Annotated in this window: 105 protein-coding genes, 4 tRNA genes and 1 other RNA gene (1 of these 110 cut by a window edge); 30 read left to right on the forward strand and 80 right to left on the reverse strand. The window is 60.2% G+C overall.

From position 1 onward, the window contains the following. Nucleotides 1–148 precede the first annotated feature (148 nt). The 5 genes from hemG to H7A77_RS12715 form a co-directional block, all read right to left on the reverse strand. On the reverse strand, nt 149–682 hold the full coding sequence (hemG, locus tag H7A77_RS12695; RefSeq protein ID WP_033652659.1) for a menaquinone-dependent protoporphyrinogen IX dehydrogenase: 534 nt from the start codon (nt 680–682) through the stop codon (nt 149–151). 21 nt (nt 683–703) lie between these two features. Further along, on the reverse strand, nt 704–2,155 hold the full coding sequence (trkH, locus tag H7A77_RS12700) for a Trk system potassium transporter TrkH (RefSeq protein ID WP_004934492.1): 1,452 nt from the start codon (nt 2,153–2,155) through the stop codon (nt 704–706). Between the two features lie 34 nt (nt 2,156–2,189). Further along, nucleotides 2,190–2,804 (reverse strand): IMPACT family protein, encoded by a 615-nt coding sequence (locus H7A77_RS12705; RefSeq protein WP_182074282.1) that lies wholly within the window; start codon nt 2,802–2,804, stop codon nt 2,190–2,192. Then, nucleotides 2,804–4,135: a Xaa-Pro dipeptidase gene (pepQ, locus tag H7A77_RS12710; RefSeq protein ID WP_033644957.1), complete on the reverse strand. Its 1,332-nt coding sequence runs from the start codon at nt 4,133–4,135 to the stop codon at nt 2,804–2,806. Before pepQ ends, H7A77_RS12705 begins: the two co-directional genes overlap by 1 nt. A gap of 112 nt (nt 4,136–4,247) precedes the next feature. Beyond that, entirely contained in the window at nt 4,248–5,444 is a 1,197-nt protein-coding gene (locus H7A77_RS12715) for an MFS transporter (protein ID WP_180995575.1), read from the reverse strand. Nucleotides 5,445–5,677: 233 nt separating this feature from the next. On the opposite strand from H7A77_RS12715, the gene fadB reads away from it, so the two are divergent. Together fadB and fadA are read left to right on the forward strand one after the other, a co-directional pair. Next, complete coding sequence (fadB, locus tag H7A77_RS12720) at nt 5,678–7,867, forward strand: fatty acid oxidation complex subunit alpha FadB (RefSeq protein WP_047573093.1); 2,190 nt, start codon at nt 5,678–5,680, stop codon at nt 7,865–7,867. A 10-nt stretch (nt 7,868–7,877) separates the two neighbouring features. Beyond that, on the forward strand, nt 7,878–9,041 hold the full coding sequence (gene fadA, locus H7A77_RS12725; protein ID WP_033644961.1) for an acetyl-CoA C-acyltransferase FadA: 1,164 nt from the start codon (nt 7,878–7,880) through the stop codon (nt 9,039–9,041). A 172-nt stretch (nt 9,042–9,213) separates the two neighbouring features. On the opposite strand, the gene fre is transcribed toward fadA, so the two are convergent. From fre to pepE, 3 genes are all read right to left on the reverse strand, one after another. Beyond that, nucleotides 9,214–9,915, reverse strand: coding sequence for an NAD(P)H-flavin reductase (gene fre, locus H7A77_RS12730; RefSeq protein ID WP_033644962.1), 702 nt, complete (start codon nt 9,913–9,915; stop codon nt 9,214–9,216). Nucleotides 9,916–9,965: 50 nt separating this feature from the next. Further along, a complete protein-coding gene (gene ubiD, locus H7A77_RS12735; RefSeq protein ID WP_182074283.1) occupies nt 9,966–11,486 on the reverse strand; it encodes a 4-hydroxy-3-polyprenylbenzoate decarboxylase in 1,521 nt (506 codons plus the stop codon). 62 nt (nt 11,487–11,548) lie between these two features. Then, nucleotides 11,549–12,274, reverse strand: coding sequence for a dipeptidase PepE (pepE, locus tag H7A77_RS12740; protein ID WP_182074284.1), 726 nt, complete (start codon nt 12,272–12,274; stop codon nt 11,549–11,551). 245 nt (nt 12,275–12,519) lie between these two features. Here pepE and rfaH point away from each other — a divergent pair, with 245 nt between their 5' ends. Further along, the gene (gene rfaH / locus H7A77_RS12745; RefSeq protein WP_033644965.1) at nt 12,520–13,008 is read left to right on the forward strand and encodes a transcription/translation regulatory transformer protein RfaH; all 489 of its coding nucleotides are present in this window, start codon (nt 12,520–12,522) and stop codon (nt 13,006–13,008) included. A 42-nt stretch (nt 13,009–13,050) separates the two neighbouring features. On the opposite strand, the gene hemB is transcribed toward rfaH, so the two are convergent. The 12 genes from hemB to udp all read right to left on the reverse strand — a co-directional run bounded on the left by hemB (nt 13,051) and on the right by udp (nt 23,823). Beyond that, nucleotides 13,051–14,073, reverse strand: coding sequence for a porphobilinogen synthase (hemB, locus tag H7A77_RS12750; RefSeq protein WP_042783470.1), 1,023 nt, complete (start codon nt 14,071–14,073; stop codon nt 13,051–13,053). 14 nt (nt 14,074–14,087) lie between these two features. After that, on the reverse strand, nt 14,088–14,870 hold the full coding sequence (gene tatD / locus H7A77_RS12755; protein WP_042785623.1) for a 3'-5' ssDNA/RNA exonuclease TatD: 783 nt from the start codon (nt 14,868–14,870) through the stop codon (nt 14,088–14,090). A 53-nt stretch (nt 14,871–14,923) separates the two neighbouring features. Continuing rightward, complete coding sequence (tatC, locus tag H7A77_RS12760; protein ID WP_033644968.1) at nt 14,924–15,694, reverse strand: Sec-independent protein translocase subunit TatC; 771 nt, start codon at nt 15,692–15,694, stop codon at nt 14,924–14,926. A gap of 3 nt (nt 15,695–15,697) precedes the next feature. Then, a complete protein-coding gene (tatB, locus tag H7A77_RS12765) occupies nt 15,698–16,255 on the reverse strand; it encodes a Sec-independent protein translocase protein TatB (RefSeq protein WP_033644970.1) in 558 nt (185 codons plus the stop codon). A gap of 3 nt (nt 16,256–16,258) precedes the next feature. After that, nucleotides 16,259–16,522 carry a Sec-independent protein translocase subunit TatA gene (gene tatA / locus H7A77_RS12770; RefSeq protein WP_004934452.1) on the reverse strand — a complete coding sequence of 88 codons (264 nt, stop codon included), beginning with the start codon at nt 16,520–16,522 and terminating at the stop codon, nt 16,259–16,261. Between the two features lie 80 nt (nt 16,523–16,602). Next, nucleotides 16,603–18,234, reverse strand: a complete 1,632-nt coding sequence (gene ubiB, locus H7A77_RS12775) for a ubiquinone biosynthesis regulatory protein kinase UbiB (RefSeq protein WP_033644971.1) — start codon at nt 18,232–18,234, stop codon at nt 16,603–16,605. Beyond that, the gene (locus tag H7A77_RS12780) at nt 18,231–18,839 is read right to left on the reverse strand and encodes an SCP2 domain-containing protein (protein WP_033644973.1); all 609 of its coding nucleotides are present in this window, start codon (nt 18,837–18,839) and stop codon (nt 18,231–18,233) included. Before H7A77_RS12780 ends, ubiB begins: the two co-directional genes overlap by 4 nt. Nucleotides 18,840–18,852: 13 nt before the next feature. After that, nucleotides 18,853–19,608, reverse strand: a complete 756-nt coding sequence (gene ubiE, locus H7A77_RS12785; RefSeq protein WP_004934443.1) for a bifunctional demethylmenaquinone methyltransferase/2-methoxy-6-polyprenyl-1,4-benzoquinol methylase UbiE — start codon at nt 19,606–19,608, stop codon at nt 18,853–18,855. A gap of 78 nt (nt 19,609–19,686) precedes the next feature. Further along, a complete protein-coding gene (gene rmuC, locus H7A77_RS12790; RefSeq protein ID WP_033652654.1) occupies nt 19,687–21,234 on the reverse strand; it encodes a DNA recombination protein RmuC in 1,548 nt (515 codons plus the stop codon). Between the two features lie 140 nt (nt 21,235–21,374). Then, nucleotides 21,375–21,905 (reverse strand): DedA family protein, encoded by a 531-nt coding sequence (locus H7A77_RS12795; protein WP_004934438.1) that lies wholly within the window; start codon nt 21,903–21,905, stop codon nt 21,375–21,377. Nucleotides 21,906–21,984: 79 nt separating this feature from the next. Then, nucleotides 21,985–22,767, reverse strand: a complete 783-nt coding sequence (locus tag H7A77_RS12800) for a tyrosine-protein phosphatase (RefSeq protein ID WP_047573105.1) — start codon at nt 22,765–22,767, stop codon at nt 21,985–21,987. 294 nt (nt 22,768–23,061) lie between these two features. After that, the gene (udp, locus tag H7A77_RS12805) at nt 23,062–23,823 is read right to left on the reverse strand and encodes a uridine phosphorylase (RefSeq protein WP_004934432.1); all 762 of its coding nucleotides are present in this window, start codon (nt 23,821–23,823) and stop codon (nt 23,062–23,064) included. A 488-nt stretch (nt 23,824–24,311) separates the two neighbouring features. On the opposite strand from udp, the gene H7A77_RS12810 reads away from it, so the two are divergent. Then, nucleotides 24,312–25,139 (forward strand): dienelactone hydrolase family protein, encoded by an 828-nt coding sequence (locus H7A77_RS12810; RefSeq protein ID WP_042783468.1) that lies wholly within the window; start codon nt 24,312–24,314, stop codon nt 25,137–25,139. Nucleotides 25,140–25,223: 84 nt separating this feature from the next. On the opposite strand, the gene metE is transcribed toward H7A77_RS12810, so the two are convergent. Then, nucleotides 25,224–27,512: a 5-methyltetrahydropteroyltriglutamate--homocysteine S-methyltransferase gene (gene metE, locus H7A77_RS12815; protein WP_084587943.1), complete on the reverse strand. Its 2,289-nt coding sequence runs from the start codon at nt 27,510–27,512 to the stop codon at nt 25,224–25,226. A 90-nt stretch (nt 27,513–27,602) separates the two neighbouring features. Here metE and metR point away from each other — a divergent pair, with 90 nt between their 5' ends. Continuing rightward, nucleotides 27,603–28,547, forward strand: coding sequence for an HTH-type transcriptional regulator MetR (gene metR, locus H7A77_RS12820; protein WP_016929455.1), 945 nt, complete (start codon nt 27,603–27,605; stop codon nt 28,545–28,547). A 15-nt stretch (nt 28,548–28,562) separates the two neighbouring features. Here the strand turns inward: metR and H7A77_RS12825 are convergent, their stop codons facing one another. Then, complete coding sequence (locus H7A77_RS12825; protein ID WP_033652651.1) at nt 28,563–29,423, reverse strand: carboxylate/amino acid/amine transporter; 861 nt, start codon at nt 29,421–29,423, stop codon at nt 28,563–28,565. 151 nt (nt 29,424–29,574) lie between these two features. On the opposite strand from H7A77_RS12825, the gene H7A77_RS12830 reads away from it, so the two are divergent. Next, the gene (locus tag H7A77_RS12830) at nt 29,575–29,904 is read left to right on the forward strand and encodes a hypothetical protein (protein WP_033652650.1); all 330 of its coding nucleotides are present in this window, start codon (nt 29,575–29,577) and stop codon (nt 29,902–29,904) included. On the opposite strand, the gene H7A77_RS12835 is transcribed toward H7A77_RS12830, so the two are convergent. The 12 genes from H7A77_RS12835 to H7A77_RS12890 form a co-directional block, all read right to left on the reverse strand. Continuing rightward, complete coding sequence (locus H7A77_RS12835) at nt 29,885–30,841, reverse strand: AEC family transporter (RefSeq protein ID WP_047573112.1); 957 nt, start codon at nt 30,839–30,841, stop codon at nt 29,885–29,887. The genes H7A77_RS12830 and H7A77_RS12835 overlap by 20 nt on opposite strands. A 60-nt stretch (nt 30,842–30,901) precedes the next feature. After that, nucleotides 30,902–31,639 carry a glycerophosphodiester phosphodiesterase gene (gene ugpQ / locus H7A77_RS12840; RefSeq protein ID WP_033644980.1) on the reverse strand — a complete coding sequence of 246 codons (738 nt, stop codon included), beginning with the start codon at nt 31,637–31,639 and terminating at the stop codon, nt 30,902–30,904. Then, a complete protein-coding gene (locus H7A77_RS12845; RefSeq protein ID WP_043137521.1) occupies nt 31,639–32,709 on the reverse strand; it encodes a sn-glycerol-3-phosphate import ATP-binding protein UgpC in 1,071 nt (356 codons plus the stop codon). The genes ugpQ and H7A77_RS12845 overlap by 1 nt, the downstream gene beginning before the upstream one ends. 5 nt (nt 32,710–32,714) lie before the next feature. After that, nucleotides 32,715–33,560, reverse strand: coding sequence for a sn-glycerol-3-phosphate ABC transporter permease UgpE (gene ugpE, locus H7A77_RS12850; protein ID WP_182074285.1), 846 nt, complete (start codon nt 33,558–33,560; stop codon nt 32,715–32,717). Next, nucleotides 33,557–34,444, reverse strand: coding sequence for a sn-glycerol-3-phosphate ABC transporter permease UgpA (gene ugpA, locus H7A77_RS12855; RefSeq protein WP_015376293.1), 888 nt, complete (start codon nt 34,442–34,444; stop codon nt 33,557–33,559). The genes ugpE and ugpA overlap by 4 nt, the downstream gene beginning before the upstream one ends. Before the next feature lie 78 nt (nt 34,445–34,522). Continuing rightward, a complete protein-coding gene (ugpB, locus tag H7A77_RS12860; protein WP_182074286.1) occupies nt 34,523–35,842 on the reverse strand; it encodes a sn-glycerol-3-phosphate ABC transporter substrate-binding protein UgpB in 1,320 nt (439 codons plus the stop codon). A 187-nt stretch (nt 35,843–36,029) separates the two neighbouring features. Then, nucleotides 36,030–37,217, reverse strand: a complete 1,188-nt coding sequence (locus H7A77_RS12865; protein ID WP_182074287.1) for a PLP-dependent aminotransferase family protein — start codon at nt 37,215–37,217, stop codon at nt 36,030–36,032. Between the two features lie 44 nt (nt 37,218–37,261). Continuing rightward, nucleotides 37,262–37,963 carry a high-affinity branched-chain amino acid ABC transporter ATP-binding protein LivF gene (gene livF / locus H7A77_RS12870; RefSeq protein WP_004934391.1) on the reverse strand — a complete coding sequence of 234 codons (702 nt, stop codon included), beginning with the start codon at nt 37,961–37,963 and terminating at the stop codon, nt 37,262–37,264. 4 nt (nt 37,964–37,967) lie between these two features. Beyond that, a complete protein-coding gene (gene livG, locus H7A77_RS12875) occupies nt 37,968–38,735 on the reverse strand; it encodes a high-affinity branched-chain amino acid ABC transporter ATP-binding protein LivG (RefSeq protein WP_069100525.1) in 768 nt (255 codons plus the stop codon). Then, nucleotides 38,732–40,015, reverse strand: coding sequence for a high-affinity branched-chain amino acid ABC transporter permease LivM (locus H7A77_RS12880; protein WP_182074288.1), 1,284 nt, complete (start codon nt 40,013–40,015; stop codon nt 38,732–38,734). Before H7A77_RS12880 ends, livG begins: the two co-directional genes overlap by 4 nt. Beyond that, complete coding sequence (gene livH / locus H7A77_RS12885; protein WP_015376290.1) at nt 40,012–40,938, reverse strand: high-affinity branched-chain amino acid ABC transporter permease LivH; 927 nt, start codon at nt 40,936–40,938, stop codon at nt 40,012–40,014. Before livH ends, H7A77_RS12880 begins: the two co-directional genes overlap by 4 nt. Nucleotides 40,939–41,055: 117 nt before the next feature. Then, a complete protein-coding gene (locus H7A77_RS12890; RefSeq protein ID WP_025304902.1) occupies nt 41,056–42,171 on the reverse strand; it encodes a branched-chain amino acid ABC transporter substrate-binding protein in 1,116 nt (371 codons plus the stop codon). 405 nt (nt 42,172–42,576) lie between these two features. On the opposite strand from H7A77_RS12890, the gene panM reads away from it, so the two are divergent. Genes panM through H7A77_RS12905 form a run of 3 tightly spaced genes read left to right on the forward strand, consistent with a single transcriptional unit; the run spans nt 42,577 to nt 46,239 of the window. Next, complete coding sequence (gene panM / locus H7A77_RS12895; protein WP_033644987.1) at nt 42,577–42,969, forward strand: aspartate 1-decarboxylase autocleavage activator PanM; 393 nt, start codon at nt 42,577–42,579, stop codon at nt 42,967–42,969. Continuing rightward, nucleotides 42,966–44,183 (forward strand): DUF3142 domain-containing protein, encoded by a 1,218-nt coding sequence (locus tag H7A77_RS12900; RefSeq protein WP_182074289.1) that lies wholly within the window; start codon nt 42,966–42,968, stop codon nt 44,181–44,183. The genes panM and H7A77_RS12900 overlap by 4 nt, the downstream gene beginning before the upstream one ends. A 43-nt stretch (nt 44,184–44,226) precedes the next feature. Further along, nucleotides 44,227–46,239, forward strand: coding sequence for a hypothetical protein (locus H7A77_RS12905; RefSeq protein WP_370528324.1), 2,013 nt, complete (start codon nt 44,227–44,229; stop codon nt 46,237–46,239). Nucleotides 46,240–46,303: 64 nt separating this feature from the next. Here H7A77_RS12905 and rpoH read toward each other — a convergent pair whose 3' ends face one another. The 4 genes from rpoH to ftsY form a co-directional block, all read right to left on the reverse strand. Beyond that, on the reverse strand, nt 46,304–47,161 hold the full coding sequence (gene rpoH, locus H7A77_RS12910) for an RNA polymerase sigma factor RpoH (protein WP_004934345.1): 858 nt from the start codon (nt 47,159–47,161) through the stop codon (nt 46,304–46,306). 317 nt (nt 47,162–47,478) lie between these two features. After that, nucleotides 47,479–48,432, reverse strand: coding sequence for a permease-like cell division protein FtsX (ftsX, locus tag H7A77_RS12915; protein ID WP_033636680.1), 954 nt, complete (start codon nt 48,430–48,432; stop codon nt 47,479–47,481). Continuing rightward, the gene (gene ftsE, locus H7A77_RS12920; RefSeq protein ID WP_004934337.1) at nt 48,422–49,093 is read right to left on the reverse strand and encodes a cell division ATP-binding protein FtsE; all 672 of its coding nucleotides are present in this window, start codon (nt 49,091–49,093) and stop codon (nt 48,422–48,424) included. The genes ftsX and ftsE overlap by 11 nt, the downstream gene beginning before the upstream one ends. Nucleotides 49,094–49,098: 5 nt before the next feature. Beyond that, on the reverse strand, nt 49,099–50,736 hold the full coding sequence (gene ftsY, locus H7A77_RS12925; protein ID WP_182074291.1) for a signal recognition particle-docking protein FtsY: 1,638 nt from the start codon (nt 50,734–50,736) through the stop codon (nt 49,099–49,101). A gap of 242 nt (nt 50,737–50,978) precedes the next feature. Between ftsY and rsmD the strand changes: the two genes are divergently transcribed. After that, nucleotides 50,979–51,599: a 16S rRNA (guanine(966)-N(2))-methyltransferase gene (gene rsmD / locus H7A77_RS12930; RefSeq protein WP_042783457.1), complete on the forward strand. Its 621-nt coding sequence runs from the start codon at nt 50,979–50,981 to the stop codon at nt 51,597–51,599. After that, on the forward strand, nt 51,589–51,861 hold the full coding sequence (locus H7A77_RS12935) for a DUF1145 family protein (protein WP_004934327.1): 273 nt from the start codon (nt 51,589–51,591) through the stop codon (nt 51,859–51,861). The genes rsmD and H7A77_RS12935 overlap by 11 nt, the downstream gene beginning before the upstream one ends. Before the next feature lie 3 nt (nt 51,862–51,864). Here H7A77_RS12935 and H7A77_RS12940 read toward each other — a convergent pair whose 3' ends face one another. Further along, nucleotides 51,865–52,221, reverse strand: coding sequence for a DUF2500 domain-containing protein (locus H7A77_RS12940; protein WP_089192358.1), 357 nt, complete (start codon nt 52,219–52,221; stop codon nt 51,865–51,867). Between the two features lie 259 nt (nt 52,222–52,480). Here H7A77_RS12940 and H7A77_RS12945 point away from each other — a divergent pair, with 259 nt between their 5' ends. Together H7A77_RS12945 and H7A77_RS12950 are read left to right on the forward strand one after the other, a co-directional pair. Then, complete coding sequence (locus H7A77_RS12945) at nt 52,481–53,212, forward strand: hypothetical protein (protein ID WP_145957781.1); 732 nt, start codon at nt 52,481–52,483, stop codon at nt 53,210–53,212. A gap of 262 nt (nt 53,213–53,474) precedes the next feature. Next, on the forward strand, nt 53,475–54,101 hold the full coding sequence (locus H7A77_RS12950) for a lysoplasmalogenase (RefSeq protein ID WP_033644998.1): 627 nt from the start codon (nt 53,475–53,477) through the stop codon (nt 54,099–54,101). Between the two features lie 40 nt (nt 54,102–54,141). Here H7A77_RS12950 and H7A77_RS12955 read toward each other — a convergent pair whose 3' ends face one another. Continuing rightward, entirely contained in the window at nt 54,142–54,519 is a 378-nt protein-coding gene (locus H7A77_RS12955) for an AprI/Inh family metalloprotease inhibitor (protein WP_025304893.1), read from the reverse strand. 54 nt (nt 54,520–54,573) lie between these two features. After that, nucleotides 54,574–56,037: a serralysin family metalloprotease gene (locus H7A77_RS12960; protein ID WP_033652421.1), complete on the reverse strand. Its 1,464-nt coding sequence runs from the start codon at nt 56,035–56,037 to the stop codon at nt 54,574–54,576. 680 nt (nt 56,038–56,717) lie between these two features. On the opposite strand from H7A77_RS12960, the gene H7A77_RS12965 reads away from it, so the two are divergent. Next, the gene (locus H7A77_RS12965; RefSeq protein WP_108680045.1) at nt 56,718–59,036 is read left to right on the forward strand and encodes a zinc/cadmium/mercury/lead-transporting ATPase; all 2,319 of its coding nucleotides are present in this window, start codon (nt 56,718–56,720) and stop codon (nt 59,034–59,036) included. A gap of 59 nt (nt 59,037–59,095) precedes the next feature. On the opposite strand, the gene H7A77_RS12970 is transcribed toward H7A77_RS12965, so the two are convergent. From H7A77_RS12970 to tusA, 3 genes are all read right to left on the reverse strand, one after another. Then, nucleotides 59,096–59,371 carry a type II toxin-antitoxin system RelE/ParE family toxin gene (locus H7A77_RS12970; protein WP_182074292.1) on the reverse strand — a complete coding sequence of 92 codons (276 nt, stop codon included), beginning with the start codon at nt 59,369–59,371 and terminating at the stop codon, nt 59,096–59,098. Beyond that, a complete protein-coding gene (locus H7A77_RS12975; protein WP_223524348.1) occupies nt 59,371–59,571 on the reverse strand; it encodes a stability determinant in 201 nt (66 codons plus the stop codon). Before H7A77_RS12975 ends, H7A77_RS12970 begins: the two co-directional genes overlap by 1 nt. Nucleotides 59,572–59,632: 61 nt before the next feature. Further along, the gene (gene tusA, locus H7A77_RS12980) at nt 59,633–59,878 is read right to left on the reverse strand and encodes a sulfurtransferase TusA (protein WP_025304890.1); all 246 of its coding nucleotides are present in this window, start codon (nt 59,876–59,878) and stop codon (nt 59,633–59,635) included. A 221-nt stretch (nt 59,879–60,099) separates the two neighbouring features. Between tusA and H7A77_RS12985 the strand changes: the two genes are divergently transcribed. The 3 genes from H7A77_RS12985 to H7A77_RS12995 all read left to right on the forward strand — a co-directional run bounded on the left by H7A77_RS12985 (nt 60,100) and on the right by H7A77_RS12995 (nt 61,879). Next, nucleotides 60,100–60,759 (forward strand): 7-cyano-7-deazaguanine/7-aminomethyl-7-deazaguanine transporter, encoded by a 660-nt coding sequence (locus H7A77_RS12985; RefSeq protein ID WP_033652423.1) that lies wholly within the window; start codon nt 60,100–60,102, stop codon nt 60,757–60,759. A 41-nt stretch (nt 60,760–60,800) separates the two neighbouring features. Next, nucleotides 60,801–61,235 carry a GNAT family N-acetyltransferase gene (locus tag H7A77_RS12990; RefSeq protein ID WP_089192362.1) on the forward strand — a complete coding sequence of 145 codons (435 nt, stop codon included), beginning with the start codon at nt 60,801–60,803 and terminating at the stop codon, nt 61,233–61,235. A gap of 80 nt (nt 61,236–61,315) precedes the next feature. Then, nucleotides 61,316–61,879 carry a DcrB family lipoprotein gene (locus H7A77_RS12995; protein ID WP_025304887.1) on the forward strand — a complete coding sequence of 188 codons (564 nt, stop codon included), beginning with the start codon at nt 61,316–61,318 and terminating at the stop codon, nt 61,877–61,879. A gap of 34 nt (nt 61,880–61,913) precedes the next feature. Here the strand turns inward: H7A77_RS12995 and glpC are convergent, their stop codons facing one another. The 3 genes from glpC to glpA are packed head-to-tail and all read right to left on the reverse strand — an operon-like array spanning nt 61,914 to nt 66,017. Next, a complete protein-coding gene (gene glpC, locus H7A77_RS13000) occupies nt 61,914–63,113 on the reverse strand; it encodes an anaerobic glycerol-3-phosphate dehydrogenase subunit GlpC (protein ID WP_033652425.1) in 1,200 nt (399 codons plus the stop codon). Then, nucleotides 63,110–64,378: a glycerol-3-phosphate dehydrogenase subunit GlpB gene (gene glpB / locus H7A77_RS13005; protein WP_182074293.1), complete on the reverse strand. Its 1,269-nt coding sequence runs from the start codon at nt 64,376–64,378 to the stop codon at nt 63,110–63,112. The genes glpC and glpB overlap by 4 nt, the downstream gene beginning before the upstream one ends. Continuing rightward, the gene (glpA, locus tag H7A77_RS13010; RefSeq protein WP_033645008.1) at nt 64,368–66,017 is read right to left on the reverse strand and encodes an anaerobic glycerol-3-phosphate dehydrogenase subunit A; all 1,650 of its coding nucleotides are present in this window, start codon (nt 66,015–66,017) and stop codon (nt 64,368–64,370) included. The genes glpB and glpA overlap by 11 nt, the downstream gene beginning before the upstream one ends. 364 nt (nt 66,018–66,381) lie before the next feature. Between glpA and glpT the strand changes: the two genes are divergently transcribed. Beyond that, nucleotides 66,382–67,737, forward strand: a complete 1,356-nt coding sequence (gene glpT, locus H7A77_RS13015; RefSeq protein WP_033645009.1) for a glycerol-3-phosphate transporter — start codon at nt 66,382–66,384, stop codon at nt 67,735–67,737. A gap of 82 nt (nt 67,738–67,819) precedes the next feature. Beyond that, complete coding sequence (gene glpQ, locus H7A77_RS13020) at nt 67,820–68,899, forward strand: glycerophosphodiester phosphodiesterase (RefSeq protein WP_038874121.1); 1,080 nt, start codon at nt 67,820–67,822, stop codon at nt 68,897–68,899. 32 nt (nt 68,900–68,931) lie between these two features. On the opposite strand, the gene yigL is transcribed toward glpQ, so the two are convergent. Next, on the reverse strand, nt 68,932–69,729 hold the full coding sequence (gene yigL / locus H7A77_RS13025; protein WP_033652427.1) for a sugar/pyridoxal phosphate phosphatase YigL: 798 nt from the start codon (nt 69,727–69,729) through the stop codon (nt 68,932–68,934). A 4-nt stretch (nt 69,730–69,733) separates the two neighbouring features. Then, complete coding sequence (pldB, locus tag H7A77_RS13030; RefSeq protein WP_033645012.1) at nt 69,734–70,777, reverse strand: lysophospholipase L2; 1,044 nt, start codon at nt 70,775–70,777, stop codon at nt 69,734–69,736. Between the two features lie 147 nt (nt 70,778–70,924). On the opposite strand from pldB, the gene rhtB reads away from it, so the two are divergent. Further along, a complete protein-coding gene (gene rhtB / locus H7A77_RS13035) occupies nt 70,925–71,545 on the forward strand; it encodes a homoserine/homoserine lactone efflux protein (RefSeq protein ID WP_033645013.1) in 621 nt (206 codons plus the stop codon). A 48-nt stretch (nt 71,546–71,593) separates the two neighbouring features. Here the strand turns inward: rhtB and rhtC are convergent, their stop codons facing one another. After that, entirely contained in the window at nt 71,594–72,214 is a 621-nt protein-coding gene (gene rhtC, locus H7A77_RS13040; RefSeq protein ID WP_033645015.1) for a threonine export protein RhtC, read from the reverse strand. Nucleotides 72,215–72,226: 12 nt separating this feature from the next. After that, complete coding sequence (gene recQ / locus H7A77_RS13045) at nt 72,227–74,059, reverse strand: ATP-dependent DNA helicase RecQ (RefSeq protein ID WP_046688049.1); 1,833 nt, start codon at nt 74,057–74,059, stop codon at nt 72,227–72,229. Between the two features lie 199 nt (nt 74,060–74,258). Between recQ and H7A77_RS13050 the strand changes: the two genes are divergently transcribed. Then, nucleotides 74,259–74,729, forward strand: coding sequence for a thioesterase family protein (locus H7A77_RS13050; RefSeq protein ID WP_033645017.1), 471 nt, complete (start codon nt 74,259–74,261; stop codon nt 74,727–74,729). Nucleotides 74,730–74,795: 66 nt separating this feature from the next. After that, nucleotides 74,796–75,683, forward strand: a complete 888-nt coding sequence (gene rarD / locus H7A77_RS13055; RefSeq protein ID WP_033645018.1) for an EamA family transporter RarD — start codon at nt 74,796–74,798, stop codon at nt 75,681–75,683. Between the two features lie 16 nt (nt 75,684–75,699). Here the strand turns inward: rarD and corA are convergent, their stop codons facing one another. Next, entirely contained in the window at nt 75,700–76,650 is a 951-nt protein-coding gene (gene corA / locus H7A77_RS13060; RefSeq protein ID WP_004934262.1) for a magnesium/cobalt transporter CorA, read from the reverse strand. A gap of 445 nt (nt 76,651–77,095) precedes the next feature. Here corA and H7A77_RS13065 point away from each other — a divergent pair, with 445 nt between their 5' ends. Beyond that, complete coding sequence (locus H7A77_RS13065; RefSeq protein ID WP_025160392.1) at nt 77,096–77,569, forward strand: WbuC family cupin fold metalloprotein; 474 nt, start codon at nt 77,096–77,098, stop codon at nt 77,567–77,569. A 43-nt stretch (nt 77,570–77,612) separates the two neighbouring features. Here the strand turns inward: H7A77_RS13065 and uvrD are convergent, their stop codons facing one another. The 6 genes from uvrD to H7A77_RS13095 form a co-directional block, all read right to left on the reverse strand. Then, on the reverse strand, nt 77,613–79,775 hold the full coding sequence (uvrD, locus tag H7A77_RS13070) for a DNA helicase II (protein WP_025304874.1): 2,163 nt from the start codon (nt 79,773–79,775) through the stop codon (nt 77,613–77,615). Nucleotides 79,776–79,853: 78 nt separating this feature from the next. Further along, complete coding sequence (gene yigB / locus H7A77_RS13075; protein ID WP_182074294.1) at nt 79,854–80,570, reverse strand: 5-amino-6-(5-phospho-D-ribitylamino)uracil phosphatase YigB; 717 nt, start codon at nt 80,568–80,570, stop codon at nt 79,854–79,856. Next, nucleotides 80,570–81,481: a tyrosine recombinase XerC gene (xerC, locus tag H7A77_RS13080; protein WP_033645020.1), complete on the reverse strand. Its 912-nt coding sequence runs from the start codon at nt 81,479–81,481 to the stop codon at nt 80,570–80,572. Before xerC ends, yigB begins: the two co-directional genes overlap by 1 nt. Then, nucleotides 81,478–82,191 (reverse strand): DUF484 domain-containing protein, encoded by a 714-nt coding sequence (locus H7A77_RS13085; RefSeq protein WP_108680039.1) that lies wholly within the window; start codon nt 82,189–82,191, stop codon nt 81,478–81,480. The genes xerC and H7A77_RS13085 overlap by 4 nt, the downstream gene beginning before the upstream one ends. Continuing rightward, the gene (dapF, locus tag H7A77_RS13090; protein ID WP_004934244.1) at nt 82,188–83,012 is read right to left on the reverse strand and encodes a diaminopimelate epimerase; all 825 of its coding nucleotides are present in this window, start codon (nt 83,010–83,012) and stop codon (nt 82,188–82,190) included. Before dapF ends, H7A77_RS13085 begins: the two co-directional genes overlap by 4 nt. A gap of 71 nt (nt 83,013–83,083) precedes the next feature. After that, nucleotides 83,084–83,290 (reverse strand): lipoprotein, encoded by a 207-nt coding sequence (locus H7A77_RS13095; RefSeq protein WP_080273427.1) that lies wholly within the window; start codon nt 83,288–83,290, stop codon nt 83,084–83,086. A gap of 78 nt (nt 83,291–83,368) precedes the next feature. Here H7A77_RS13095 and cyaY point away from each other — a divergent pair, with 78 nt between their 5' ends. Next, on the forward strand, nt 83,369–83,689 hold the full coding sequence (gene cyaY / locus H7A77_RS13100) for an iron donor protein CyaY (RefSeq protein WP_033645025.1): 321 nt from the start codon (nt 83,369–83,371) through the stop codon (nt 83,687–83,689). Nucleotides 83,690–83,725: 36 nt separating this feature from the next. Here cyaY and H7A77_RS13105 read toward each other — a convergent pair whose 3' ends face one another. Next, the gene (locus tag H7A77_RS13105; protein WP_182074295.1) at nt 83,726–86,278 is read right to left on the reverse strand and encodes a class I adenylate cyclase; all 2,553 of its coding nucleotides are present in this window, start codon (nt 86,276–86,278) and stop codon (nt 83,726–83,728) included. Between the two features lie 316 nt (nt 86,279–86,594). Here H7A77_RS13105 and hemC point away from each other — a divergent pair, with 316 nt between their 5' ends. From hemC to hemY, 4 genes are read left to right on the forward strand one after another with little or no spacing between them, the layout of a single operon-like run. Continuing rightward, nucleotides 86,595–87,536 (forward strand): hydroxymethylbilane synthase, encoded by a 942-nt coding sequence (gene hemC / locus H7A77_RS13110; protein ID WP_033645026.1) that lies wholly within the window; start codon nt 86,595–86,597, stop codon nt 87,534–87,536. Then, complete coding sequence (gene hemD, locus H7A77_RS13115) at nt 87,533–88,273, forward strand: uroporphyrinogen-III synthase (protein WP_033645028.1); 741 nt, start codon at nt 87,533–87,535, stop codon at nt 88,271–88,273. Before hemC ends, hemD begins: the two co-directional genes overlap by 4 nt. Before the next feature lie 22 nt (nt 88,274–88,295). Continuing rightward, entirely contained in the window at nt 88,296–89,420 is a 1,125-nt protein-coding gene (gene hemX / locus H7A77_RS13120; RefSeq protein ID WP_033645029.1) for a uroporphyrinogen-III C-methyltransferase, read from the forward strand. A gap of 3 nt (nt 89,421–89,423) precedes the next feature. After that, nucleotides 89,424–90,620 (forward strand): protoheme IX biogenesis protein HemY, encoded by a 1,197-nt coding sequence (gene hemY, locus H7A77_RS13125; RefSeq protein ID WP_033645031.1) that lies wholly within the window; start codon nt 89,424–89,426, stop codon nt 90,618–90,620. A gap of 704 nt (nt 90,621–91,324) precedes the next feature. Here hemY and H7A77_RS13130 read toward each other — a convergent pair. The 20 genes from H7A77_RS13130 to trxA all read right to left on the reverse strand — a co-directional run bounded on the left by H7A77_RS13130 (nt 91,325) and on the right by trxA (nt 109,099). Further along, a non-coding RNA gene (locus H7A77_RS13130) (RtT sRNA) lies at nt 91,325–91,453 on the reverse strand. Between the two features lie 34 nt (nt 91,454–91,487). Further along, nucleotides 91,488–91,564, reverse strand: a tRNA-Pro gene (locus H7A77_RS13135). A 74-nt stretch (nt 91,565–91,638) separates the two neighbouring features. Continuing rightward, nucleotides 91,639–91,725: transfer RNA gene (locus H7A77_RS13140), tRNA-Leu, on the reverse strand. Nucleotides 91,726–91,767: 42 nt separating this feature from the next. Then, a tRNA-His gene (locus H7A77_RS13145) sits at nt 91,768–91,843 on the reverse strand. 63 nt (nt 91,844–91,906) lie between these two features. After that, nucleotides 91,907–91,983 (reverse strand) — tRNA-Arg (locus H7A77_RS13150). Nucleotides 91,984–92,118: 135 nt separating this feature from the next. Continuing rightward, nucleotides 92,119–93,522 (reverse strand): amino acid permease, encoded by a 1,404-nt coding sequence (locus tag H7A77_RS13155; protein ID WP_004934226.1) that lies wholly within the window; start codon nt 93,520–93,522, stop codon nt 92,119–92,121. A 365-nt stretch (nt 93,523–93,887) separates the two neighbouring features. Further along, on the reverse strand, nt 93,888–94,628 hold the full coding sequence (gene wecG, locus H7A77_RS13160) for a lipopolysaccharide N-acetylmannosaminouronosyltransferase (RefSeq protein WP_033631482.1): 741 nt from the start codon (nt 94,626–94,628) through the stop codon (nt 93,888–93,890). 14 nt (nt 94,629–94,642) lie between these two features. Then, nucleotides 94,643–96,010: an ECA oligosaccharide polymerase gene (gene wzyE, locus H7A77_RS13165; RefSeq protein WP_033631481.1), complete on the reverse strand. Its 1,368-nt coding sequence runs from the start codon at nt 96,008–96,010 to the stop codon at nt 94,643–94,645. Then, a complete protein-coding gene (locus tag H7A77_RS13170) occupies nt 96,007–97,092 on the reverse strand; it encodes a TDP-N-acetylfucosamine:lipid II N-acetylfucosaminyltransferase (RefSeq protein ID WP_047025959.1) in 1,086 nt (361 codons plus the stop codon). Before H7A77_RS13170 ends, wzyE begins: the two co-directional genes overlap by 4 nt. Further along, the gene (gene wzxE, locus H7A77_RS13175) at nt 97,089–98,339 is read right to left on the reverse strand and encodes a lipid III flippase WzxE (RefSeq protein WP_033645036.1); all 1,251 of its coding nucleotides are present in this window, start codon (nt 98,337–98,339) and stop codon (nt 97,089–97,091) included. The genes H7A77_RS13170 and wzxE overlap by 4 nt, the downstream gene beginning before the upstream one ends. Before the next feature lies 1 nt (nt 98,340). Then, nucleotides 98,341–99,471, reverse strand: a complete 1,131-nt coding sequence (gene rffA / locus H7A77_RS13180) for a dTDP-4-amino-4,6-dideoxygalactose transaminase (protein ID WP_033652432.1) — start codon at nt 99,469–99,471, stop codon at nt 98,341–98,343. Continuing rightward, nucleotides 99,458–100,186 (reverse strand): dTDP-4-amino-4,6-dideoxy-D-galactose acyltransferase, encoded by a 729-nt coding sequence (rffC, locus tag H7A77_RS13185; protein WP_042783442.1) that lies wholly within the window; start codon nt 100,184–100,186, stop codon nt 99,458–99,460. The genes rffA and rffC overlap by 14 nt, the downstream gene beginning before the upstream one ends. Further along, a complete protein-coding gene (gene rfbA, locus H7A77_RS13190; protein ID WP_042783441.1) occupies nt 100,164–101,045 on the reverse strand; it encodes a glucose-1-phosphate thymidylyltransferase RfbA in 882 nt (293 codons plus the stop codon). The genes rffC and rfbA overlap by 23 nt, the downstream gene beginning before the upstream one ends. Nucleotides 101,046–101,094: 49 nt before the next feature. Next, entirely contained in the window at nt 101,095–102,162 is a 1,068-nt protein-coding gene (gene rffG / locus H7A77_RS13195) for a dTDP-glucose 4,6-dehydratase (RefSeq protein ID WP_072626500.1), read from the reverse strand. Continuing rightward, entirely contained in the window at nt 102,159–103,421 is a 1,263-nt protein-coding gene (wecC, locus tag H7A77_RS13200; protein ID WP_072626499.1) for a UDP-N-acetyl-D-mannosamine dehydrogenase, read from the reverse strand. The genes rffG and wecC overlap by 4 nt, the downstream gene beginning before the upstream one ends. Further along, nucleotides 103,418–104,548: a non-hydrolyzing UDP-N-acetylglucosamine 2-epimerase gene (wecB, locus tag H7A77_RS13205; protein ID WP_004934198.1), complete on the reverse strand. Its 1,131-nt coding sequence runs from the start codon at nt 104,546–104,548 to the stop codon at nt 103,418–103,420. Before wecB ends, wecC begins: the two co-directional genes overlap by 4 nt. A gap of 87 nt (nt 104,549–104,635) precedes the next feature. Then, entirely contained in the window at nt 104,636–105,691 is a 1,056-nt protein-coding gene (wzzE, locus tag H7A77_RS13210) for an ECA polysaccharide chain length modulation protein (RefSeq protein WP_033652438.1), read from the reverse strand. Between the two features lie 27 nt (nt 105,692–105,718). Beyond that, on the reverse strand, nt 105,719–106,816 hold the full coding sequence (wecA, locus tag H7A77_RS13215; RefSeq protein WP_025160399.1) for a UDP-N-acetylglucosamine--undecaprenyl-phosphate N-acetylglucosaminephosphotransferase: 1,098 nt from the start codon (nt 106,814–106,816) through the stop codon (nt 105,719–105,721). Between the two features lie 296 nt (nt 106,817–107,112). Next, nucleotides 107,113–108,372, reverse strand: a complete 1,260-nt coding sequence (gene rho / locus H7A77_RS13220; RefSeq protein WP_004934188.1) for a transcription termination factor Rho — start codon at nt 108,370–108,372, stop codon at nt 107,113–107,115. Nucleotides 108,373–108,772: 400 nt separating this feature from the next. After that, nucleotides 108,773–109,099, reverse strand: a complete 327-nt coding sequence (gene trxA, locus H7A77_RS13225; RefSeq protein WP_004934187.1) for a thioredoxin TrxA — start codon at nt 109,097–109,099, stop codon at nt 108,773–108,775. A gap of 131 nt (nt 109,100–109,230) precedes the next feature. Between trxA and rhlB the strand changes: the two genes are divergently transcribed. Together rhlB and ppx are read left to right on the forward strand one after the other, a co-directional pair. Continuing rightward, entirely contained in the window at nt 109,231–110,517 is a 1,287-nt protein-coding gene (gene rhlB / locus H7A77_RS13230) for an ATP-dependent RNA helicase RhlB (protein ID WP_033645045.1), read from the forward strand. Between the two features lie 5 nt (nt 110,518–110,522). Next, complete coding sequence (ppx, locus tag H7A77_RS13235) at nt 110,523–112,019, forward strand: exopolyphosphatase (protein ID WP_042783439.1); 1,497 nt, start codon at nt 110,523–110,525, stop codon at nt 112,017–112,019. A gap of 32 nt (nt 112,020–112,051) precedes the next feature. Here ppx and rep read toward each other — a convergent pair whose 3' ends face one another. After that, nucleotides 112,052–113,680, reverse strand: the 3' portion of a protein-coding gene (gene rep / locus H7A77_RS13240) for a DNA helicase Rep (protein WP_033645047.1). It continues 396 nt past the right edge of the window; only the last 1,629 of its 2,025 coding nucleotides appear in the window; its start codon lies off the right edge, out of view — the gene reads right to left on this strand; the stop codon is at nt 112,052–112,054.

Raw genomic sequence — 113,680 nt, forward strand, 5'->3', positions numbered from 1 at the left:
TCTCGCTGACCCGGCGGCTTGTCAGTCGTTGTTCCCGGTCAGTGGAGGCGCATTATAGGGAGTTCTCGGCAGGCCGCAACCCCTAAATGCAAAAAACTTTTCAAGCGCGGATTTTTTCGGCAAAACGCTGACCAAACCCGCATTTTTGTCACTTTTCGTACTGAATCTGGCTAAATTCCTGGGCGAAACGATCGACTTGCTGCCAATCTGTGTACTCAACTTCCTTACTGGTATCCGTTTCTCCACCGGTCATACGCATAATAAATTGAATCATGATGCGATCGAACCAGCGATAACGTGGATAACGCAATGCCCCGGCAAACACCGCACACTGTTTTGGCTGCCACGGCGACGCCAACAGGAACTTGCGGGTATAGGCGTTGGTTTGCGGCGAACGCTTTTCCGGTTTGCGCGCGGTCAGATTGACGGCAAAGAATGCGCTGGGCATCCGATTCAACTGTTCGGCATGACGTTTAACGAATTTATCCAGCACCGGGTTAAAGTGCCCGTAGCGAATAGAAGCGCCGATCATCACCTGCTGATACTGGCTAAGGTCGATCTGTTCCGCCTGCAACAGATCGATAACCTCACAGCGCAGCGTATCCTGCAATTTGCTTGCTATATAAGAAGCGATAGCACGTGTTTGCCCGTCACGGCTCGAATAAAGTATCAATGCCTTCATGGCGTACTCCTTATAACAGGCTCACTCACGCCAGAAGGTTGGCGTGAACAGCACCAGCAATGTAAACACTTCCAGGCGCCCGAACAGCATCGTCACCACCAGGATCCACTTGGCCGCCGCTGGCATCGTGGTGAAGTTGTCCGCCACCACGCCCAGACCAGGACCAAGGTTATTCAGCGTTGCCGTCACTGCCGCAAACGCGGAGAAATCATCAACGCCGGTCGCAATGATCGCCAGCATGCTGACGATAAACACCAGCGCATAGGCGGAGAAGAATCCCCACACTGCTTCCAGAATACGTTCCGGCAGTGCGCGATTGCCCAATTTGATGGTATAGACCGCGTTGGGGTGCACCAGCCTTTTCAATTCGCGCGAGCCTTGCAGGTACAACAGCAGAATACGGATCACCTTCAGGCCGCCGCCGGTCGAACCGGCGCAACCGCCGATGAATGCCGAACACAGCAACAGCATCGGCAGGAACAGCGGCCACTTGGCGATGCTGTCGGTCGTAAAACCGGCCGTGGTCGCCATCGATACCACCTGAAAGAACGCCTGATTGAGCGTTTCCATACCGCTCTTATAGACGCCATGTCCCCAGAGCACCAACGTGCACACCACCACCAGCGTTAGTTGAACGAAGATAAACATGCGGAATTCAGGATCGCGCCCATAGACCTTCAGACTGCGGCCGCTTAGCAAAGCGAAGTGCAGACCGTAGTTACAGCCGGAAATCAGCAGGAACACGGCAATGATGGTGTTGATGGTCGGGCTGGCGTAATAACCGATACTGGCGTCGTGGGTAGAAAATCCGCCAATGGCGATGGTCGAGAAACTGTGGCCGATGGCGTCGAACACCGACATCCCGGCCCCCCAGAGCGCCAGCGCACAGGCGACGGTCAGCAACACATAGATTAGCCACAGGGTTTTGGCGGTTTCGGCAATACGCGGACGCATCTTGTTATCTTTCAGCGGCCCGGGCATTTCCGCCCGATACAGCTGCATGCCCCCGACGCCGAGTATCGGCAGTATCGCCACCGCCAACACGATGATCCCCATCCCGCCCATCCATTGCAGCATTTGGCGATAGAACAGGATGGCCTTAGGCAACGAGTCCAGCCCCACCAGCGTCGTTGCGCCGGTAGTCGTCAATCCCGAGAAGGATTCAAAGAAGGCGTCGGTCAGCGACAAATTAGGACGTTCCGAGAACAGGAACGGCAATGCCCCCACGCTGCCCAGCACGGTCCAGAACAGCACGACGATCAGGAAACCTTCACGCGGCTTCAGCTCGTGTTTCTGCTTACGGTTCGGCCACCACAGCATCAGCCCGATGGTCAACGCCACGAAGAACGTTTGGCTGAACGCTCGCCCCGCCCCATCGCGATAAATCAATGCCACCAGGCCGGGAATAAACATCGTCCCGGAGAACAGGATGACCAGCAGACCAACGATACGGGTTATGGCGCGAAAATGCATTTCAGCACGATCCTTAGCAATTCAATTGGGAGGATTATTGCGAAATGGGGGTTAATTGCAAATTACCGCGACTGAGATCACGCAATTTATTCCCAAACAGCTCGACCTCAGTCGCCGGCAGCGCCAAATGCAGCACGACGGCGGCGCCGTATTCACTCTGCAGGATCCGACCTGCGGTTTGCTGCAACAAGTTCTCCACCAGCGCCAACTGCGCATAGTCGCACTGCAAGATATATTCGGCTTCGGGCACCTTTTGCGCCAGCGCCAGCTGCTTCAATGCCTGTTGGACACCGTTGCCATAAGCTTTCACCAGCCCGCCGGTGCCCAGCTTGACACCGCCGTAGTACCGAACGACTACGGCGGTCACTTCACCGATACCGCTGCCCATCAGCTGAGCGAGGATAGGTTTGCCGGCGGTGCCCGACGGTTCTCCATCGTCGGAGAACCCCAGCTGCTGCGAATCATCGGGGCTACCGGCGACGAAAGCCCAACAGTGGTGCCGCGCCGCCGGGTGCTCATCCCGCACCTGCTGAATAAACGCCTTTGCCGCCTCCACCCCGCCGGTCGGCGCCAGCAGGGTGATGAAACGGCTCTTCTTTATCTCTTCGGTAAAGCAGGTTGCTTCCGCCGGTATCGGGTACGGCCGCATCAAGCCAGGTTCAGATCGCGCGTCATGTTCTCGATGCGCTTTTCATGGATCACGATGTTGTCTTCGATGCGAATACCGCCATACGGTTTCAGCGCATCGATGCGATCCCAGGCGAAGTGCTGCTTGAACTCGCCGCTGCGCCACGGCGCCAACAGAGACTCGATGAAGTACAGACCCGGTTCGATGGTCAACACCATGCCTGGCTGCAACACGCGGGTGCAACGCAGGAATGGGTACTTGGACGGCGCCGCCAGATGGGTGCCTTGCTCATCCTGCATAAAACCGGCGGCGTCGTGCACCTGCAGGCCCAACGGATGGCCCAACCCGTGCGGCAGGAACGGCGTGGTGATACCCGTTTCGACCATCGCCTCTTCGCTGAGGCCATTCACCAGTTTGTGATTCTTGAGCAGCTTGGCGATGCGCTGATGCATCTGCACATGATAGTCGGTGTAACGCACGCCGGTTTTAATGGTGTCGATCAGCGCCAGCTGTTCACTATTGAGATCTTTCACCAGATGAGCGAACTCGCTGCCGCTTTGCGCCGCATAGGTACGCGTCAGATCGGCGGCGTAGCCGTTATATTCCGCCCCGGCGTCGATCAGAAAACTCAGGGACTCGGCCGGCGGCTGATGATCCAGCTTGGTGTAGTGCAGCACCGAAGCGTGCTCGTTCAACGCCACGATGTTGTCGTAAGGCACATCGGTATCGCGATGGCCGGTAGCCGTCAGGTAGGCCAGATTGATGTCGAACTCGCTCATGCCGGAGAGGAAGGCCTCATGCGCGGCACGATGGCCGGTTACCGCCGTCTTCTGCGCTTCGCGCATGCAGGCCAGCTCATAGCCGGTTTTAATCGAACGGTGGAAATCCAGGTAGTTCAGCACCGCTTTCGGGTTGATGTTTTCCGAAGGGATGCCGAGATCGCGGGCGCGCTGTTGGGCATAACCGATATAGCCGACGCGCTCACGCTGCGGCGGCAGCTGCTGCGCGATCGCATCGGCGTTGGCCAGCGGCATCAATTCGAGGGACTTGGTCCAGAAACTGTTCGGCAGCGGCTCTACGCTGTGCCAGTAGTCAACCGGGGAGTAGAACCACAGCTTCGGCTTGTTGACGCCATCTATCCACAACCAGCAGTTCGGCACCGACGTCACCGGCACCCAGGCTTTGAAATGCGCGTTCACTTTGAACGGGTAGCTATGGTCGTCCAAAAATACCTTTTGCAGTTCCCCGGAGTGAATCAGCAGCGCATCCAACTTGTTGCGCTCCAGCACTTCACGCGCGCGTTTTTGCAGTTCTGCCAGGTGGTCGTTATACAAAGAAGCCAGCGTTTCCATCACAGTACCCTTATGCCTTAGCACGAAAGAAGCCATCTTAACACAGCGCTCCGACGCACCAACCTCATCGCGTTGGGCATGCGGAGCAGCTCGCAATTCCCTGCAAATGCCGTTACATCCGCAGCTTAACCATTAACCAGCCGCCCAAACCGAGCAGCGCTATCGCCAGCGCCCACAGGCCATGGTGTTCCAACAACACCGCGCCGGCCGCGGCGACGCCCGCCAGACACTGCTGCAGAAAGCCACACAGCGCCATCGCATAAGCGCCGTACTCTTTGGCATCGCTGACCGCCATCGCCATGCTGTTGGGAAACAGCACCGCCTGGCCAAAAATGGTCAGGCAATACAGCGCGATGAACAGCGCCATGCCGGAAAGGCCGGCCAGAACGCCGCTCCACCACAGCAGCAGGATCGCCGCCGTCGCCAGCGCCACGATGCCGCTGCCGGCCTGCATCAGTTTTTTCCCGCCAAGACGCGCCACCGTACGGTTCACCGTCAGCGCCCCGCTGAAGTAGGCGACGCCGATCACCAGCCCCAGGGCGCCGAACGCCGTGACGTTGAGACCAAACTCCTGCTGCATGACGAACGGACTCACTTCCTGCAGTGTCACCGTGGTGGCAAACCCCAGCCCGCCGACGCAGGCCGGCCAAAAGAACCCAGGCCGCCGCAGAATGGCAAAGTAGGTTGCCGCCATCGCCGGGCGCACGCCCCCTGCCCGTCCCGCCTCCAGCGGCAGCGTCGCCATCAGCGCCAGAATGATCAAACCGGTGGCGCCCATCAGGACGAAGCCCATCTGCCAGTGCGCATATTGGCTCAGCAGGCCACCGATAAACTGACCGCCGCCCAGCGCGGTGATAAAGGCGATGGAGAGCACCGACAGACGCCGCGCCAGTTCGTCCCCGCTCCAGTTATCCCGCACGATGATGCGCGCGATGATCGCCGCACCGCCGGCACCCACGCCCTGCAGCGCACGCAGCGTCAGCAATTGGGCGCCGTTGCTGCACAGCGCCAACAGCCCGCTGCAGCCAATGAAAAGAAATAAAGACAGCGTCAGGGGCGCGCGGCGGCCAAAGCGATCGGCGGCCGCGCCCCAGAACAGCACCGGCAAGGCGGCGCCGATGACGAAGATTGAAATGGACAGCTCGGTAGCGCGCCGGCTCATCGCCAGCTCCCGCATCACCGTCGGCAGCGAAGGCAAGTACACGGTCGTCGCCATTTGCGCCATAAACACCAACAGACACGCCAGCGTCATGGTTCTGGCGGGAATGCTCCATAAGCCGCTGCGTTTAACACAAGCCGCCTTAGTCATGCGTAACCTCGTCTGAATGTTCATTCGCTGCGAGCAAGTGTATGAGGGCCGACAAGCTCCGGCAAATGCCGATAGCACATAAAATATAACTTCGTTTCAAATCAAAAAACTAACTTGGCGACATGTGATCAGACCAGCAAAAATGCAATCTCTCATTTGCATATTGTTAACATAAAAACCACACTCCTCTTCATCTGGTCATACCAGATCATACGCTGATTCAGGAGATAGACATGCTCTACCAAGGCGAAACATTACAACTGCACTGGCTCGATAACGGCATCGCCGAGCTGGTGTTCAACGCACCGGGCTCGGTCAACAAGCTGGACACCCGCACCGTCGCCAGCCTGGGCGAAGCGCTCACCGTGCTGGAAAACCAGCCAGAGCTCAAGGGGCTGCTGCTGCGCTCCACCAAAGCCGCATTTATCGTCGGCGCCGATATCACCGAATTCCTTTCTCTGTTCGCCGCGCCGGCTGAAAAGCTGCAGGAGTGGCTGGTATTCGCCAACAACGTCTTTAACCGGCTGGAAGATTTGCCGGTGCCGACCATTTCTGCCATTAACGGCTATGCGCTCGGCGGCGGTTGCGAATGCATTTTGGCGACCGATTTCCGCGTCGCCTCACCGGACGCGCGCATCGGCCTGCCTGAAACCAAATTGGGCATCATGCCGGGCTTCGGCGGCTCCGTCCGCCTGCCGCGCCTGCTGGGTAACGACAGCGCGCTGGAAATCATCGCCGCCGGCAAAGACGTCAGCGCCAAAGACGCGTTGAAAGTCGGCCTGGTCGATGCGGTAGTGGCGCCGGAAAAACTGGCCGAAGCCGCGCTCAACATGCTGCAACAGGCGATCGACGGCAAGCTGAACTGGCGCGCCGCGCGTCAACCGAAGCTGGAGCCGCTGAAGCTCAGCCCGATCGAGGCGGCAATGAGCTTCACCACCGCCAAAGGCATGGTGCTGCAGACCGCCGGCAAACATTACCCGGCACCGATGACCGCGGTGAAAACCATTGAAGCCGCCGCCAAGCTGGGCCGCGATGAAGCACTGAAACTGGAAACCGCCAGCTTCGTGCCGTTGGCGCGCTCCAACGAAGCGCGTGCGCTGGTCGGCATCTTCCTTAACGATCAGTTCGTGAAGGGCCAGGCGAAAAAGCTGGCCAAGAATGTGGACGCGCCGAAACAGGCGGCGGTGTTGGGCGCCGGCATCATGGGCGGCGGCATTGCTTACCAATCGGCGTTGAAAGGCGTGCCGGTGATCATGAAGGACATCAGCGACAAATCGCTGACGTTGGGCATGAACGAAGCGGCCAAGCTGCTCAATAAGCAGTTGGAACGCGGCAAGCTGGACGGCCTGAAAATGGCGCAGGTGCTGTCGACCATTCAGCCGACGCTGGACTACGCCGGCATCGAGCGCGCGCAGGTGATCGTCGAAGCGGTCGTGGAGAACCCGAAGGTCAAAGCCGCCGTGCTGTCGGAAGTGGAAAACCTGATCGGCGAAGACACCGTTCTGGCGTCGAACACCTCGACCATTCCGATTAATCATCTGGCAAAATCGTTGAAGCGTCCGCAAAACTTCTGCGGCATGCACTTCTTTAACCCGGTACACCGTATGCCGCTGGTCGAAATCATCCGCGGCGAACAAACCAGCGACGAGACCATTGCCAAAGTGGTGGCCTACGCCAGCCGCATGGGCAAAACGCCGATCGTGGTGAACGACTGCCCGGGCTTCTTCGTCAACCGCGTGCTGTTCCCATACTTCGCCGGCTTCAGCCTGCTGCTGCGCGACGGCGCCGACTTCCGTCAGATCGATAAAGTGATGGAAAAACAGTTTGGTTGGCCGATGGGCCCGGCCTACCTGCTCGACGTGGTGGGCATCGACACCGCACACCACGCGCAAGCGGTAATGGCGGCCGGCTTCCCGGAGCGCATGAGCAAAGACTATCGCGACGCCATTGACGTGATGTTCGACAACCAGCGCTTCGGTCAGAAAAACCAGCTGGGCTTCTACCGCTACAGCCAGGATAGCAAAGGCAAACCGCGCAAGGACAACGACGAGCAGACCGATGCGCTGCTGGCCGAAGTGAGCCAACCGCGCCAGACCATCAGCGACGAAGAGATCGTTGCGCGCATGATGATCCCGATGATCAACGAAGTGGTGCGTTGCCTGGAAGAGAAGATCGTCGCCAGCCCGGCCGAAGCCGATATGGCGTTGGTCTACGGCATCGGTTTCCCTCCGTTCCACGGTGGCGCGTTCCGCTACCTGGATACGCTCGGCACCGCCAACTACGTTGAGCTGGCCCAGCGTTACGCACACCTCGGCGCCCTGTATCAGGTGCCGGCCGGTCTGCGCGCCAAGGCCGAACGCAATGAAAGCTACTACCCGGTGGCGACACCGCTGTCCGACGTCGCAACCCGCCAACCGGCATGAGGTCATAAAGATGGAAAACGTAGTTATTGTTGATGCCGTACGCACGCCGATGGGCCGCTCCAAGGGCGGCGCCTTCCGCCAGGTGCGCGCCGAAGATCTCTCCGCTCATCTGATGCGTGAAGTGCTGAGCCGCAACCCGGCGCTGAACGCCGACGAGATCGATGACATTTACTGGGGCTGCGTGCAGCAGACGCTGGAACAAGGCTTCAACATCGCCCGCAACGCCGCGCTGCTGGCCGAGATCCCGCACCGTGTGCCGGCGGTGACCGTCAACCGCCTGTGCGGCTCTTCGATGCAGGCGCTGCACGACGCGGCGCGCGCCATCATGGTTGGCGACGCGCACATCAGCCTGATCGGCGGCGTGGAACACATGGGCCATGTGCCGATGAACCACGGCGTGGATTTCCATCCGGGCCTGAGCCGCAGCGTAGCCAAGGCCGCCGGGATGATGGGGCTGACCGCTGAAATGCTGGCCAAGATGCACAACATCAGCCGCCAGATGCAGGATGAGTTCGCCGCGCGCTCCCACCAACGCGCACATGCGGCGACGCTGGCGGGTTACTTCAAAAACGAGATCATTCCGACCAACGGCCACGACGCCGACGGCGTGCTGACCCGTTACGATTTTGATGAAGTCATCCGCCCGGAAACCACCGTCGAAAGCCTGTCGGCCCTGCGTCCGGCGTTCGATCCGGTGAACGGCACCGTCACCGCCGGCAGTTCTTCTGCCCTGTCGGACGGCGCTTCCGCCATGCTGCTGATGAGCGAATCACGCGCCAAAGCGCTCGGTTTGAAAGCCCGCGCCCGCATCCGCTCGATGGCGGTCGTCGGCTGCGATCCTTCCATCATGGGCTACGGCCCGGTGCCGGCCAGCAAGCTGGCGCTGAAACGCGCCGGTCTGAGCGTGCAGGACATCGATCTGTTCGAGCTGAACGAAGCGTTCGCCGCCCAGTCGCTGCCGTGCATCAAGGATCTGGGGCTGATGGACAGCATCGACGACAAGATTAACCTGAACGGCGGCGCCATCGCGCTCGGCCACCCGCTGGGCTGTTCCGGCTCCCGCATCTCGACCACCTTGTTGAACAACATGGAACGTCGCGACGCGCAGTTCGGCCTGGCAACCATGTGCATCGGCCTGGGCCAGGGTATCGCCACCGTGTTTGAACGCGTTTAGCTGTGTCTATCTTGGGATGACCGCGTCACCACTTCAAATCGCGGCATCCCGCCAAGTTTAGTTGCCGTTCTTCCCGCCTGTCAGGGGCGGGTTTTTTATGCCTGAAATTTGCCGACGCCCAAATAAAAACGGGGCGACCCTCGGCCACCCCGTTCACTGCGCATCGCCTCTGTCAGATAAACGAAAACGCGTCGCCAAACATATGCGCTTCCTGCGCGCCGCGCTCGGCGCAGAAACGCTCGCGGGCGATTTTCGCCATCTCGAAACGCCCGGCGATGTAGATGTCATGCTCCGCCAACGTGCCGAAATCCTGCAACACCGCGCTGAGCACGGTGCCGCTGCGGCCACGCCATTCCGCCTCCGGCTGCTCGACCACCGGGATCACCTTCAGGTTCGGGTGTTGCACCGACAGCGCTTCCAGCTCGCTCAGATCGTACAGGTGCTTCAGCTCACGCCCGCCCCAGTAGATGGAAATGTCGCGATCGGGCTGCTGCTCCAACGCGGTCAACAGGATTGAGCGCGCATAGGAGAAGCCGGTGCCGCCGGCAATCAGCACCAGCGGACGGCTGCCCTCTTCCCGCAGCCAGGCGTCGCCGTGCGGCATATCGACGGTGATCGCCTGCTCTTTCAGAATGCGATCCATCACCGCCATGGCGTACAGATTCAGCTCCGAAGCACCGATATGCAGCTCGATGTAATCTTGCTGCGTCGGGGTTGATGCCAGCGAGAACGGACGTTTGTCGCGCTCGTCCATCACCACCATCAGATATTGCCCTGCCTTGAAAGAAAACGGCTGCTCGGGCACCAGACGTACCCGATAAACCGTATCGGTAATGGCCTCTACCGAGGTCACTTTACAGCTCAATATTGTCATGCGTTCCCTCTGTCGGGTCATCAATGCAAAGCTGAGAACAGGGCCTGACGCTATAACGTCGGTTCCCTGTCACTGAAAATTGCGAGCTCATCCCAGATTTCGTCGACGCGCGCACGTACCTTTTCATCCATCTGAATCGGACGGCCCCATTCGCGATCGGTTTCACCCGGCCATTTGTTGGTGGCGTCCAGCCCCATCTTCGAACCCAGTCCGGAAACCGGCGAGGCGAAGTCCAGATAGTCGATCGGCGTATTCTCCACCAGAACCGTATCCCTTGCCGGATCCATTCGTGTGGTAATCGCCCAAATCACGTCATTCCAGTCGCGCGCATTGACGTCATCGTCACAGACGATAACAAATTTGGTGTACATAAACTGCCGCAGGAACGACCAGACGCCCATCATCACGCGTTTCGCGTGGCCGGCGTACTGTTTTTTCATGGCCACCACCGCCAGGCGATACGAGCACCCTTCCGGCGGCAGATAAAAATCAACGATTTCCGGGAACTGTTTTTGCAGGATCGGCACGAACACTTCATTCAGCGCCACTCCCAGGATCGCCGGCTCATCCGGCGGCCGACCGGTGTAGGTCGAGTGGTAAATCGCGTTGCGACGCTGGGTGATGTGCGTGACGGTGAATACCGGGAACTGGTCGATTTCATTGTAGTAACCGGTGTGGTCACCGTAGGGGCCTTCCGGCGCCATTTCACCCTGCTCGATATAGCCTTCCAGCACGATTTCGGCACTGGCGGGCACTTCCAGATCGTTGGAAAGGCACTTGACCACTTCGGTTTTATTGCCGCGCAGCAGCCCGGCAAAGGCATATTCAGACAGGGTATCCGGCACCGGCGTCACCGCGCCGAGGATAGTGGCGGGATCGGCGCCCAGCGCCACCGCAACCGGGAAACGCTCGCCGGGGTGCGCCTGGCACCACTCCTGGTAATCCAGCGCGCCGCCGCGGTGCGACAGCCAGCGCATAATCACTTTATTCTTGCCCAGCACCTGCTGACGATAGATACCGAGGTTTTGCCGTTCCTTATGCGGGCCGCGGGTCACCGTCAGCCCCCAGGTGATCAGCGGCGCGGCGTCTTCCGGCCAGCAGTGCATCACCGGAATGCGGCCCAGATCGACATCATCGCCCTGCCATACCTGCTCCTGACAAGGCGCGGATCCCAGTACCTTGGTCGGCATGTTCAGCACCTGCTTGAACTTCGGTATTTTGTCGAACAGATCGCGGAAACCTTTCGGCGGCTCCGGCTCTTTGAGGAAAGCCAGCAGTTTGCCGACTTCGCGCAGCGCGCTGATGTCTTCCTGCCCCATGCCCATCGCCACGCGATTGGCGGTGCCGAACAGGTTGCACAGCACCGGCATGTCGTACCCTTTCGGGTTTTCAAACAGCAGTGCCGGGCCGCCCGCCCGCAAGGTGCGATCGGCAATTTCCGTCATTTCCAGGTAAGGATCGATCGGCTGGCTGATGCGTTTTAGTTCCCCTCTCTTCTCCAGCAACGAGAGGAAATCGCGTAAGTCACGGTATTTCATGCTGATCATTATAGCGGCCAGTGGGGAGGGCATTATAAGCCCTCTTCAAGGTTGTTGCTGCAATTTTGTTAACGCCGCCCGCTGTCGGGTGGCTCTCAGCCGCAGTTGAACGGCACCAGCGCAGCCAGTGCGCGCGTATCCTGATACTCGCGCGTCTCTTCGCCGTGGCGGAACACCTTAAAGCCCTGCCCGTTGGTGCTGAAATAACGCAGCGCATTGCCTTCAACGTGCAACAGACTGCCTTCACGCAACGCCACTACCGATTCGCTCGGGTTGATCGCGCAGAACTCCGCGAGACGCTCGTCACGGGTTTCGCCCATGTGGCCGCTGATGTGCGCATCGATGTAATGCGGGTTAATCTGCACCGGGAACAACCCCAGCGCCGGCAATACCACGCTGCAGCGCACCGGCATGTCATTGGTGGTGCGAATGCTCGGCGTCGCCACGTTGCAACCTGCGCTCCAGCCGACGTAAGGCACTTCACGCTCGCGCACCGCGCGCTGGATAGGCACGATCAGGCTTTGTTCGTGCAGCATCTGGTTCAGCAACCAGGTGTTGCCGCCGCTGACCAAAATGCATTCGGCCTGCGCGATCGCCGCCGCCGGTGAAGCGGCGTGGTGAATGCTGGTGACTTCAATGCCCAATGTTTGCGCCAGCTCCTGCGCGCGCCGATCGTAGTCGTAACGGATCAGCGCGTAAGGGATAAAGACGGCGGATTTGATGCCGCGGCGCGCAATCATCGCCAGCAGTTGGCTTTTGGCGTACCCCAGCAGCTCGGCTTCGCCAGACAGCTTGCCGTTGCTCAACAGAAACAGCTCCATTTTTCTCCCCTCGGTCAAAAACGATGAATAGCGTCACAGCCGGCGGCGCAACGCCTTGCCATACTGTGACGGTAACAAATTTTTAGCCCTCTGTTATACCAGCGCCGTATCGATAAGTGTGTGACCCCTCGCTAATAGCCGTAGATTCAGAAAGATAGGCGATGTTACATGCTGAAACTTGCATCACTATGTATCCGGAATAGCTTTTGATATGCTTACCGGCTGGCAGAAAGGCATGTGAAATTATGGAATCCTGGTATCTACTTTATTGCAAACGCGGTCAGCTGTTGCGAGCGCAGGAACATCTGGAGCGGCAGCAGGTAAACTGCCTCAGCCCGATCATCACGCTGGAAAAAATCGTGCGTGGCAAGCGCATCGCGGTCAGCGAACCCCTGTTTCCCAATTATCTGTTTGTGGAATTCGACCCGGAGCGCATTCACACCACCACCATCAGCGCCACCCGCGGCGTCAGCCACTTCGTGCGTTTCGGCGCGCTGCCGAGCGTCATCCCGAGCAAGGTGATCGATGAACTGCGCACGCACACCAGCGAGACCTACGTCGATCCGGAAACCCCGCAGCCGGGCGATACCGTTCTGATCGTCGATGGCGTATTCGAAGGGCTGCAGGCGATCTACACCGAGCCGGACGGCGAGGCCCGCTCGATGCTGTTGCTCAACCTGATCAACAAACAGGTCAGTCAAAGCATCGACAATCGGCAATTCCAGAAAATGTAATGCAAAAAGGCGCCCTCAGGCGCCTTTTTTACGGTATCGCGCTTAGCGGCGCAGCGCTTCTTCATGCAGCCATTGGGCGACACGCTTGGCGAAGTAGGTCAGCACGCCGTCGGCGCCGGCGCGTTTAAAGCACATCAACGACTCCATCACCGCAGGCTGCTCCTGCAGCCAGCCGTTCTGAATCGCCGCCATGTGCATGGCGTACTCGCCGGACACCTGATAAGCGAAAGTCGGCACGCCGAAGGTATCCTTCACCCGGCGCACCACATCCAGGTAAGGCATGCCCGGTTTCACCATCACCATGTCCGCGCCTTCCTGCAGATCCTGCGCAATCTCTTGCAGCGCTTCATCGCTGTTGGCCGGATCCATCTGATAGGTCTTTTTGTTGCCGCCTTTCAGGTTGCCGCTGGAACCCAGCGCATCGCGGAACGGACCGTAATAGCAGGAAGCGTACTTGGCGGAGTAGGCCATGATCTGGGTGTTCACCAAGCCCTGCAGTTCCAGACGATCGCGGATCGCCCCGATACGGCCGTCCATCATGTCGCTCGGCGCCACGATTTCCGCGCCCGCTTCGGCATGAGACAGCGCCTGACGCACCAGAATGTCTTTGGTCACGTCGTTAATCACGTAGCCCTGCTCATCGATCACCCCGTCCTGACCGTGGGTGGTGTAGGGATCGAGCGCTACGTCGGTCAGAATGCCCAACTCAGGCACCGCGTCTTTCAGCGCGCGCACCGTGCGCTGCACCAGCCCTTCCGGGTTGTAGGCTTCTTCCGCATGCAGCGACTTCAAGCCCGGTTCAATCACCGGGAACAGGGAGATCACCGGCACGCCGAGTTTGGCGATGGTTTCCGCTTCCTTGACCAGCAGATCGATCGTCATGCGCGATACGCCCGGCATCGAGGCCACTTCTTCCTGGCGGTTGCTGCCTTCCATGACGAACACCGGATAAATCAGGTCATTGACCGTCAGTTGGTTTTCGGCGACCAGACGGCGGCTGAAGTCATGACGGCGCACGCGGCGCATACGGCGACCAGGAAAGGTGCCCGGAAATGCATAGCTCATAGTTTTCTCCTAGCTCAAACCAGCCGGAATAGCCGGCGGGCGTTCTCATCGGTTTTTTGCCCCAGCCATTGCGGCTCTTCCTGCCGCCAGACGGCGACCTGATGCACGATGTGGGGCAGGAAACAGGGTTCGTTGCGGCGAGATGCGGGTTTAGGCTGTAAATCCCGGGGCAACAGATAAGGGGCGTCAGTTTCCAGCAGCAGACGCTCGGCCGGGATCTGCGGCAGCAGGGCGCGCAATTCCAGACCGCGCCGCTCGTCGCATACCCAACCGGTAATCCCGATCGACAGGCCCAGCGACAGGCAGCTTGCTAATTCTTCGGCGGTGCCGGTGAAGCAGTGCACCACGGCCGCGGGCAGTTTATCCAACCACGGCGTCAGTAGCTCGGCAAAACGTGCGTGTGCGTCGCGACAGTGAAGAAACACCGGCAGCGCCAACTCCGCCGCCAGCGCCAGTTGCGCGCTGAACGCCGCTTCCTGCTGCTCCGGCGTTGAGAAGTTGCGGTTGAAATCCAGACCGCATTCACCGATCGCCACCACTTCTGGGCCGGCGGCCAGGGCATAAATCTGCTCAGCGCTGCGTTCATCCCAGCTGCCGGCGTTATGCGGATGCACACCGGCGGTGGACCAGCAATAGCCCGCATGCTGCTGCGCCAGTTTGGCGGCCTCGCGGCTCTCAGGCAGATCGGTGCCGGTAATCAGCATCCCGGTAACGCCCGCCGCGCGGGCGCGCTCCACCACGGTCTCGCGGTCTTTGGCGAATTGGCTGCTGGTGAGGTTAACGCCGATATCAAACATGGTTTTTTCCAAAGCAAAAGCCGCCCTATGGGCGGCTTCGCAATCAATGTGGATCAGGGCGCTGGGGGTTCGTCACCCTCGTCGTCGTCTTCCGCCTGCGGACGGCGTTTGCCGGTATAGAAGCGAGCGAAGAATACCCCCACTTCAAACAGCAGATACATCGGTATCGCCAGCAGGGTTTGCGAGAACACGTCCGGCGGCGTCAACAACATGCCGACCACAAACGCGCCGACCAACACATACGGCCGTTTCTTCTTCAGGTCTTCCGGCGAAGTGACGCCGCTCCAGCACAGCAGAATGATGGCGACCGGCACTTCGAAGGCGACGCCAAACGCCATAAACAGCGCCATGACGAAATCGAGGTAGTTTTTAATGTCGGTCGCAATGGTCACCCCCATCGGCGCGGTCTTGGCGAAGAAGCCGAAGGCCAGCGGGAACACGATGAAGTAGGCGAAGGCCATGCCGAGGTAAAACAACAGGCTGCTGGACACCAGCAACGGCATCATCAGGCGGCGTTCATGCTTGTACAGCGCAGGCGCGATAAACGCCCATACCTGATACAGGATCATCGGCGCGGAGACGAACACCGAAACGATCATGGTCAGCTTGATCGGGGTGAAAAACGGTGACGCCACGTCGGTGGCGATCATGCTCGCGCCGGCCGGCAACTGCTTGAGCAGCGGCGCAGAAACCAGCTGGTAGATGTCGTTGGCGAAAAACACCAGCACCACGAACACCGCCAGTACGCAAATAATCGAGTTCAACAGCCGCTTGCGCAGCTCTATCAGATGACTGATAAGGGGTTGGGTATCTTCAACAGCCATGTATTAACGATCGCCACTAGGTTGGTGAGACGCTGGGGTTTTATCCGCAACAGGTTCGACAGGAGCAGGCGCGGTTTCCACCGGCGCTTTAGCCGGTTGCGCCGCCACTGGCGCAGCCACGACGGCTTCAGGTTCCACTGCCGGTTTTGGCACGGCGGCGGGCGCGCTGGCGCTGGTTGCCGCTTCCGCCGGCGTCACGCCGTCATGCAAGGCTTCCGGATCGATGGCCTGCGGGTTATGGATGGTGTTCGCCAGCTCTTCTTTCTCGCCCCGGTAGGTGCGTTTCAAGGATTCCGCCGCGTCTTTCAGCTCATCCATCGACGCCTTCAACTCCGGCGTCAGGTTCTGCAGGCCGGCCTGTTCGGCTTTCTTCAGGCTGTCCTGCAGCTCCTGCAGCTTCAGCTCCTGAGACAGTTCGTGCTGCACCGAGGCCGCCAGCGAGCGCAGCGCGCGGATCCAGCCCGATACCGTTCTGACCGCAACCGGCAAGCGTTCCGGCCCCAGAACAACCAGGCCGATCACCAGCACCAGCAGCAGCTCACTAAACCCAATGTCAAACACGGTTTATACCTGCTCTTTGTTCTTCGACTCTTCCGGTTTCACTTCCGGCTGCTTATCGGTAATAGGCTTGGCCGAGAAATCAGCGTCATCCAGGCTGCTTTTTTCAGCCGTGTTGGGGGTCGACGGCGTATCGTCACCGATCGCTTTTTTGAAGCCCTTGATCGAGGCGCCGAGATCGGAACCCAGCGTGCGCAGTTTTTTGGTGCCGAACAGCAGCACCACGATCACTGCGATGATCAACAATTGCGTAATACTAATACCGCCCATTTTAATTACCTCTAATTTTAAGGGGTCTTTTAAAGCCAGCCCGCATTATAGAGCCGACTTCACCAGAGTAACGAATTAAATCAGGTGGTTCGCTTCCAGCCAATCACCCAGCATACGATGCCGGCGGCCATCATCCAGGCGGGGAACACCTCGATTTGCCCCAGCAGCAACAGCGTGCCGCTTACCAACAGTGTAGCGCCAACGCCGAACAAATAACGTGACTGCCCCTGACGAACCCGCTGAGCCTGCATCTGGTTGGTCAGCTTATCAACGCTTTGTTGCAACAGTTTATGCTGCTGCAGGCTGTCGTAAAACAGCTCGGGCAGCTCGGGCAGTTTCTCCGCCCAGAACGGCGCCTTCTCTTTCAGCGCGCGCACCACGGCGGGAATGCCGACCTGATCGCGCAGCCAACTCTCGAGGAACGGCTTGGCGGTGGTCCACAGATCCAACTGCGGGTAAAGCTGACGCCCCAGCCCTTCAACATACAGCAAGGTCTTCTGCAATAACACCAGCTGCGGCTGCACTTCCATATTGAAGCGGCGCGCGGTGTTGAACAGGTTCAGCAGCACGTTGCCGAAGGAGATCTCCGCCAACGGCTTCTCGAAAATCGGTTCGCACACGGTACGGATGGCGAATTCGAAGTCTTCCACGTTGGTGTCGCGCGGCACCCAGCCGGAGTCGACGTGCAGTTCCGCCACCTTGCGGTAATCGCGGTTGAAGAAGGCGATGAAGTTTTCCGCCAGATAGCGTTTGTCATCCTTGTTCAACGAACCGACGATGCCGCAGTCGATGCCGATGTAGCAAGGATCTTCCGGATGTTCGTAGCTGACGAAAATATTACCGGGATGCATGTCCGCATGGAAGAAGCTGTCGCGGAATACCTGGGTAAAGAACACCTGAACGCCGCGTTCCGCCAACAGTTTCATGTTGGTGCCCTGCTGCTCCAGCGTGGCGATGTCCGAGACCGGAATGCCGTAGATACGCTCCATCACCAACACGCTTTCGCGGCAGTAGTCGGAGTAAACTTCCGGCACGTACAGCATCGGGCTGCCGTCGAAATTGCGACGCAGCTGAATGGCGTTGGCCGCTTCGCGCAGCAGGTTCAATTCGTCCAGCAGGGTTTTTTCGTACTCGCGCACCACTTCGCGCGGACGCAGGCGGCGGCCGTCCGGCAACAGCTTCGGCACCCAGCCTGCCAGCCGGTACATCAAGCGCACGTCGGCTTTGATAATCGGCCCGATATCCGGCCGGATCACCTTCAGCACCACTTCCTGGCCGGTGGTTTTCAGCCGCGCGGTATGCACCTGCGCGATCGAAGCGGACGCCAGCGGCTGCTGCTCGAAGTCGTCGAACCAGGTTTCCAGCGGGCCGCCCATCGCCAGCTCGATATGCTTGCGCGCCAGCGCACCGTCGAAAGGCGCCACCCGATCCTGCAGCAGCGTCAGCTGATCGGCAATGTGCGGCGGGAACAGATCGCGGCGGGTCGACATCATCTGGCCGAACTTGATCCAGACCGGCCCCAATTCCTGCAGCGCCAGCCGCAGACGTTCGCCCAGCGGTTTGTCCTTGTGCCGATTAGGCATCCAGAACAGCAGCCGGCGGCCGAAGCGCAGCGGCAGCGTCAAACGCATTGTCGGGATCAGCTCGTCCAGCCCATAGCTGAGAAAAACGCGGACGATAAAATACAAACGACGCAGTTCGCCTGGGGTCATCGCTTGCCCTCCAACTTATCCATGCGGGCAATCAGCGCTTCCGCGCTGCGGGCGAGCGCATCCACTTCTTCATTGAACCACACCACTTCCAGCGGCCCCGGCGCCAGACGCCACTCTTCCGTCAGCGCCTCAGCCATGTCTTGCTGCCGACGCATCAATCCGGCCTTGAGTAACGAAGCACCTTTGCCCAGCGCCTGAGTAATGCCTTGAGCGGCGATATCGCCGATATAGGGCGCCAGCCATTCCGCCGGATCCCACTCCGCCAGATCGAGCAGGCCAACCAGCTGTTGCACCACCTGAATATCCCCTTCCACCGTCAATTCGCCGCTGCGCATCAGCACCGGCAACTGCTGGCGATCGCGCAGCTTCAGTAAGGAGGGAATGCGGCTGCGCACCGTGCAATCGGCGCTGTCTTCAGACTGCCCCAGCACATCCACGCGCAGTTCGCTGAACACCAGCACCAGCGGTGAAGCCAACTCTTCCAGTTCGATGCGCAGCACCTTGCCCGCCAGGCGTTGGCGAGCGGCTTTCATGCTGCGATCGCGAAACAGCAGGTTATTCAGCGAGGTTTCCAGCGCACCGGTCAGCAGAGGGGTAAACAGCATCGGCATCTCCCTCTCAGAACTTGAAGCCGCGATGCAGGGCGACAATCCCACCGGTCAGGTTGAAATAGGTGACGTTTTCAAAACCGGCGTTGCCCATCATGCCCTTCAGGGTTTCCTGATCGGGGTGCATACGGATCGATTCCGCCAGATAGCGATAGCTGTCCGGATCTTTCACTACCAGCTCGCCGATCTTCGGCAGCACGTGGAAAGAGTATGCGTCGTAAGCTTTGCTCAGCGGCGCCAGCAGCGGTTTGGAGAACTCCAGCACCAACAGGCGGCCGCCCGGCTTCAGCACGCGGAACATCGAACGCAGCGCTTTGTCTTTGTCGGTGACGTTACGCAGGCCAAAGGAGATGGTGATGCAATCGAAGTAATTGTCCGGGAACGGCAGCGCCTCGGCGTTGGCCTGCACGTAATTGATGTTGCCGACGATGCCGCGATCGCGCAGCTTCTCGCGCCCCATCTTCAGCATCGAATCGTTGATGTCCGCCAGCACCACCTGCCCCTGCTCGCCAACCATGCGGGAGAACTTGGCGGCCAGGTCGCCGGTGCCACCGGCCAGATCCAGCACGCGCTGCCCGCGGCGCACGCCGCTGCAGTCAATGGTGAAACGCTTCCAGATACGGTGGATGCCGAACGACATCAGGTCGTTCATCACGTCATACTTTGCCGCTACCGAATGAAAAACGTCCGCCACCATGGCCTGTTTTTCGTCTCTAGCGACGGTGCGAAAACCGAAATCGGTGGTTTCCTGCGATTGATCTGCCATTGTCCTGCCTGCTATTCAGTCAATTTTGTGTGGATGAGTGTACCAGAAGCCCGAGGAATACCCCACCTCGCCACGGCCTCAGCCGTGCGAAACGAAGCCCGGTTCCCCGGTGGTATCATCATCGTCGTTCGTCTGCGGCAGCGCGGCGACCTCGTCGTCGTTCGCCTCTTCCGCTTCATCGTGTTGCGCGCCGGCTTGCTGCGCCAGCAGCGGGTTTATCGGCCGCTTGACCTCAACCCCCAGCGCGCGGAAACCTTCAATTTGGCCGATAAGATTACCACGGCCTTCGCTCAGTTTGTTCATCGCCTGACGATAACTGCCCTGCGCCTTGTCCAGGCTCTGTCCCAGCGCAGACATATCGTCCACGAACAGCCGCATCTTGTCATACAGTTTCGCCGCGCGCTCGGCGATGCGCTGGGCATTCTGGCTCTGATGCTCATAGCGCCACAGGTTGGTTATGGTACGCAGCGCCACCAGCAACGTGGTCGGGCTGACCAGCATGATGTTGTGCTTGAGCGCTTCGCTGATCAGCTCCGGCTCGCGATCGATAGCCAGCAGGAAGGCCGGCTCGACCGGAATGAACATCAGCACATAGTCCAGCGAACGCAGCCCCGGCAGCTGCTGGTAGTCCTTGCGGCCCAGCATGCGAATGTGGCCGCGCAGCGAAGCGATATGTTCGCTCAGCGCCGCTTCGCGCTCCGCCTCGTCTTCACCGTTGAAATAGCGCTCGTAGGCGATCAGCGACATCTTGGCGTCGATCACGACATCCTTGCCCTGCGGCAGGCGCACGATCACATCGGGCTGCATGCGGCTCTGATGATCTACCCGCACGTTGACCTGCGTTTCATACTCGTGCCCTTCGCGCAGGCCGGAGGCCTCCAGCACCCGGCTCAGCACCACTTCGCCCCAGTTGCCCTGGGTCTTGTTGTCGCCTTTCAGCGCCTTGGTGAGGTTGATGGCCTCCCGCGCCATCTGCGCATTCAACTGCTGCAGATTGCGTATCTCGTGCGTCAGCGTATGGCGCTCACGCGCCTCCTGGCCAAAGCTGTCCTGCACCTGCCGGCGGAAACCGTCCAGCTGTTCGCGCAGCGGCAGCAGTAACCGATCCAAACTTTGCTTATTTTGCTCGTCCACCTTGCGGCCGCTGTGTTCAAAAATGCGGTTGGCGAGGTTTTCAAACTGGGTGGTGAGGCGCTGTTCGCTGTTGATCAGCAGACGCTGCTTCTCCTCCGCCGCCATGCGCGTCTCTTCCAGACGGATGGTGACTTCGCGCAGCTCGGCCTCCTGCGCGCTGTTCACCTCGCGCTGGGCGCGCAGCTCTTGGTTGAGCAGCTCGCATTCGTTGCGCCAATGGTTGAGCTGTTGCAGTTTTTCATGTCCGGCCGCCAGCTGGCTGTGCAGGTTGCGCAGCTCCAGCTCGTTCTGGCGCGACTGCTGTTCGTGGCGCTGCAGGGCCTCCTGCCGCACGGCCGTCTCCTGCTGCGCCTGCTGCAACGCTTGCTCCAGCAACCGCAGTTCGGTTTCATGTTGCGCGTTCGTCTGCTGCACTCGCAGACTGGCGATCAGCCACCCCAACAGCATGCCGATCGCGACGCCGCCAATCCCATAAATCAGACTGGTATCCACCCCGCCTCCTGTTGCACCTTGCCGTTCCGGCGTTTCGCACGCCCATTGCCCGTCACGTTAAGGGGAGGCTGTATGGATGTCCAGCCTGATTTTGCCCGCCGCGCACAATATTGCGCGGCGCTGCGCAATTTAGCGAGAAATCAGCCCAGCCACTGGCTGAGCCACTTGATGCCGAACGCCCCCGGCGCCAGAATGCCGAACGCCCAGATCATCGCCGACGTGACGTTGGCCAACTGGAAGTAGCGCTGCGGCATGCCGCAAATGCCCCCCACCAGCGGCACCACGGCGCGCAGCGGGCCGAAGAAGCGGCCAATGAAAATGCCCAGCACGCCCCAGCGCTCAAAGAAGGCGTGGCCGCGCGCCAGCAGCTGCGGATTGCGCGACAGCGGCCACATATGGGCCACCCGATCCTGATAGTGATAGCCGATCCAGTACGAGAGCCAGTCGCCGAAAAACGCCCCGGCGGCGGCGGCGGCCCAAATCGGCCAAAAGGCGATGCCGCTTTCGCCGATCAGCGCGCCCAGCGCCAGCAGGATCACCGTGGCCGGAAGCAGCAGCGACAAAAACGCCAGCGACTCGCCGAACGCCAGGAAGAAGATAATGGGAATGGCCCAGCCTTCGTGCTGACGCACGACGTCGCTGACCCAGTTAATAACGTCATTGAGGCTCAATGCGGGGCTCCTGATACGCGATGGTTCGCCGCCTAGGATAAGCCGGGGCGAGTTAAACCCCGGCTAAACGCGCGGCAATTTACTCGAGGTAGAACGCCCGCAGCGCTTCGCGCTGGGCCGCGCCCAGGCCGTATTCCGCTTCCAGCCAGCGGTCAGTGGAGCCGTATTGTTGGCGGATGCAGCCCAGCGCCGTCATCAGGAACTCCTCGCGCGCGCTGAGCACGTAGGCGAATTGCTCCAGCGCCGCCGCATTCAACTTGATAGACAGCTGATCCAGCATCTGCTCGCGGAAAGCGGCCAGCGTGGTTTCGGTCAGCAGATAGTCTTCCAGCACCGTCGCTTCGTCGGCCCCCAGCGCGAACAGCACCAGCGCCGAACCGACCCCGGTGCGATCCTTGCCGACCGCGCAGTGTTGCACGATTGCGCCGCCGCCGGGGTTGCTCAACAGCTGCGCCAACCGCTGATAGGCCGCATTGCCGAACGGCAGGCGGCGATACAGCTCCAGCATGAACGCCCGGGCGTCGAAAGCGGCCAGCGTTTCGTTGGTGAGCTTTTCCAGGTTGGCGTTGACTTCGCTGCTCAGCGGGTTGGCCGGCACGTGGTGATAGTCGGCGCCATTCCACAGAATATCCGGTTTGGCCTGCACTTCGTCGGCATCGCGGTAGTCGAGCACCGAACGCACCGGCACCCCAGCGAGGAAAGTGCAGTCGTTTTCCGTCAGCCGCTCGAGAGAACCGGAGCGGAACAGCAGACCGCGTTTGATGCGGCGCCCGTCGGCCACGCCGTTGCCGCCGAAGTCACGGAAGTTAATGCCGCCGTCGAGCGGCGCAAGCGAAGGATGAAGCAGGATCTGGGCGGTCATAAACGTCCTCGTTGTTTTTGTTCTGACAACGCGCGGCAGCCATCGGCGCAGCGCTGAGGAGTATCACCGTAACAGATTAGCCGCGAATGGAAAAACGGACCGCGTCGGCGGCCCGTTCAGTCCGTTGACAAAGGAGGAAAAAAAGCGGTTTTTCCTCCTTTGTGGTTATCCGCCGAAAATCAATAAATTGATTTTCCCTGTTTGTTATCCGCTGCTTTCTGCAAACCGGGCAATGGCATGAGGTTTGTCATCAATCTCAACGGACCGCGTCGGCGGCCCGTTGAGGGAAGGTGATTACAGCAGACGGCGGGCGGCATCCACCACGATCTGCACCGCTTTGCTTTCGGTGTTTTTCATGGTCTCGGCGTTCGGGATCTCTTGCTGGGTGCGGTTAACGATCACCCCGGCCACCATGCCGGCGCGCAGGCCCTGGCTGGCGCACATGGTCAGCAGCGTGGCGGATTCCATTTCATAGTTCATCACGCCCATCGCCTGCCATTCTTCCATCGAGCCTTTGAAACGGCTGACCACGCGGCCAGAGTAGGTATCGTAACGTTCCTGGCCCGGATAGAAGGTATCGGAAGAAGCCGTCACGCCAATGTGGGTGGTGGCGCCGCTGGCTTTAGCCGCTTCCACCAGCGCGGTGGTGCAGGCGAAGTCCGCGACCGCCGGGAACTCCATCGGCGCAAAGTGCAGGCTGGCGCCGTCGAGGCGTACCGCTGCCGTAGTCACCAGTACGTCGCCGACGTTGATGTTCGCCTGAATGGCGCCGGTGGTGCCGATGCGCAGGAAGGTGCGGATGCCCAGCTGCGCCAGCTCTTCCACCGCGATAGAGGTAGACGGGCCGCCGATGCCGGTGGAGCAGACGATCACCGCCTTGCCATCCAGCTCTGCGCGCCAGGTGGTGAATTCACGATGGGAGGCCAGATGCACCGGATTTTCCATCAGCTTGGCAATTTTCTCTACGCGCTGCGGATCGCCCGGCACGATGGCAAGCTGGGCCCCTTGTAAATCGTTCTTGGTGAGGCCGAGATGAAAAACATCAGACTGAGACATACGAGACTCCTCATGGATCATGTTTATTGGGAGGAACAAAAAAGCACTCTACTGAAAATCGCCGCTTAATTTCGTGACGATAGTCACTATGAAAAGAGAAACAAATTACATGCTACATATTTTTTGTGATTTTTATCACAAAAAAAGCACTATAAGGCATCCAGAACGCACCGCTAAACCTCAGTCTAGCCGACAAACCTTGCCGCTCCCTGCCCGTTGATTGCCGGCTGAAACTATTTAGCTCATCAATTCGAAATACCCCCATCTTATCGGTTGCTTAGGGACAAAAAAGCCCTCTAACGCACCTTATGGCACTTACGCGGGCCAAAACGCGTAATAACATGATAAAAAGCGCTTAAAAATGCCGTAAAGCCAGATAATTAGCCGTTTTTTATCGACTTGTCCGAAAGTGCGCCACGCAGCGCCAATAATGGGTAATCTTTCCTATAGTTAATCTCAGCGCTTTTTTCTATTGCACGGAGACCGCAATGAAAACCGAACATGTGATGACATTAGAACAGGCTCAGGGAGGATTCGCCCCGGCCGCCGCGCCGGTAGCCGCCTCCGCGATTATCACCGATGAACAGGGCATTCACGCCGGGCAAACGACTATTCCTTCCCAGGGAGACGCGCTGCCGGCCTACGTCGCCAAACCCGTCGACCACAACGGCCCCTTCCCCATCGTGCTGGTGGTGCAGGAAATCTTCGGCGTCCATGAACATATTCAGGATCTGTGCCGTCGTCTGGCCAAACAGGGCTATCTGGCGATTGCCCCCGAGCTCTATTTCCGCCAGGGCGACGCCAACGACTACACCGATATCGGCGAGCTGTTCCAGCAGCTGGTGACCAAGGTGCCGGATCGTCAGGTGCTGTCGGATCTGGATCACGCCGCGCACTGGGCTATCCGCCACGGCGGCGACGCCGGCAAGCTGGCGATCACCGGTTTTTGCTGGGGCGGCCGCATTACCTGGCTGTACGCAGCGCACAACCCGCAGTTAAAAGCGGCCGTCGCCTGGTACGGCAAACTGGTGGGTGAAAAAACGCTGAATTCGCCGAAGCATCCGGTCGATGTCGCCACACACTTGTCAACGCCGGTGCTGGGGCTGTATGGCGGGCAGGACAGCGGCATTCCGCTGGATACGGTGGAAAACATGCGTCAGGCGATCCGCGCCGCCAACGCCGATGCCGAAATCGTGGTGTATCCTGGCGTCGGGCATGCATTCAACGCCGACTATCGCCCCAGCTACAACGCCGAAGCGGCGGAAGACGGCTGGCAGCGCATGCTGGCGTGGTTCGCCCAGCACGGCGTCAAGTAATCCTCCTCGCATAAAAAAGGGCGCCGAAGCGCCCAATCATCACACCAGTAAATCTATCTGCGGCGGTTTACCCGCCGCACGGCATCACGCGTGCTCGCGCAGGCGCTGCGCCGCCAATACCATGTTGGCCAGCGACTGCCGGGTTTCCGGCCAACCGCGAGTTTTCAGGCCGCAATCGGGGTTGACCCACAGGCGTTCCGCCGGGATGTTCTGCGCTGCTTTACGCAGCAGCGCTTCGATCCATTCCACGCTCGGCACGTTCGGCGAGTGGATATCGTAGACGCCCGGCCCGATTTCGTTCGGGTATTCGAACTCTTTGAAGGCTTCCAGCAGATCCATATCGGAACGCGAGGTCTCGATGGTGATCACGTCGGCGTCCAGCGCGGCGATGGAGTCCATGATGTCGTTGAACTCGCAGTAACACATGTGGGTGTGGATCTGGGTGTCATCCTGCGCCACGGCGGCGTTCAATTTGAAGGCGTCCACCGCCCAGTTCAGGTAGGCGGCCCAGTCGGATTGTCGCAGCGGCAGCCCCTCGCGCAGCGCAGGTTCGTCGATCTGAATGATGCCGATGCCGGCTTTTTCCAAATCCTCCACCTCGTCGCGCAGCGCCAGCGCAATCTGCTTGGCGATCACTTCGCGGGTCACGTCTTCACGCGGGAACGACCAGCACAGGATGGTCACCGGCCCGGTCAACATGCCTTTCACCGGCTTGTCGGTCAACGACTGGGCGAATTTGGCCCATTCGACGGTAATGGCTTCCGGGCGGCTGACGTCACCGATGATCACCGGCGGCTTCACGCAGCGGGAACCGTAGCTCTGCACCCAACCATTCTGGGTAAACACGAAGCCGTCGAGGTTCTCACCGAAATATTCCACCATGTCGTTGCGCTCGGCTTCACCGTGCACCAGTACGTCCAACCCGAGGCGCTCCTGCTCGACGATCGCCTGTTTGATGTGCTCACCGATGCTGGTGCGGTAGTTGCTGCCGTCCAAACGGCCCTGTTTGAAGTCCAGACGCAGGCCGCGGATTTCGGTGGTCTGTGGAAACGAACCGATGGTCGTCGTCGGCCAGGCCGGCAGCTTGAAACGCTCGCGCTGCGCCCTGGCGCGCTCGGCGTACGCGCTGCGGCGTTCGCAGTCCTGCGCGGTGATCGCGGCCAGACGGCGCTCAACCTGTGGGTTATGCACGCGGTTCGACTGGCGACGGGCGCGGATCGGCGCGCTGTAGGCGTCCAGCTCGGCCTGTTTCGTCGCGTCAGGCGCGTTCAGCGCCGAGCTCAACAGCGCCAGCTCGGCGCATTTTTGCAGGGCGAAGGCGAACCAGCTTTTCACTTCTTCGTCCAGACGGCTTTCCACGCTCAGATCGATCGGGCTGTGCAGCAGTGAACAGGAGGTGCCGATCCATAGCGGGCGCTGTCCCACCAGCGGCTGCAGACGTTCGAACCAGCGGCTCAGATCGGCGCGCCAAACGTTGCGGCCGTTGATCACGCCCAGCGACAGCAGCCAGTCTTGCGGCAATACGGCGCTCAGCGCGGCGATATCGTCATGGCCGGCGACCAGATCGACGTGCAGCCCCTGCACCGGCAGCGTGCGAATGGTGTCGAGGTTGTGGCCGACGCTGTCGAAATACGTGGTCAACAGCAACTTAACCTGCCCCTGCAACGCGTCATACGCCGGTTTGAAGGCGTCCAGCCAGGCTTGCGGCAGCTCCAGCACCAGCGCAGGTTCGTCGATTTGCACCCACTCGACGCCGCGCTTCGCCAGTTCCGCCAGCACCTGCTGGTAAACCGGCAGGATCTCTTTCAGCAGCGACAGGCGGTCGAACGGCTCGCCCTTCACTTTACCCAACCACAGATAAGTCACCGGGCCAAGCAGCACCGGCTTGATGTGATGCCCCAGCGCCAGCGCTTCGTCCACTTCGTCCAGCAGTTGGGTCCAGCCCAGCTTGAACTGCTGGCCTTGCTGGAATTCGGGCACCATGTAGTGATAGTTGGTGTTAAACCATTTGGTCATTTCCGCCGCGGCCGCCGGCTCGCCGGTCGGTGCGCGGCCACGGCCGATGCGGAACAGCGTGTCCAGATCAATAGAGCCATCCGCATTCTGATGGCGCGCCGGCACGTTGCCCAGCAGCAGGCTGGTGGTCAACACATGATCGTACCAGGCGAAATCGCCGACCGGCACCAAATCCACCCCGGCCTGCCGTTGCTGCTGCCAATGACGAGCGCGCAGCTCGCGGCCAACCGCCAACAGCTCTTCCTGCGTTGAGTTGCCAGCCCAGTAGCTTTCCTGAGCTTTTTTCAGCTCACGTCGTAGCCCAACGCGAGGAAAACCCAGTGTGTGATTCAAGATTGCCATCGTCATATTCCCCATTTAGCCGTCCAGATGTTTACACATCCATAATCAGCAGGTACTGTATTAACCACAAGCGCAATTTATTCACTGTCAATGTGAAGGACTCTCATGATCGAACTGAAACATTTACGGACGCTGCAGGCTCTGCGCAACAGCGGTTCGTTGGCGGGGGCGGCGGCCCAACTTCATCAGACGCAGTCTGCCCTGTCGCACCAGTTCAGCGATCTTGAGCAACGTCTGGGCTTCAAGCTGTTCGTGCGCAAGAGCCAGCCCCTGCGCTTCACCGCCCAGGGCGAGATCCTGCTGCAGCTGGCGGAACAGGTGCTGCCGCAGATCCAGCAGGCGCTGCAGGCCTGCCACGAGCCGCATCAAACCACGCTGCGCATCGCCATCGAATGCCACAGCTGCATTCAGTGGTTGACGCCGGCGCTGGACAACTTCCGCCAGCGTTTCCCGCAGGTAGTGATGGACTTCACCTCCGGCGTCACTTTCGATCCGCAGCCGGCCCTGCAACAAGGCGAGCTGGATCTGGTGATGACGTCGGATATCCTGCCGCGCAGCGGCCTGCACTATTCGCCGATGTTCGATTTTGAGGTGCGTCTGGTGCTGGCGCCGGATCATCCGCTCGCCGGCAAGCCGCACATCGAGCCGGAAGACTTGAGCGATGAAACGCTGTTGATTTACCCGGTGCAGCGCCAGCGGCTGGATATCTGGCGGCATTTCCTGCAGCCGGCGGGCGTCAACCCGGCGTTGAAGAACGTCGATAACACGCTGCTGCTGATCCAGATGGTCTCGGCGCGGATGGGGATTGCGGCGCTGCCGCATTGGGTGGTGGAAAGTTTCGAACGGCAGGGGCTGGTGGTGACCAAAACCCTGGGTGACGGCCTGTGGAGCCGCCTGTACGCCGCCGTGCGCGACGGTGAACAGCGCCAGGCGGTGACCGAAGCCTTTATCCGCTCGGCCCGCCAGCACGCCTGCGATCATCTGCCGTTCGTGCGCGACGCCGCACGCCCTGGCGCGACCGGCGCCAAAGCGTTGGCGGCCGGCGTATAAACTGCCGGCCCCCGTTTAGCCGAGCTGTTTCGGCGCCACCCAGCGGCGGTGCACCCACAGCGAAGCGACGATCACCGCCCCACCGAGGATAAAGCTCGGCCAGTGCGGCTGCTGCTGCCAAATGGCCAGGTTGACCAACAAGCCGGCCGGCACATGCATGTTGTTCATGATGCCGAGCGTGCCGGCATCGACCTGCGTCGCGCCGTAGTTCCACATGAAGTAACCCAACCCCGACGCCACCACGCCCAGCCAGATCAGCACGCCCCACTGCAGATTGGTGGTTGGCAGCTGCTGCGGATTGCCCCACAGGAACCAAGCCACCACCGCCACCGCCGCCGCCCCCAGGTAGAACCAGGAAAAGGCGGTGTGCTGCGGCAAGGGGTGCACTTCCATCAGGCGCTTATAGCCGACCATGCCGATGGCGAAGCTGATGTTCGCCGCCTGCACCAGCAACAGCCCCCACCAGAAGTGTTCGCTCAGTTGGTGATAGCGAATGATCGCCGCGCCCAGCACCGCCAGCAGCGCGCTGAAGGCGTAGCCCCAGCGCAGGCGACGGCCGCTCAGCAAGTCGTAGATCAGCGTGATGTACAATGGCGTCAGCACGGTGAACAACAGGAACTCCGGCACCGTCAGATAGAGATAGGCGCGGAAGCTGATGAGGTACATGATGCCCAGCTGGAAGGCGCCCACCAGCATATACAGCAGGATCACCTTGAGTTTGATGTTGCGCCAGCGCAGGAACGGCAGGAACACCAGCGCCGCCAGCCCGATGCGCATCAGCACCGAGAACCAGCTGTCGACATGGCCCGCCAAATATTCGCCGATCAGGCTGAAAGAGAACGCCCACAGAATGGTGGTGATAACCAAGAGCAGCACGATGGGTTCATCCTAACAATTCATAAACCGCGATTGTAACGGAAGATGGACGCATAAGGGGATGAAAGGCGGTTTACATCTGAACAAAATACAAACTACCGGCAAAATTTCACCGCTGAGTTAGGCTTAATAAAAAGGCGAGGTAACCATCATGAAAACTTCTCACATTCTGTTCGCTCTACTGTTGCTGCCTGGGTTGGCGGCGGCGGCCAACGGCGTAACCGACCTGCGCTCACAGCAGCAGTTACTCAACCAAAACAGCCAGCAGGCGCAACAACAGCGCTTGTTGAACAACCGGCAGATGGATCAACGCCGCCTCCAGCAGCAGCGACAGTTCGACAATCAACGGCAACAGCTGTTGCAAACCGCGCCGAACGGCGGGCAACTGCTGCCTAACGGCAACCAGCCGCGCGATCCGTTCAATCGCACCGCGCCGGCGGTGCCGCAGGCGCCGATGCCGGCTACGCCCGCACGCCCATAACGGTGAGGATCAGCGGCGTGGTGATCGCCGCCAGCACGGTGGACATCACCAGGCTGGTGGCGGCCGGGCCGGTGAGCGTATTGAACTGGCGCGACATCAGGTAGACGTTCACCCCCACCGCCATTGAGCCCAACAGCACCACCACGCGGGTCTCCATCGGCGGCAGATCCATCATCCAGGCCAGCAGCCAAATCACCAACGGCTGCACCAGCAACTTCAGCACGCAGATGGCGCTGCTCAGCTGCCAGCCTTCGCTGATGCGATACTCCGCCAGGCCCATGCCGAGCACCACCAGCGACAGCGGTGCCGCCACCTGGCCGAGCATGCTGACCGGCCGATCGACGAAGGCCGGCAGCGGCAGGCCGGTCAGGCTGAACAGGGTGCCGGACAGGATGCCGACGATCAACGGGTTGGTCAGCACGCTGCGGGCGGTTTTGGCAAAGCCGCTCAGCGTCGGCGAGCCGTTGCGCGCCCATTCGATCGACACCGTCACCAGCGTCCACAGGATCAGGCCGTTGAACACCAGCACCAGCGCCACCGACGGGATCGCCGCCTGCCCCAGCATCACACTGGCGATCGGTAAACCGAGCATCACGTTATTGGAGAAAATACCGCCCAGCGCAAACACCGAACCAGCGACCCCATCCAGCCGGAAGAGGTGCCGGGCGACCAGGCGGCCGAGCACGAACACCAGCAGGCAACTGCCGAAGAACGCGATCAGCAGCCGGGCGTCGACCGCCGGGCGCTGCGAGAAATCGCACATCATGCGAAACAGCATGGCGGGCAAAGCGAGGGAAAACACGAAGCGCGTCAGGCCATCGGTGATGCTGGAAGGCCATTTCCCCCAGCGAATCAGCCCATAACCCAACGCGATCAGGACGAACAGCGGTAAAGACAGCACGATCTGGTGCCACAGTGACATCATAAAGCCTGGCATCGCATTCCTTCCGGTGGCGCGGCGGCAAGGCTTGTCGTCGCGGGATTCATCGGCGCCGGATTAAAAATCCGGGCCAATCAAATCTATCCGGTCGGTGCAAATGCAGTCAACGCCCCAGTCGAGCAGCAGACGCGCGCGATCCGGTTGGTTGACGGTATACACCAGAATGCGTAGACCGGCGTCTTTCAACGCTTTCACCCGCTCAGCGGTCAGCGCTTTGTGGTCGATATGCAGCGAGACGCAATCCAGACGCTCCGTCAGCTCGCGCCAGTTGTCGTCCCAGGCCTCCAGCAGCAGGCCGCGCGGCAAGTCCGGCACGGTGCGTTGCGCCGCCGCCAACGCTTCCACCGAGAAGGAGGAGAGCAGCGGGTCGGTCTGCCCTTGCCACAGCAACCGCGCCGCCAGCGCCACCACCCGCCCGGTTTCATCGTCGCTGCCGGTGGTCGGTTTGATCTCGATATTGGCCATCAGGCCGTGTTCCCGGCAGCGTTCCGCCACCTCCGACAGCAGCGGCAGCCGCTCGCCCTTGAAGGCCGAGCTGTACCAGTTGCCGGCGTCCAGCTGCACCAGTTTGTCCCACGGCAGCTCGCCCGCCACGCCCCAACCGTTGCTGGTGCGATCCAGCGTGTCGTCGTGCAGCAGGAAAATTTGCCCGTCCTGCGCCAGCTTGGCGTCGAACTCGATCATCTTGTGGCCGTGGCGCGCGCCGACGTCGATCGCCGCCAGAGTGTTTTCCGGCGCCAGAGAACCGCCGCCGCGGTGGGCGACAATATGAGGGTAAGGCCAGGGTCTCGTCATCAATCCATCCGTAATCCGCTGTGGGTGTCAAAGAAGTGCAGCGCCTGAGCAGGCAGCTGCAAATATAGCGTACTGCCCGCCGTCGGCAAGGTTTCATGCGACAGCCGCGCGATCACCCCGTGACCGCCCCACTGGCCGTGCGCCAGATTGTCGGCCCCCAGCAGTTCCAGCGTCTGCAGCTGCAGCGGCACGCCCTGGCCTTGCGCCACCAGCTGAATATGCTCCGGCCGAATGCCCAGCGTCAACGGCCGCCCCGCCCACTGCGGCTTGGCCGCCGGCAACGGCAGCGTCATGCCGTCCGCCAGCAGCAGCTGGCCGCCGTCGGCGCTCAGGGTGCCTGGCAACAGGTTCATCGCCGGCGAGCCGATAAAGCCGGCGACGAACAGCGAAGCCGGCCGTTGGTACACTTCGCTCGGGGTGCCGATCTGCTCCGCCACGCCCTTGTTCATTACGATCACCCGCTGCGCCAGCGTCATCGCCTCCACCTGGTCGTGAGTCACGTACAGGCTGGTGGTTTTCAGGCGTCGGTGCAGCTGTTGCAGCTCCAGGCGCATCTGCACCCGCAGCTTGGCGTCCAGGTTGGACAGCGGTTCATCGAACAGGAACACCGCCGGTTCGCGCACGATGGCGCGCCCCATCGCCACGCGCTGGCGCTGGCCGCCGGAAAGTTCGCGCGGTTTACGTTTGAGCAGCGGCTCCAGCTCCAGGATGCGCGCCGCTTCCTCCACTCGCTGGCGGATATGCTCCTTGCCGAAACCGCGGATCTTGAGGCCGTAAGCCATGTTGTCGTACACGCTCATGTGCGGATAGAGCGCGTAGTTCTGGAACACCATCGCGATGCCGCGATCCTTGGGCTCCAGATCGGTCACGCGCCGGGTATCGATATAGATATCGCCGCTGGTGGTGCGCTCCAGTCCGGCCACCATCCGCAGCAGCGTGGATTTGCCGCAGCCGGACGGGCCGACCATCACGATGAATTCACCGTCCGCCACGTCGAGGTCGATCTGTTTGATCACCGGCGTTTTACCGTCGTAAGACTTGGTGACCGCCTGTAGTTTTAATCCTGCCATCGTCGTTATTTCTCGCTATCAACCAGACCGCGCACAAACCAGCGCTGCATCAGAAGCACCACCGCCAGCGGTGGCAATAAAGTCAGAATCATCGCCGCCATCACCTGGTTCCACTGGGTCGGCGCGCCGGAAGTGGAGATCATGCTCTTGATGCCCGCCACCGCGGTGCCCATCGAAACGTCGCTGGTGATCAGGATCGGCCACAGGTATTGGTTCCAGCCGTAAATAAAGGTGATGACGAACAGCGCCGCCAGATTGGTTTTCGACAGCGGCAACACGATGTCCCAGAAGAAACGCATCGGCCCGGCGCCGTCGATGCGCGCCGCCTCCAGCAGCTCATCCGGCAGCGTCATGAAGAACTGGCGCAGCAGGAAGGTGGCGGTGGCCGAGGCCATCAGCGGTAGCGTCAGGCCGGTATAGCTGTCCAGCAGGTTGAGGTTGGAGATCACCTCCACCGTCGGGAAAATGCGCACTTCCACCGGCAGCATCAGGGTGAGGAAAATCAGCCAAAAAAACAGGCTGCGCAGCGGGAAACGGAAATACACGATGGCGTAAGCCGACAGCACTGACACCGCGATCTTGCCGCAGGTGATCGCCAGCGCCATGATCACGCTGTTGAGCAGCAGCAGCGAGAACGGCACCTTGAGGTTGCCCACGCCGCCCTGCCAGATATTGCGGATGTTCTCCCACAGGTGCCCGCCGGGCACCAGCGTCATCGGCACCTGAAACACCTGCTTGTCGTCCAGCGTGGCGGCGACAAAGGCCACGTACAGCGGGAACAGCACCACCAGCACGCCGATAATCAGCATCACATGGCTGAAGACATCCAGCCCGCGTCGATTCTCAATCATTGGTAGCGCACCTTACGTTCAACGAAGCGGAACTGGATCACCGTCAGGCCGATCACCAGCAACATCAGGATCACCGACTGCGCGGCGGAACTGGAGAGATCCAGCCCGGCGAAGCCTTCGCGGTAGATCTTGTAGATCAACGTGGTGGTGGACTGCACCGGCCCGCCGCCGGTGGCGGCGTCGATCACCGGGAAGGTATCGAAGAAGGCGTACACCAGATTGACCACCAGCAGGAAGAAGCTCACCGGCGCGATCAGCGGCAGCACCAGATGGAAGAAACGCCGCACCGGGCCGGCGCCGTCGATGGCCGCCGCTTCCACCAGCGAACGCGGGATCGACTGCAGCGCCGCGAGGAAAAACAGGAAGTTATAGCTTATCTGCTGCCATACCGAGGCCAGCACCACCAGGAACATCGCCTGGCCGCTGTTTTGCGCATGATTCCAGTTATAGCCCAGACCATTGAGGAAATGGGTGATCAACCCCAGACCGGGGTTGAACAGAAAGATCCACAGCACCGCCGCCACCGCTGGCGCCACCGCGTAGGGCAGGATCATCAGCGTGCGATAGAGGCGGCTGCCGCGCAGCACGTAGTCCACCAGCGCAGCGAAGAACAGCGAAACCGCCAGCCCGATGCCCGCCACCAGGAAGCTGAAGATCAGCGTGGTGTAGAACGAGTCGAGATAGTAAGGATCCTGGAACAGCTGTTTAAAGTTATCCAGCCCGACAAACTGGCTGGACAGGCCGAACGGATCGAGGCTCTGCACCGAATACCACAGCGCTTCGCCGGCGGGCCATAAAAAGAAGACAGCGGTAATCAGCAGCTGCGGCAGCACCAGCGCATAGGGCAACCAGCTGCAGCCGAAACCGGGACGGGAAGATGACATAGCAGTTAAACCATTAATCGGGTACGGAAGGATCGGCGTGAAGACGCGAGCCCGATCAGACGGGCCCGCGACGCGGGATTACTTGGTCGATGCTTCGAAGCGGCGCAGCAGCACGTCACCGCGCTGCACGGCGGCGTCCAACGCCTGCTGAGGCGTTTTCTTGCCGGTCCACACGCCTTCCAGCTCCTCATCCACCACGCTGCGGATCTGCGGCATGTTGCCCAGGCGCAGGCCCTTGGTGAACGGCAACGGCGGCTTGTTCAGCATCTGACGAGTGGCGACGTCGGCCCCCGGGTTCTTGTCGTAGAAGCCCTGCTGCTTGGTCAGATCGTAAGCCGCGGTGGTGATCGGCAGATAGCCGGTCTTCTGGTGCCATTCGGCGGCGATTTCCGGCTGCGCCAGGTACTGCAGGAATTCGGCCACGCCCTTGTAGGTGGCGGCGTCTTTGCCGTTCATCACCCACAGGCTGGCCCCGCCGATGATGGCGTTTTGCGGCGCATTTTTCGCGTCGGCGTCGTACGGCATCATGCCGACGCCGTAGTTGAATTTGGCGTAGTGCTTGATGTCCGCCAGCGAACCGGATGAGGCGGTGGTGATGGCGCAGTCGCCGTTATAGAACTTCTCGGTGGATTCGTCTTTGCGGCCGAAATAGGTGAAGTCGCCCTTCTTGTTCATCGCTTCGAGCAGCGTAATATGTTTGACCTGCAGCGGTTGGTTGAACTCCAGCTTGGCGCTGGTGCCGCCAAAGCCGTTGTTTTCACTGGCGAACGGCACGCCATGCCAGGCGCTGAAGTTCTCCAGTTGGATCCAGCCCTGCCAGCCGCTGGCGTAACCGCACTTCATGCCGGCTTCGCGCAGTTTGGCGGTATCCGCCGCCAGTTCCTGCCAGGTTTTCGGCGGTTGATCCGGGTTCAGGCCGGCCTTTTTGAAGGCGTCTTTGTTGTAGTACAGCACCGGCGTGGAGCTGTTGAACGGCTGCGACAGCAGATGGCCGCTCTTGTTGTCGGTGTAATAGCCGGCCACCGTCGGCACGAACACCGATTCGTCGAAGTTGATGCCGGCCTCTTTAAACACTTCGTAGACCGGCTTGATGGCTTTGCTGGCCATCATGGTGGCGGTGCCCACTTCGTAAACCTGCAGGATCGCCGGCGCCTTGCCGGAGCGGTAAGCGGCGATACCCGCCGCCAGGCTCTGCTCGTAGTTGCCTTTATAAACCGGCACAATCTTGACGTCGCTGTGCGACTGGTTGAAGCGATCCGCCAGAGAGTCCACTTCTTTACCCAGTTCGCCTTCCATCGAATGCCAGAACGGGATTTCTGTCGCCGCCAACGCCTGGGCGCTGACCGCCAGGGTCAATGCGACGCACAGCGTGGTTTTGCGAATAGCGTAGGTGAGCATGCCTAACTCCTGAAAAAGCTGGTGTAAAAGCGCGTGAGCGAAAAGAATCAGTTTTTTGTTCGGAAGCTAACATGCCATGCGCGGATGACAGAAAAATAACCGTTAGATGACATCCACATGACGGCAAGGTGAAGTGAAGATGGCGGTTTGATGTCGGCGGCGGGCATCAGCTCCGCCGCCGCGAGGCTTATAGCGAACGGCGCAGGCGCGCGACCGCTTCTTGCATCTGCTGCTCGGTGGCGGTGGCGAACGACAGGCGGAAGGTCGAACGATCCGGGTTGTCGGAGAAGAAGTATTCCCCCGGCACGAACACTACGCCCTGCTGCAGCGTGGTGTTCAGCCATTCGGTGGCGTTGAACGGCTGGCGGAAACGCGCCCACAGGAACATGCCACCCTTCGGTTTATCGAAGGTGATGTAGTCGCCCAGCTCCTGCTCCACCAAACCGGCCAGGATCTCACCCTTCTGTTTGTAGGCGGCGCGGATCTTGTCGATCTGGGCCGGCAGGCGATCCAGGCCGAGGTAGCATTCGACGATGCTCTGCGACAGGGCGCTGGCGTGCAGATCCGCCGCCTGTTTGATGATCGCCACTTTATGCAGCAGGAACGGCGGCAGGATCGCCCATCCCAGGCGCAGGCCCGGCGCCAGGATCTTGGAGAAGGTCGAGGTATAGATGATGTGGTCGGTATTGCCCAGCACCCGCTGCGACACCTGATGCAGCGTCGGGTGGCGCTCTTCGGTGAAACGCAGCTCGCCGTACGGATCGTCTTCGATGATCAGGAAGTTATGTTCGGCGGCCAGCTTCACCAGCAGTTCGCGGCGCGCGGCGCTGAGGGTGATGCCGCTCGGGTTGCCGAAGTTCGGCACCACGTACACGCCCTTGATGCGCTGGGTTTTCAGCAGCTCGGCCAGCTCTTCCACCACCATGCCGTCGCTGTCGGACGAGACCGACATGATGTTGGCCTCCGCCAGTTCCAGCGTTTGCAGCGCCGCCAGGTAGGTCGGGCGCTCCACCACGAACACGTCGCCCGGGTTGACGATGGCGCGCATCACCAAATCCAGGGCCTGCTGAGAGCCGGCGGTGACCATCACCTCTTCTGCGCGCGCGGTGACGCCGCGCTCGGCGCACAGCGTGCAAATGCGCTCACGCAGCAGCGGGCTGCCCTCGGTCAGGCCATACTGGAATGCGCTTTTCGGCTGTTCGGTGATCGCCTGCTGGGTGGCGATGCTCAATCCTTCGAAATCGAACAGCGCATCAGAGGGGATGCCGCCCGCCAGCGAAATGACGTGTTCCATCTTGCTGTGCTTAAGCAATTCACGGATGGCCGAACTTTTTACGTTAACGATGCGCTGCGCGAGTAACCCTTCTGTCTTCATTTCTTCTTCTCGTACCTGATTATTTTAATTCGTAGGGGGGCGGATTAACCGCCCAAATACGCCGACCTCACTGCTTCGTTGGCTAACAATGCAGCCCCCGTATCTTCCAACACCACGCGGCCGTTTTCCAGCACATAACCGCGGTCCGCCAATTTCAGCGCCTGATTGGCGTTTTGCTCCACCAGGAAGATGGTCATGCCCTCTTCCCGCAGCTGCTGAATGATGTCGAAGATCTGCTGAATGATGATGGGCGCCAGCCCAAGCGAAGGTTCATCGAGCAGCAGCAGCTTCGGCTGGCTCATCAGCGCACGGCCGATGGCCAACATCTGCTGTTCGCCGCCGGACATGGTGCCGGCGCGCTGGCTTCGGCGCTCCAGCAGGCGCGGGAACAGCGTGAACACCCGTTCAATGCGCTGTTGATACTGCTGGCGATCGGCGAAGAAGCCGCCCATCGCCAGGTTTTCTTCCACCGTCATGCGCGAGAAGACTCGCCGCCCTTCCGGCACGATCGCCACCGCTTCGCGCATGATACGCGAGGTTTGCCACTGGGTGATGTCCTGCCCCTGGAAGACGATGCTGCCTTCGCTGGCGCGCGGTTCGCCGCACAGGGTGCCGAGCAGCGTGGTTTTACCGGCGCCGTTGGCGCCGATTAACGTCACGATTTCGCCCTGACTAATCGTGAGACTGACCTGATGCAGCGCCTGGATTTTGCCGTAATGGGCGGATACCTGATTGAATGACAACATATTATTATTCGCCCAAATAAGCCCGGATCACGTCCGGATTGTTGCGGATCTCCGCCGGTGTGCCCTGCGCCAGCGGCGTGCCCTGATTCACCACGTAAATGCGATCGGAGATGCCCATCACCAGCTTCATGTCGTGCTCGATCAGCAACACCGAGACCTTATGCCGATCGCGCAGCTCGACGATCAGATGATCCAGCTCGTCGGTCTCTTTCGGGTTCAGACCGGCGGCCGGTTCGTCCAGCATCAGCAACTCCGGCCGGGTCACCATGCAGCGGGCGATCTCCAGCCGACGCTGCTGCCCGTAGGCCAGATTGCCCGCCGAACGGTTGGCCATCGATAGCAGGCCGACGCGCTCCAGCCACTCCGCTGCGTGCGCCAGTGCCTCGGCTTCGGCGCGGCGGAAGGCCGGGGTTTTCAGCAGCCCGGCGAACACGCCGCTTTTCAGGTGCTGATGCTGCGCCACCAACAGGTTCTCAATCACCGTCATTTCACGGAACAGCCGCACATGCTGGAAGGTGCGCACTACGCCCATACGGGCGATGGCCTGCCCCGCCAGCCCTTCCAGATGGCGATCGCGCAATTTGATGGTGCCGCCGCTCGGGCGGTAGAAACCGGTCAGGCAGTTAAACACCGTGGTTTTACCGGCGCCGTTGGGGCCGATCAGCGACACGATTTCGCCTTCATTGAGCGTCAACGCGACATTGTTGACCGCCAGCAGCCCGCCAAAACGCATTGACAGGCCTTCCACCTGCAGTAAAGGTTGAACGCTCATGCCTGTTCCCCCTTGCCCGCGTGAATTTCCGCCGCCTGCAGCTTCAGCTGCGGCCGCTTCATCGGCAACAGCCCCTGCGGCCGCCAAATCATCATCAGCACCATCAGCGCCCCCAGCAGCAGCATGCTGTATTCATTCAGATCGCGCATCAGCTCGCGCGACACCACCAGCAGGATCGCCGCCAGAATGACCGCGAACTGCGATCCCATGCCCCCCAGTACGACGATCGCCAACACGAAGGCCGACTCGACGAAGGTGAAGGATTCCGGGCTGACGAAACCCTGGCGCGCGGCAAACAGCGTGCCGGCAAACCCGGCGAACGCGGCGCTGATGGTAAAGGCGGTCAGCTTGATGCGCGTCGGGCTGAGGCCCAGCGAGCGGCAGGCGATCTCATCTTCGCGCAACGCTTCCCAGGCGCGCCCGAGCGGCATGCGCAGCAGGCGGTTGATGACGAACAGCGTCAGCACTACCAGCAGCAACGCCACCAGGTACAGAAATACGATGCGATCGCTCGGATCATATTTCAGGCCGAAGACGTTATGGAAGGTATCCCAGCCGCCGTCGCGCACGCTGCGGTTAAACTCCAGGCCGAAGAAGGTCGGTTTCGGGATCTGGCTGATGCCGTTCGGCCCGCCGGTGATCTCGGTATTGTTCAGCAGCAGGATGCGCACGATCTCACCGAAGCCGAGCGTCACGATCGCCAGATAGTCGCCGCGCAGCCGCAGCACCGGGAAACCGAGCAGGAAGCCGAAGGCGGCGGTGACGATGCCCGCCAGCGGCAGGCTCTCCCAAAAGCCGAGGCCGTAATAATGATTCAGCAGCGCATAAGTGTAGGCGCCGATGGCGTAGAAACCGCCGTAGCCGAGCACCAGCAGACCGGACAGGCCCACCACCACGTTGAGGCCGAGGCCCAGCATCACGTAGATCAGCGTCAGGGTGGCGATATCCACCGTGCCGCGCGACACCAGGAACGGCCAGGCGACCGCCGCGACGAGCAGCAGAGCCGCCAGCAGCTTTTGCCGCAGCGTGGTGCCGTCGAAGCTCGGCAGCACGAACGCCGGGCCGGAGACCTTTTTCAGGCCCTGCAGCAGCAGCGGGCGCAACAGCTGGAAGAAAAAGACGATGACGCAGCCGATGCCGATCCACATCCAGCGCACTTCCGCCGCGCCGTGCACCACCAGTTTGGTGCCGTCCAGGCTCAGCTGCATGCCCATCAGGAACGACGCCATCACGAACAGCACCGCCGTGGCGATCAGCGCATTGAGCAGATTGAGTTTCATACTTTCTCAACCTCCGGACGCCCGAGGATGCCGGTCGGCATGATCAGCAGCACCACGATCAGCAGCGCGAACGACACCACGTCTTTGTATTCGGTGCTCAGGTAGGCGGAGGTCAGCGCTTCCGCCACGCCCAGCACCAGGCCGCCGATCATCGCGCCCGGAATGCTGCCGATGCCGCCCAGAACCGCGGCGGTGAAGGCTTTCATACCGGCCATAAAGCCGATGTAAGGGTTGATGACGCCGTAGAACTGGCCGAGCAACACCCCGGCCACCGCCGCCATCACCGCACCGATGACGAAGGTCAGCGAGATCACCCGGTCCGTGTTGATGCCCAGCAGGCTAGCCATCTTCAGATCTTCCGCACAGGCGCGGCAGGCACGGCCCATGCGCGAATAGCGGATAAACAGCGTCAGCGCCAGCATCGCCAGGAAGGTCACGAGCCAGATGGTCAGCTGCATGGTGCTGATGGTGGCGGCGAAGCCGTTGCTTTCCCCCAGCACCCACTGGCCGGTCACCAGGCTGGGCAGCGCCAGATCGCGTGAGCCCTGCGTCAGGCTGACGTAGTTTTGCAGGAATATCGACATGCCGATGGCCGAGATCAGCGCAATCAGGCGCTTGGAGTTGCGCACCGGCTTGTAGGCCACCCGCTCGATGCTCCAGCCGTAGGCGCTGGCGATGACGATCGAGACCAGGAACGCGGCGCCGATCAGCAGCCAGCCGACGTCGATGCCGAGCATCATCAGGGCGGCGATAACGATAAAGGAGACATAGCTGCCGATCATGTACACCTCGCCGTGGGCGAAGTTGATCATGCCGATGATGCCGTAAACCATGGTGTAACCGATGGCGATCAATGCATAGGTGCTGCCCAACGTTAAGCCGTTGAACATCTGCTGCAGAAAATAGAGGAGCTGCTCTGACATACTCTGAACCCTTGGCTGCGAAACCCGCCGGCGGAGAACCGGCGGGTAAAGGGAGACGGGGCCGACAAGCCGACCCGCCGGGCGCAGCGGGCTGCGCCCCACCCTAATCATTATGGCCTATTTGATCGGTGTGGACGTGCCGTTGGCATGCCATTCGAACACGCCGAACTCGAAGCCTTTCAGATCGCCCTTGTCATCCCAGGTCAGCGGCCCCATCACGGTCTCCACCGGCTTGCCGGTTTTCAGATCCTTGACGATGTCCGCCGGTTCCTGACTGCCGCTGCGCTCCATGCCGGTGGTCAGCGACTGCAGCGCGGCATAGGTGGTCCAGACGAACGGGCCGGTCGGATCCAGCTTCTTGGCTTTCAACGCATCGACGATCGGCTGGTTGGCAGGCACCTGATCGTAGCGTTTCGGCAGCGTCACCAGCATGCCTTCCGAAGCGGCGCCGGCGATGTTGGACAGTGAGGAGTTGCCCACGCCTTCCGGCCCCATGAAGCGGGTAGTCAACCCGGCCTGCTTGGCCTGACGCAGGATCTGGCCCATTTCCGGGTAGTAACCGCCGAAGTACACGAAGTCGATATTCTCTTTCTTCAGGCGCGCCACCAGGGTGGAGAAGTCTTTGTCGCCGGCGGTGATGCCTTCGAACATCGCCACTTCGGTGCCCTGTTTTTTCAGGCTGTCGCGCACCGAGCGCGCCAGGCCTTCGCCGTATTGTTGCTTGTCGTGCACCACGGCGATGCGCTTCGGCTTGATGTCGCTGAGGATGTATTTGGCGGCGGTCGGGCCCTGATCCGAATCCAGACCGGTGGTGCGCAGGATCATCTTGTAGCCGCGGGTGGTCAGATCGGCGTTGGTGGCCGCCGGGGTAATCATGATCACGCCTTCGTCTTCATAGATATCGGACGCCGGCTGGGTGGAAGAGGAGCACAGGTGGCCGATCACGTAGCGAATGCCGTCGTTGATCACCTTGTTGGCGACCGCAACCGCCTGTTTCGGGTCGCAGGCGTCGTCGTATTCCACGCCGACCAGCTTGTCGCCCTTGATGCCGCCCTTGGCATTAATGTCGGCAATCGCCTGGCGCGCGCCGGTAAATTCCATGTCGCCATACTGCGCGACCGGGCCGGACATTGCCCCGACGATCGCCACCTTGATGTCTTTCGCCATGGCCGCCTGGCTCATGGCCATCGCAATACAACCCGCCAGCAGTGCCTTACCTGTTGTTAATTTCATCCGCAAATCCCCATCTGTCGTTGTGAACGTACCTGTTGTGTTTGCCTGCGCCCGATCGTTATTGACCGCTTTTGTTATAAGTAATAATGATTTAGGCGTTTTTTTGGCATTGTTTTCTAATAAGACTTTATTTTTCATACCATTAAACAGGAATTTTCTGCTGCAAATCAACTTCATCCGGCAGAAACAAGCGGTGTAAACAGGATAAAATTCGAATTAAATCTGCGCTGTTTACCTTGAGGCGTAGCGCGTTGTGCTGGTTAACAATCCGTTTACTAACTATTTACTCGGAAAATGCCCCGTGCAAAAAACATATTGCACAGTAATCGTACAGAAAAACTTACACAACGCTCTGCACAAGATCTATTACACTGTCGGCATCATTTAGCTGCGCGGAAATTCTGCATGAAACTGACCATCGAGCGCCTGACCGCGCTGTCCCCGCAAGACCTTATCGACCTCGGTAAAATTTGGCCGCACCAGCAGCCGGAACAGTGGCAGAGCTGGCTGAGCGGCGGCAAGGCGCTGTTCGCCGCCCGCTTCAACGAGCGTCTGCTGGGCGCGGTGAAAATTGCGCTGCAGGACGACCGCGCCGAACTGCTGGATCTGCTGGTACGCGAAGTGACGCGCCGCCGCGGCGTCGGTCTTTACCTGGTGCAAGATGCACAGCGTCAGCTGCCGCAGGTCGCCCATTGGCAGCTGTCGACCGCCGGTCTGGCGCCGCGCGAACGTGGGGAAGTCGATAACTTCATGCGCGCCTGCGGCTTCGCGCCGCAGGGCGATCTCTGGCAAAAATGAAACGCCGGCTGGCGGCGCTGGTCTTGATTGCGCTGGGGTTGGCGGCCTGGTTCGCCGGGCGTCAGCAGGCGCTGCGCCAGGCCTCAGGCTGGGATCAGCAGGTTTACGTTTGGCAGCGGGTTTGGACGCCGCAACACGCCGATGCGCTGGCGCGCAGCCGCGATCTGTTCGGCGCGCTGCGGGTGCTGGCGCTGCAGGTGCATCCACGCGAAGGCTGGCGGGAAATCCCGGCCGATCTCAGCCTGCTGAAGCGGGACGGCCGCCCGCTCTGGCTGGTAGCGCGCCTCGACGGCCAGCTGCCGCAGCTGGACCAAGAAGCCATTATCCAGCGTCTGCTGGCGATCACCCAGCGCTGGCAGGCGGCCGGGCTGCCCGTCACCGGCGTCGAGATCGATCATGATGCCGCCACCGCCCGCCTGCCGGACTACCAACGCTTTCTACAGCGGCTGCGCCAACGGCTGCCCGCCGCTTTGCAACTCGGCATCACCGCCCTGCCGGCCTGGATCGGCTCGCCCAACTTGCCCGGCGTACTGCAACAGGCCGACAGTTCCGTTCTGCAAGTGCATGCGGTGCTCTCACCGCAGCAGGGGCTGTTTGACGGCCCCTTGGCGCTGCGCTGGGTGCGGCAGTACGCCGCCGTCACACCGAAACCGTTTCGCGTCGCGCTGCCGGCCTATGGCATGGCGCTGCTGGGGTTTGATGCGCAAGGCGCGCAGGTGGAGAGCGAATCCTCGCTGCGCGTGGCCGGCAACGGCCGCAAACTGACGGTCGCGCCGCAGCAGATCGCCGATTTTCTGCAAACGCTGGCGCAGCAAACGCCGCCCCGACTGCGCGGCGTGATTTGGTTCCGACTGCCGCTGGCGGACGATCGGCGCGCCTGGTCGCTCGCCACGCTGCGAGCGGTGATCGAACGGCGGCCGCTGAATGTCGACTGGCAGGTAAAATTTAGGCCTCAGCCGCAGCAAAACGGGCTGTATGATCTGATAATTCATAACAACGGGCCGGTGGACGCCCCGCTGCCGCAAGAGGTGGTCATCCGCGCCGACGACTGCCTGGCGGCGGACGCGGTCGGCAACTACCGGCTGGAATCCGCACCGCAACGGCAACGCTTTATTCGCATCAGCAGCGACCAGCTGCGAGCCGGGCAATCCCGGCCGCTGGGCTGGCTGCGCTGCCAACAACTGACGCCAGGAGGCACCCTTGTCACACCTTGATTCGCGCGCGGCACGGAACACCCGCCGCCTTCTTCCGCTGGCCATGCTGATCGGCGCCGCACTGCCGCTGGGCGGCTATGCCTGCGGCCCGGATTTTCCTAACCGGCTGCTGATCGATCGCAACGGCACTCTGCTGTATATGCCGGAGGGCAATTTCGCCTTCGAAGCCGGCCGGCTGGTGCCGATGGATAAACAGTTGCCGCACTGGCAAGCCCCGCCGCCGCCGATGCCGCCGAAACCGATGCCGCAATCGCCGGAAACGATAGCGATAGGCAAAATGCGCGCCGCCAAAACGGTGGAAGAGGCTGACGCCGTCAATACGCAGGGGTTGTCCAACGCCGCGCGTCTCTATCAACTGGGCGCCGTGGCTTTCGCCAGCCACGATCCGCGCGCCGCAGACTATTTCCAACAGGTGCTGAAGCTACCGGCCGCCGAGCAGGGCGACTGGGGACTGCGGGCGCAGTATTCGCTTGGCCGCGTACTGATGGCTGACCACGGGACGCCGGTAAACGAATCCGGTGAAGCGGCCCCCGCCGCCGAGCACCCGCCAAAAGCCGCGCTTGAACAGGCGCTGACGGCATTCCAGCAGGTGATCGACCGGGTGAAAAGCGGCGCCGCCGATCCCGATCAGTTGGCGCTGAGCAGCCTTGGGCAGCAGGCGCGCATCCACCTGTGGCTGGGTGACGTCGCCCCCGCCGCCCATCTGTACGCGCAACAGGCGGCGCAGGGCGATCCGAGCGGCGGGCAGTCGCTGCAGTACGTCTCCAGCTTCCTGGTCAACCCCGACCATTTGGACACGCTGAAACAGATTATCGGCGATCCGTTGATCCAGCAGCTGGTGACCATTGAACTGTTCGCCCGCAGCGGCAACCTGCAAATGGCGGATACCGACGGCAACGGCCGCTCCGCGCAAATCATCAACCAGATCCTGACGCTGCTGGACGGCTCAGTGAAAAGCGGCTTCGCCGGCAGCGATCGGCTGGCGGCGCTGGCTTACCGTTCGGGGCAGTACCCGATGGCGGCGAGCCTGCTGAAAAACGCCGGCGACAGCGGCCTCGCATGGTGGCTGCGCGCCAAAATGGCGCTGCGCGACGGTGACGTGAAAGCCGCCACCGCCGCCTACGCCAAGGCGGCAAGCGCGTTCCCCGCCGACGAAAGCTGGGGTGAACAGCGCAACGCCGACTTCGTCGCGGAAACCATCGTGCCCGAGTGCCGGGTGGCCGGCGAACAGGCCATCCTGGCGCTGAACCGAGGCGACTATCTGCAGGCGATGGACCTGCTGTATCGCGGCAAAGCGCTCTACTGGGCCGACGTGGCCGACGTGGCGGAACGGGTGCTGACCGTCGATGAGTTGAAAGGCTTTGTCGATAAGCACGCCCCGGCGCCGACGACGCCGCTCAAGCCGATTAATCCGGACGATTACGGCGGCCAGCAGATCACGCCGGAGGTGCAGCTGCGCGAACTGCTGGCGCGGCGGCTGATGCGCGCCGGGCGATCGCCGGAGGCGCTGGCCTACTTCGATATCCCCAACTATCGGCAAGCGGCGCAGCAGTTCGCCGACGAGCTGAAGGCCGCCAAGGACAAATCCGCTGCGCCGCTGACGCGCGCGCAGGCTTACTATCGCGCCGCCAACCTGCTGCGCGCCCAGGGGCTGGAGTTTACCGGCTATGAGATGACGCCGGATTACGCCATCTATGGCGCCGGCTATTCCTATCTGGGGGATGCGTTCGATACCCGCGAGCTGAAGCATAAAAGCTGGATCGACAGCGCCGAAGCGGCGCGCGCCAAGGCGGCGCTACCGGAGGAAGACAACCGTTTCCTGCACTATCGCTGGCAGGCGGTGGGGCTGGCGCAACAGGCGGCCGATCTGCTGCCGCCGAAGAGCCAGGCCTATGCCGCCGTGCTGTGTAACGCCGCCAGCTGGGTTATCAAACGCGATGCCAAAACCGGCCGGGCGCTTTATCAGCGCTATATCAACACCGGCACCCGTTATCCGTGGGCGGCGAAATTCGGCTACGACTGCCCGGCGCCGGACTTCGCCACCGTGGCGCCATAACGCCGAATTTCAGGCACTAAAAAGCCCGGCTTGCCGGGCTTTTTTTATCGAATCTCGCATCGACTCAGGCTTCGATCGCCATTTTGAGTTTCTTCATGGCGTTCTTTTCGAGCTGGCGCACGCGTTCGGCGGAAACGCCGTACTGATCGGCCAGCTCCTGCAGCGTCGACTTATTGTCGTCATCCAGCCAACGGGCGCGGATGATATGCTGGCTGCGCTCGTCCAGACCTTCCAGCGCATAGGCCAGTTTGTCTGCGGCGTTGCTTTCCCAGTTATCTTCCTCGATGCCTTCGGCGAAGTCCGAGCTCTTGTCCTGCAGGTACAGCACCGGCGCCATCGACTGGCCATCGCGGGCCTCGTCGTCCGGAGTCGGATCGAACGTCATGTCCTGCGCCGCCATGCGCGATTCCATCTCGCGCACGTCTTTGCTGGTTACACCCAGCTCACGGGCCACCAGTTCCACTTCGTCCTGGTTGAACCAGCCCAAACGCTGTTTGGTTTTGCGCAGGTTAAAGAACAGCTTGCGCTGCGCTTTGGTGGTCGCCACTTTCACAATGCGCCAGTTGCGCAATACGTACTCGTGGATTTCCGCCTTAATCCAATGCACCGCAAAGGAAACCAGACGCACGCCGACTTCCGGGTTGAAGCGGCGAACGGCTTTCATCAGGCCGATGTTGCCTTCCTGAATCAGATCCGCCTGCGGCAGACCATAGCCTGAATAGTTGCGGGCAATATGAGCGACAAAGCGCAGGTGAGACAGGATGAGCTGCTTAGCGGCATCCAGATCGCCCTGATAATGCAGCCGTTCAGCCAGCTCCCGCTCTTCCTCTGCCGTCAGCATCGGATAGGCGTTGGCTGCCCGGATATAGGCTTCCAAGCTACCTTGGGGTACTAAGGCTAAAGTTTGCATTTCTTTGGTCATTCAAACCCTCTCTATGAGAATACAAAATCATGCAGGTGATTATTACAGCGGGGAAATGATTGATTCTACGGCAGTTGCTGAAGCAAAAGCGGTTCCACACGCCGGGCACCTTAACATTTGCTGCAATTTTTGACCGTACTCCGCCCTAAAAGTTCACCCTTTTTTGCAAGCATTGTTGCTGACAATACGTGACGAGGGTGCAGGCCGATAGGGAATTTGTGCGCTAAGAAGAGAGGGATGGTGCTGACTTCGCTTGAGGTCACTCTTCTCCCGCAACGCGATCAAAAGCAGCAGGAGAAGAGTATACCAAAAAAATCTTACTGTGGTGTAAATCGGCGTAAATGTTGCACCGTCGCCAGCCAGGCGGCGATCCAGCCGATCATCGCGGAGATGATCAGCAGCAGCAGCGCCTCATCCCAGCCCAGCCCGTGCAAGGTGAAGGTGGTGCCGAATACCTTGGCCACCCCGGCGACCACCGACTCCAGCTGCCACACCAGCGCGCCGGACAACACCAGCGACAGCAGCGCGCCGGCAAAACCCAGCATCGCCCCGCCGTTGAGGAACGGCCGCAGAATAAAGCCGTCGGTGGCGCCGATCAGCTTCATCACGTTAATGGTGTCGCGGCGGCTGAAGATGCTCAGACGCACGCTGTTGCCGATCACCAGGAACACCGCCACGATCATCAGCACGCCGATGATCGCCGCGATCTGACCCGCCAGCCCGGTCAGCGCCGCCAGGCGGGCAAACCAGCTGTCATCCATACGCACTTCTTCCACGCCCTGCACCGCCGCTACGCGATCGCGCAGGGTGTTGAGGGTATCCGAACTCTGGAAGCTCATCTTCGGCGTGACGATCGCCACCGCCGGCAGCGGGTTCTCTTCCAGCATGTCCAGCGCGCCGCCAAAGCCCGACCAGTTGCGGAACTCGCCGCGCGCTTCTTCACGCGACAGGTAATTGACCTTCTCCACGCCGGCTTCCGCCTTGATGGCGTCGAGCACTTTCAGCGCGGCGTCGTCATCGAGCGATTTATCCAGATAAACGGTCAGCTGCGGCGTTGGATACCACTGGCTGGCCGCGGTGCTGACGTTTTTCCACACGATGTAGCACACGCTCGGCAGCGTCAGGGAAATGGCGATCACCATCACCGTCAGCAGCGTCGCCAACGGCTGACGCAGCATGTCTTTGATGGCGTTCATCCAGGCGTAACGCCACTGTTCGCGCCAGCCGCCGCGCAGCGCCTTGCTCTTGGCGGTTTTTGCGTTATTGGCCATGGTGAGCGCCCCCTTGCATGCGGCCCTGGCTCAGCGTCAGGATGCGGTAATTGCGGCGGGCGATAAGCCCGGTGTCGTGCGTCGCCATCAGTACGGTCACGCCGACGCGGTTGAATTCTTCAAACAGGCGCAGAATGCCTTCCGACAGCGCATCATCCAGGTTACCGGTCGGTTCATCCGCCAGCAGCACCGCCGGCTTGTTCACCACCGCACGGGCGATGCCCACGCGCTGCTGCTCACCGCCGGACAGCTGAATCGGGAAGTTTTTCGCTTTATCCAGCAAACCGACCTTGTCCAGCGCGGCGGAAACGCGGCGGCGGATATCTTCGGTGCTGGCGCCGGCGATGATCAGCGGCATCGCCACGTTGTCATACACCGTGCGATCCAGCAGCAGGTGGTGATCCTGGAAGATCATGCCGATCTGCCGACGCAGGAACGGCACCTCGCGGTTTTTCAAGCGACTGATGTCGTGACCGCCAAACCAGATGTGGCCGGCGCTGGGCCGTTCGATACCGCAAATCAGTTTCAGCAGGGTACTTTTCCCCGCGCCGGAATGGCCGGTCAGAAACGCCATCTCCGCCGGGCGCAGATGGAAATCAACCCCCTGCAGCGCTTGCCGTCCGCCCAGATAAGCTTTACTGACCTGTTCAAAGCGAATCATCCGTATTAATCCTCTCGGGCAAAAAGTGCCTCAATAAAATCGTCAGCCTTAAACGGCCGCAAATCTTCGATGCCTTCCCCGACGCCGATATAGCGGATCGGGATACCGAACTGATCGGCGATGGCGAAGATCACCCCGCCCTTGGCGGTACCGTCCAGTTTAGTCAGCGTGATGCCGGTTAAGCCCACGGCCTCATTAAATAATTTCGCCTGACTGACCGCATTCTGGCCGGTGCTGGCATCGAGCGTCAGCATAACCTCATGGGGGGCCTGGTCGTCCAGTTTTTTCATGACGCGGACGATCTTCTTCAGCTCTTCCATCAGGTGCGATTTGTTCTGCAGACGGCCGGCGGTATCGGCGATCAACACATCAATGCCGCGCGCCTTGGCGGCCTGCACCGCATCGAAGATCACCGAAGCGGAATCCGCGCCGGTATGCTGCGCCACCACCGGAATGCGGTTGCGTTCACCCCACACCTGCAGCTGCTCCACCGCGGCGGCGCGGAAGGTATCCCCCGCCGCCAGCATCACCGACTTGCCTTCCGCCTGGAATTGACGCGCCAGCTTGCCGATGGTGGTGGTTTTACCCACGCCGTTCACGCCGACCATCAAGATGACATACGGGGTTTTCCCGCTGACATCCAGCGGCTGATCGACCTTGGCCAGAATTTCGGACATTTCCTCCTTCAGCTTGCCGTACAGCGCTTCGGCATCTTTCAGCTGCTTGCGGCTGGCGTGCTGGGTCAGGGAGGTGATGATTTTGCGCGTGGTATCCACGCCGACGTCAGCGATCAGCAGCTGTTCTTCCAGCTCGTCGAACAGATCGTCGTCGATCTTTTTACCGCGGAACAGCCCCATAAAGCCGGAGCCGAGGTTTTGTTTGGTCTTCAGCAGGCTGCGTTTCAGGCGGGCGAAGAAGCCTTCTTTGGTCGGCCTTTCCTGTTCTTGCGCCGCGGCCGGCACCACCGGCTCAAGCGGTTCTTCTTCCACTTCCGGCACGGATTCAGGTTCAACGACCGGCTCAGGCTCGACGACCGGCTCAGGCTCGACGACCGGCTCAGGCTCAACAACCGGCTCAGGCTCGACGACCGGCTCGGGTTCAACCACCGGCTCAGGCTCAACGACCGGCTCAGGCTCGACGACCGGCTCAGGTTCAACGACCGGCTCAGGCTCAACGACCGGCTCAGGCTCGACGACCGGCTCAGGCTCGACGACCGGCTCAGGCTCGACGACCGGCTCAGGCTCGACGACCGGCTCAGGTTCAACGACCGGCTCAGGCTCAACGACCGGCTCAGGCTCAACGACCGGTTGCTGTTGCACCGCCGCCTGTTCGGTGACGCTGACGATCTCTTCGGCCAGCGCTTGCGCCGCCGGCTGTTCAGCCGCCGCCGGCAAATTTTCCGCGATTTGCTCGCCGGCCTGACCGTTATCCCACTCTCCCGGGGTGTCGACGGAGGCGGCAGGTTCAGATTCCTGGGCGGGGAGCTTGTCGTCCAGCTTGGCGGCGGCCGGTGCAGCCGGCGTCTCCGCGGCCTGAGCTTCCGCCTGCTCTACCGGCTGCTCAGGTTGCTGTTGCTCTTCTTCCTTTTCCTTCTGGCCAAAGCCCAGCCAGGAGAAAAACCCACGTTTCTTATCTTTTGCCATGTTATGACTCTACTCCGTACCGAAGGCTCGCTTACCCTACATACCTGAAGGATATATGCTGACAATAATCCGCCGAGTCTATCACTTTCCCTCGCGCAGCAACACGCATCCGGCATGCTTTCCGGTGTGAAAGCAGACAACAAAGTTTTACCGTTCCCCCCGACGCCCGTCACCGGTAGAATAGGGACAACTTTTCGTTAACCTCTGCGGCACCGCGCCGCAAAAGAAATCAAACAACGCTTATGACAAGACTCTCGCCACGGGCGGCGGCCAAAAAACCGCCCCAGGCCGCAGCCGGACAGATCCGCATCATCGGCGGCCAATGGCGCGGCCGTAAGCTCCCGGTGCCGAACAGCCCGGGGCTGCGCCCCACGACCGATCGGGTACGCGAAACCCTGTTCAACTGGCTGGCGCCGGTGATTCAGGGCGCGCGCTGCCTGGACTGCTTCGCCGGCAGCGGCGCATTAGGGCTGGAAGCGCTGTCACGCTATGCCGGCAGCGCCACGCTGTTGGAATTCGAGCGGCCGGTGGCGCAGCAGCTGGAAAAAAATCTGGCGCTGCTGCAGGGCAAAGGGGTGGTTATCAACACCAACGCGCTGAGCTGGCTGGCGGGCGACGGTCAACCGTTCGACGTGGTGTTCCTCGATCCGCCGTTTCGCAAAGGCCTGCTGGCGGAAACCGTCTTGTTGCTGGAGCAGCGGGGCTGGCTGGCCGACGAGGCCTGGATCTATGTAGAAGCCGAGGCGGAAAGCGCCGCGGCGGACGTGCCTGCCAGCTGGCAGTTGCACCGGGAGAAGGTCGCCGGCCAGGTGGCTTATCGCCTTTATCTTCGTTCGCAAGAGAAAACCGACCATGCTGATTAATCTGGGCCGCCTGCTGATGCTGTGCGTATGGGGCTTCCTGCTCTCTAACCTGTTCCATCCGTTTCCCAAGCCGCTGAAGTATTTCATCGACGTGGCGCTGTTCTTTATGGTGGTGATGCACGGCCTGCAGCTGGTGCTGTTGAAATCCACCCAGCCGAAGGATCAGCCGATCAGCTACTGGCAAGAGGCCAAGATCTTTATCTTTGGCGTGTTCGAGCTGCTGGCCTGGCAAAAGAAACAGCCGCCCATCAAGAAAAAGTGACCGCTACGGCTGAACGGTGAACGAGACGAAGCGCGTGCCCTGCATGTTTAACGTGCCCTGCGCGCCTTTTTCTATCGGGTTGTACTGCCATTGCTTCAGCCGCAGCGTAATGTCTTCACCGCCCTGGTTCGGGCTGAACACCACCTCGTAATACATCGGCTCGTTGACCAACGGCTCGCGCTGCGGCGCACGGGTCTTGGCGACCGGCACCGCGCGTTTGTCGCTCACCGTCACCTGCAGACTGCGCATCGGCGCGCGATCGTTTTCCGCCTCCTGCTGGCGCTGTTTGAAGTAACGTTGCGTGGCCAGCACGGCGATCAACGCAATGACGGCGACAAAAAATAGCGGTGGCTTACTCATCGGTTTCCCATTTCCTTCACGGTCAAATCGGCGTAAACATAGCACACTCCCGTATGCCTGGTGTGCCCTTCCCTTTTATCCCGGAGCGTTAATCCACGAATGTTGGCCTCCCAAAATAAGAACGGCGCTCAGGATACGCCTCCATTTGAAAGTGATGGATTTATTATGCTAACCTGAAATCAGCGGCATATTTAATTTCCTAAAACGAAGAATATAAAAGCCAGCTAAACAATCAAACTTAAAAATGGAATTTGACATAATGAAAATCAGCAAGCTGGCTTGGGCCGGCCTGGCGATTAATATCGCTGTGGCGACGGTCATCGTTCTTTATTTATCTCAGGATGGGTTGGTTGAGAGCTACGAAGAAGAACTTCTCGACGAATTCATTTCAATACTGCTTATTATATTTGCAATATCAATACCTATGCAAGGTATCAGCCTGCTGCTCTTATCTAAAGCGCCAAAAGCGGGCCGCGTGCTCGCCTTTATCAGCACTGTCCTGATGTTGCCGTTGAGCATGATCTTCTTCATCGGCTATTTGTTCAGCTATGAATGGCGTTACAACCGAGGATTGACGCCCTTCAACGCCGATGTTCCCCCTCCGCTTGATGTCAGCCTGGGGTTCAATTTGAAGCAATTTTCATTATCCGGGATATTATGTATCGTCCTCGGCATCGTTATCGGCCTGATCGGTATCAACGTCGGTTGGCTGATAGTTGCCGTCGGGGTGGTAGCACTGATCAATTCATCCCGCTTGGAAAACCGCATAATGATCGGCCTCTCACAGGATAAATTGATTATCACGCCGGCGCTATATGCCGAAACATTCATCATTCCAATAAGCGATGTCACGCTGATACAAGACAAGCCTCAATCATTTAAGTTGCAAATCAAATCTGGCGGCGTTGATAGAACCAGCACCATCCTAAAAAGAAAGCATCAGCAGGAGGAGTTTGGAAAAGTCATCGCAAAAATCGCCACGCAGAAATAGTGCCGTGACACCGCAGCTAATAATAAAGCGAGGGGGAATATCTCCCTCGCTGTTTTTTTAATTCAAAATGCGATAGCGCATACTCCCCCTTGCCAGAATGCCACTCACAAGAGAAACTGCCCATCAGACTGGCCGCCGCACGCACACACGCAAGAAAGCATTGTCGATCGTCGGCAGGCTACCTACACTGAAATGAAGAAGTGACATGGGTGACAGTTTGGAGCCGGTGGTTGCGGCTCCCTCCTACATAAGGAAGACATAAATGAGTTGGCCGTTCCTTGCCGTATTCTTTTCCGGTTGGCTGTTCGTCGACGCCTCTTACCGTGGGCCGCGCTGGCAGCGTTGGGTGTTCAAACCCGTCACGCTGCTGCTGCTGTTGCTGTTGGCCTGGCAGGCGCCGGTGCTCAGCGCCGCGGGCTATCTGATCGTACTCGGCCTGCTGGCAACGCTGATCGGCGATGCGCTGCTTCTGTTGCCGCGCGAGCGGGTGCTGTACGCCATCGGCGCCTTTTTCCTGTCCCACTTGCTGTACACCCTGAGTTTCGCCAGCCAGATGACGTTCAGTCTGTTCTGGCCGCTGCCGCTGGCGCTGCTGGCGATAGGCGCATTGCTGCTGGCCGCCCTTTGGACCCGGCTGGAAGAGATGCGTTGGCCGATCGTCACCTATGTGGCGATGACGCTGCTGATGGTCTGGCTGGCGGGCGAGCAATATTTCCTGCGCAGCACCGATTTCGGCTTCTCGCTGCTGACCGGCACCTCGCTGCTGCTGCTGGCCAACGTGGTTTGGCTGCTCAACCGCTACCGCTTCACCTTCCGCGCAGCGGACGCCATCGTCGCTTTCTGTTACTTCTCCGGCCACTTCCTGATCGTGCGTTCGCTCTACCTGTAGAGACCTGCCGCGGGTTCGGCGCGCCGAACCCGTTTCTTCATCAAGCCAGCGCTTTCAACGTCAGGGCATCACCCGCACCCAGTTGATTGCGGTACAGATCGCCGTCGCGCGAGAAGAACGCCAGCGTGCTGCCATCCGCCTGCAGCAGGGCGATGCCGTCCGGCGCCGGGCGCCAGCCCACCACCTCGGCCGCAAATACGCTTTGCAGACAACGCTGCCGATCCACCAGCTGGTAGCCGTTGGTCTCGCTTTGCTCATTGGCCAGAAACTCGATTTGGCATTGCCGTTCGCTGTCGGCTACCTGCCATTGCCCCGCCAGCGACTGCGCGGTCGGCAGCGCCAGACTGCCGGCCATCACCGCACTCGTCACCATCATGCCTCCCGCCGCCAGGGCGGCGCGCGTTAAAGTACCTTTCATACCGGCTCCCACATCACGCCCGGCCGAGACTGCGCCGGGCGCTCCGTTGCTGCGTTACACGATAAAGTCAGTGGCGACGTCTACCTGACCGACGATTTTCACCAGGAAGTCCGGCGCCTGATGACCACCGATGTTCACCGACAAATCGGTCACGTTGTTGGACGCGTTGTAGCTCAGCAGCGCTTCACCCGCCGCGCCGCTGAAGTGATCGACGAAGTGAATGAAATCGCTGCTCTGCGCCTCTTTGTTGAAGAACGACAGATCAATCTTGTCGATCCCTTTCTGGAAGTCGCGGATCCAGTCTGAAGCGCCCGGCGCGGAATCGCTGGCGGCAGAGAACACGAAGATGTCTTTACCGGCACCGCCCCACAGCTCATCCGCCCCGCCGCCGCCGAACAGCACGTCGTTACCCGCGCCGCCTTTCAGCACGTTATTGGCCGCGTTGCCGACGATCACGTCGTTGCCGGAACCGCCAATGGCGTTCTCGATGGTCACACCGGCGGCGATCGAGACGTTGCCTTTCAGGCCGCCCACGTCGGAGAACGACTTCTCGTTCAGGTTGATGCGCTGGTTAGCGGTATAACCGGAGAAGTCGAAGGTATCGTTGCCGCCCGCATCCCACACCGCAAAGATCAGTTTTTGCGCGTTGCTGGTGGTGCTGAGGAAGTCACGACCGGTGTTGGAGTTAAAACCGTACACGGTGTCGCCGGTGCGGGTCGACAGGTTGGCGCCATACAGATGTTGAATGGCGGCAATGTCATCCAGCAGCGGAGCTGCGGCGTAATGACCGCCGTTATCGCCACCGGTGTTGGTTTCGCTCCAGTAGCTCATCAGGCTGAACTGGCGGGTGTCTTCCGCATAAGTGACGTCGCGATAGGTCGGGTTGCCCTCACCGGCGTTGTAATCGCCCGGGTGGCTCAGGCCCAGCGCATGGCCAATCTCATGGGTGAACGTCTGGCGGCCGTAGTCTTCGGTCGCCGGATGCTTCACGTTGGACTGGTTGACGTTGTACCAGGTTTGGCCCCCCAGATCCTGCCCCTGCCAAATGGTGTTCGGCAGGAAGGCGTAGGCCTGGGTGCCGTAATCATAGTGGCCGGGACGATCCTGGCTGTAGTTACCGAAGGTGATGTTGGCCTTTTGTCCGGCCGCCACTTCGGTAAAAGTGATATTGGCGACGTCGGCCCAGGACTGCAGCGACAGCTTAGCCTGCTGCTGCTGTTCCGCGCTGAACTTGCTCAGCCCGGTGTCGCCGGCGACGTTGGTGGAAGAGAACTTATAGTCCGGGAAGGAGAAGGTTAATTTGACCGGCTGGCCAAATACCTTGTAACCGTTCCAGGTTTGGTTCTCACGGGTAATAAACAGCCCAGCTTGCTCGTTAGAAAATGAATCCTTGCCATTAATCTGAATCCCGTTGCCCCGCTCATGATAATGCAACAGGTCGTCTACAGCATCGTAGCCGGTTGTGGCGGCCGCGAAGTTGGATTCAGTAATTTCAATTGCCTTTTTAGTAGATTGCATTGGTTCGATTCCACTCATTACCTGATTGATATCAATCAGACAGATAGACATAACCTCCCCGTAAGCCACGGTTAATGAACCTTAAGCTTGCTGGAAGGGGCTTATGCGCCGTTGCCGGCAGTGTGTTTGGTAGAATTAATGCATATATATCAGCAAATAAGATCACCATTAAAAATGGTAATCGATTCCAATTATAGGCAGGACCGCAAAACTGCACATAAAATAATCAACCATTTATTATCGCAACGAAAGTTTGTTATGCTACTTTTTGCGCTTATTTACAAAACAAATGAAACTTAGAGAGGAGAAGTTGGCACCAAACTTCAATAGCAATGCGGCTTGCAGACACAAGCGAATCATGCTGGCTAATCAGGCGCAAAAAGATAAATTTTGCTAACGCGTTATAGATAAATAACTCTTTATTATTAGACCGGGCGACTTTTTAGTTTCTATAGGAATATTATTTTCTTATTTAAACTAACGGCGGCGAGACTTTTTCTCGAAATAGGTAATAAGAAAAAGCAATAGATTAAAATTCGCATCATTCATTATTGAATGAATCCCCCCATAACGCCCGTACGCCGTTAGCAATAATTCTCATCCGGCGCTTGACTCTGGAGTGGACTCCAGGGTGTAGAGTCAGCTGAGCAAACCCGGTTAACTGCCCGAAGGGGGACGTTATGCACAATCAGCAAAATCATAATCATCAGGAACATCACCACGCCGAAGGCGGATGCGGCTGCAACCACAGCCACAGCAAAACCCAGCATGGCTGCAGCAGCGAGCCGAAAAACGCCGCTGCGCAGACCGAACACGCCCATCACCATCACGATCATGGCGAGAGCGGCTGCTGCGCCGCCGCACACGACGATCCGGACGAGGAAAGCGACAGGCTGGCCGCCGCTCCCCCTTCCGGCAGCCAACGTTTCAGCTGGAAAGTCACCGGTATGGACTGCCCCAGCTGCGCCAAGAAAATCGAAAATGCCGTCACCGCGCTCCCCGGCGTTGACAGCGCACGCGTATTGTTCGCCACCGAAAAACTGGTGGTCGACGCACAGTCCGATATCAGCCTGCGGATCCAGGACGCGGTCGCCCAGGCCGGTTTTACCCTGCTCGGCGCTCAGACCGCCAAAGCCGCCGCGCCGAAAACCTCACGCTTCGGCGAATTTGCGCCGCTGCTGTTGTTAACCACCCTGATGGTGGTCAGCTGGGTGCTGGATCGGATTAACCCGGAGCTGGGTCGCATCGCCTTTATCGCCACCACGCTGGTCGGGTTGGCGCCGGTCGCCGCCAAGGCGCTGCGTCTGATTCGCTCCGGCACGCCGTTCGCCATCGAAACGCTGATGAGCGTGGCGGCCATCGGCGCGCTGTTCATTGGCGCCACCGCCGAGGCGGCGATGGTGCTGCTGCTGTTTATGGTTGGCGAGCTGCTGGAATCCTACGCCGCCAACCGTGCGCGGCGCGGGGTGAAGGCGCTGATGGAGCTGGTGCCGGAAGATGCGCTGCTGCTGCAAGGCACGGAACGCAAACGCGTGCCGGTCGCCAGCCTGCGCCCTGGCGATGTGATTGAAATCGCGCCCGGCGGGCGCCTGCCGGCCGACGCCGAGCTGCTCAATCCGTTCGCCAGCTTCGACGAAAGCGCCCTGACCGGCGAATCGGTGCCGGTCGAGCGCCAACGGGGGGAAAAAGTGGCCGCCGGCAGCCTGTCCGTCGATCAGGCGGCACAGATGAAGGTGATCTCAGAGCCCGGCAAAAACGCCATCGACCGCATTCTGCAATTGATTGAAGAGGCCGAAGAGCGCCGCGCGCCGATCGAACGCTTCCTCGATCGCTTCAGCCGCTACTACACCCCGGCCATTATGCTGCTGGCCGTCGCGGTGATCCTGGTGCCGCCGCTGCTGTTCTCGCAGCCGTGGGAGACCTGGATCTATCGCGGCCTGACGCTGCTGCTGATCGGCTGTCCATGCGCGCTGGTGATCTCGACGCCGGCGGCCATCACATCCGGGCTGGCGGCCGCCACGCGGCGCGGCGCGCTGATTAAAGGCGGTGCGGCGCTGGAGCAACTGGGCCAGATTCAAACCATCGCCTTCGATAAAACCGGCACCCTGACCGAAGGCAAGCCGACGGTCACCGACGTGCTGCCCATCAGCGCGCTCACCGAACAACGGCTGTTGCAGCTTGCCGCCGCGGTAGAGGCCGGTTCACATCACCCGCTGGCGCAAGCGATCATCAACCGCGCCGCCGCCAGCGGGGCCGAGCAGCCGCTGGCGCAGGCGCGCCGCGCGCTGGCCGGCGTCGGCGTGGAAGGGATCGTGGACGGCAAGACCGTGCTGATCAGCGCGCCGGGCAAGCTGGCGCCGGGCCTGCTCGCCACACAATGGCAGAGCCAGGTAGACAAGCTGGAAAACGCCGGTAAAACGGCGGTGGTGGTGTTGGAAGACGGCGCGCCCATCGGCTTACTGGCGCTGCGTGATACGCTGCGCAGCGACGCCAAACAGGCGATAGCCGAACTGAACGCGCTCGGTATTCGCGGCGTGATGCTGACCGGGGACAACCCGCGCGCCGCCGCGGCGATAGCCGGCGAGCTGGGCCTCGACTATCGCGCCGGTCTGTTGCCGGAAGATAAGGTCGCCGCGGTTACCGAACTGAGCGAACTGCGCCCGACGGCAATGATCGGCGACGGCATCAACGACGCCCCGGCGATGAAAGCCTCCAACATCGGCATCGCCATGGGCAGCGGCACCGACGTGGCATTGGAAACCGCCGACGCCGCCCTGACCCACAACCGGCTGGTGGGCGTCGCGGAAATGATCCGCATCTCGCGCGCCACCCACGCCAATATCCGGCAAAACATCACCATCGCGCTGGGATTGAAAGGGGTCTTTCTGATCACCAGCCTGCTGGGGTTAACCGGGCTGTGGCTGGCGGTGCTGGCGGACTCCGGCGCCACCGCGCTGGTCACCGCCAACGCGCTGCGGCTGTTGAGAAAGCGCCAATAACGTGACGCCAGACCGGGTTCCTCAATGGGAACCCGCCATTATCGATTGCAGCGAAGATACTAAGGATATTGTCGGCGCGTATGTAATACCCGCAACACCCGGATGTGAGTTTCCAGCACCTGGTAAATCAGGAGATAATGGGGATGCAAGGGGATTTCATGCGTGCCGTCCACTCTGCCACGCCGGAAAATTCGAGGATGCCTGGCGGCGGGAGTGACGGCCTCCATGATGAGAACCTTCATTTTTCTGGCCGCCAGAGGGTTATCGTTGGCGATGAATCCCACAATCTCCGTCAGATCCTGACGTGCGGCTCGAGTCCATTCGATGTTGAGCATTATGCCTGCTTCGCGTTGATCCTGGCTTCTGCAGCAGCGATAACAGCATCCATTTCAGCCATCACGTCATCATGAGGAATACCGGGCCACGGCTCATCCATGGCTTCCTGAACTCTTTCAAGAAACCAGCGCTCATAGCCCTGTGTGTGTTCCTCATTTTCCATCTTGGCAACCGTAGGCAGTAGTAAAATACTCATCATCGTTTGTCCCTTTCGAACGCTCCCCAATCGCAGGGAGCTTATCTTACGAGACGATTAAAAACTATACACCTTTACGTAACAGATAACGGTATGGCGCCTGCTCGGTCTCCTGCGCCACCAGCGTGTGCTCCATAAAGCGGCAAAACCCCGGGATATCGCGGGTAGTGGCCGGATCGTCGGCGATAATCAGCAGCGTTTCGCCGTTGTCCATATGGCGCACGGTTTTGCGCACCATCATCACCGGTTCCGGGCAACGCAGCCCCAGCGCGTCGAGCGTCTGGTCTGCCTGGGCAAATAAGTCAGTCATGCAATTTTTCTCGTTCAAAAACGATCGGCGAACGCTCGCCGCATCTCATTAGCGCCTAGTTTACGCCGGTAGTTTTTCTGCGCAAGATGCGTTAACGTTTGCGTTAAATTTAACCATTGCATTGGTTGCGCAAACGCGTATCATGCCGCCGCGCAGCGTTTTTTGCTGTTTTGACAAGACACACTGGGTTCCCTCACCCCACTGCTAAAAAGGCTACAAGTATGTATTCGTTTACCGCACAGCAGCGCTTCACGGCGTTGGTCTGGCTTTCGCTGTTTCATATCGCCATCATTACCTCCAGCAACTACCTGGTGCAGCTGCCGATCAGCGTTTTCGGCTTCCATACCACCTGGGGCGCCTTTACCTTCCCGTTTATCTTCCTGGCGACCGATCTGACCGTGCGCATCTTCGGCGCGCCGCTGGCGCGGCGCATCATCCTGGCGGTGATGGTGCCGGCGCTGTTCATCTCCTACGTGATCTCCACCGTCACCTATCAGGGAGAATGGCAGGGCTTCGCCGCGCTGAGCAGTTTTAACCTGTTCGTGGCGCGCATCGCGGTGGCCAGCTTTATGGCCTATGTGCTCGGCCAGATCCTCGACGTACACGTCTTCAACCGCCTGCGTCAACGCAGCGCCTGGTGGGTGGCGCCGGCGGCGGCGATGTTCCTCGGCAACATCAGCGATACGCTGGCGTTCTTCTTCATCGCCTTCTATAAGAGCAGCGATCCCTTCATGGCCAACAACTGGGTGGAGATCGCGCTGGTGGATTACAGCTTCAAGGTGATGATCTGCCTGCTGTTCTTCCTGCCGATGTACGGCGTGTTGCTGAACATGCTGCTCAAACGCATCGCGGCGCGCAGCGGCAGCCTGCAGCCGGGCTGAGTCGTGTTATTCTGGGCGGCCTTATCCTTTGGAGGCCGCTCATGACCCCAATCATCCGCACCGCCACGCTCGAAGAAATCCACCGCCTTTACCAACGCATCCCCGAATTCGGCGGCCTGCACAGCCTGGCCGATCTGCAGCAACGTATCGGCGCCGCCCCCACCAGCCTGTTGATCGCCGAGATAGACGGACAGCCGGCCGGTTTCAAACTCGGTTATCAACGGCAGGAAACGGTGTTTTACAGCTGGCTGGGCGGCGTGCTGCCGGCATTCCGTCGCCACGGCGTGGCGCAGGCCTTGTTGGCCGAACAAGAGCGCTGGGCGCGGGCGCAAGGCTATCGCCAACTGACGGTCAAAACCCGTAACCGGTTCCGCGCCATGCTGACGATGCTGCTCGCCCATCACTATCAGATTGTTCATCTGGAAAAGAAAGGCGAAGTGGCTGATTATCGGCTATTACTGGAAAAAAACTTGTGACAACATCTGCCTTGCATTTCAACCTGGAATAGGTTGCGATACGACAGTGAATCCCTACCGGAAAGGAAGAAGGAAGCCCGATGCGTAAAGTAGCGAAATTGATGGGTATCAGCCTGCTGGCGCTTGGCCTCGCGGCCTGCGACGGCAACACCAAAGACACCAAGGCAGCGCCAGACGGCGCGGCGGCCAGCGCGCCGGCCGGGCAGCAAGTCAGCCTGCTGGACGGTAAACTGGCGTTCACCCTGCCGGTCGGCATGGCGGATCAGAGCGGCAAGCTGGGCAACCAGGCCAACAACATGCATGTTTACGCAGACAGCACCGGTCAGCGCGCAGTGATCGTCATCTTGGGCGACAAGACCGCCGACAGCCTGGAGACCCTGGCCAAGCGCCTGGAGAACACCCAGCGCGCGCGTGACGCCAACCTGCAGGTGATCACCAACAAAGCGCTCGACGTCAACGGTGTGCCGCTGCGTCAGCTGGACAGCATCATCACCAGCGGCGGCGAGAAAGCCTATTCTTCCGTCCTGATCGGTTCGCTGAACAACAACATGCTGACCATTCAGGTGACGCTGCCGGCGGACAACCAGCAGCAGGCGCAGACTGAAGCCGAAGGCATCATCTCCACCCTGAAGCTGAAGCAGTAATCCCGCAGGGGCCGGTTTGCCGGCCCCTGAGTCTTTATGCCAACGCCTGCGCCAGCAGGGTGATCGGATGTTCGCAGCGTTTGCTGGTGGACATTTCGATCTGCCATTTGCAGGTCTCGCAGTCGGTCACCACCAGATCCACTCCGCTCTCTTCTATCTGCCGGAACAGCGGCGCGCCAATGCCTTGCGACGTGGCGTAGTTCTCCGATTTGAACCCGTAAGTGCCGGCGATGCCGCAGCACTGCGAATCCAGCACCACCAGCTCCAGTCCCGGTATCTGCCGCAGCAGCTCCAGGGTATAGGCGGTCCAGCCCATCTTCTCCATATGGCAAGGCGTGTGATAAGCCACCCGCAGCGGCGTGCGCTTGAGCGGCAGGCTGCGCCCCTGATTGATCAGGCGATAAAGATAGCGCGTCGCCAGCTCCACCCGATCGCGCACCGCGGTGGTGTCTACATCCAGCAGATGAGGGTATTCGTCACGCAGGGTGAAGGTGCAGCTCGATGAGGTCGCCACCACCGGAATGCCGCGCTCCAACACCGTTTCATGCAGCGATTCGGCATTGACCCTGGCCTGCTTTTTAGCCTGGTCGATAAACCCGTTGGCGATCAGCGGCACGCCGCAGCATTTCTCGCGTTTCAGCAGTTGCACGCCGATATCCAGCGCGTTGAACACCCGGACCAAATCCTTGCCCAGCTGCGGGTGGTTATAGTTGACGAAGCAACCGTGGAAGAATGCCACCTGCTCGGCGTAACGCTGCTGAGCCTGCGCCTGTTGCCGGTACCAGCGGCGGAAGGTGCCGAAGGAATATTTCGGCAGTTCGCGCCGGTGATCGATCTTCAGCGCCTTGTCCAGCAGCTTGCGCACCGGTTTCAACCCGGTGGCGGCGTTGACGATCGGCGCAAACGGCGTCGACAGCGATCCCATGATATCGGTATGGCTGAGGATGGCATCGCGCAGCGTCGGCTTGCTCTGGGCGAAGTCGGCGCGGGCGCGCTGAATGATGTCGCCGATTTTGACGTCGGACGGGCAGGCCACTTCACAACGCTTGCAGTTAGTGCAGTATTTCAGCGCTTCGTCGTACAGCGCCGGGTCTTTCAGCCGCAGCCGCTCGCCGTCCGGCCCCGCCTGTTTCGGCCCCGGATAGAGCGGGTTCACTTTGGCCACCGGGCAGTAAGTGGTGCAGACGGTGCATTTGATGCAGCTTTCAAAGCTGTGGTCCCGATGCAGGCTCATACGTTCTCCTCCGCGGCGATCTGCTGCGCGACGTGCAGCGCGCCGATCAATGACACGCCGGCGCCGCAGCCCTGCTGCAGCGGATCGTAGCCGCCGGCGACCGCGCCGATGGCGTACAGATTGTCGAACGGCACTCCCTGCTTCATCGCCCGCAGTCTGCCGTCGGTGCGCACGCCAAACTGCAGGTAAGGTTGCGGCGCGAACAGCTCGCGTCGGCTCCAGTCGGCGCGATCCGCCCGACTGTGTACGTCCAGCCCGAAGATCGGTTCGCGCACCCCGTCGAAATCGGCCACCAGTCCATTGCTGAAGAAGCTGCCGCTGGCCAGCACCACCTGCTGCGCCCGCAGCGGAATATCGCCGTGGTTGCGGGTGTACAAACCGGTGACGCGGCCGGCCTCGCTCTCGGCGCGCAGCACGCTGTCGCCCGGCATGAAAACGCCGCCCAACTGCTGGAAACGCCGCCGCAGCGCCTGATGCAAGCGCATGCCGGGCACCGAAGGCGGCAACGTCGGCAGCAGTCGGATCGGCTTGCCGACCGCATCCTGCAACACCGCCAGCGACGCGTCGTCCTCCAGGCCCAGACAGGCCGGCAGGAAGAGCGCCTCGGCCTCACCCGCCAGCCGCCGCAGTTCTTCGGCCATCGGCGGCAGGCTTTCCATCAAATCCAGTACCCGGGCGATGTTCACCGCACGAAACTCGCTGGGATTATTGCGCAATCTGTCCAGCGCCGGCATGTGCAGATAGGCCACGTCCGTCTGCACGCCGAGCTCGCGGCTCAGGGCGTCGGCGGCCATCTGCGGTTGGAAGTCGAGGAACCCTTCGATGCCGATCACCGCAATACGCCGCCACGGCAGTTGGCCGGTCAGCGGCAGCGTCGGGATCGCTTGCGGGCTGAGCCAGGTGGCGCGACGCATACCGAGCGGCGTGATGCGCAGATGGTTGTTCACCCCCTCGCCCTGCAGATTCAACCCGCAGCGTTCCAGCAGCCGCTGCGCGGCGGCGGACAGCACCGCCACCCGGCCGGGCCCGATCAGGGCGTACGGATGCTGCGGCGCCTGTTGCGCCAGCTGCGGCAACGCCGCCAGCGGCATCTCGACCGGCGTGCCGTCCGGCAATCTCGCCAGCAGATCGAGCGAGCCTGAGGAGAAGTAGAGCGCGCTCTGGCCAGAACTAACCACCGCGCAGCGCTTGCCCTGTTCGGCCACGGCAATGGCGCAGCTCAGGCCCGCCAGACCACCGCCAATCACCACAACGTCAAATCGCATCATCCGCCTCCTGCTCCTGGTCGGCCTGGGCTTCAAGCCCGCATAATCCCTGGTAAACCCAACTGGTGAATTCGCTCTCGCGCAGCGCATCGCCCCAGGCGATCGGCCGTACGCCTTTCCAGCGTTCGTTGAGGAACTGCGACAGCTGCGCGATGGATTGCTGCGGCGTGCTGACGTTAAAGCGCGTCAACAGCCCGGCGGCGCGGCAGGCGCAGAGTTCGCCCTGGCAGGTGCCCATGCCGACACGGGTGCGGCGGCGCAGATCCACCAGGTTATTGACGGTCAGCGAGTTGACCGCATAGCGCACTTCCCCGGCGGTCACCGCCTCGCATTCGCACACCAGGCTGGTGTCGAGCCGATCGGCCGCCGGCACCTGGCTAGCGCGATCGCCGTGCCGATAGATCGCCGAGCCGCGAATGCTGGCGGGCAGAGAAACCACGCTGCGCACCGTTTCCTCCGCCGACTGACGGGATCCGGGCAGCGCGTCCTGCGCGGTGGTGCACGGACTATTTACGCCGAGCTTTTCGCATACCTTGTCGGTGGCCCACTCCGCCATCAGGCGGTAGGTCATCAGCTTGCCGCCGGTAATGGTGATAAACCCTTCCAGCCCGTCGCGGGCGGCGTGATCGAGCAGCACGATGCCGCGGCTGACGTTGCGCCCGCTGGGATCGTCGTCGCTGGCCACCAGCGGCCGCACCCCGGCATAGGCGCGCAAAATGCGGGTCTGCGCCAGGGTGGGCGCCAACAGCGCCCCTTCGCGGATCAGAATATCCACCTCCTGCGGGGTCACCAGCATGTTGTCAATTTGGTCGTAGTCGATATGGGTCGAGGTCGTGCCGATCAGCGAGATGGTGTCGCCCGGCACCAGGATGTCGGCGTCCGCCGGTTTGCGGCAGCGGTTGATCACCATGTTGTTGATGCGATGGCCGAGGATCAGCAGCGCTCCCTTGGCCGGGAACATACGGATGCGCAAATCGGCGTATTCGGCGATCTGCTGGCCCCAGATACCGGCGGCGTTGACCACCACCGGCGCGTGCAGCTCATAGCGCCGCTGATTCTGATGGTCGTAAACGCGCACGCCCGTCACCCGATCGCCGCTGCGCAGCAACCCCACCACCTGATGGTAGGTCAGGATCTGCGCGCCGTGCTCGCGCGCGTCCAGCATATTGGCGGCGGTCAGCCGGAAGGGATCGACGGTGCCGTCCGGCACCCGCACCGCGCCGATCAGCGCCGGGTTAGCCGCCGGCTCCAGCCGCAGCGCCAGCTGCGGGTCGATCGCTTCGGCGTCGATGTCGGCCTGGCGACAGGCGGCGATAAACTGCTGCTGATAGTCCAGCGAGTCTTGCGGCAAGGTGATGAACAGCCCGTCGGTGCGCTCGATACAGTGATGCGCGATGCGTTTCAGGATGCGGTTCTCTTCTATGCATTCGCGCGCCGACTCGCCGTCGGTCACCGCATAGCGCGCGCCGCTGTGCAGCAAACCGTGGTTGCGGCCGGTGGCGCCGGTGGCGATGTCGTGGCGCTCCAGCAAAATGCATCGCAAGCCGCGCCGCGCACAGTCGCGGGCAATGCCTGCGCCGGTGGCGCCGCCGCCGATGATGATCACATCCGTTTCGCCGCCGTCAAAATAGCTGCTCATGTCGCTCCCTCAGGATCGGTAGTTATGAGCCTATTGAGCCACGGTTATTAGGGTCTTTGTTTGATAAGGAACAATAACGAACATAAAACGAAATAAAAATGTCCACAAAAAACCATCAATGTGATCATAATCACGATTTTTGGACGTTTTTCTATTTCATAACGTTAACGAATCGCTCAAAATCCGCCGTGGTTTCATGAAAGTGTAACAATTGCGCCATTCGTCACAGCGACACCAGGCGTATTTGATGACAATGGCGCTCGTTATGGAACACAAAAACACCACATTCGATATCCGCTCAATCATCAAATGAACGTAAAAGGTCATATTGATGTGATAACAGATAAAGCCATCGGAGGCGCTCATGTTGAGTATTTTTAAGCCGGCCGCACACATCGCCCGTGTGCCGAGCGATAAGGTAGACCCGCTCTACCGTAAGCTGCGCTGGCAAATTTTCCTGGGGATCTTCTTCGGTTACGCCGCCTACTATCTGGTGCGTAAGAACTTCACCCTGGCCATGCCTTACCTGATCGAACAAGGCTTCAGCCGCGGTGACCTCGGCTTCGCGCTGTCGGGCATCTCCATCGCCTACGGCTTCTCCAAATTCATCATGGGTTCGGTCTCCGACCGTTCCAACCCGCGAGTGTTCCTGCCTGCCGGCCTGATCCTGGCGGCGGCGGTGATGTTGTTCATGGGCTTCGTGCCGTGGGCAACCTCCAGCATCGCCATCATGTTCGTCCTGCTGTTCCTGTGCGGCTGGTTCCAAGGCATGGGTTGGCCGCCGTGTGGCCGCACCATGGTGCACTGGTGGTCGCAGAAAGAACGCGGCGGCATCGTCTCCATCTGGAACTGCGCCCACAACGTGGGCGGCGGCCTGCCGCCGCTGCTGTTCCTGCTGGGCATGGCCTGGTTCAACGACTGGCACGCGGCGCTGTACATGCCGGCCTTCGGCGCCATCCTGGTGGCCCTGATCGCCTTCGGCCTGATGCGCGACACCCCGCAATCCTGCGGCCTGCCGCCGATTGAAGAGTACAAAAACGACTACCCGGACGACTACAGCGAAAAAGACGAAGAAGAGCTGACCGCCAAGCAGATCTTCATGCAGTACATCCTGCCGAACAAGCTGCTGTGGTACATCGCGGTCGCCAACGTGTTCGTCTACCTGCTGCGTTACGGCATTCTGGACTGGTCGCCGACCTACCTGAAAGAAGTGAAGCACTTCGCGCTGGACAAGTCTTCCTGGGCCTACTTCCTGTATGAATACGCCGGTATCCCGGGCACCCTGCTGTGCGGCTGGATGTCGGACAAAGTGTTCAAAGGCAACCGCGGCGCCACCGGCGTGTTCTTCATGACGCTGGTGACCATCGCCACCGTGGTGTTCTGGATGAACCCGGCCGGTAACCCGACCGTGGACATGATCTGTATGCTGGTCATCGGCTTCCTGATCTACGGTCCGGTGATGCTGATCGGCCTGCACGCGCTGGAGCTGGCGCCGAAGAAAGCCGCCGGCACCGCCGCGGGCTTCACCGGCCTGTTCGGCTACCTGGGCGGCTCGGTTGCGGCCAGCGCCATCGTCGGTTACACCGTAGACTTCTTCGGTTGGGACGGCGGCTTCATGGTGATGATCGGCGGCGGCGTGCTGGCGGTTATCCTGCTGCTGCTGACCATGCTGAACGAGAAGAAACACCACGCGGAAATCGCTGCCGGCAAGCGCGGCTAACCGTCACACGACTTTTGCATGATTTAAAGGCCGCCCTGCGGCCTTTTTACTACCCTGCCCCCAACAACACGGAGAAAACGGAATGCGGACTCAAGTCAAAGCCCTGCTGACAGGGATCATTCTCGCCACCTCAATGGTCAGCGCCGCGCAGGCGGCGGACAAAGTGGTGATCGCCCACCGCGGTGCCAGCGGCTACCTGCCGGAACACACCCTGCCGGCGAAGGCGATGGCCTACGCGCAAGGCGCCGATTACCTCGAGCAAGATCTGGTGATGACCAAGGACAACGAGCTGGTGGTGCTGCACGACCATTACCTCGATCGCGTCACCGACGTCGCCGAACGTTTCCCGAACCGCGCACGCAAAGACGGCCGTTATTACGCCATCGACTTTACGCTGGCGGAGATCAAATCGCTGAAGTTCACCGAAGGCTTTGACATCGAAAACGGCAAGAAGGTACAGGGCTACCCTGGCCGCTTCCCGATGGGCAAATCCGACTTCCGCGTCCACACCTTCCAGGAAGAGATCGAATTCGTACAGGGTCTGAACCATTCGACCGGCAAAAACATCGGCATCTATCCTGAAATCAAAGCGCCTTGGTTCCACAAGCAGGAAGGCAAAGACATCTCCAGCAAAGTGCTGGCGGTGCTCAAGCAGTACGGTTACACCGGCAAGAACGACAACGTCTACCTGCAGTGCTTCGACGCCAACGAGCTCAAACGCATCAAGAACGAGCTGGAGCCGAAGCTGGGCATGGATCTGAAGCTGGTGCAGCTGATCGCCTACAACGACTGGCAGGAAACCTACGAGCAGAAAGCCGACGGCAAGTGGGTGGAATACGACTATGACTGGATGTTCAAACCGGGCGCGATGAAGAAAATCGCTCAGTATGCCGACGGCATCGGGCCGGACTACCACATGCTGGTGGTGGCGGATAAATCCAAGCCGGGCCACATCGTTCTGACCGACATGGTGAAAGAAGCGCACGCCAGCAAGCTGGCGGTGCATCCGTTCACCATTCGCGCCGATGCGCTGCCGAAGTACGTGACCGACGTGAACCAACTGTATGACGTGATTTACAACCAGGCCGGCGTCGACGGCGTGTTCACCGACTTCCCGGACAAGGGCGTGCAGTTCCTGCAGAAGCAGGGCCAGCACAAGTAATGCCAAGGGCGCCGCAAGGCGCCCTTGTTATTTCAGAGGAACATCTTGCGCAGGTAGTGCGGCACCGCGTTATCGGCATTGGAACCGATCACCTCCAGCTCCGGCAGCATATCCTTCAGGCGCTGATGCGCATCGCGCATGATGCAGCCCTTGCCGGCCATCGACAGCATCTCCAGATCGTTCATGCCGTCGCCGAAGGCGATGCACTCTTGCAGCGTATAACCGATGATCTTGGCCACTTCTTCCAGCGCATGCCCTTTCGACACGCCGCCCGCCATCACTTCCAGGCAGGTCGGGAACGAGAAGCTGACGTTGACCCGATCGCCCCAGCGGGCGTTGATGGCGTCTTCCACCTGCAGCAACCGCTCGTGGTCTTCACAGGTGAAGTAAACCTTGCAGACGCCGTCGGTTTCCAGCAGGCCCGGCTCGAACAGCTGATATTTGAACACCGACTCCTGGAAGAACTCTTCCTGCTCCGGGCTTTCGCGGTTGGTAAACCAATCGTCGTTGCGGTAGACGTTGGTGGTGATCTGCGGATCGTCGTGCAGCATGCCGTACAGATCGCGGGCGATATCCCCGTCCAGGTTATGGCTGAAGATCAGCTCGCCGGCCGTGTTGTGCACCCGCGCGCCGTTGGAGGTGATCATAAAGGCGCTGATTTCCAGGCTGTCGCGGATCTGCGCCACGTCGATGTGGTGGCGGCCGGTGGCGAACACGAAATGCACGCCGCGCTGGGTCAGCAACTTCAGCGTTTCTTTGGCGTACGGCGACAGGGTATGGTCGGGAGACAGCAGCGTGCCATCTAAATCGGAAGCGACGACGTGATACATAGCGTTATGTTCTAACCTCTGATGGAGTTGTCGGCGGCAGCGCGCCGCCTAAGTGTTGAGCAAAGAAGCGCAGGATTGCGTTCAGTGCTTCGGCGCGCATCGCGTCCCGCTCGAACAGGATCTCATGGCGTGCGCCGTTGATAACCCACGGAAGCCCCCCTTCGCAAGGGCGCCCCGCGTCTGACAGAGCCTGACAAAAAGCCTGGTGCGAACGGTTGTCGACCACCCGTTCTTCACCGGCCTGCAAAAGCAACAGCGGCGTTGTGATTTTCCCGGCCTGCGCGATGATCTGCCGGCCGGCGCGGATGCTCTCACGCACCCAATGGTAAGTCGGCCCGCCCACCTGCAGCTCGGGATAGTCGGCGTAATAACGCAGGCTGCGCCGGTAGCGCTCGCGGCTGTGGGTCAACACGTTGACCACATAGGGCAGCGGACGCCACTGGCCGGTGCCCACCGCGTAATAATCACGGATCGCCGGGCGTGTCTCCACCCAGTCGAGAATGCGGTCGGCCAGCCAGCCCGGCATCGGCAGTTGGATGCCGAACATCGGCGCGCAAAACGCCGCCGCGTCGAACGCCTGCGGCCGGCGCTGCAGGAACTGCGCCAGGATCGCGCCGCCCATCGAATGCGCCAGCGCGAAACGCTGCCGGTAACCGCGCGACTCGACCTCGCGCAGCCACAACTGCTCGAAATCGTCCACGTAGTCGGCAAAGTTTACCACATGACCGCGGTGCGTATCCGCCAGTAAACGCCCGGAGCGCCCCTGGCCGCGATGATCGACGATCACCACGTCGTAACCGCAGTGGAACAGGTCGTAGGCCACCTCAGGGTATTTCACGTAGCTTTCGATGCGGCCGGGGCTGACCACCACCACCCGCTGATGCCGCGCGGAACGGAAACGCACAAAGCGGATCGGCACGCCGTCCACGCCGCTGAACTCGCCTTCTTCGCGCTGCCGCCAGAAATCCAGCAGCGGCCCGGTGGCGAAGGCAGCGAACTGCGTTTCACGCGTTAACCAGTCATCGGAGCTGAGAGTGAACGAGGTCATCGAGAGCGTTTTCCCTGTGGAGCCGGCGGAAAATGTGACCGCTGGCACAAGAAATCATACTAGCGTATTGTGATTCAATTCTGACAAAAAACGGCGCCGCCTCGGCGCATTGTGGCACAAAACGACACTTTCAGGGAGCCGAGAACCATGACCTTGGACTGGTGGTTAACCTACCTGCTGACCACGCTTATCCTTAGCCTCTCCCCCGGATCCGGCGCCATCAACACCATGAGCACCGGCATCAGCCACGGCTATCGCGGCGCCGCCGCGTCAATCGCCGGGCTGCAGGTCGGGCTGAGCGCGCACATCGTGCTGGTGGGCATCGGCCTCGGCGCGCTGATATCGCAATCGCTGCTGGCGTTCGAGCTGCTGAAATGGCTGGGCGCCGCCTACCTGGTGTGGCTCGGCATCCAGCAATGGCGCGCCGCCGGCGCGCTGGATCTGCATGCGCTGGCGGGCAGCATGCCGCGCCGCCGCCTGTTCCGCCGTGCGGTGCTGGTCAACCTGACCAACCCGAAAAGCATCGTGTTCCTCGCCGCGCTGTTCCCGCAGTTCATCTTGCCCCATCAGCCGCAGGCCGAACAGTATCTGGTGCTCGGCGTCACCACCGTGGTGGTGGATATTCTGGTGATGATTGGTTACGCCACCCTGGCGACGCGCATCGCCGGCTGGCTGAAGACCCCGCGTCAAATGCAGCTGCTCAACCGGGTGTTCGGTTCGCTGTTTATTTTGGTGGCGGGGCTGCTGGCGACCGCCCGCAAAGCCTGACAAAAAAGGCCGGGCATCGCTGCTCGGCCTTGGGCATTTCACTGCCGGTTAGCGGGTAAAGATCAGGTGTAACCCGAAGCCGGTAAACAGCACGCCAGCCACCCCGTCTATCCACTTGGCCAACCGCTGATAACCGCGGCGCATCGCCGGCAGCGCGAACACCACCGCCACCAGGCTGAACCAGACGAAGGTCTCGGCGACGATCAGCAAGAACAGCCCCCAACGCGCCCCGGCGCCGACGCTGTCGCCGACGAACAGCGAGAACACGCTGCCGAAATAGATCACCGCTTTCGGGTTGGACAGGTTGGTCAAGAAGCCGCGAATAAAGCTGCGCCCGGCCTTCGGCAACGCCACCTGGGCCTCCGCCGCCGGCGGAGCTTGCTGCGCCCGCGCGGAACGCAGCAGTTGCCACCCCATCCAGCACAGGTAAATGCCGCCGCCGACCATGATTATCTGATGCAGCCAGGCCATCTTCTGCAGGATCAGATGCAGCCCCATCAACGCCACGCCGGCCCATACCACGATGCCGAGCGAAATGCCGACCACGCCCATCATCGCCTCGCGGCGCGAGCGGCTGGCGGCGGTCTGCGACACGAAAAAGAAGTCCGGCCCCGGGCTCATCAGCGCAATCAGATGCACCAGCGCCACGGTGAGAAACAGCATCAGCATGATTTATCGCCCTCAGTCTTCGTCATTGTCGAGATGGTCGCGGATCATCGCCATAAAGGGCGCGCCGAAACGCTCCAGTTTGCGCTGCCCCACGCCGTTGACGCTCAGCAGATCGCCGGCCTTGATCGGCATCTGTTCGGCCATTTCCAGCAGCGTGGCGTCGTTGAACACCACGTAGGGTGGAATGTTTTCTTCGTCGGCGATCGACTTGCGCAGTTTGCGCAGCTTGGCGAACAGCTTGCGATCGTAATTGCCGCCGTAGGATTTCTGGTTGGCGCTGCTGCGCGACTTCAGGCTCTGAATGCGCGGCACCGCCAGCTGCAGCGCCACCTCGCCGCGCAACACCGGACGCGCCGCCTCGGTCAATTGCAGCGCCGAGTGCATGGCGATGTTCTGGGTGATAAAGCCCAGGTGGATCAGCTGGCGCAGCACGCTGGTCCAGTGCTCCGTGGTTTGATCGCGGCCGATGCCGTACACCGGCAACTTGTCGTGACCGTATTCGCGAATGCGCTGATTGTTGGAGCCGCGCAGCACTTCCACGATGTACCCGAGGCCAAAGCGCTGGCCGACGCGGTACACGCAAGACAGCGCCTTGCGTGCGTCCTCCAGCCCGTCGTAGCGCTTGGGCGGATCGAGGCAGATATCACAGTTGCCGCAGTTTTCGTGCTTGCCTTCGCCGAAGTAGTTGAGCAGCACCAGGCGGCGGCAGGTTTGCGCCTCGGCGAAAGCGCCCATGGCGTTCAGCTTGTGACGCTCGATGTCCAGCTGTTGCCCGGCGGGTTTCTCCTCCAGACAGCGGCGCAGCCAGGCCATGTCGGCCGGATCGTACAGCAGGATGGCTTCGGCCGGCAGGCCGTCGCGCCCGGCGCGGCCGGTCTCCTGATAATAGGATTCGATATTGCGCGGGATGTCGAAATGCACCACAAAACGCACGTTGGGTTTGTTGATGCCCATGCCGAAGGCGACGGTGGCCACCACCACCTGCAGATCGTCACGCTGGAACGCCTCCTGCACCTGGGCGCGGCGATCGTTGTCCAGCCCCGCGTGGTAAGCGCCGACGCTCAGCCCGCGGCTTTGCAGGCGCGCGGCGGTGTCTTCCACCTTGGCGCGGCTGTTGCAATAGATAATGCCGCTCTTGCCGCGCTGATCCTGCACGAAGCGCCACAGCTGGTCGAGCGGTTTGAATTTTTCCACCAGCGTGTAACGGATGTTCGGCCGGTCGAAGCTGCTGACCTGCACCAGCGGATCCTGCAGCGACAGCAGACGCACGATATCGCCGCGCGTGGCTTCGTCGGCAGTGGCGGTCAACGCGATCACCGGCATCGACGGGAAGCGCTGTTTCAACTGCCCCAGCGCGCGGTATTCCGGCCGGAAGTCGTGGCCCCATTGGGAGATGCAGTGCGCCTCATCCACCGCCAGCATCGCCGGCGGGCAGTGATCGAGCAGGTTGAGGAAGCTTTCCATCATCAGCCGCTCCGGCGCGATGTACAGCATCTTGATGGTGCCGTTGCGGCAGCCGGCCATGACGTCCAACTGCTCCTCGCGGGTTTGCGTCGAGTTGTAGCAGGCGGCGGAAACGCCGTAGGCCAACAGTTGGTCGACCTGATCCTTCATCAGCGAGATCAGCGGAGAAACGACCAGCGTCAGGCCGTCCATCACCAGCGCAGGGATTTGGTAACACAACGACTTGCCGCCGCCGGTCGGCATCACCACCAGGCAATCCTGCCCGCCGATCGCGGCATTGATAATCGTTTGCTGCCCCGGACGGAATTGCTGGTAGCCGAAGGTATCGCGCAATACCTGCTCGGCCAGCAACTCTCTGTTAATCACTGCTGCGGTTGACACACACTTCCCCATTTTTTCATCGGTACACACCCACCGGGTATGATTACACAATATCGTTCAGCATGACACCAACGCGCGCGTGACTCTTTTGCCTAAACGGGCTGGCAAGCAACAAAGGTTAAGCATAAAATCAACATTCCATTAACCTGGACTGACCAGTTAGCTCCCTTAAAACGCAAAAGAAAAACGGAAACCCGCTATGTCGACAACACCACTGACCCTGGAAGCCGCCCGCCGCAAGATCGGCGAAATTTTTGTCTACCACATGCCGTTCAACCGCGAGCTTGGCCTGGAGCTGCGCCGCTTCGACGATGACTACGTCGAGCTGAGCTTCACCAACCAGCGCAAGCTGGTCGGCAACGCCGCGCAGGAAATTCTGCATGGCGGCGTGATCGCCGCCGTGCTTGACGTCGCCGCCGGGCTGGCCTGCGCCGGCGGCGTGCTTACGCGCCTGGAGCCGCTGGTCGAAGAGGAGATCGCCGCCAAGCTGTCGCGCATGGGCACCATCGACCTGCGCGTCGACTACCTGCGCCCCGGCCGCGGCGAGCACTTCGTCGCCTCCGCCAGCGTGCTGCGCAGCGGCAACAAAGTCGCCGTCGCGCGCGTAGAACTGCATAACCACGACGGCCTGCATATCGCGACCGCCACCGCCACCTACCTGGTCGGCTGATGATTGTGTGCGGTGAGCGTCTTCAGTACACTCACCGCATCTTAAGTTCCCCACCAGAGTGACGTCATGGACGCAAAGCAAACGCGTCAGGGCATTTTCTTTGCCCTGGCCGCCTATTTTATGTGGGGCATCGCCCCGGCTTATTTCAAACTGATCCAGCAAGTGTCCGCGGATGAGATCCTCACCCACCGGATCATCTGGTCGTTTTTCTTCATGCTGGCGCTGATCACACTGGGCCGCAACTGGCCTAAAGTGCGCGCCGCCTGCCAAAATCGCAAACGGCTGCTGTTGCTGGCGGTCACCGCGCTGTTGATCGGCGGCAACTGGCTGCTGTTCATCTGGGCGGTGAACAATCACCATATGCTGGAAGCCAGCCTGGGCTACTTCATCAACCCGCTGGTTAACGTGCTGTTGGGGATGCTGTTTCTCGGCGAACGTTTCCGCCGCATGCAGTGGGTGGCGGTGGCGCTGGCGTTCACCGGGGTGCTGGTGCAGCTCTGGCAGTTCGGGTCGTTGCCGATCATCGGTCTGGGGCTGGCGTTCAGCTTTGCCTTCTACGGCCTGCTGCGCAAGAAAATCGCCATCGACGCGCAGACCGGCATGCTGATTGAGACGCTATGGCTGCTGCCGGTAGCGGCGGCCTATCTGTTCCTGTTCGCCGACAGCCCCACCAGCCACCTGAGCGCCAACCCGTGGTCGCTGAACCTGCTGCTGGTCGCCGCCGGCATCGTCACCACCGTGCCGCTGCTGTGCTTCACCGCGGCGGCTACCCGGCTGCGCCTGTCAACGCTCGGTTTCTTCCAGTATCTCGGCCCGACGCTGATGTTCCTGCTGGCGGTCACCTTCTACGGCGAGACCGTCGGCCAGGACAAGCTGGTGACCTTCGGCTTTATCTGGGCGGCGCTGATCCTGTTCACCCTCGACGCGCTCTATACCCAGCGCAAGCTGCGCTGAGCCCGGCGTCGCCGGGTTACAGCCAGTTCTTGCGCTTGAAGTACAGGTAAGGGGCCAGGCCCGCCAGGATCATCAGCGTGATCGCGCCCGGGTAGCCGAACGACCATTTCAGTTCCGGCATGAATTCGAAGTTCATGCCGTAGCTGGAAGCCACCAGCGTAGGCGGCAGGAACACCACCGACACTACCGAGAAGATCTTGATAATACGGTTCTGTTCGATGTTGATGAAGCCCATCGCCGCCTGCATCAGGAAGTTCACCTTCTGGAACAGCGATTCGTTGTGCGGCAGCAGGGATTCGATGTCGCGCAGCACTTCACGCGCCTGCTCCAGCTGGCCGGTCGGCAGACGCGCCTTGCGCACCAGGAAGTTGAGCGCGCGCTGGGTATCCATCAGGCACAAACGCACCTTCCAGCCGATATCTTCCAGCTCCGCCAGCGTCGAGAGCGCGGCGTCGTATTCGTCGCCCTGATGCCCTTCCATGATCACCCGGCTGAGCTGTTCCAGATCGCTGTAGATATTCTCTATCTCGTCCGCCAGCTGTTCAATCTTGGTCTCGAACAGATCCAGCAGCAGTTCGTAAGCGTTGCCTTCGAGCATGGTCTGGTTGCGGGCGCGCATGCGGTACAGGCGGAACGCCGGCAGTTCGCGCTCGCGCAGGGTATACAGGCGCCCGTCGCGGATGGTGAACGCCACCGTGGAGTTGCCGGCGTGATCTTCCGCATCTTCAAAGTAGAAGAAGGAGTGGATATGCAGACCGTCTTCGTCTTCGAAGAAACGGGCGGAGGCTTCGATGTCGTCCAGTTCAGGACGCGTCGCCAGGCTTTGTCCCAGCTCATTCTGCACGCGCTCACGCTCGCCCTCTTCCGGCTCGACCAGATCAACCCACAGCGATGACGTGAGATCATCTGAGTCGTCCAGTTCCAGACGGGACAAGCGGCGGTTATCTAATTTAAAAGCGCTCAGCATGTGCCAAAACTCCGTGAAGGTAACGGGTGCGGACAACGCGTTGAAGCACAGAAACAGAGGGGATGCGTATCACCGATTTGTTTCAGACCATGAAGAGATCTGACTCATAGCGACACTTTGCGGGGTCGCCGACAACCACGAAGGCTATCAGCAAAAACGGAGAGCCTTAGAAGTTATACCTGCGGCGCAGGTCAGTGAGCCAGTATCTACTGGGTGTGTCCAAGGCGTCTGTCCTCAATGATAATAGTGCGCGCATGTTACGCCGAGAAGAAAAAGCCTGTCAACACGTTAGGCGGGATAATTGCGCAACAAATCATCACGATGATCAATAGCAGAAATGGGGCTTAAACCGTACTGAAAAAGTCGCGGCGATCGCTTACCGCCACCAAGAATGTTGCTAAGATGACATCACCCTAATGGTACGACAAGCATGCGGATTTAAACGATGAAACAGATTACCGCCCATGAACTGACCGCGATGAGCGAACAGGCCGCCAGCGTGGCCCGCCTGCGCGCGCACCGCACCTTACACGAAGAGCTGAGCGACCCGGTGCAACGCCTGGCGATCGCCATGGAACCCGGCACCTATATCCGCCCGCACCGCCACCCGCAAACCTGGGAGCTGCTGACGCCGCTGCGCGGCCGCTTTGTGGTGCTGCAGTTCAACGATGACGGCGTCGTAACACAGCGCACCCTGCTCGGCGAAGAAACTAAAGTGCTGGAGATGCCGGCCTTTACCTGGCATGCGGTGCTGTCGGTCGATGCCGGCGGCGTAGTGTTCGAAGTGAAGCAGGGCCCGTATCAGGCGCTGACCGAAGAAGACTGCATGCAGTGGGCGCCGCAGGAAGGCGGTGAAGGCACCGAAGCGGTGATGCGCTGGTATGCCACCGCACAGGTCGGCGACCGGTACCCTCACTGATCGTGAAAGGTTGCAGGGGCTGGCCCCTGCAACGCCTCTCTCTTTATACCGTTTCCAAACGCGCGTAGGCCGCCACCAGCCATTTGATGCCCTCACCCGGGAAGGCGATCTGCAGCCGGCTGTGCTCGCCGCTGCCCTCCAGATTGACGATGGTGCCTTCGCCAAACTTGGGATGACGCACCCGCTGGCCCAGCTTGTAACCGGTGTCGTTCTCGCTGATCGGCGTGCCCATGCGGCGGTGATTGACCGGGCGCGATACGCTGGCGCGCAGGCGCACTTCTTCCACGCACTCCTCCGGCAATTCGCCGATAAAGCGCGACGGCCGGTGATAAACCTCTTTGCCGTACAGACGGCGCGTTTCGGCATAGGTCAGCGTCAGTTTCTGCATGGCGCGCGTCACGCCCACATAGGCCAGACGGCGCTCCTCCTCCAGACGGCCGCCTTCGTCCAGCGACATCTGGCTCGGGAACATGCCTTCTTCCATGCCGACGATAAACACCAGCGGAAACTCCAGCCCCTTGGCCGAGTGCAGGGTCATCAGCTGCACCGCGTCCTGATAGGCGTCGGCCTGGCCTTCGCCCGCTTCCAGCGCCGCATGCGACAGGAATGCCTGCAGCGGCATCAGATCCTGATCTTCTTCCTGATAGCTGAACTGGCGCGTCGCCGTCACCAGTTCCTCAAGGTTTTCGATGCGCGCCTGTCCCTTCTCGCCCTTTTCCTGCTCATACATAATGAACAGCCCGGAGTCGCGGATCACCCGATCGGTCTGCACGTGCAGCGGCATATCGGCGGTTTCATGCGCCAGCGACTCCACCAGCTCGATGAAGCGCTGCAGCGCCGACGCGGCGCGGCCGGCCAGAACCTTGTCCTGCATCAGTTCGCGCGTCGCCTGCCACAGCGTCAGCTGGCGATCGCGCGCCGCCTGGCGCACCACGTCGAGGGTGCGATCGCCGATGCCGCGCGTCGGAGTGTTGACCACGCGCTCGAAGGCCGCGTCGTCGTTGCGGTTGGAGATCAGGCGCAGGTAAGCCAGCGCATCCTTGATTTCCTGACGTTCGAAGAACCGCTGGCCGCCGTAGATGCGGTACGGCATCGCCGTCTGCAGCAGCGCCTCTTCCAGCACGCGCGACTGGGCGTTGCTGCGGTACAAAATGGCGCAATCGTTCAGCGCGCCGCCGTTGTCTTGCCAGGTCTTGATGCGGTTGACCACAAAGCGCGCTTCGTCGAGTTCGTTGAAGGCGCAGTAGAGGGAAATCGGCTCGCCTTCGCCGCCTTCGGTCCACAGGTTTTTACCCATGCGCCCGTCGTTGTTGGCGATCAGGGTGTTGGCCGCTTTCAGGATGTTGCTGGTGGAACGGTAGTTCTGCTCCAGGCGGATGGTTTCCGCGCCGGGGAAATCCTTCAGGAAGCGCTGGATGTTTTCCACCTGCGCGCCGCGCCAGCCGTAGATAGACTGGTCATCGTCGCCGACGATCATCACGTTGCTGTTGCCGCCCGCCAGCAGGCGGATCCAGGCGTACTGGATGCTGTTGGTATCCTGGAATTCGTCCACCAGCACGTTGGTGAAACGTTCGCGATAGTGGTTGAGGATATGCGGCTTGTTCAGCCACAGCTCGTGCGCGCGCAGCAGCAGCTCGGCGAAATCCACCAGCCCCGCGCGATCGCAGGCTTCCTGATAGGCCTGGTAGATACGCAGCCAGGTGGCCTCTACCGGGTTGTTGTAGGTCTCGACGTGCTGCGGGCGCAGGCCTTCGTCTTTCTTGCCGTTGATGTACCACATCGCCTGACGCGGCGGCCACTGTTTCTCGTCGACGTTCAGCGCCTTGATGATGCGCTTGAGCAACCGCAGCTGGTCGTCGCTGTCGAGGATCTGGAAATCCTGCGGCAGGTTGGCTTCCAGATGATGAGCGCGCAGCAGGCGGTGCGCCAGACCGTGGAAAGTGCCGATCCACATGCCGCCCTGGCTGGTGCCGATCAGATGTTCGATACGGTGGCGCATTTCCGCCGCCGCCTTGTTGGTGAAGGTCACCGCCATGATCGAATACGGTGAACAGTTCTCCACCGACAGCAGCCAGGCGATGCGATGCACCAGCACCCGCGTCTTGCCGCTGCCCGCTCCGGCCAGAACCAACAGGTTGCTGCGCGGCGCCGCCACGGCTTCACGTTGTTTTTCATTCAGGCTGTCGAGCAGATCGGAGACGTCCATAGGCACCACTAATGGTTAAGGAAAAACCCGCCGGCGACGGGTTTTTCACTGGAAATTTATACAGAGTTCTGGCAGGGATTATAACAATGCTGTCAGCGATGCCAACTGCGAAATCTCAATATGCGGCAGCAGGCGGCTGTCGGCGGCCTGCATCAGGCTGCGTTGCCGATCGTTGATCCAACAGGCCTGCAGCCCCGCGCGCAGCGCGCCGGCCACGTCGGTGGTCAGATCGTCGCCCACGTGCAGGATCTGCTCGGGCGCCACGCCCAGCCGCTCGACGGCCAGGTGATACATGTCCTGATACGGCTTGGCGCGCCCGTCCGGCCCGGAACGCAGCACAAACTGAAAGTAGCCGTCCAGGCCGCACTGCGCCGGATCGGCGTTGCCGTTGGTGATCGCCACCAGCGGGTAGCGCGCCGCCAGCGCCTTCAGCGTGGCATGGGTCGCTTCCGGCACTTCGATACGGCTGCGCCACAGCGCGAAATTCTGCATCGCCGCATCGGCCCCGATCGCCGCTTCGGCGTCGCGCAGCCCCTGCCGGCTCAACGCCAGATGAATGGCGCGCCAGCGCCACTGGGTGACGTCGTGGTAGATCTCCGGATCCTGCTCGCGCAGTTCCTGGCGCAGGCGGTGGAAATCCGCCGACTGGAAGCCGTTCAGGCCGGGATGGTAGCTCTGCAGGAAGGCCACCGACTGCTGCTCGGTTTGCTGGATCACCGGACGGTTGTCATACAGCGTGTCGTCCAGATCGAAAGTCAGCGCCGCCAGCGGGCGCAGCGGGCGATAAAAATGCATCAGGATTTCCCCCGTTTGGCGCGCGGATGCGCGGCATCGTACACGTTCGCCAGATGTTGAAAGTCGAGGTGGGTATAAATTTGCGTGGTGGTCAGGTTGGCGTGGCCGAGCAGCTCCTGCACCGCGCGCAGATCGCCGCTGGACTCCAGCATATGGGTGGCGAAGGAGTGGCGCAGCTTGTGCGGATGGATATGGCTGTTGACGCCCTGCTTCACGCCCCATTCGGCGAAGCGTTTTTGCACGTTGCGCGTCGAGATGCGTCGCCCCTGATTGGACAGGAACATGGCGTCGTCCTGCGGCCCAAACAGATCGCGCATCGCCAGCCAGTGTTCCAGCCAGGTGACGGCGGTGCGCCCAATCGGCAGTTTGCGTTCTTTGCTGCCTTTCCCCATCACCCACACCTCGCCCGCCGCCATATCGACATGGCGGCAATCCAGCCCCACCAGCTCGGAGAGGCGCAGGCCGGCGCCGTACATCACCTCCAGCATGGCGCGATCGCGCACCGCCAGCGGATCGTTGAGATCGATCTCCAGCAGCTGGTTCATTTCATCGACGTCGATGTTTTTCGGCAGATGGCGGCCGCTGCGCGGCGTGCGGATGCCCTTGGCGGGGTTGGCGTGCAGCACGCCCTGGCTGACCAGCCAATCGAGGAAGCTACGCAACGAAGAGAGCCGCAGCGCCAGGCTAGCGGACTGCAGACCGGCGCGTTTGCTGCGCGCCGCCAGCATGCGCACCCGGGCGGCGTCCAGCGTCGTCCAGTCGGTGACGCCGATCTCCTGCGCCAGGCGCATCAGCGCCGTCAGCTGGCGTGAATAGCTGAGCTGCGTCAGCGGGCTGAGTTGCCGTTCTACCTTGAGATAACGCAGAAAAGCGTCCACCGGCTGCTGCAGGCTGGGCGCAATCGGCGTCATGCGCGTTCGATCCAGCGTTCCAGCAGCGCCGGCAGCATGCGCGCCAGCTGATTGAGCATCACCGTACCCATGCCCTGCTGATAATGTTGCGTATCGCGGCTGCTGAAGATCACCATGCCCAGCTCGCCGTCGTCACCCAACATCGACAGCGCCACCGAGCCAATTTGGCCAATCTGTTTGGCCTGCGGCAACAGCAGCAGCAGCTCGGGGCCGTTCAGGCTGCCGAGATAGTGTTGTTCGCTGCCCAGCCGCTGAATGCGGAACGGCTCGAACGCCGAACGCGTCAGCGCCAGGTGGGTGAAATCGGAAGGCGCGCCGATATTCCAGCGCTCGGCGAACAGCCGAACCGTGGCGCCGGCCAAACCGAAGCCGCGCGCCCAGCGCTGCAGCCGGTTTAGCATGTCCTGCAGGCTGTCGGCGGTGGCCAGATCGGCCTGCAGGTGCAGCAGCCTGGCGAACAGCCCTTCGTTGGCGCTGGCCTGCTCCATCAACAACGTGATCTCTTCTTCCAGCCGTTCGATGTGATTGCGCTGGCGAGCCAGATGCCATTCCACCAGCGAAACGCTGCCGCGCACCGGGTGAGGCACGCGCATCTGCTCAACCTGGCGCGCGTTGCGAATAAAGAAATCCGGGTTCTGCAGCAGGTACTGCATCACGGCGTCGTCATCCAGCGCCAGGCCGGCGACGCTCTGTTCTTCTACGCTTTTCATAGATGAATAAATCCGTCATAGACATGGGTTGCCGGACCGGTCATAAACAGCGGATTGCCCGGCCCTTTCCAGCGAATATGCAGGCTGCCGCCCGGCAGTTCTACATGCACCTCTTCTGACAGCAATTCCTGTTGGATCCCTACCGCCACCGCCGCGCAGGCGCCGCTGCCGCAGGCCTGCGTTTCACCGGCGCCGCGCTCGTAAACGCGCAGCTTGATGTGATCGCGGCTGACCACTTGCATAAAGCCGATGTTGGCCCGTTCCGGGAAGCGCTCGTGCCCTTCCAGCACCGGCCCAAGCAGCTCCACCTTGGCGGTTTTTACATCATCCACCTGCAAAACACAATGCGGGTTGCCCATCGACACCACTCCGCACAGCACGGTATGTTCCGCCGCGCGCATGATGTAGGTCTTTTCCGCCTTGGCGGCGCGGAACGGCACCGCCTGCGGATCGAAATTCGGCTCACCCATGTTGACGCACACCAGATCGTCGTCGGTGACGCTGAGCACCATGCGCCCGGTTTGGGTGCTAACGCGGATATCGCGCTTGTTGGTCAACCCTTTCAGCCGCACAAAGCGCGCGAAACAGCGCGCGCCGTTGCCGCACTGCGCCACTTCGCTGCCGTCGGCGTTAAAAATTCGGTAGTGAAAATCCAGCTCGGGATCGTAAGGCGGTTCTACCACCAGCATCTGGTCAAAGCCGACGCCCAGGTGCCGATCGGCCAGCCGGCGGATCAGCTCAGGTGAAAAATAGACATTCTGTGTAACGGCATCGACCACCATAAAGTCGTTGCCCAGACCGTGCATTTTGGAGAACTGCATATCATACTCCGCTATCTGGACGCGCTATCCGTCTTGATTTTGCGGCGGCGCTCGCCACCGCAAACCGGGTGTTACTGGGCAACCATCGACGGTTTTTGCTGAGAGCCAGACTGCTCCTGCTGGTTCTTTTGCACCTGATCGCCCGTTTGCACCGGCGGTTTGGCCGGTTTTTGGCCGGCGGAGTCGGCAGGTGGGAAGTAAAGCGGGCCTTTCAGACCACAGCCGGCGAGGCCGGTAACCAGAACGGCCATCAGCGCATAGCGTAGTTGTTTTTTCATTTGCATTAATGCCTGTAATTCATGCGTCCAAGGTCTCTATAATCGCAGGTGGATCATGAAAAGCAATAGGAATTGAATATGAACGACAGTGAGTTTCACCAGTTGGCCGACCAGCTGATGCTGAATATTGAAGAGACACTGGACGATTTTGACGGCGATGCGGATATCGATTACGAAACCAATGGCGGCGTGATGACGCTGAGCTTCGAAAACGGCACCAAAATCGTCATCAACCGCCAGGAGCCGCTGCACCAGGTGTGGCTCGCCACTAAGGCCGGCGGTTACCACTTCAACTACCGCGACGGCGTCTGGGTATGCGATCGCAGCGGGCAGCCGTTTTACCAACTGCTCAGCGAAGCGGCCAGCGCGCAGGCCGGCGAGGAACTGAGTTTTTCCTGAGGCTAAGCAGGGCTCGGCAACCGAGCCCTTGCGGCGTCAATGCAGCTGGAACTGCTGCTTCAGCGGCTGAGCGGCGCCGTCGGCCACCGTCACGCACAGGCTGGACAGCACGTTGCTGCGGAACGGGATCACCTGGGTGCGCCCGTCGAGCTGCACGATTTGATAGAACTGCGGCAGGTTGAAGTTGATGAAGCTGGAGCCGTAGGTAAAGCGGTCGTGCGACGAGGAATAGAAGCGGCTGACGTCGCGCACCAGCTCCTCTTTGCTGCCCTCGCAGTGGTGATACACCTCCACCCGATTCGACTCATCCAGAATATAGATGTTGAAGCCCTTGTCGTCTGAAGTGTCTTCGAAGAAGAACTGGATGATCCCCTCGCTGGCGAAGCCGTCCACTACCGGCGGCAGATGCACCTGATCGGTTTCCACCTTGATAGACAGGCCGTGCAGCTTGTTGTTGGAGATGGCGCCGTAAAACTCCACCGCGTTCTCCAGCTTCTGCACCGACACGCTCAGGCGCTCGAAGAACAGCCCCCAGGTTTGCCCGGCGACGCGCACCGCCTTGAAGCGGCCGGGTTCCAGCCGGGTGCTGGACAGGCGCAGCTCGATGCACTCCGACACCAGCTGCTGAATGCGGGTACGAATAAGGCCGCGCAGGTGCTGACTGTAGCAGAACACTTCCACCGACTCCGGCGGCGCGGCGTCCTGGTGCATTTTGCCGAGAATGGTTTTCAATGCTTCCAGCACCGACTGCTCGCCGCTGAAATGCAGGGTACGCACTTCGTTCCAGGAGTTGCGATACAGCAGATCGATGCTGCCCACCAAACACTGCTGCTGCTGGCCGAAGCTGAACACGTCCAGCTTGCGGAAATCGAAGTGCACCACCTGATTGCGGAAGGCGGCGGTCGGATCGTTTTCCAGATTGACGATGATCGCCAGATGGCGAATCTCGCACGGGCTATACAACGCTTTCGGCGTCGGTGCCGGCAGGCGCAGCGGGAAGTGATGAGAAACGTCGGCCACCAGCTCCTGCAGCTTGGCGGTGTCGCACAGGTTGCCGCTCTTGATGTGCAGGCGGGTCTGCGGCGTCAGCAGGCCGTTGAAATAGGCCCAGGCCACCAGCTTGTTCAGGTAACGGTTATATTCCAGCGGCTGATGGCTGACGATCGAATCCATGGCCGGCGCCTGATTGTACAGGTACCAGCCGGTGCGGTTGGCGCGGCCAACCGGCACATGAATAAAGGTTAAATCGTTTTCCGACAGATCCGGCGAGATCTGCGGGTTCACCAACGTCACCTTGCCGGGCAGCGCTTCGAACGCCGCATACAGTTTGCGGGTCAGCACGCCGATATCCTGCGGGCTGGCGCTAACGCTGAGGTTGTTGCGGCGGGCGAAACGGATCAGGTTGCGGTAGCTCTGCATCATCGCGTCGAGCAGTTCGTTGTGCGCTTCGCGCACTCGCTCGATCTTCCAGTTGGCGCGGTTGTCCAGCATCGCCAGACGCTCTTCGCTCCAGCCCCACTCGCTGACCAATTGGCTGAGGATCTCGCGCCGCCAGCCGACGCAGGCCTTGGCCAGCGACAGCTTTTCACACACTTTCAGGTAGAAACAGCGACGAGCCAAATCGAGGCGGGTGGTGTCGTTGATGTCGGTCAGGTAGCGGGTGACGCGCTCGAGCATCATGCAGTAGGCGTCGAGCCCGAAGCTGACGATCTCGCCCTGGTGCAGGCGATGTTTGATGTCCGTCGCCAGCAGTTGGGTATTGGGGTATTCCCAGGAATAGGCTTCCAGCAGCAGTGTTTTCAGCACCGCCTTGTAAGGCGAATCGATGCTCTTGTACAGCTGCCACAGGCTGGCGCCGAAGTACTCTTCCGCCGACAGCGAACTCAGGCCGCCGAGATCCAGCCACTCGTTCGGCGTCAGCGCGCCCTGCGCGTACAGCGACAGCACGTATTCATCGTAGTGCGCTTCTTCTTCGCCCGGCACCATGTTCCACAGGATGCGTTTGCCGGCCAGGCGCACCGCGGTGCGGTAGAACTCGTCCAGCAACAGGATGTGCTGCGTCGAGCCGCAGTCTTCGCCGCCCAGGCTGCCGCTTTCATTATGGCGGAAACGGTTTTCGTCGATCAGGAAGAAGCTGACTTCCACCCCCATCGAGGCGGCCCACTTCTCAAGCAGGCTGCATTTTTGCTGCAGGCGGGTGCGTTCTTCGTTGTCCAGCCAGGACTGGTGGCAGACCCAGATATCGAGATCCGAGGTGCAGCTTTGGCCGATAGATGAGGTGCTGCCCATCGAATAGACGCCGGTGATCGGCAGCTCGCCGCTGGCCGGTTTGTCAAACGGGCTGCCCCATTTGTCTTCTAAATCGTTCAGGTAATCTTGTTGAGTTTCATCAGGCGTGTAGAGGCAAATGCCGTGGGGAACGTTACCGTTCAGGTAACCCGGCATCAGCGGGTGGTGGTGGTGCAGTAAGGTGGGCAGCAGACTGTATACCCGTTGAAACGCGGGCTTCATAGCCGCCAGGGCGCGATCGACGCGTAGCTGATTGATCGCATCCAGTCTCTGCTTCAATGTCTCGATGTAGAGGTACAAGACGTCTCGCCTGATTATCCCGGTGTTTAGAAAAAAACCCGTATTCCATAAGCGCCGTTAGTGTAAGAAGAATATTTGGCGACTTATTGCTGGAAACGTGATCAATTTAACACCTTGCTGATTGACCGTAAAGGAGGTAACGCTTCACAATTATTGTAGCGCTTCCCTAAACGATTTACCCGCAGTGTTAACTGCCCCAAAGCACATCACACGTCCCTTTGATTCCGTTGTCCTTTTTCCGCCTCCGGCTTCTTGCACTGACAGTATTGACTCTCAGTGGTAGGATGGATGGCGAAATATAAAAACGGTAACAAGCATGTTAGACAAAATTATTCGAATTGCCACCCGACAAAGCCCGCTTGCACTTTGGCAAGCACATTATGTGCAGCAACGTCTGATGGCCTGCCATCCCGGCCTGCAGGTCGAGTTGGTGCCGATGGTCACCCGCGGCGACGTTATTCTGGATACGCCGTTGGCGAAAGTCGGCGGTAAAGGCCTGTTTGTTAAAGAACTCGAGCTCGCGCTGTTGGAAGGCCGCGCCGACATCGCCGTGCATTCGATGAAAGACGTGCCGGTCGATTTCCCTGCCGGGCTCGGTTTGACCACCATTTGCGAACGCGAAGATCCGCGCGACGCTTTTGTTTCCAATCGTTTCGCCTCGCTCGATCAGCTGCCGCTGGGCAGCGTGGTCGGCACCTCCAGCCTGCGCCGTCAGTGCCAGCTGCGTGAACGCCGCCCGGATCTTGTCGTGCGCGACCTGCGCGGTAACGTCGGCACTCGCCTGGCCAAGCTGGACAACGGCGACTACGACGCGATTATCCTGGCGGTGGCCGGCCTGAAGCGTTTAGGCCTGGAGCAACGCATCCGCAGCCCGCTGAGCGCCGAAGAGTGCCTGCCGGCGGTCGGCCAGGGTGCGGTCGGCATTGAATGCCGTCTCGACGACAGCGTCACCCGCGCGCTGCTGGCACCGCTGAACCATGCGGCCACCGAAACCCGCGTGCGCGCCGAGCGGGCGATGAACACCCGCCTGGAAGGCGGCTGCCAAGTGCCGATCGGCAGCTATGCCGAACTGGATGGCGACAGCCTGTGGCTGCGCGCCCTGGTCGGCGCGCCGGACGGCAGCCAGATGGTGCGCGGCGAACGCCGCGGCCCGGCCGCCGAGGCCGAACGGATGGGCATTGAGCTAGCGGAAGAGTTGCTGGCGCGCGGCGCGCGCGAGATCCTGCGCGAGGTTTATCAGGGAAATCCGCCGGCATGACGATCCTGGTAACCCGCCCATCGCCTTCGGGGGAGCTGTTAGTGAGCCGGCTGCGCGCACTCGGCCGGGTTGCCTATCATGCACCGCTGATCGACTTCGCGCCGGGCGGCGATCTGCCGAAGCTGCCGCAGGCGTTGCAGCAGCTTAGCGCCGGCGATCTGGTGTTCGTGCTGTCGCAACATTCGGTGAGTTATGCCGATTCGGTTATCGGCCGCGCCGGGCTGAGCTGGCCCGCTCACCTGGCTTATTACGCCATCGGCCGCACCACCGGGCTGGCGCTGCACCGCATCAGCAGTTTGCCGGTGGAATACCCGCGCGAACGCGAGATCAGCGAAACGCTGCTGCTGCTGCCGGCGCTGCAAAAATTGGCGGGCAAACGCGCGCTGATTTTACGCGGCAACGGCGGCCGCGAACTGTTGGGGTCGACGCTGAGCGAGCGCGGCGCCGACGTCAGCTATTATGAATGTTATCAACGCAGCCCGGTGCACTACGACGGCAGCGAGCAAAGCGCCCACTGGCAGCGCGCCGGTGTGGATACGCTGGTGGTGACCAGCGGTGAAATGTTACAACAGCTCTATACTTTAGTTCCTGATTACTATCGTTCTTCATGGCTGCTGCGTTGCCGCCTGGTAGTAGTGAGCGAACGCCTGGCTACCCTCGCCCGGGAATTGGGCTGGCGTACGATTCGGGTAGCTGACAACGCCGATAATGACGCGCTGATCCGCGCGCTACAATAATCTGACTATGGGATGTGCCACTATGACGGAACAAAATACCCCAGCCGCCCCGGTTGAAGAACCCACCACCGCGGTTGAGAGCTCCCAGCAGCCAGCCGCTGCCAGCCGCAAAGGCAAGAACACCGGCCCGGTGCTCGGCGCGATCGCTATCGTGCTGGTCATCGCCCTCGGCGCGGGCGGTTATTACCATACGCACAAGCAGGCACAACAGCTGATCGCCGCCAATCAGGCGCTGCAGCAGCAGCTTGACGGCGTGAAGCAGAGCCAGCAGCAGGAAAGAAATGCGCTGGAAGGCTTGTTGCAACAACAGGGTAAAACCCTGGACGCCGCCGATCGCGAGCAGGCGAACCTGGCGCGCCAACTGAGCGAGCTGCAGGAAAAAGTGGCGACCATCTCCGGCAGCGACGCCAAAACCTGGCTGCTGGCGCAGGCCGATTTCCTGGTGAAAATGGCCGGCCGCAAGCTATGGAGCGATCAGGACGTGACCAGCGCCGCCGCGCTGCTGAAAAGCGCCGACGCCAGCCTGGCGGACATGAACGATCCGAGCCTGCTCGACGTGCGCCGCGCCATTACCGAAGACATCAGCACGCTTTCTACGCTGACCCAGGTCGATTACGACGGCATCATCCTCAAGGTCAATCAGCTGTCCAATCAGGTGGATAACCTGCGCCTGGCCGATAACGACACCGACGAAGCGCCGATGGATCAAAACAGCAGCGAGCTCTCCGGCTCGATCGGCGAATGGCGGCAGAACCTGGCCAAGAGCTGGCGCAATTTCATGGCCGACTTCATCACCATCCGCCGTCGCGATACCAGCGCCGAACCGCTGCTGGCCCCGAATCAGGACATCTACCTGCGCGAAAACATCCGTTCGCGCCTGCTGGTGGCCGCACAGGCCATTCCGCGTCACCAGAACGAGACCTACAAGCAGTCGCTGGAAACCGTCTCCACCTGGGTGCGCGCCTATTTCGACACCACCGACCCGGCGACCAAGGCCTTCCTTGAAGAGCTGGACAGCCTGAGCCAACAGTCGATCTCGATGGACGTGCCGGATCAGCTGAAAAGCCAGCCGCTGCTCGAAAAAGTGATGCAGACCCGGGTGCGCAACCTGATGACCCAGTCCCCTGCCGCTCATCAGGAGGGTTAAGCCATGTTACGCGTGCTATTTCTGTTCCTGGTGGTGATCGCCAGCGTGGTGCTCGGGCCGATGTTGGCCGGGCATCAGGGCTATGTGCTGATCCAGACCGATAACTATAATATTGAAACCAGCGTCACCGGCCTGGTGATCATGTTGGTGCTGCTGTTCGTAGTGCTGCTGGCGATAGAGTGGATCCTGCGCCGCATCTTCCGTACCGGCGCCCGCACGCGCGGTTGGTTTATCGGCCGCAAGCGCACCCGCGCGCGTCAGCAAACCAAAGCCGCGCTGATCAAACTGGCGGAGGGCGACTACAAGCAGGTTGAAAAGCTGATGACGCGCAACGCCGACCACGCTGAGCAACCGGTGGTGAACTATCTGCTGGCCGCCGAGGCTGCGCAGCAACGCGGCGATGACTTCCGCACCAATCAGTATCTGGAGCGGGCCGCCGAAGCCGCCGATACCGATCAGCTGCCGGTGGATATCACCCGGGTTCGCATCCAGCTGGCGCAGGGCGAGAACCACGCCGCGCGCCACGGCGTCGATCGCCTGCTGAACCAGGCGCCGCGCCATCCGGAAGTGTTGCGCCTGGCGGAACAAGCCTATCTGCGCACCGGCGCCTATGCGTCGCTGCTGGAAGTGCTGCCGTCGATGCGTAAAATCGAACTGCATAGCGAAGAGCAGCTGCAGGCGTTGCAGCAACAGGCTTACATCGGGCTGATGAATCAGGCGATGGCGGACGAAGGCAGCGAAGGCCTGAAGCGCTGGTGGAAAGATCAGAGCCGCAAGACGCGTCACGAAGTGCCGCTGCAAATCGCGATGGTGGAGCACCTGATCGAATGCAACGACCACGAACTGGCGCAGGAGATTGTGCTCGACGGCCTGAAACGCCAATATGACGAGCGCCTGGTGCTGTTGCTGCCACGGCTGAAGTCCGGCAACCCCGAGCAGCTTGAGAAAGCGCTGCGTCAGCAGATGAAGCAGCACGGCGCGACGCCGCTGTTGAACAGCACGCTGGGGCAGTTGCTGATGAAGCACGGCGAGTGGCAGCAGGCGGCCGACGCCTTCCGCGAAGCGCTGAAACAGCGTCCGGACGCCTACGATTACGCCTGGCTGGCCGATACGCTGGAGAAACTGCATCGTTCGGATGAAGCGGCGCAGATGCGGCGTGAAGGACTGATGTTGACGCTGAAACAGAACGGCGGCGAATAACGGCCCGCCCGGCAGAGAAAGCGTGGCCTCGGTGCCACGCTTTTTTTTGCCCGTTAGCTTGCTGAAGCGCAAAAAAAAACACTTGCCGCATGGCAAGTGTATAAAGAAGCAATCAGGTCTAGGACAACAGGGGCGGTGCCTCACTCAACGTTTTGCCCTGAGCGTGATGACGGGTTAGTCATCGTTCTCGTGGGCGATAGGCACCCTAAATCGGCTCTGCGTCATTCCCAGGGTTTATGAAGCCTAAGGCGAACATAAGAAATGGAATGAGCATCTACGCTGTAGGTATTGCACTTGGCGTGCCAACTTTCAGATCCAGGAAAGTCGCTATAAAAATAGCATTCAATTGATTGAAAATATTGAATTTTTATTTATGCCTAACTTTCTCTCAGCATGCCGTCCCCTGTCGTTCTTTACCCACGGCCGATCTGACGCTGTCGCCGCAAAACGACGACTTAAGCCAAAGCCACTTTTAATGTTTAAAATCAATGCATTATGTGTCTCAATCTGGCGACAACGTCGAACCACATTGTCGCTGAAAACCTACACACGTGCCGGTTGAGACAAAATGCCAATGTTCAGATACGCAAAAACCCGTGCAATGCTGCACGGGTTGGTCGCTATGCGTTTCGTCGCGGCGGGAAGGACTTACCCTCATAAACGGCGGACGTAAAAAACCGACTTACGTCGGTTTCTTTGAAACTGGTCAGCGAGAGAAAGATGACGCGCGCCCCAAGATGTAACGCCCTTCGAGCCGTTGCTAAAGCAACGTTGTCTCGCTTCGCGAGGCTCGAACCTCCTGCGGAGGTGCTCATCCTCATAAACTGCAGGCGTAAAAAAACCGACTTGCGTCGGTTTCTTTGAAAGTGGTCGGCGAGAGAGGATTCGAACCTCCGACCCACTGGTCCCAAACCAGTTGCGCTACCAAGCTGCGCTACTCGCCGATTTGTGTTGCTCATACTACCCGATTTATCAGACCGTTGTCCATATAAATCTTATATTTATCAGATATTTTGCGTGGTGCGAAGAGAGGGACTTGAACCCTCACGTCCGTAAGAACACTAACACCTGAAGCTAGCGCGTCTACCAATTCCGCCACCTTCGCACTGTCACAAAATACTGCTAAATCTTCACTTCGCTTAGAAAGTGGGGTGGCTAATGGGACTCGAACCCACGACAACTGGAATCACAATCCAGGGCTCTACCAACTGAGCTATAGCCACCATTACTACTTCTTCTTACTCACGCGGTAATATTACCACCGCAGCTCCTGCGCACAAACTTAATGGCGCGCCCGACAGGATTCGAACCTGAGACCTCTGCCTCCGGAGGGCAGCGCTCTATCCAGCTGAGCTACGGGCGCGTAGCGCCGTTGCGGGAGGGGATACTACGGATTTACGCCAATCCTGTCTAGTGCTTTTTCGCAGAAATGTTGCGTTTGATTACGCTTTGCTCACTCCTGCGCAGGAAAGCGCACTCCGTAGCCCCTTTTCACCGTTTATTGCCGCGTTTCTACCCGATTTTCAGCCGGATGATGTTTCTTATGCATGCCGAAAGCGAAGTAGCACAGGCTGACGCCTGCTAAGAAAATCGCCCCGACCAGCAGGGAAATTCGCGTATCCGGGTTGATTCCCATGCCGACCAGCACGCAAACCAGAAAAGCGATGGTCAGATAGTTCACATACGGGAACATGATCGACTTAAAGCTGTGGTTTTTGATCGCTTCCTTGTGCGCGCGGCGGAAATAGAGCTGGCTTATCAGCACCACGAACCACGGCACCATGCCCGGCAACACGCTGGCGCTGTAGACATAGACGAACACCTGCTCCGGATTAGGGATGATGTAGTTCAGCGCGGAGCCCACCAACAGGCAGCCGATGGTGACGGCGATGCAGTTGACCGGCACGCCGCTGGCGGAAAGCTTGGTCAGCGCCGCCGGCAGTTGGCGATTCTTGGCCAGGGCGTACAGCATGCGGCCGCCGCTGTACATGCCGCTGTTGCAACCGGAAAGCGCGGCGGTCAGTACCACAAAGTTAATGATGCCGGCAGCGGCGACGATGCCGATCTTGGCGAAGGTCAGCACGAACGGGCTGCCGGTAGTGCCGATGCCGTTCCACGGGAAGATGGTCACGATGACGAAGATCGCGCCGACATAGAAGATCAGGATGCGCCACAGGATATTGTTGATCGCACGTTTCAGCGTCACCTGCGGGTTTTTGGCTTCACCGGCGGTAATGCCCACCAGCTCAACCCCCTGATAGGACGCCACCACGATGCACAGCGCAAACAGGAAGCCCTTCCAGCCGCCGGCAAAGAAGCCGCCGTGCGCCGTCAGATTGGCGAAACCTATAGGTTCACCGCCGTTGCCGAAACCGAAGAAGATCACCCCCAGCCCCACCAAAATCATCACGATGATGGTGGTGACCTTGATCATGGCGAACCAGAACTCCAGCTCACCGTACAGGCGCACCGCCGCCAGGTTGGCCAGCGCCACCATCGCCACGGCGATCAGCGCGGGGACCCACTGCGGTATTTCCGGGAACCAGAACTGCACATACACCCCGATGGCGGTGATCTCCGAAATGCCGACGGCGATCCACATAAACCAGTAACCCCAGGCGGTGAGGTAGCCGAAATAGGGATTCATGTATTTATGCGCGTAAACGGCGAACGACCCGGCGACCGGCTCGAGGAACAGCATCTCCCCCATCGAACGCATAATGAAGAACACGAACAGCCCGGCGATGATGTAAGCCAGCAGTACCGACGGCCCGGCCCATTTCAGCGTACTGGCCGATCCCATAAACAGGCCGACACCAATGGTGCCCCCGAGAGCGATAAGCTCGATGTGCCGGGCCTCAAGGCCTCGGTGTAGCCCTTGCGGTTTCTCTTTGTGTGCCATAAATCCTCAATAATTTTTCTCGGGTTGTGTTTGCCTGCCGGCCGCTGCCGGTCGTTATTGTCATTATTAAAAGAATAAATCATCCCCTGCCGTTCGGGTTGGCATCAACGGGTAGTCGGAGCGAAGTTACCGTGAGAAGAACATCGTTCAGCGCTGTCGCATCAGGCTTCAGCGGCCAGGGATAATTTCCGGGCGGTATCGTTTCGCATTTCGTCGCTATAAGCAAACCGCAATTTAAAACTTTATGGAATAAATGCGGCGACGTTTAGGGCTGGGGGTTATAGATATGCGGGAGAAATAGGCAAAAGCAGATTATTGGTACAGCAGACCGGGGCGAACCGACACATTCCACCCCGGATAAGCGATTACATTTTGCCGCTGTAGTAGTAGCCGACAAACTTCAACAGCTTCAGCTGCCGGCCGATGCGGCTGGGCTGGCTGAGCAGGCGGTAAAGCCACTCCAGACCGAGGTTCTGCCACACCTTGGGCGCACGCTTCACATGGCCGGTAAACACATCGTAGGTGCCGCCCACGCCCATATACAGCGCCTGCGGATGCACCTTGCGGCAGTCGCGCATCAGGATCTCCTGCTTCGGCGATCCCATCGCCACCGTCACGATGGCGGCGCCGCTGGCGCGAATACGCTCGAATAGCGCCTCTCGCTGCTCCGGTTTGAAATAGCCGTCCTGGCTGCCCACCAGGTTAACGTTCCACTGGCTGCGCAGCTTCCGTTCGGTTTCCGCCAGCACCTCCGGCTTGCCGCCGATCAGGAAGACCGGCGTGCCTTCACGGCCGGCGCGCTGCATCAAGGCTTCCCAAAGATCGGCGCCCGCGACGCGCGAAACGTCCGCCGCCGGGTATTTGCGGCGAATCGAGCGCACCATGCTGATGCCGTCGGCGTACTTGTACTCCGCTTCATCCAGCAACGCATGCAGCGCCGGGTCCTCTTCCGCCTTCAGGATCTTTTCCGCATTCATGGCCACCAACGTGCCCTGTTTGACCCGGCCGCCGTCGAACAGAAAGTCCATGCAGTGCGCCATATCGCGAAAGCCCCACAGGCTGAAACCGCGCAGCTCATACTGCGGCACCGAAATCTTTGTTTCCATCGTCGTCATTACCCTTACAAAAGACCGTCCGCCCGTGGGGGAGAGGCCAGCGCGCGGGCGCGCGTCACTCTGGCCTTGATGAGCCCGGCGGTATCGAACAGCCAATACAGCAACTTCGCCAGCACCAGACAGGCGCCGAAAATAATGCAGAAGAACACCACGCGCGAAACGAATGAGTCCACCCCTTCGCGCGCCAACACGATCATGTTGAACACCGCGCCGAAGCAGAATCCTTGCAGGATAGCCGCCTTATAGCGGTTCGGTTCGGTTTTGCCCAACTCATACAGCCAGTCGAACCACTTGATGATCATGCCCACCAGAATCGCGCCGAGCGGGATGAACAGCGCGCCGCCCATCACCACCAGCGAACCGATCAGCGTCGGGGATATCGCCAGCCCGGAGTGGTTGTTCAGCACTTCCCAGGTGAAATAGTTGGCCGAGTTCAGCACCACGTCCGGCCGGCCCGGCCATAGCCACGTTGGGATAAAGACGTAGAAATCACGCAGGATCGGCGCCAGGCCCTGGAAATCGATCTTGTCGTAATTTTGCAGCAGCAGCGCCAGATTTTCCCACGGCGAGAAGGTGTCTCGGGTCAGATAGAGGAAGGTATAAAACGCTTCCGCGCCGCTGACGTCCAGGCTGTAGCGCTTCAACGCCAGCCAGAACATGCCGACCACGCCGAATATGCCGGCCGCCGCCAACATCCACAGCGTGATCCAGCCGCGCACGATGCCGATAAACAGGAACAGCGCGAAGGCGATGATGATATTCGCGCGGGTGCCGCCGACGATCACGTAGGTCAAAATGCCGAACGCCACCGTCGCCACCAGGAACAAGAACCAGGCGCGCAGATCCTGCCGCAGGAAATAGACCACCAGCATCGCCGGAATGAAGAAGTAGAAGAACCGTTTGAGCGCCACGCCGGACACGTCGCTGGAGAAGATCTGGCTGTAGGAATTGAGCTTGAACAGCAGGAAGCCGTTCTGCATGAAGAAGATACCCACGGTCCCGATCGCCACCAGCGCCAGCAGCACCCAGGTCATATGGGTTTCCACCCGGTTCATGGTGAACAGCGCCGCGCGCGGCTGAGAGCGGCGCTTGCGCAGCCGGGTCTTGTAGGTGACGTAATAGATGGCGTAAAACGCCGTCGCCGACAGCAAGGCGTACAGCAGAAACTCCACCGGCACCACCTCGACGTCAAACTGAAACACCAGCAGACAGGTCAGCGGGAAGCCGAAATAAAACGTCAGCAAATACAGCAGCGAGAAGAAGACGTTGAAGTTAAAGCGCACGCGCCGAAACTCCTGGTAGGTCAGCGTCAGAATAAACGTCAGGCTGACCAGGTAGACGACGAACAGGCCGCCGAATTGCGCCAACGTCATGAGTGCTCTCCCGCCGCCAGCGCCAGGGCTTGCTGCCAGCCATCGACATAGTTCGGATTAAAGAAGGCGATCGTCTGCTTGTCCACCGCCGCCAGCTGACGCTGCGCTTCGCGCACCACCGCCTCGTCGAGCGAGTCGCCGTAGAACAGCACCGGCAGGTGCTGTTCCGCCAAATCCTGCCAGAACGGGTTCTGCCGGCTGAGCACGAAAGGCACGCCAAACTGAATCAGCAGACACAGGGTGCCTATCCCCTGCTGGCGATTGAAAATGAAATAACCCAGATCGCAGGCGCGCAGGATGTTGAGGTAGTCCTCAAACGCCACCTGCTGCGTGAGCAGCTGCAGGTTTTTCTCGCCGAACAGCGGCAACCCGGCGGCGCGCACCTGCTCGATGTAGGCGTCGTTATGGGCCGGATAGCCCATCGGCAGGATCACGCGCACGTCGGCGCCGAACTGCTGATGTATCGCCTGCAGCGCTTCGATATGCCGGTTGCTGCGATCGCCGGAGTTGCCCACCAGAATCGTCATCGGCCCGGCCAGATTTTTCTCGACGTGAACGTCGGTCAGCGCCGGATCCATCCGCGTCGGGAAGTACAACAACGAGGCCGGCACCCGCGCATGGCGCTGCTGATAGTGGATCACGTCGCCGCGGGTGGCGAACACGTTCCCCACTCGCCCCTGAGCAATGCGGCGCAGCAGGTAAAACAGCCGAAATTTCCAGCTGGTGGCGTCTTCGTACAGATCGGCACCCCAAATATGCCAACTGACCTGATGCGCCTTGATCTTGCCGCTCAGCAGCGCCAGCCACAGCCCCGGGTTAAACTGACCGTGCAGGAAGAAGCGCGCATCGCGATCGGCCTGGGCGCGGGCGATCACCGCTGCCGCCAGGCTCTTCTTGTCGGCGTAAGGCTCAATGTTCAGGGCGGGGAAATCCCCCAGTGCCGCCACATCCTTGGCCGCCACCATAAAATGCCGCGTCTGCTCAGCCGGCAAACGCGGCGCCAGCACGTCGTTGAAGAAGCGCAGCACCGTCTGGTTATGATGCGGGATATCGGATCCCAGAACGTGAATCAGTGTGGTCATACTCGTCTACGATAAATAAGAAACACGCAGCTACAGAGCGCGAAATACACGATGTAGGTTGCCATATAGGCCTGAGCCGCCCCCAGCGCGCCGCGCAGCGGGATCAGCCAGTGCGAGAACAGCGTCAGCAGCAGAAACTGGCTGACTTCCGTCAGGATATAAAAGCGCAGCGACGCTTTGGCGATCACCAGATAGCCGAACACATAGGCCCCGACCTTCAGCACGTCGCCCACCAGCTGCCAGGCAAACAGATCGCGCATGGCGACGAACTTGTCCGAGAACAGCAGCCAGATGGCGAAATCACGCAGCAACCACACCGTAAAGCTCGCCGCCGCTACCGCCGGCAGCACGAATTTCAGCGAGCGCACGATCTCCCGCGAGATAGCGCCCTTGTCCGTCAACCGCGACAGCGTCGGCAGCAGATAGACGGTAAACGAGGCGGTGATAAACTGCAGATAGGCATCGGAAATGCTGCTGACGCCTTGCCAGATCCCCACTTCATCCCAACCGTAATGCGCGGCCAACAGGTTACGCATCATCACGTAGGCCACCGGCAGCGTCACCGAAGTGATCAACGCCATGAGGGTGAATTTGCCGAGATTGCCGGCCACCCCTTTGTCCCAGCGCGGAGCCAGGTAGCGCAGCGGCAACGTTTTGCGCCGCCACAGCATCAGCCCGGCCGGCAACACCACCAACGCCGGCACCAACGCCAGCCCTGCCAGCGCGCCTTCATAGCCGCCCAGCTTGAAGCACAGATAATAAGCCACCACGCCGATCAGGCTGCCGCCGATCACCGCCAGCGCGTTGCCCATCGCGTCGCGATAGCCTTTCAGCACCGCCATGAACAGGTTGGCGTAGGCGATGCCCATCTGAATGAAGGCGACGGCGCGCACCACGCCGACGTAATCGGCATGCCCGAACAGCCCGATGCTGATCGGCTCGGCGGCGAACAAAAACACCAGCGCCAGCAAGGTCGAAAAGCCCAGCACAATGCTCGACGCGGTGCCGACCGCCAGACGCAGACGCTGCGAGTCCTGGTGGTACTCCGCCACGTATTTGGTGATGCCGTTAAAAATGCCCGCGCCGGACAGCACGCCCAGCACGGTGATCAACTGGCGGAAGTTACCCGCCTGCCCCACGCCGCTGGGGCCAAACGCCACCGCCAGCAGTTTCACCACCAATAGCCCCACGCCAATTTTGATCAGCGTGGAGCCGGCGGTCCATATCGACGCTTTTGCCAACGACATATCAGGCGAAAAAGCTCAGTATGCTATTGATAACCGTACGTTGATTGGCATCGGACAGATTGTAGAACAGCGGCAAACGCACCAGACGCGCACTTTCCTGGCTGGTATAGCGATCTTCACCGGCAAAGCGGCCAAACTGTTCGCCGGCCGGGCACGCATGCAGCGGGATATAGTGAAACACCGTCATGATCTCGGCTTCTTTCAGATAGTCGATAAATGCGGTGCGCTCTTCGATATCGCGCAGCTTGATATAGAACATGTGCGCATTGTGCTCGCAGTCCGCCGGCACAGTCGGCAGCTCGATACGGCCGGCCTGCGCTAACGGCAGGAAACTGTCGTAGTACTTCTGCCACAGCGACAGGCGGCGCTGATTGATGCGCTCCGCCACTTCCAGCTGACCCCACAGATAGGCGGCCTGCAGGTCAGACATCAAGTAGCTGGAACCGATGTCGCGCCAGGTATATTTGTCGACCTGGCCACGGAAGAACTGGCTGCGGTTGGTGCCTTTCTCGCGGATGACTTCCGCCCGATCGATCAGGGCCGGATCGTTCACCAGCGTCGCGCCGCCTTCGCCGCCGGCGGTATAGTTTTTGGTTTCATGGAAGCTGAAGCAGCCGATATGGCCGATGGTGCCCAATGCCTTGCCTTTGTAGGTCGACATCACGCCCTGCGCGGCGTCTTCCACCACGAACAGGTTATATTTCTTCGCCAGCGCCATGATGGTATCCATCTCGCAGGCGACGCCGGCGTAGTGTACCGGCACGATCGCGCGGGTTTTATCGGTAATCGCCGCTTCGATTTTGGTTTCGTCGATGTTCATGGTGTCCGGACGCAGATCGACGAACACCACTTTGGCGCCGCGCAGCACAAAGGCGTTGGCGGTTGAAACGAAGGTAAAGCTCGGCATGATCACTTCGTCGCCCGGCTGAATATCCAGCAGGATGGCGGCCATTTCCAACGACGCGGTGCAGGAAGGCGTCAACAGCACTTTCGCGCTGCCGAAATGCTGTTCCATCCACTGTTGGCAGCGACGGGTAAAACCGCCGTCGCCGCACAACTTGCCGCTGCTCATCGCAGCCTGCATATATTCCAGTTCAGTGCCAACAACCGGTGGAGCGTTAAATGGAATCATGTCTACCTCTGTATAACCAATACGCGGTGCTTTCAATCACGGCACCCTGTCGTTGATAGAGTCGTAATGCGGCGATATTGCCTACCTGGGTCGCGACCCGCAGGCGCTGCATCCCCTGCCGCCGGCATTCGGCCAGCGCCGCCGCCATCAGTCTGGAGCCAATGCCCCGGCCTGATGCGCCGGGATAGGCCGCCAGCAAGCCGATACGCATTTCCTGGTCGCCAATGTCACGCAGGCTGACAAATCCTTCGGGTTGCCCCTGGTTGTCCAATACCAGCAAGCATTGATGATCAAAGGTGCCCAGCACCGCTTTTTCGATCCAGGCCGCATAGAATCGCCCGCTATCGGCGCGATCGTACCACGGTGCGCGAAATCGGCTGGCGGCGAACACGTCACCGGCGGCAGCCCGCAACGACGGGATGTCCTCAGGTACAGCCATCCGCACCCCGGCCGCAGCGGTATCGACCGTCTCGCGTCCAGTTGCAATGTTCACTGCCAGGTCCACTTCGCCTTCGACCAGCCGGAAGCCCAGCGCCGACAGCGCATCGGCCCACTCCAATCGGTAAGCGGGGATTTTAGCCTGCACCAACGCATAAGCATCCAAATCAGCGTGGCTGACGGGGGCCGCAGAGTCGTCGAAATGTAACTTGGCGCTTTTCAATTGGAAGAAGTCACTCTCCCAATTCAGCGGTTCAATACTGGCGTGGACGCGCATGCAATAAATCCAGTAAGTATTTGCCGTAACCTGTTTTGGCCAGCGTCTGAGCCGCGCGTTTCACGCCCTCATCATCCAGCCAGCCATTGCGCCAGGCGATCTCTTCAAGACAGGCGATTTTAAAGCCCTGACGTTTCTCGACCGTCTGCACGAAGCTGCTGGCTTCCAGCAGGCTGTCGTGAGTGCCGGTATCCAACCAGGCAAAACCGCGCCCCAGCAGCTCGACGGTCAGTTCTCCGCGCTCCAGATACATCTGGTTGATGCTGGTGATCTCCAGCTCACCCCGAGGTGACGGTTTGATCTGCTTGGCGAACTCCACAACCTGAGCATCATAGAAATACAACCCGGTCACCGCCCAGTTAGACTTCGGTTTAACCGGCTTTTCTTCGATCGATAATGCCCGATAGCGGTCATCGAATTCCACTACGCCAAAACGCTCGGGATCCATCACCTGATAGCCAAATACCGTGGCGCCGGCGGTGCGCGCCGCAACGCTTCTCAGCTTGGGACTGAATCCCTGGCCAAAGTAAATATTATCGCCCAACACCAGGCAGCTCGGCTCGCCGGCCAAGAATTCTTCGCCAATCAGAAATGCCTGAGCCAGGCCATCGGGGCTAGGCTGCTCGGCATAGCTGAGATTGATGCCAAACGCTTCGCCGCTGCCCAACAAACGCTTGAAAGAAGGCAGATCTTCCGGCGTGGAGATAATCAGAATGTCTTTGATCCCCGCCAGCATCAGCACCGACAGCGGGTAATAGATCATCGGTTTATCGTAAATCGGCAACAGCTGCTTCGATACGCCGCGGGTAATTGGATGCAGACGCGTCCCGGAACCCCCTGCCAGCACAATACCTTTCATACTTGCTCCCAAATCCGCCGCACCGCGCACAGGCCGCACGGCGTGACATTCAATCGGACAGCCCCAAACGCTCGCCGGCATAAGAACCGTCTTGCACCCGGCGCCACCAGACTTCGTTATTCAGGTACCAAACCACGGTTTTGCGAATGCCGCTTTCGAACGTTTCCTGCGGTTGCCATCCCAACTCACGGTCGATCTTGCCGGCGTCGATGGCGTAACGCATGTCGTGGCCCGGGCGATCCTTAACGTAAGTGATCAGATCGCGGTAGTGCGCCACGCCCTGTGGTTTGTTTGGCGCCAGTTCTTCCAGCAGGTCACAGATGGTCTGCACCACTTCGATATTCTTGCGCTCGTTATGGCCGCCGATATTGTAAGTTTCGCCCACCACACCTTCGGTCACCACCTGATAGAGCGCGCGCGCGTGATCCTCGACATACAGCCAGTCGCGCACCTGCGCGCCGTTGCCGTATACCGGCAGCGGTTTACCGGCGACGGCATTCAGGATAACCAGCGGGATCAGCTTCTCCGGGAAGTGATAAGGGCCGTAGTTGTTCGAACAGTTGGTGACGAGGGTCGGCAAACCATAGGTGCGCAGCCAGGCGCGCACCAGATGATCGCTCGACGCCTTGGAGGCGGAATACGGGCTGCTCGGCGCATAGGGCGTGGTTTCGGTGAACAAATCGTCAGTGCCGTGCAGATCGCCGTACACTTCGTCGGTGGAGATATGATGGAAGCGGAAAGCCTGCTTCTTCTCCGCCGACAACGGCTGCCAGTAATGGCGCGCCGCTTCCAGCAGGGTGTAAGTGCCGACCACATTGGTCTCGATAAACGCCGCCGGGCCGTCGATAGAGCGATCGACGTGGCTTTCCGCCGCCAGGTGCATCACCACGTCCGGTTGATAACGGGCAAACACCCGATCCAACCCGGCGCGATCGCAGATGTCGATCTGCTCGAAGGCATAACGATCGCTGTCGGCCACTACCGCCAGCGACTCCAGGTTACCGGCATAGGTCAGCTTATCCACTACCACCACGCTGTCGCCGGTGGCCTCGATGATATGCCGCACGACCGCAGAGCCGATAAATCCGGCGCCGCCGGTGACTAAGATACGCTTCAACGCCAAACTCCCTTGGTATCCACCACCCAGCTTTGCTTAATCTCTTCCGGCCGGATGGTCTTGAACTGCTGGTGATCGACCAACATCACGATCACATCGGCCTGTTGCAACGCCTCCGCGATTGGCGTCAACGTCACATGGCCCGCCAGCGAAGTCGGCAACTGTTCGACGTTCGGTTCCACCGCCAGCGTTTCACCGACGTGCCATTCGGCGATCAGGTGGGCCACTTCCACCGCCGGGCTTTCGCGCAGATCGTCGATATTCGGCTTGAAGGCCAGACCGAAGCAGGCGATTTTCACCTCTGACGCCCGCTTGTCGGTGGCGGCCAGGCAATCGGCCACCGCCGCTTTCACCCGGTCGACCACCCACAACGGTTTGCCGTCGTTCACCAGACGTGCGGTATGGATCAAGCGCGCCTGCTGCGGGTTCTGCGCCACGATAAACCACGGATCGACGGCGATGCAGTGGCCGCCGACGCCTGGGCCAGGCTGTAGAATGTTCACCCGCGGGTGACGGTTCGCCAGGCGAATCAGTTCCCAGACGTTGATCCCCTGTTCGGCGCAAATCAGCGACAGTTCGTTAGCAAAGGCGATGTTCACATCGCGGAAGCTGTTTTCCGTCAGCTTGCACATCTCGGCAGTGCGTGAGTTGGTGACCACGCATTCCCCCTCGAGGAAAATCTTGTACAGCTCGCTGGCGCGCGCCGAGCACTTCGGCGTCATGCCGCCGATCACGCGATCGTTTTGAATCAGCTCCACCATCACCTGCCCCGGCAACACGCGCTCCGGGCAATAGGCGATATTCACGTCCGCCGCTTCGCCCGCTTGTTGCGGGAAGCTGAGATCGCTGCGCGCCTGCGCCAACCATTCCGCCATCTGTTCAGTGGCGCCCACCGGCGAGGTGGACTCAAGGATCACCAGATCGCCTTTTTTCAGCACCGGCGCCAGCGATTTCGCCGCCGCCTCGACATAGGCCAGATCCGGCTCATGGTCGCCCTTGAACGGCGTAGGCACCGCGATCAGGAACGCATCGGCCGCCAGCGGTTTGGTCACCGCCTGCAGGAAACCGCCGTCGACGGCATCCTTGACCACTTTATCCAGATCCGGTTCGACGATGTGGATAGCACCGCGATTAATGGTATCTACCGCATGTTGGTTAACATCTACGCCCACCACTTTTTTCTTGCGGGAAGCAAACGCCGCCGCCGTTGGCAAGCCGATATAACCCAGGCCGATAACCGAAATAGTGTCAAAACTCATAGTGTCACCTGATGATTCTTTAAAGCTTCGAGGATACGCTGACAGGCATGCCCGTCGCCGTATGGGTTGTGCGCCCGGCTCATCGCGTGATATTCGCTTTCGTCCGTCAACAGCCGGGTCACCGCTTCAACAATTTTGGCCACATCGGTGCCGACCAGGCGCACCGTGCCCGCATCTACCGCCTCCGGGCGCTCGGTGGTGTCGCGCATCACCAGCACCGGCTTGCCTAACGAGGGCGCCTCTTCCTGAATGCCGCCGGAGTCGGTGAGGATCATGTAAGCGTGGGTCATCAGATAGACAAACGGCAAATAATCCTGCGGCTCGATCAGCATGACGTTGTCGATGCCTTTCAAAATGCGATTCACCGGCTCGCTGACATTCGGATTGAGATGCACCGGGTACACCACCTGCACTTCCGGGTGGCTGCGGGCGATCTCCGCCAGCGCGCTGCAAATCCGCTCAAAACCGCCGCCAAAGCTTTCCCGGCGATGGCCGGTGACCAGAATCAGTTTTTTGTCGGCATCGAGGAACGGGTAACGCTGCGCCAGGCTGGCGCGCAGCGCAGCATCGCTCATCACGCGATCGCGCACCCAGAACAACGCGTCGATCACCGTATTGCCGGTCACGAAAATGCGGTTGTCCGGCAGCAGCTCGCGCAGCAGATTTTGGCGCGAGTTCTCGGTCGGCGCGAAGTGGTACATCGCCAGATGGCCGGTCAGTTTGCGGTTGGCCTCTTCCGGCCAGGGAGAATACAGATTGCCGGTACGCAGCCCGGCTTCGACATGCCCAACGGGGATGCGTTGATAGAACGCCGCCAGGCTGGTCGCCAGCGTGGTGGTGGTATCGCCGTGCACCAGCACCACGTCCGGTTTGAAGTCTTCCAGCACCCCTTTCAGCCCTTCCAGGATGCGACAGGTGATTTCCGTTAGCCCCTGGCCGGGTTTCATGATGTTCAGGTCGTAATCCGGCGTGATCTCGAACAACCGCAATACCTGATCCAACATCTCACGATGCTGTGCCGTTACGCAGACTCTTGCTTCAAAGGCCTCATCCTGGGCCAGTGCATGTACCAGCGGCGCCATTTTAATGGCTTCAGGTCTGGTGCCGAAAACAGTCAACACTTTCACAGCGAATCTCTTTTGGTCGGTTAATCGCAGGCCCCGCCTGCGAATGGGGCGCTCACGCACCCTGCATCAGATTATTATATTATTTTTTTAACTACGCGGCCGACGCGCCAAGGCCACACCGGCGCCAACCAACGCGCCCATCGCACCCCACAAAATCAGCCAGAAGACCCGGCGTGGGCTGTCGCGTTTTACCGGCTCTTCCGGCGTGCGCAAATAGCGATAGGTCTGGAACTTCTCATCCAACGTCGGGCCAACGTTCAGCGTCGCCAGCATTGCGCGGTTCTGATCGTAATCCAGATCGTAGGTCGGGCCGGAGGCCTGCAGGCCTTCCAGACGCGCCTGCAGCATTGGCCGGCCCAGCAAGAACAGATCCGAATCCGGCAACTGTTCGGCCGGAGTGTCGGTTTGCGTACGGCTGATCCCCTGGCTCTCGGCAATTTTCAACGCCTGTTGCGTGGTGTTCAGCTCGCGCTTGTAAACCGACTCCGCGACCGCTTCCTGACGCTTGACCTGTGCCTTCATCGAGGTGGTGCGAGCGGCCCACGCGCCCTGGATCTCTTCGTTCAGGTGCAGGGCTGCGCGGTGGCTGGCGAAGGCCACGTATTGGCGCAGCAGGCGGTTGGCGTCCGCGGCGGTTTCCGCCGTCAGCTTCACGCCGTCGTTCGGGACTTTTTTGTCGTCGCGCGGCGTGAACAGGATGTTATTGATCAGCTCGTCGAGCAATGCCGCATCGGCACGGGCATCCCCTTCCTGACGCTGTTTGTAGTAATCGCTCTGCAGCCAGAAATCGCGACGCGTGTCGTAAGCCGCCAGCTGCATGATGAACTCATTGTACGCTTCATCCGCGATGCTCGGCTGATCGCCGGCCGCCGCCGCCGGTAGCGTGCGCACATCCAGATTGCGCAGGAACTGCTGCTGGGAGTAATAACCGCCCAGCGCATTCACCGTCGGCCTGTCGGTGATCGCGGTGGCGCTCCACTCTTGCTTAACCAGGTAAGAAACGATCAGCGCGACCGCCGCGAACAGCACCGCAATACCGATAATCCACGGTTTACCGCGCCACAGGGTGCAGCAGAGGCCGCGGATATCGAGTTCGTTATCCACCGCCGGGGTATGCTTGTCAGACGTTGTTTCTGGATTCATCACAGCCAAAAAGCCTCTGGTCTCTGGTTAAGGTACTTGCTTGTTATCGCCCGAACGCCGCAGCCGGCGCTTGATACGCTTAATGTATCGCGCAACCCGCCAGGCGCGCTTGATGCAGTAACCGTACAGGAAGAAGGCAAGCAAGAATAATGCCAACATAACCCACTCAGGGATAAAAGTCAGGCGTTCGCCGATCACGCCCACCGCCGCCAGCAACGCGGCCGCCAGGGTGATCAGCACGAAAGCCTGCCGCGGCGTAAAGCCGGCGCGCATGATCAGGTGGTGAATATGTTGACGATCGGGAGAGAAGGGGCTCATCCCCTTGCGTAAACGACGATACATGATTGCTATCATGTCCATCAGCGGAATAGCGATGATCCACAGCGCGGTCACCGGGTTGATCGAGTGCGCCTTTCCCTGTGAGCTTTGCAGCAGCAGCCAAATGGCGGTAAAGCCGATCAGGGTGCTGCCGGCATCCCCCATAAACACCTTATAACGGCGGCCGAGGATGCCGAGATTGAGCAAAATATAGGGAACGATAGTGGCGATCATCGCAAAGCACCAGAACGCCAGCTCATGATGGCCGCTCAGGTACAGCAGCAGGCCCAGCGCCCCGAAGGAGACGCACGACAAACCGCCCAGCAGACCATCGATGCCGTCGACCATATTGAAAGCGTTGATCGCCGCCCATACCGCGAACAGCGTCACCAGATAGCCGAACGGCCCCAGCAGCATCTCCCAGTCACCCAGCACATGGCCGAAGCTGCGCAGATACAGACCGGCAAACACCATCATGGCGATGCCGACCAGCGCCTGCACCAGGGCGCGAATTTTAACGCTGATATCGAAACGATCGTCGAGCGCCCCCACAAACACCAGAATACCGGCGCAGGTAAGATAAAGCTTGGCGTGTGCGATGGGTTGTTCAGAGATCCAAAACGCGAAGCACAACCCGGCATAAACGGAAATACCGCCGACCAGAGGAATCAGCCCCTGATGGCGTTTGCGATAATTGGGTTTATCTACCAGACCAATACGTTTTGCCGCCTTGCGGGCAACAAAGAGAAAAGCCAAAGAAAACAGGAAAACAAATAGAATTTCAGTACTCATAGTGAGTAAGTTCACAGTTAACAGATCTCTGTAGAAGATAAGGCAGCTTACCACGGGCTAAGGCTTGTGCCATCGGCCCCCGCTACCTTTCGGTCATTTCCTATGACAACGGTGATTCATGCCTATTTTCTTCGCATCGACTGACAAAATGACAGCAGCAAAGCCGACCGGCGCGAAACCGACCGACAAACAAGATGAATTCTCAATAAGTCGAGGAAACAACTTACTTTTCCATTACTGCTACTTATCGTATCCGCCAAAAGCGAAAAACGCCACGACTAGGCGTGGCGTTCAGCGAATTTTTTAACGAATTATGAGCGTTTCATCATATCGAAGAATTCATCGTTGGTTTTAGTCATCGCCAACTTATTAATGAGGAACTCCATCGCGTCGATTTCACCCATCGGATGAATGATTTTGCGCAGGATCCACATTTTTTGCAGCTCTTCAGAGGTGGTGAGCAGCTCTTCTTTACGGGTACCGGAGCGGTTGTAATCGATAGCCGGGAATACGCGTTTCTCGGCGATTTTACGCGCCAAGTGCAATTCCATGTTGCCGGTACCTTTAAATTCTTCGTAGATCACTTCGTCCATCTTCGAACCGGTATCAACCAGCGCGGTCGCGATGATGGTCAGGCTGCCTCCCTCTTCCACGTTACGCGCCGCACCGAAGAAGCGCTTCGGACGATGCAGGGCGTTGGCGTCCACACCACCGGTCAGCACCTTGCCCGAGGCCGGCACCACGGTGTTGTAGGCGCGCGCCAGACGGGTGATGGAGTCGAGCAGAATGATCACGTCTTTCTTGTGCTCAACCAGGCGCTTGGCCTTCTCGATCACCATTTCGGCCACTTGCACGTGACGCGAAGCCGGCTCGTCGAAGGTCGATGCGATCACTTCGCCTTTCACCAGGCGCTGCATCTCGGTCACTTCTTCCGGACGTTCGTCGATCAGCAGCACCATCAGCACGCAGTCTGGGTGATTGTAGGCGATGCTCTGCGCGATGTTCTGCAGCAGCATGGTTTTACCGGCTTTCGGCGGTGCCACGATCAGACCACGCTGGCCGCGGCCAATTGGCGCCGCCAGGTCCAGTACGCGCGCCGTCAAGTCTTCGGTCGAGCCGTTGCCGCGCTCCATCCGCAGACGGGAATTGGCGTGCAGCGGCGTCAAGTTCTCGAACAGGATCTTGCTGCGGGCGTTTTCCGGCTTGTCGTAGTTGACTTCGTTGACTTTCAGCAGGGCAAAATAGCGTTCGCCTTCTTTTGGCGGACGAATCTTACCGGAAATGGTGTCACCTGTGCGGAGGTTGAAGCGGCGGATTTGGCTAGGGGATACGTAGATGTCGTCGGGACCGGCGAGGTAGGAACTGTCTCCAGAGCGGAGGAAACCGAATCCATCCTGCAATATCTCGAGCACGCCGTCGCCGAAGATATCTTCTCCGCTTTTCGCATGTTGCTTCAGAATGGAGAAGATGATGTCCTGCTTGCGCATGCGGGCAAGGTTTTCCAGCCCCATATTTTCGCCGAGAGTAATCAGCTCAGAAACCGGCGTATTCTTTAATTCGGTAAGATTCATAGTGGTGGGTTCTTAAACTCGGGGTATGTCTCGAACTTGTATCGTGAATGGTATGGCAGCGAGATGCGTGCCTGTTTACTGGACGTTCGATCACCGGGCGCAGAGCCGTCGCGGTAAGAAATGGCTTACATCGGGCGCACGCATTGACGGTTGAAGATCGAAGGTACCTTAAAAATGATTTTTGCAAAACCGTTTGATTGCCAAAACACGGGTTGAGTTCAGTTTACTTTCAACGCCGGTGGTTCGACACAGAGTATAGCTTTAGATTCAAACTCTTTAGATTTAAAACTTCGGGCAAGTTCTATATGCAGTGTGGTTAAACTTAACACGCTTCTTGGCAGGCGTCTAGCGGTGAATTGAACATCACCGCCAGGCGCCTGATACTGGGCTTCCCGCCCGATTACAGATTCGCGTTCAGGAAATCTTTGAGCTGACCTTTGGACAACGCGCCAACCTTGGTCGCGGCCACTTCACCGTTCTTGAACAGCAACAGCGTAGGGATGCCACGGATACCGTACTTAGGCGCGGTAGCCGGGTTCTGATCGATATTCAGCTTGGTGATGGTCAGTTTGCCTTCGAACTCTTCGGCAATCTCATCCAGAATCGGAGCAATCATCTTGCACGGCCCACACCATTCAGCCCAGAAATCGACCAGGATCGGCCCTTCCGCTTTCAGCACGTCAGCTTCGAAGCTGCTGTCAGTCAGGTGAATAATTTTATCGCTCATGTTCTACTCCACAGGATTATGTCTACCTTGTTGGTGTAGCATTAACCAACTCAAGGTGATTTTATTGCACCGCGTTTATTTCAACGGATGTGCTTTCGTAAAGCAATAGTTAGCTGATATTCTACCACACTATGAGCAAAACACACTTGACCGAACAGAAGTTTTCCGACTTCGCCCTGCACCCGTTAGTCCTTGAAGCCCTTGAGAAAAAAGGGTTTCACAATTGCACGCCCATCCAGGCGTTAGCATTGCCGCTCACGCTCTCCGGGCGTGACGTTGCAGGTCAGGCGCAAACCGGTACCGGAAAGACGCTGGCGTTTTTGGCGTCTACTTTTCACTATTTGCTGACCCACCCGGCGAAACAGGATCGCCAGACCAATCAGCCGCGCGCCTTGATCATGGCGCCTACGCGTGAACTGGCGGTGCAAATCCACTCCGATGCGGAAGCCCTCTCCCAGAGCACCGGCCTGAAGCTGGGCCTGGCCTACGGTGGCGACGGCTACGACAAACAGCTGAAAGTGCTGGAAAGCGGCGTGGACATTCTGATTGGCACCACCGGCCGTTTAATCGATTACACCAAGCAGAACTATGTCGATCTCGGCGCGATGCAGGTCGTCGTGCTGGATGAGGCCGATCGCATGTACGATCTCGGCTTTATCAAAGACATCCGCTGGCTGTTCCGCCGCATGCCTGCGGCCGATCAACGCCTGAACATGCTGTTCTCCGCCACGCTGTCCTATCGCGTACGCGAACTGGCCTTCGAGCAGATGAACAACGCCGAATATGTTGAAGTGGAACCGGAACAGAAAACCGGCCACCGCATTAAAGAAGAGCTGTTCTACCCGTCCAACGAAGAAAAAATGCGTCTGCTGCAGACGCTGATCGAAGAAGAGTGGCCGGATCGCGCCATCATCTTCGCCAACACCAAGCACCGCTGCGAAGACATCTGGGGCCACCTGGCCGCCGACGGTCACCGCGTCGGCCTGCTGACCGGCGACGTGGCGCAGAAAAAACGCCTGCGCATCCTCGACGACTTCACCAAGGGCAATCTGGATATCCTGGTCGCCACCGACGTCGCCGCGCGCGGTCTGCACATTCCCGCCGTCACGCACGTCTTCAACTACGATCTGCCTGACGACTGCGAAGACTACGTGCACCGCATCGGTCGTACCGGCCGAGCAGGCGCCAGCGGCCACTCCATCAGCCTGGCTTGTGAAGAGTACGCGCTCAACCTGCCGGCGATCGAGACCTATATCGATCACAGCATTCCGGTGAGCAAGTACAACAGCGATGCGCTGCTGACCGATCTGCCGGCGCCGAAGCGCCTGTCGCGTCCGCGCGGCGGCAACGGCCCACGTCGCAACTCCGCGCCACGTCGCGGCGGCGCGCCGCGCAGCAACCGTAAACGCTCGAGCTGATCGCCATGCTCAGCTCCAGCACGCTTTATGCTGCCATCGATCTCGGCTCCAACAGCTTCCATATGTTGGTGGTGCGCGAGGTGGCCGGCAGCATTCAGACTCTGGCGCGGATAAAGCGCAAGGTGCGCCTGGCGGCCGGGCTGGATCAACACAATCACCTGTCGCATGAGGCCATGCAACGCGGCTGGCAGTGCCTGCGGCTGTTCTCCGAACGCCTGCAGGACATCCCGCGCGAGCAGATCCGCGTCGTCGCCACCGCCACGTTGCGCCTGGCGTCCAACGCCGATGAGTTCCTGCAAGCCGCCGAGCAAATCCTCGGCTGCCCGGTGCAGGTCATCAGCGGCGAAGAAGAAGCGCGGCTGATTTATCATGGCGTCGCGCACACCACCGGCGGGCCGGATCGGCGGCTGGTCGTCGATATCGGCGGCGGCAGCACCGAACTGGTCACCGGCACCGGCGCACAGGCATCGCAGCTGTACAGCCTGTCGATGGGCTGCGTCACCTGGCTGGAGCGCTACTTCAGCGATCGCAACCTCGGGCAAGAAAACTTCGAGCGCGCCGAACAGGCCGCGCGCGACATGGTGCGGCCGATCGCGCCGCAGCTGCGCCAGCACGGTTGGCAAATCTGCGTCGGCGCTTCCGGCACCGTACAAGCACTGCAGGAAATCATGGTGGCGCAAGGCATGGATGAACGCATCACCCTGCCCAAGCTGCGCCAGTTGAAACAGCGGGCCATTCAGTGCGGCAAGCTGGAAGAGCTGGAGATCGAAGGGTTGACGCTGGAACGCGCGCTGGTCTTCCCGAGCGGCCTGTCCATTCTGCTGGCCATCTTCCAGGAGCTGGGCATCGAAAGCATGATGCTGGCCGGCGGGGCGCTGCGTGAAGGCCTGGTTTACGGCATGCTGCATCTGCCGGTGGAGCAGGATATTCGCATCCGCACCATCCGCAACCTGCAGCGTCGCTACCTGATCGACACCGAGCAGGCCGAGCGCGTCAGCCAGCTCGCCGCCAACTTCTCGCAGCAGGTCGCCAACGAGTGGCAGTTGGATGCGCGATGTCGCGAGCTGTTGCACAGCGCCAGCCTGATCCACGAACTCGGCCTCAGCGTCGATTTCAAGCAGGCGCCGCAACACGCCGCCTACCTGATCCGCCACCTGGACTTACCCGGCTTTACCCCCGCGCAGAAAAAACTGCTGGCCACCCTGCTGCAAAACCAGAGCAACACCCTCGACCTGTCGCTGTTGAACCAGCAAAACGCCCTGCCGCCGCGCACCGCGCAGCGTCTGTGCCGCATTTTGCGCCTGGCGATCATCTTCGCCAGCCGCCGCCGCGACGACACGCTGCCGGCGGTGCGTTTACGCGCCAATCAGGACGATGAACTGACGGTGATCTTGCCGCCGGGTTGGCTGGAGCAGCATCCGCTGCGCGCCGAGGCGCTGGAGCAGGAAAGCCACTGGCAGAGCTACGTCCACTGGACGCTGCGGTTGGAAGAACAACGTTGAAATAGCAAGGGCGCGATGAGCGCCCTTTCTTTTTAATTCCCGCCTTTGGCCTTGGCCAGCTGGGCGCGGATATTGGCCAGATGGCTCTGCCCCTTCTGCATCCGCTCCTGGGGGCTCACCACTTTGCGCTCGGTTTCCCACGCCAAATCGTCCTGCGGCAGCTCCAGCAGGAATCGGCTCGGCTCCGGCCGCACCAACTCACCGTACTGACGGCGTTCGCGGCACAGGGTGAAGATCAGCTCTTTTTGCGCGCGGGTGATCCCTACATAGGCCAGACGCCGCTCTTCATCGACATTGTCTTCGTCGATGCTGCTCTGGTGCGGCAGCAACCCCTCTTCCATACCCACCAGGAACACGTAGGGGAACTCCAACCCTTTGGAAGCGTGCAGCGTCATCAGCTGCACCTGATCCAGCTCCTCTTCGCTTTCACCGCGCTCCATCATGTCGCGCAGGGTGAAGCGCGTCACGACCTGGGTCAGCGTCATCGGCTCGTCCAAATCGTTGCCTTCCAGCATCTCCGTCATCCAACCGAACAGCGTATTGACGTTCTTCATCCGCATTTCGGCGGCCTTCGGGCTGGTCGAGGTTTCAAACAGCCAGCTTTCATAATCCACGCCGCGGATCAGATCGCGCACCGCCGCCACCGGCTCACGCTCCGCCTGTTGGGCGATGCCGCCCAACCAGTGGGTGAAGCGCTGGAGCGATTCCAGCCCGCGCCCGGTCAAGTGCTGGCTCAGCCCCAGATCGAAACTGGCGTGGAACAAACTCTTGTTGCGCTGGTTGGCCCATTCGCCGAGCTTCTGCAGCGTCGCCGGGCCGATCTCGCGCTTGGGGGTATTGACGATGCGCAGGAAGGCGCTGTCGTCGTCCGGGTTGGTCAGCACGCGCAGGTAGGCCAGCAGATCCTTGATCTCGGGGCGAGAGAAGAACGACGTGCCGCCGGAAATCTTGTACGGAATGCGGTTCTGCATCAGCATCTTTTCAAACACCCGCGACTGGTGGTTGCCACGGTAGAGAATCGCATAGTCGCCGTAGTTGGTCTTTTTCACGAAGTGGTGGGCGATCAGTTCCCCCACCACGCGTTCGGCTTCGTGATCCTCGTTGTTGGCGGTCACCACCTTCAGCTCTTCGCCATACCCCAGCTCGGAAAACAGCCTTTTTTCAAACACGTGCGGGTTATTGGCGATCAGGATATTGGCCGCCTTCAAAATGCGCTCGCTGGAACGGTAGTTTTGCTCCAGCTTGATCACCTGCAGCGCCGGGAAATCTTCCTTCAGCAGCACCAGATTCTGCGGCCGCGCGCCGCGCCAGGAGTAAATCGACTGGTCGTCGTCGCCCACCACGGTAAAGCGCGCGCGATGGCCCACCAACAGCTTCACCAGCTCGTATTGGCTGGTGTTGGTATCCTGATACTCATCCACCAGCAGATAGCGGATGCGCTGCTGCCAGCGTTCACGCACCTCTTCGTTGCGTTGCAGCAGCAGCGTCGGCAACAGGATCAAATCGTCGAAGTCCAGTACGTTGCACGCCCGCATATGGGCGTGGTAAAGACCGTAGCAATGGGCGAACAGCTTGTCGCGCTCCGAGCGCGCCAACTCTGCCGCCCGCTGGGGATCGATCAGGTCGTTTTTCCAGTTGGAGATGGTCGAAATCAGCTGCGC

The organism is Serratia sp. ME47, from assembly GCF_903970925.1.
Taxonomy (GTDB): Bacteria; Pseudomonadota; Gammaproteobacteria; order Enterobacterales; family Enterobacteriaceae; genus Serratia; species Serratia ureilytica.

Bases quoted from the DNA above. Each gene is read 5' to 3' on its own strand.
- hemG (WP_033652659.1), bottom strand. From the start codon at position 682: ATGAAGGCATTGATACTTTATTCGAGCCGTGACGGGCAAACACGTGCT.
- trkH (WP_004934492.1), bottom strand. From the start codon at position 2,155: ATGCATTTTCGCGCCATAACCCGTATCGTTGGTCTGCTGGTCATCCTG.
- H7A77_RS12705 (WP_182074282.1), bottom strand. From the start codon at position 2,804: ATGCGGCCGTACCCGATACCGGCGGAAGCAACCTGCTTTACCGAAGAG.
- pepQ (WP_033644957.1), bottom strand. From the start codon at position 4,135: ATGGAAACGCTGGCTTCTTTGTATAACGACCACCTGGCAGAACTGCAA.
- H7A77_RS12715 (WP_180995575.1), bottom strand. From the start codon at position 5,444: ATGACTAAGGCGGCTTGTGTTAAACGCAGCGGCTTATGGAGCATTCCC.
- fadB (WP_047573093.1), top strand. From the start codon at position 5,678: ATGCTCTACCAAGGCGAAACATTACAACTGCACTGGCTCGATAACGGC.
- fadA (WP_033644961.1), top strand. From the start codon at position 7,878: ATGGAAAACGTAGTTATTGTTGATGCCGTACGCACGCCGATGGGCCGC.
- fre (WP_033644962.1), bottom strand. From the start codon at position 9,915: ATGACAATATTGAGCTGTAAAGTGACCTCGGTAGAGGCCATTACCGAT.
- ubiD (WP_182074283.1), bottom strand. From the start codon at position 11,486: ATGCCCTCCCCACTGGCCGCTATAATGATCAGCATGAAATACCGTGAC.
- pepE (WP_182074284.1), bottom strand. From the start codon at position 12,274: ATGGAGCTGTTTCTGTTGAGCAACGGCAAGCTGTCTGGCGAAGCCGAG.
- rfaH (WP_033644965.1), top strand. From the start codon at position 12,520: ATGGAATCCTGGTATCTACTTTATTGCAAACGCGGTCAGCTGTTGCGA.
- hemB (WP_042783470.1), bottom strand. From the start codon at position 14,073: ATGAGCTATGCATTTCCGGGCACCTTTCCTGGTCGCCGTATGCGCCGC.
- tatD (WP_042785623.1), bottom strand. From the start codon at position 14,870: ATGTTTGATATCGGCGTTAACCTCACCAGCAGCCAATTCGCCAAAGAC.
- tatC (WP_033644968.1), bottom strand. From the start codon at position 15,694: ATGGCTGTTGAAGATACCCAACCCCTTATCAGTCATCTGATAGAGCTG.
- tatA (WP_004934452.1), bottom strand. From the start codon at position 16,522: ATGGGCGGTATTAGTATTACGCAATTGTTGATCATCGCAGTGATCGTG.
- ubiB (WP_033644971.1), bottom strand. From the start codon at position 18,234: ATGACCCCAGGCGAACTGCGTCGTTTGTATTTTATCGTCCGCGTTTTT.
- H7A77_RS12780 (WP_033644973.1), bottom strand. From the start codon at position 18,839: ATGCTGTTTACCCCTCTGCTGACCGGTGCGCTGGAAACCTCGCTGAAT.
- ubiE (WP_004934443.1), bottom strand. From the start codon at position 19,608: ATGGCAGATCAATCGCAGGAAACCACCGATTTCGGTTTTCGCACCGTC.
- H7A77_RS12800 (WP_047573105.1), bottom strand. From the start codon at position 22,767: ATGACCGCCCAGATCCTGCTTCATCCTTCGCTTGCGCCGCTCGACGGC.
- udp (WP_004934432.1), bottom strand. From the start codon at position 23,823: ATGTCTCAGTCTGATGTTTTTCATCTCGGCCTCACCAAGAACGATTTA.
- H7A77_RS12810 (WP_042783468.1), top strand. From the start codon at position 24,312: ATGAAAACCGAACATGTGATGACATTAGAACAGGCTCAGGGAGGATTC.
- metE (WP_084587943.1), bottom strand. From the start codon at position 27,512: ATGGGGAATATGACGATGGCAATCTTGAATCACACACTGGGTTTTCCT.
- metR (WP_016929455.1), top strand. From the start codon at position 27,603: ATGATCGAACTGAAACATTTACGGACGCTGCAGGCTCTGCGCAACAGC.
- H7A77_RS12830 (WP_033652650.1), top strand. From the start codon at position 29,575: ATGAAAACTTCTCACATTCTGTTCGCTCTACTGTTGCTGCCTGGGTTG.
- H7A77_RS12835 (WP_047573112.1), bottom strand. From the start codon at position 30,841: ATGCCAGGCTTTATGATGTCACTGTGGCACCAGATCGTGCTGTCTTTA.
- ugpQ (WP_033644980.1), bottom strand. From the start codon at position 31,639: ATGACGAGACCCTGGCCTTACCCTCATATTGTCGCCCACCGCGGCGGC.
- H7A77_RS12845 (WP_043137521.1), bottom strand. From the start codon at position 32,709: ATGGCAGGATTAAAACTACAGGCGGTCACCAAGTCTTACGACGGTAAA.
- ugpE (WP_182074285.1), bottom strand. From the start codon at position 33,560: ATGATTGAGAATCGACGCGGGCTGGATGTCTTCAGCCATGTGATGCTG.
- ugpA (WP_015376293.1), bottom strand. From the start codon at position 34,444: ATGTCATCTTCCCGTCCCGGTTTCGGCTGCAGCTGGTTGCCCTATGCG.
- ugpB (WP_182074286.1), bottom strand. From the start codon at position 35,842: ATGCTCACCTACGCTATTCGCAAAACCACGCTGTGCGTCGCATTGACC.
- H7A77_RS12865 (WP_182074287.1), bottom strand. From the start codon at position 37,217: ATGAAGACAGAAGGGTTACTCGCGCAGCGCATCGTTAACGTAAAAAGT.
- livF (WP_004934391.1), bottom strand. From the start codon at position 37,963: ATGTTGTCATTCAATCAGGTATCCGCCCATTACGGCAAAATCCAGGCG.
- livG (WP_069100525.1), bottom strand. From the start codon at position 38,735: ATGAGCGTTCAACCTTTACTGCAGGTGGAAGGCCTGTCAATGCGTTTT.
- H7A77_RS12880 (WP_182074288.1), bottom strand. From the start codon at position 40,015: ATGAAACTCAATCTGCTCAATGCGCTGATCGCCACGGCGGTGCTGTTC.
- livH (WP_015376290.1), bottom strand. From the start codon at position 40,938: ATGTCAGAGCAGCTCCTCTATTTTCTGCAGCAGATGTTCAACGGCTTA.
- H7A77_RS12890 (WP_025304902.1), bottom strand. From the start codon at position 42,171: ATGAAATTAACAACAGGTAAGGCACTGCTGGCGGGTTGTATTGCGATG.
- panM (WP_033644987.1), top strand. From the start codon at position 42,577: ATGAAACTGACCATCGAGCGCCTGACCGCGCTGTCCCCGCAAGACCTT.
- H7A77_RS12900 (WP_182074289.1), top strand. From the start codon at position 42,966: ATGAAACGCCGGCTGGCGGCGCTGGTCTTGATTGCGCTGGGGTTGGCG.
- H7A77_RS12905 (WP_370528324.1), top strand. From the start codon at position 44,227: ATGCTGATCGGCGCCGCACTGCCGCTGGGCGGCTATGCCTGCGGCCCG.
- rpoH (WP_004934345.1), bottom strand. From the start codon at position 47,161: ATGACCAAAGAAATGCAAACTTTAGCCTTAGTACCCCAAGGTAGCTTG.
- ftsX (WP_033636680.1), bottom strand. From the start codon at position 48,432: ATGGCCAATAACGCAAAAACCGCCAAGAGCAAGGCGCTGCGCGGCGGC.
- ftsE (WP_004934337.1), bottom strand. From the start codon at position 49,093: ATGATTCGCTTTGAACAGGTCAGTAAAGCTTATCTGGGCGGACGGCAA.
- ftsY (WP_182074291.1), bottom strand. From the start codon at position 50,736: ATGGCAAAAGATAAGAAACGTGGGTTTTTCTCCTGGCTGGGCTTTGGC.
- rsmD (WP_042783457.1), top strand. From the start codon at position 50,979: ATGACAAGACTCTCGCCACGGGCGGCGGCCAAAAAACCGCCCCAGGCC.
- H7A77_RS12935 (WP_004934327.1), top strand. From the start codon at position 51,589: ATGCTGATTAATCTGGGCCGCCTGCTGATGCTGTGCGTATGGGGCTTC.
- H7A77_RS12940 (WP_089192358.1), bottom strand. From the start codon at position 52,221: ATGAGTAAGCCACCGCTATTTTTTGTCGCCGTCATTGCGTTGATCGCC.
- H7A77_RS12945 (WP_145957781.1), top strand. From the start codon at position 52,481: ATGAAAATCAGCAAGCTGGCTTGGGCCGGCCTGGCGATTAATATCGCT.
- H7A77_RS12950 (WP_033644998.1), top strand. From the start codon at position 53,475: ATGAGTTGGCCGTTCCTTGCCGTATTCTTTTCCGGTTGGCTGTTCGTC.
- H7A77_RS12955 (WP_025304893.1), bottom strand. From the start codon at position 54,519: ATGAAAGGTACTTTAACGCGCGCCGCCCTGGCGGCGGGAGGCATGATG.
- H7A77_RS12960 (WP_033652421.1), bottom strand. From the start codon at position 56,037: ATGCAATCTACTAAAAAGGCAATTGAAATTACTGAATCCAACTTCGCG.
- H7A77_RS12965 (WP_108680045.1), top strand. From the start codon at position 56,718: ATGCACAATCAGCAAAATCATAATCATCAGGAACATCACCACGCCGAA.
- H7A77_RS12970 (WP_182074292.1), bottom strand. From the start codon at position 59,371: ATGCTCAACATCGAATGGACTCGAGCCGCACGTCAGGATCTGACGGAG.
- H7A77_RS12975 (WP_223524348.1), bottom strand. From the start codon at position 59,571: ATGATGAGTATTTTACTACTGCCTACGGTTGCCAAGATGGAAAATGAG.
- tusA (WP_025304890.1), bottom strand. From the start codon at position 59,878: ATGACTGACTTATTTGCCCAGGCAGACCAGACGCTCGACGCGCTGGGG.
- H7A77_RS12985 (WP_033652423.1), top strand. From the start codon at position 60,100: ATGTATTCGTTTACCGCACAGCAGCGCTTCACGGCGTTGGTCTGGCTT.
- H7A77_RS12990 (WP_089192362.1), top strand. From the start codon at position 60,801: ATGACCCCAATCATCCGCACCGCCACGCTCGAAGAAATCCACCGCCTT.
- H7A77_RS12995 (WP_025304887.1), top strand. From the start codon at position 61,316: ATGCGTAAAGTAGCGAAATTGATGGGTATCAGCCTGCTGGCGCTTGGC.
- glpC (WP_033652425.1), bottom strand. From the start codon at position 63,113: ATGAGCCTGCATCGGGACCACAGCTTTGAAAGCTGCATCAAATGCACC.
- glpB (WP_182074293.1), bottom strand. From the start codon at position 64,378: ATGCGATTTGACGTTGTGGTGATTGGCGGTGGTCTGGCGGGCCTGAGC.
- glpA (WP_033645008.1), bottom strand. From the start codon at position 66,017: ATGAGCAGCTATTTTGACGGCGGCGAAACGGATGTGATCATCATCGGC.
- glpT (WP_033645009.1), top strand. From the start codon at position 66,382: ATGTTGAGTATTTTTAAGCCGGCCGCACACATCGCCCGTGTGCCGAGC.
- glpQ (WP_038874121.1), top strand. From the start codon at position 67,820: ATGCGGACTCAAGTCAAAGCCCTGCTGACAGGGATCATTCTCGCCACC.
- yigL (WP_033652427.1), bottom strand. From the start codon at position 69,729: ATGTATCACGTCGTCGCTTCCGATTTAGATGGCACGCTGCTGTCTCCC.
- pldB (WP_033645012.1), bottom strand. From the start codon at position 70,777: ATGACCTCGTTCACTCTCAGCTCCGATGACTGGTTAACGCGTGAAACG.
- rhtB (WP_033645013.1), top strand. From the start codon at position 70,925: ATGACCTTGGACTGGTGGTTAACCTACCTGCTGACCACGCTTATCCTT.
- rhtC (WP_033645015.1), bottom strand. From the start codon at position 72,214: ATGCTGATGCTGTTTCTCACCGTGGCGCTGGTGCATCTGATTGCGCTG.
- H7A77_RS13050 (WP_033645017.1), top strand. From the start codon at position 74,259: ATGTCGACAACACCACTGACCCTGGAAGCCGCCCGCCGCAAGATCGGC.
- rarD (WP_033645018.1), top strand. From the start codon at position 74,796: ATGGACGCAAAGCAAACGCGTCAGGGCATTTTCTTTGCCCTGGCCGCC.
- corA (WP_004934262.1), bottom strand. From the start codon at position 76,650: ATGCTGAGCGCTTTTAAATTAGATAACCGCCGCTTGTCCCGTCTGGAA.
- H7A77_RS13065 (WP_025160392.1), top strand. From the start codon at position 77,096: ATGAAACAGATTACCGCCCATGAACTGACCGCGATGAGCGAACAGGCC.
- uvrD (WP_025304874.1), bottom strand. From the start codon at position 79,775: ATGGACGTCTCCGATCTGCTCGACAGCCTGAATGAAAAACAACGTGAA.
- yigB (WP_182074294.1), bottom strand. From the start codon at position 80,570: ATGCATTTTTATCGCCCGCTGCGCCCGCTGGCGGCGCTGACTTTCGAT.
- xerC (WP_033645020.1), bottom strand. From the start codon at position 81,481: ATGACGCCGATTGCGCCCAGCCTGCAGCAGCCGGTGGACGCTTTTCTG.
- H7A77_RS13085 (WP_108680039.1), bottom strand. From the start codon at position 82,191: ATGAAAAGCGTAGAAGAACAGAGCGTCGCCGGCCTGGCGCTGGATGAC.
- dapF (WP_004934244.1), bottom strand. From the start codon at position 83,012: ATGCAGTTCTCCAAAATGCACGGTCTGGGCAACGACTTTATGGTGGTC.
- H7A77_RS13095 (WP_080273427.1), bottom strand. From the start codon at position 83,290: ATGAAAAAACAACTACGCTATGCGCTGATGGCCGTTCTGGTTACCGGC.
- cyaY (WP_033645025.1), top strand. From the start codon at position 83,369: ATGAACGACAGTGAGTTTCACCAGTTGGCCGACCAGCTGATGCTGAAT.
- hemC (WP_033645026.1), top strand. From the start codon at position 86,595: ATGTTAGACAAAATTATTCGAATTGCCACCCGACAAAGCCCGCTTGCA.
- hemD (WP_033645028.1), top strand. From the start codon at position 87,533: ATGACGATCCTGGTAACCCGCCCATCGCCTTCGGGGGAGCTGTTAGTG.
- hemX (WP_033645029.1), top strand. From the start codon at position 88,296: ATGACGGAACAAAATACCCCAGCCGCCCCGGTTGAAGAACCCACCACC.
- hemY (WP_033645031.1), top strand. From the start codon at position 89,424: ATGTTACGCGTGCTATTTCTGTTCCTGGTGGTGATCGCCAGCGTGGTG.
- H7A77_RS13155 (WP_004934226.1), bottom strand. From the start codon at position 93,522: ATGGCACACAAAGAGAAACCGCAAGGGCTACACCGAGGCCTTGAGGCC.
- wecG (WP_033631482.1), bottom strand. From the start codon at position 94,628: ATGGAAACAAAGATTTCGGTGCCGCAGTATGAGCTGCGCGGTTTCAGC.
- wzyE (WP_033631481.1), bottom strand. From the start codon at position 96,010: ATGACGTTGGCGCAATTCGGCGGCCTGTTCGTCGTCTACCTGGTCAGC.
- H7A77_RS13170 (WP_047025959.1), bottom strand. From the start codon at position 97,092: ATGACCACACTGATTCACGTTCTGGGATCCGATATCCCGCATCATAAC.
- wzxE (WP_033645036.1), bottom strand. From the start codon at position 98,339: ATGTCGTTGGCAAAAGCGTCGATATGGACCGCCGGCTCCACGCTGATC.
- rffA (WP_033652432.1), bottom strand. From the start codon at position 99,471: ATGATTCCATTTAACGCTCCACCGGTTGTTGGCACTGAACTGGAATAT.
- rffC (WP_042783442.1), bottom strand. From the start codon at position 100,186: ATGCGCGTCCACGCCAGTATTGAACCGCTGAATTGGGAGAGTGACTTC.
- rfbA (WP_042783441.1), bottom strand. From the start codon at position 101,045: ATGAAAGGTATTGTGCTGGCAGGGGGTTCCGGGACGCGTCTGCATCCA.
- wecC (WP_072626499.1), bottom strand. From the start codon at position 103,421: ATGAGTTTTGACACTATTTCGGTTATCGGCCTGGGTTATATCGGCTTG.
- wzzE (WP_033652438.1), bottom strand. From the start codon at position 105,691: ATGAATCCAGAAACAACGTCTGACAAGCATACCCCGGCGGTGGATAAC.
- rho (WP_004934188.1), bottom strand. From the start codon at position 108,372: ATGAATCTTACCGAATTAAAGAATACGCCGGTTTCTGAGCTGATTACT.
- trxA (WP_004934187.1), bottom strand. From the start codon at position 109,099: ATGAGCGATAAAATTATTCACCTGACTGACAGCAGCTTCGAAGCTGAC.
- rhlB (WP_033645045.1), top strand. From the start codon at position 109,231: ATGAGCAAAACACACTTGACCGAACAGAAGTTTTCCGACTTCGCCCTG.
- ppx (WP_042783439.1), top strand. From the start codon at position 110,523: ATGCTCAGCTCCAGCACGCTTTATGCTGCCATCGATCTCGGCTCCAAC.